The organism is Bacteroides sp. 224, from assembly GCF_010500995.1.
In the GTDB taxonomy this organism is placed as follows: domain Bacteria; phylum Bacteroidota; class Bacteroidia; order Bacteroidales; family Bacteroidaceae; genus Bacteroides.
In genome coordinates this window covers 1-91,529 of record NZ_QVMK01000010.1, presented here as the reverse complement: position 1 = coordinate 91,529, position 91,529 = coordinate 1, and the positions used below count along the sequence as shown (strand labels likewise).

The window sequence follows — 91,529 nt, the reverse complement described above, 5'->3', positions numbered from 1 at the left end:
CTTAATGCTTTCAAAATCAAATTCTTCTTTCATAAAAAAAACTGTGTTAGTAAAGTTAATAATTTATTCTTTACTGACACAGTTTAAATTACAGTCTCCTTTTCGATTAAATAATGTTGTTTTCCCATAACCCCTCTTATTTAAGCTCAATACCTCTGTTCTTCAATGTGATGTTCAACAGCATGATGTATTTGCTATACTGTTTGGCTGTAAGGGTTTGTTTCATTAACTTTAAGTTACTGTACACAGCATTGTGTAGCTTCTTGTCCTGATCTTTTTTGGCACGGGTAGCTTTGCTCATTTGGTTAGAGAAATAAGCAGTAATGTTTTCTACTTCTTCTTGCTGAGATGCTTCCAGTTCCAGAAACTGACTTAATTTACTTACATTGATGTTTTTGTTCCATATACCAGTGGTGGGAACATTGTCGGCTGCAAATGAGGGTGCAGCTAAGAATAGCACTGTGGCTACTGCTACCATTAAACGTTTCATTCTAATTACCTTTAAAATTGTTATACCTAAAAACTAATACCTATTGAAACTGAATATCAAAGGGTTTTCCCTTTTACTTCTGCAAAGGTATAAATATGTTTTATAGCATAAAAGCAATTCGGTTTAAAAATATGTTATTTAGCATGTTTTTTCTTGTAAATGCTCCTGTTTTTCGGTTTTCTGTAATATGAATGTAATATGTGTGCGGTAACGAGGTGTTATATTGATAGTGAAAAAGAGAAATTGATGCCTTGTGTGCTTTTGTTGTCTTGTACTTCTCGTACAGATTGATTTTTTCATCCAAAAAGTGTCACAAGTGTCACACCTCATTCTAACGAGTTGATTTACAGGATTAAATAGTGGGTGACACTTTTCAGAAAAGCATCACAGAAGTGTCACAAGTGTCACACTCTGATAAGGATAGATTGTCTTGAATTTGGAAGTGTGGTTTCAGGGGTTTTTCTCCACCCGGGTGTGGGTGGTATCTCCATCCGGGTGGAGGATGTGTGTACATCCGGGTGGAGAGGGTTGCTCCACCCGGGTGTGTGAAAATGTTTGAAATATTCTATTTAATCTTCTTGTATCCGTATACAGCACGGCTGCCCAATTCTTCTTCGATACGGAGTAATTGGTTATATTTAGCCATACGGTCTGAACGGCTTAATGAACCGGTTTTGATTTGTCCGCTGTTGGTAGCTACGGCAATATCTGCAATGGTTGCATCTTCGGTTTCGCCCGAACGATGCGAGGTAACTGTAGTGTAACCATGACGGTGAGCCATCTCAATAGCATCCAATGTTTCAGTAAGAGAACCGATTTGGTTTACTTTAATAAGAATTGAGTTGGCGCAATCTTCTGCAATACCTTTTGAAAGGAATTCTACGTTGGTAACAAACAAATCATCACCTACCAATTGGCAACGTTTGCCGATGCGTTCAGTCAACTTCTTCCAACCTTCCCAGTCGTTTTCGTTCATACCATCTTCGATAGAGTCGATAGGATATTCGTTAATCAACTTTTCAAGGTAGTCTACTTGCTGATCGGCTGTTCTTTTTTGACCTTTTGAGCCTTCAAATTTGGTGTAATCATAGATGCCATCTTTGTAGAATTCGGAAGAAGCACAGTCTAAACCAATGGTAATGTCTGAACCTGGTTTATATCCGGCGGCTTTGATGGCAGCAAGAATAGAGTTTAGCGCGTCTTCGGTACCTTCGAGGGTAGGGGCAAAGCCTCCTTCATCTCCCACGGCTGTACTTAATCCACGATCTTTCAATACTTTTTTCAAGGCATGGAATACTTCTGCACCCATACGCAAACCTTCGCGGAAAGTTTTGGCACCTACCGGGCGAATCATAAATTCCTGGAATGCAATAGGAGCATCACTGTGCGAACCACCGTTAATGATGTTCATCATAGGAACGGGCAATACGTATGTATTTACACCACCAATATATCTGTAAAGAGGAAGTTCCAAATAATTTGCGGCAGCTTTAGCTACGGCAAGAGATACTCCAAGAATAGCATTAGCACCCAGTTTTGATTTGGTTTTGGTGCCATCAAGTTTGAGCATTGCATGGTCGATACCTCTTTGATCGGTAGCCGGCATGCCAATAAGGTGAGGAGCGATAATATTGTTTACATTCTCAACAGCTTTCAATACACCTTTACCCAAATAACGACTTTTGTCACCGTCGCGCAATTCCAACGCTTCGTGCTCTCCGGTTGACGCACCGGATGGTACAGATGCACGACCCATAACGCCGCATTCTAACACTACGTCTACTTCCACTGTTGGATTACCTCTTGAATCGAGGACTTCTCTTCCGATAATTTTTTCTATTCTCATTGTTTATTCAATTTAAAACACACACACTGCAAAGTTATTTAATTATTTTGTTTTTCTCTATCACTATTCTTAGGTATTCTGTGAAGGTCAGAATCACTATAAATAAGTAATGTAATATGATGAAACAATTAGCAAATGAGATTTGTTCGCGATCATTGTGCTTTTTTATTTTCATTTTTTATAACTTTGCAGCCTTTTTGAATAGAAAGCTTAATTTTAACTTGTAGTCATGAATTATTATAGCCCTAAAGAGATAGCAGCAGCTTTTGCGGCTTCCGGTATATATAAGAGTAAACTCTCATTTCCTAAATTTGCGTTAATAGCTATTTTGGGTGGTGCATTCATAGCCTTTGGAGGCTTGTTGAGTGTGATGGTGGCAGGAGGGATGCCCGGGGTAGGTGCAGAGAATCCCGGATTGATAAAGTTTATAGCCGGTGCGCTGTTTCCTATCGGACTGATTATGGTTTCTATTACCGGAGCCGATTTATTCACCAGTGATTGTACTGCTTTTACCCTTCCTTTATTACAGAAAGAGATACGTATTGGTAAGTTTGTGCGTTTTTTGGTGCTCTCATATCTTTTTAATTTTGTGGGAACACAGTTAATAGCTTATTTACTTTCTGCTCATATTGGTTTTTTCGATAAAGAACCTTGGCAGGGCTATTTGCACACCTATTCCGCAGCAAAGGTTAACCAAGATTTCCTGAAAGTTTTAATTAAAGGAATTGGTGCCAATTGGTTGGTTTGTCTGGGTATGTGGATGGGATATGCCGCCAAAGATGTTATAGGAAAATGTATTGGAATATGGATTCCGGTGATGCTTTTCGTTACATTGGGATACGAGCACTCCATAGCAAATATGTTCTTTATTCCGGCTGCCATTTATTCCGGAGCAGATATCTTATGGAGTGACTTTATTGTACAAAATTTGATACCCGCTACTTTGGGAAATCTTTTAGGAGGAGCCGGCTTGGTGGGCTGTGTTTATTGGTATTTGTATTTGAAGGAATAATTCAATCATCAATCACTACCCCAAGCAAAGGCAATAACTCCAAAGCCTGAGAAGTTTGTACGATAGCCCCTTTCAGATCCGGAACGTTGATTCGTATACCTTCCAGGCGGCAAGTGCGCAAGTCAATTCCCCGTAGTTTTGTTTGAGACAAATCGGCTTCAATCAACAAGCAATCTTCAAAGGCAACGGCATTCAGCCGGGTTTCGTTTATGCTTGCGCTTCGAAAATCGCATGACGTGAATCGTACATTGCTTAATTTGCTAACAGAAAGGTTCATGTAATGGCTATTACAATCGGTGAAAGAAACATTGTTCAATGTTGTTTCACTGAAGTTTGTACCTAATAATTTGCACGAAACAAACTCTACCCGATGGAAAGAACTTCCGGAGAAGGAAACATTCGATAAATCGCAATTCTCAAACCGAACATCCCATATCTGGGCAGACTCCAATTTGCATTCAATGAATATTTGTTGGCGGAATACACAGTTTTTTATGGTTAGATAAGGGCGATTGATTTGCTCTACAAGTCCGGCCGAAAAGCGGTGATCGGCTACAGTCTCTTCTTGCTTCTCAATCCAATCTTTTAGTTCTTTACCCGACTCTTGTTCTTCCGAAAAGAGAGGAGGAACAACTTTTATATATGTTTCTTTATTTCTTTTTTGCATCATCGCAATGTACTATTTACTAATAAGAATACCTAAGAGAACAGCTAAAATGCCCAACCCCATGCTTAATAGAGCATATAAAAAGAAAGTTCCGTACAATCCTCCTTTAAGCAAATTCAGGGCTTCGTAAGAGAAGGTGGAAAAGGTAGTGAAACCTCCACATATACCTACGGTTAGGAATAACCTGGTTTCCGGCGATAGCTGAAAACGTGTAGAGAGTGAATAGAAAACCCCTATCAGGAAGCATCCCAGTATGTTGACTGTAAAAGTTGCCCACGGAAACCCACCAACAGGAGCTTTCCCGTTGATAAGAAGGTGTATGAGGTATCTCAGTAAACTTCCTGTGCCTCCACCCAGAAATATATAAAGCAATTCTTTCATTTTTTTACGCACAAAGTTAATAAATAACATGGAGAGTGATGATGCGAAGTACTATAAATGGAAGCGCCTCTAAAACTTATTGGGATGTGAAAGATATGAAGAAAAAGAAATTGATATTTTTTTTAATATTGTCACTGATTCTTTTTGGGAAGTAGTGTTTTTTACTTAGTTTTGTTGCATTCTTGGGAGAAAATTCCGAGAAAACATAATTTAGCAAAGCGTTTTGCAAAAATATTCCCGGTTAAGAATTGCCAAAATTCTCTGATTGGGCATAATAAGCACTGAATGTTTATGCTTTTTTATTGTAAAATGCGACAGTCAGAAGAAAGTAAAATACAGATGAAACAAAATAATTTTTATTATTGGTTTGTTATTACTGTTAAGGTTCAACAACAATGGGAAAACCTTTCTGCGCATAACTTTTTGCAATTACTCTTCAATTTAACAGGCATTTGTTCACAAAGATTTTTAATTATAAAGGTATAGATTATGGCTATAAATTTAACCAAAGGACAACGAATAGAAATCAGTTTGTCGCAAGTAGGGGTAGGATTAGGCTGGGACCCAAACGAAGGTACCGGATTTGATTTTGATTTAGATGCTTCAGCATTCATGCTCGGAGAAAATAAAAAACTACCTAAAGAGGAATATCTTGTATTTTATAATAATCCATTGTCTCCGGATAAAGCCGTAGAATCTTCGGGTGACGATATTATCGGAGGAAATGGTGAAATATTAACAGTTGACTTATCAAAGGTTGATCCTCAAGTTCAAGAGATAGTATTTACGGTAACGATTTATGATTATGAAGAGCGTCGCCAGAATTTTGGTCAGGTTCGCAACTCTTATATCCGTATATACAATGCTCAAACCAATGAAGAAATAGCTAAATATGAACTTGATGAGGACTTCTCAATAGAAACTGCCGTAGAGTTTGGCCGTCTTTATAAAAGAAATGGCGAATGGAAGTTCGAAGCTATGGGAATAGGCTATAAAGGAGGATTGCAATACTTTGTAGATAAATATGTGTAAATAATAGGGGTGTGAAACACTCGTAAATAATAAAAACGATATTACTATGGCAATTAATTTGGAAAAAGGGCAAAGAGTAAATGTGCAGCTACCTAAATTTACAGTAGGTTTGGGCTGGGATGCCAACTCTTCGAGCACAGGACAAGACTTTGATTTAGATGCTTCAGTATTTATTCTGGGAGAGAACAGAAAAATTTTATCGGACGGACATTTTGTTTTTTACAACAACTTGAAATCGCCCGACGGAGCAGTGGAACATACCGGAGATAACTTAACCGGAGAAGGAGATGGAGACGACGAAAGCATTAAAATAGACTTATCTTTAATTGATGCACAAGCAACGGAAATATGTTTTGTAGTTACAATACATGAAGCAGAAAGCCGCCGTCAGAACTTTGGTCAGGTTCGCAACTCTTTTGTGCGGATATACAACCCACAAACCAATGAAGAGATATTGAAATACGAATTGGAAGAAGACTTCTCGATAGAAACTGCTGTTGAATTCGGACGACTGTATAAGAGAAACGGCGAATGGAAGTTTGAAGCAGTAGGAGTAGGACAAAAAGGAGGATTGGAAGATTATTTAAATAAATATAATTAATAAAGACACTATGGCAATAAATTTAACTAAAGGTCAGAAAATTGACTTGCGTAAAGAAACCGGAGAGAAACTTACTAACTTTTGTGTGGGTGTAAATTGGGGAGCTATTGAAACAATTAAGAAAGGTTTCTTTAGTAGCAAAAAAGTAATAGAAGATGTCGATTTGGATTTAAGTTGTATCATGACAGATACCAACGGAAACCTGGTTGATTACATCTACTCGCCTGAATATAATGGCTACTTGCAAAAAAACAATCTGCCTTTAGGCAAGCTGACTTCACAAGATGGAGCATTGCGCCATAGCGGTGATGATAGAAAAGGAGACCAAGACGGAGATGATGGTTTGGATAATGAAATCATTACAGTAGACCTGAGCCGTTTGGATGAGTCGGTAGATAAAATATTCTTCTTCATTAATATTTATTTGAATCAAGGACAGAATTTCGACTTCTCGCACGTTCCTTATGCAAAAATCCGCATGTACGAAGGTACACCAAGCAAAGTAAACAAAGTATTCTCGGAATTTGATATCACTACCGATGCATCTTATGCTAACAAAAGAGCACTTATCTTGGGTAAACTGTATAAGAGAAATGGTGATTGGAAGTTTGATGCCATCGGCGATCCTACCGAAGACCAAATATTCTTGCAAACCATTACCCGGATTTTAAATAATCACGCAAAATGAGAAGACTGCCGGTATATTTAGTTTTAGACACCTCCGGTTCTATGACCGGAGAGCCTATTGAAGCTGTGAAGAATGGCGTACAGGTGTTAGTCTCTACTTTGCGGCAAGACCCTTATGCGCTTGAAACAGCTTTTTTAAGTGTTATCACTTTTAATAGTTCTGCCCAACAGGTGGTGCCATTAACGGAATTGTCGATGTTTCAGATGCCCGAAATACAAGCTTCGGGACCTACTTCTTTGGGCGAGGCATTAAGCCTGCTTGCAAAAAAAGCAGATTCTGAGGTGGCTAAAACTACAATGGAGGTAAAAGGAGACTGGAAACCCCTTGTGTTTTTAATGACCGACGGAGGTCCTACCGACAACTGGCAAAAAGGCCTGGCCGAGTTTAAAAAAGGAAAATTCGGAATGGTAGTAGCTTGTGCCGCAGGGCACGCTGCCGATACAAACGTACTGAAACAAATCACAGAATCGGTAGTACAACTTGATACCGCCGATAGTGCCGCCATTAAATCATTCTTTAAATGGGTGTCGGCATCTGTAAGTACCGGAAGTCAGAAAGTAGAAGCAGCAGGAGTGGAAGTAGGAGGCTTAAGCGAGTTGCCACCACCTCCACCGGAAGTAAATATTGTTGTTTAAGAACATGAGAAGATTACCTGTATATATTTTGATACAGACATCCGGAGCCATGCGAGGCGAACCGATTGAAGCCATAAAAGTAGGTTTGGAAACGATGGTTGCCAGCCTACGGCAAGATCCGTTCGCCTTGGAATCGGTGTGCTTAAGTATCATTACATTCGATAGAACTCCTCGGGTACTGGTGCCTTTAACCGAATTGGAGAATCTACAGATTCCGGAGATACAGCAACCACAAGCTGCCGGAACGCATCTGGGAGAGGCATTGGAACTGGTATGCAAAAAAATAGACCAAGAGGTACAGTTGAGCACACCCGAGAAAAAAGGCGATTGGATGCCTTTGTTTTTCTTGATGTGCAACGGGAAAGCGTCAGACTCGATGCTGTTCAACAACATACTGCCTACCCTGAAAACGAAACATTTTGGCAGTGTTGTAGCTTGTAGCGTTGGGGCAAGAACCGACCTTGATAACTTACGAAAGATTACCGATCATATTGTGAATTTGGAAACGACCGATAGTGGAACTTTTCGTCAGTTCTTTAAATGGGTGTCGGCTTCCGTTAGTGTAGGAAACCGGAGCATTGGTGCCACAGATGAGGTGTTGTTGCCTCCACCACCGCCCGAAGTACACACCGTTATATAATAATGTAGATATGAGACGATTACCCATATATTTCTTAATAGATGTTTCCGAGTCGATGGTGGGTGAACCTATCGACCATGTGCAAGAGGGTATTGAAACAATTGTAAAAGAACTGCGTACCGACCCTTATGCCCTGGAAACAGTCTATCTCTCCATTATAGCCTTTGCCGGAAAAGCAAGGAAGATTACCAATATGGTAGAGTTGTTTAATTTCTACCCTCCTAAAATTCCGATAGGCGGGGGTACTTCTGTAGGAAAAGCCCTTGATTTTCTGATGGATGATATAAATCAAACTGTCAAGAAAACAACCCTGGAAGAAAAAGGAGACTGGAAACCGATTATCTTTCTTTTTACCGATGGTAATCCGACAGATAACTATGAGAAATCTTTTGAACGTTGGAATCAAAAATATCGCAAAAGTACCAATCTGATTGTTGTTTCTTTGGGAAAAAACACAGATACCACCATCTTCGCAGGGATAACGGAAAATGTATTATTGCTGAATAATACAGATGCCGATTCGTTTAAAAAGTTCTTTAAGTGGGTAACGGCATCCATCAAAACAAGCAGTGTAAGTGTTAGTGAAGCAAACGACGACAAACTTCAGTTGGCAGCCATTACCAATGGTTATTTGTCGAAGATAGATTTGGAGAAAAGCATCAAACCAAAGATTGATGATAACTTTGCTGTGATATTGGCGAAGTGCCAGGCTTCCAAACGTCCTTACCTGATTAAGTATCAAAAACGTATATCTCCCGGAGAATTTGCGGAACTGTTTGTAAATGTGCTCGACTATAAACTGGTAGGAGCCTATCCCGTCGATAATTCGTACTTTGAGTTGTGTGATGATGTTGTGTCCGAATCTTCTATCAATACTTCCTCTTTAGTAGGATTCCCTTCTTGCCCGTGTTGCGGAAATCAGTACGGCTTTAGTCATTGTGTTTGCGGCAACATAATATGTACCGGCGAAGAAGAGATAACCAAATGCCCTTGGTGCGATGCAGAGGTACGCTTTAGTCTAGGAGAAGGCAGTGCGCATATTACACGAACAAGAGGATAAGGAAGCTATGAAAGAATACTTACAGCAGATTGGTGTCTCTTTTGATACAGACGAACAGATGCAGGAATTCATCTCCCTTTACGAAGAAAGCATTCATGACTTTATACGGAAAAAGAGAGACGAATTTTTGCAGCAGAATACAGTAACAGAAGAAGAATGCAAAGAAACAAAAGAAGAATGTAAGGAAATGCAAGAAGCGTCGGAAAACTCACAGAAGAAAGGACCTGAGAATTATCAGAAAGAAACCGCTCAGAACGAGGTCTTTAACATGCAACTAAGAAACAAACATATTTCGCTTCCCAACGGGAAAGTAAACCAAGAGTACCGGTTTTTCTTTAATGTGGAGGAGTTGTTACTTGATGTAGGCGAATTTTCTTTTGAAGGACTTTCGGATATCGGACTGAATTATGACCCGGAAACCAAAGAGATAACAGGAATTCCCAATAAGCATGGAGATGCGAAAATAAAACTGAAGTGCAAAAGAAAAGATTGGGAAGAAGGGAAACCGATTTTTGAAAGAGAAATCAATATGATTATCAATCCCGATCCGAAGTCTTTATGGAACAATATTCCAACGGAAACAGATATCGACTACTATAAGCCCGATTATGACAAGGGATTTGTAAAGGTTGAATCGAAAAGAACAAGAGGAATCTTAGGGTTTGGTAAGAAAGAGCTTCCACAGAAAGATATGGTAGCCGCCAGTCAGCGAGGACGTTCTCATGCACACGAAGGAAAACCTCGCGACGATGACTTTGCTTTGTATTTTGATGATGCCAACGAGTGGTATGTAATGACAGTGGCCGATGGCGCCGGCTCGGCACAGTATTCGCGCAAAGGCTCTCAGATAGCATGCAACACTGTGGTTGAGGTATGCAAGGAGTTGATAAACACCCATGCCGAGAGCCTGGAGAAAACAATAACAGTTTTCAATGAAGATAAATCGCAGACCAATCGTAATGAAGTAGGGAAGATACTCTATAACATTATTGGTACAGCGGTTTTTAAATCATATAAGAATATTGAGAAAGAAGCACTCGAAAAAGGTGCTCCTCTGAAAAACTATTCTACCACCCTGATTGTTTCGGTATGCAAGAAGTTCTCATTCGGATGGTTTGTCGGAGCCTTTTGGGTAGGCGACGGAGGAATAGGAATCTATCATAAAGATACACAATATCTTAAAGTGTTGGGAGAAGCCGACGGAGGCGAATTTGCCGGACAGACCCGCTTCCTCACAATGCCCGAAATAATGCAGAATACAGAAATCTATCGCAGGCTTCGGTTTGATGTTGTAGAAGACTTTACTGCGCTGATTCTTATGACAGATGGTGTAACCGATCCTAAGTTTGAAACAGATGCCAATCTTCTTAAGATTGAAAAATGGAACGACCTGTGGGATGATTTATCTGCTGAAGTCGACCTTGTGGACGACAATGAAGAATCGGCCTATCAGTTATTAAGATGGTTGGACTTTTGGTCGCCGGGTAATCATGATGACAGAACAATCGCAATTCTTTTCTAAATTATGGCAAGAACAATTAGAATTACTGCAACAGACGGCTCTACAGTAGAGTATGTAGACGAGATAATTGGGGCAGGCGGAATGAAGGATGTTTATTTCAGTCCGGACAAGTCGTATGTAGTTGCTTTTTTTAGAGACAAGCAAGACTTTAATGCTAAAGACCGCTTACTGAATATAACCGGAATTTATAGAGAACGAATATTTAATGCCGATGGAGGTAACTACTGGAAAGACCTGTATTGCTGGCCTACCAAAGTGGTAGAGCACAATGGCAAGTTGGGCTTGGTATGCCCTACCTATCAGAAGCATTTTTTCTTTTCGATCGGCTCTATCAATAACGATTTCCTGGGAATAAAAGGGAAAGAGAAAGAAGGTAAATGGTATGCTTCGGCAAAGAATCAGAATAAATTTCTGGCTCCTGCAGAAAAAGGCGACTGGTTTAAGTATTTTCAGATATGCATCCGCATTAGTCGGGCTGTGAAACGGCTTCATGCTGCCGGCTTGGCCCATTCCGACTTATCGTATAAAAATGTGCTTATTGACCCCACTTCGGGCAGAGCTGCTATTATTGATATTGATGGGTTGGTGGTTCCGGGTAAATATCCGCCCGATGTGCTTGGTACCCCCGATTTTATTGCACCGGAAGTAATTGCTACCAAACACCTGAAGATAGGAGATGCATCGAGAAAGCTTCCAAGCATTGCTACAGACAGGCATGCCCTGGCTGTGATGATTTATATGTACCTGCTGAACCGTCATCCGCTTCGCGGAGGAAAAGTGTGGGATCTGGACTCAGCTAAAGACGAAGAACTGTCTATGGGAGCCAAAGCCATTTTTGTGGAGCATCCCACCGATCCAACAAACCGAGTAAAGGTAAATCAACTACACCCCAGCTTGTTACCTCAGGGAGATCCCAATAAATTGCCTTATTCAATATGCGGACCTTATTTAAAGGAGTTGTTCAACAGGGCTTTTATAGATGGACTGCAAAACCCATCCTTGCGACCTACTGCCGATGAGTGGGAACAAGCTTTGCTTAAAACAACCGACTTGATGCAGCCTTGTCAGAATCCTCAGTGTGCGCATAAGTGGTTTGTTTTCGATAATACCCGAACCCCCAAGTGTCCTTTCTGTGGAAAAGAGTACAAAGGGCAGCTTCCGGTGTTAAACTTATATTACTCTCCTAAGTTGGGAGTGTTTAAGCCCGAGAACTACAGGTTGATGGTTTACGATAAGCAACTGTTGTATATGTGGCATGTAAACAGGTTAGTTTCTGCCAATGAGAAAACAACGGAGGAGCAAAAGAAACCGGTTGGCGACTTTCATTTCCACAATGGTAAATGGATATTGATAAACAGAAAGTTGCCGGGCTTGTATGATAAAGATTTAGATAAAAAAATAGAGATAGGACAAGCTGTAGAACTGACCGAAGGAAAAAGAATTCTTCTATCAACCGAAGAAGGAGGACGCCTGATTGTTGTACAGTTGGTAAATAACTAAATAAATTGATTTATAAAAATGAAAACATTAGAAGAACTAAAACAATCAATTCTTGAAGACGGAGTTATTGATGCACAAGAAGCAAAACAACTGAAAGAGGTACTTTACGCTGACGGCGTTATTGATAAAGAAGAAGCCGAATTCATATTTGAACTTAATGATGCAGTTTCAGGAAAAGAAAATGACCCGGCTTGGGAAGAATTATTTGTAAGTGTTATCTCAGACTTTTTGTTGAACGACGAAACTTCTCCGGGCGAAATAGATGAAGAAGAGGCTCGTTGGTTACTTCAAAAAATACAAGGAGACGGACAATTGGATAAAATAGAGAAAGCTTTATTGGATAATCTGAAGAAAAAAGCGAAGAAGTATCCAAGTATTCTCGATTTATAATCTTAGCAATCACCCCGAAAGGGGTGAGATGTGCATAACTCTGAAGGGGTAAATGCTTGCAGTTTAATTAATAAGTAGGTATTCAAAATTAATTCATAATATGAGAAAGCCCCCCTCCGCCCTTTGGGCACCTCCCCCTTGCAGGGGAGGAATTCCTGCGGCATCGACTCCTCCCCTGCAAGGGGGAGGTGCCCAAAGGGCGGAGGGGGTAATGATATAAACTAATTATGAACATCTACTTAGATGAATTAATTTTGAATACCTAAATAGCAACTTATACTAAATAAAAAGTGGAAAAAAAACATCACTATTCCGGGTTAACCGATGCAGAAGTATTGGAGAGCCGCAAAAAACATGGAGAGAATATATTAACTCCGCCGGAGAAAGAGTCTTTATGGTCGCAATTCTTAGAAAAGTTTGGAGACCCCATTATTATAATTCTTTTGGTAGCCCTTTGTTTTTCTGTGGGCATATCATGTGTAGAGTATTTCTCTGGACACGGAACTCTTTCCGTATTTTTAGAACCCATAGGGATTCTGGTTGCAGTACTGTTGGCAACCGGTATAGGCTTTTTGTTTGAGTTAAGTGCTAATAAGCGATTCAACATTCTCAATAAAGTGAACGATGACACTTTAGTGAAAGTGATTCGTAACGAAAATATCTGCCAGGTACTTAAGAAAGAAATTGTGGTGGGCGATATCGTTGTTTTAGAAACAGGAGAAGAAATACCGGCCGATGGAGAATTGTTGGAAGCCATCTCTCTCAACCTCGATGAATCGACACTGACCGGAGAACCTGTTTGTGGAAAAACCGTTAACCCCGAAGAGTTTGATAAAGAAGCTACTTATCCTTCCAATCAGGTGATGAAAGGAACCACTGTGATGGAGGGTCATGGTATTATGCGGGTAATAACCGTTGGTGATGCAACAGAATACGGAAAAGTTTACGAAGGCTCGCAAATAGACAACAGTATTAAGACTCCATTGAATGAGCAGTTGGATAAATTAGCCGATCTGATAACAAAAGCCAGTTATATCTTTGCAATTGTTATTTTGGTTGCACGTTTGTGTATCTATAATGGATATGCTGATATCGACTGGTCTACTTGGGAAAGCCTGATTCCTTTTGGTAGCTATCTTCTTCAAACAGTGATGATAGCCGTTACCTTAATAGTTGTGGCTGTTCCGGAAGGTTTGCCTATGAGTGTAACCTTAAGTCTGGCTTTAAGTATGAAGCGTATGCTTTCTACCAACAACCTGGTGCGTAAGATGCATGCTTGCGAAACAATGGGGGCAACCACTGTTATCTGTACAGATAAAACCGGTACATTGACTCAGAACCAGATGAAAGTGTACGAAACCGTATTTTACGGACTGAAAGACAAACAACTCGGAGAGGATAACATAAGCCGGATGCTTAAAGAAGGGATAGCCGTAAACTCAACTGCTTATTTGGATTACTCTGATCCGAGCAAAGTAAGAGCTTTAGGAAACCCAACCGAAGGTGCGCTGTTATTATGGATGCACGATAAAGGAGTAAATTACCTGCCATTACGAGAGGAAATAGAAGTGTTGGAGCAACTGACTTTCTCGACCGAGCGTAAGTACATGGCTACCGTGGTTTATTCGCCTGTTCTTAATAAAAAGGTATTGTATGTAAAAGGTGCGCCCGAAATTGTGCTTTCTATGAGTAAGGACATACAGATGGCCGAAGGCTTGACGCCGCGCGCTACAGAAGAAAGTGCCATTCATTCGCAACTGCTGGCTTACCAGAATCAGGCTATGCGTACATTGGGATTTGCTTATCAGGTATTGGAAGGCGATGTTTCTGCTATTCATGAAAGTACTTTGTTGAATCCGGAACTAACATTCTTGGGAATAGTTGCTATTTCCGATCCGGTTCGTCCTGAAGTGCCCGAAGCAGTAAAAACGTGTCTTAACGCTGGTATCCAGGTTAAAATCGTAACAGGAGATACTCCGGGAACAGCCAAAGAGATAGGAAGACAGATTGGTTTGTGGGAATCGTCAGACTCCGCCGAAAATCATCTTACCGGTCCTGAGTTTGCTGCAATGTCCGACGAGGAGTTAAAGAAACGCGTTTCAGGCTTGAAGATTCTTTCTCGTGCCCGTCCGATGGATAAGCAACGGTTGGTGCAATTGTTGCAAAAAGACGATCAGGTAGTTGCAGTAACAGGCGATGGAACCAATGATGCTCCGGCATTAAATGCAGCTCAGGTAGGTTTGTCGATGGGAGACGGTACTTCTGTAGCCAAAGAAGCAAGTGATATTACTATTCTCGATAATTCGTTTAGTAGTATTTCGCGTGCGGTTATGTGGGGGCGTTCTTTGTATCAAAACATCCAGCGCTTCATACTGTTCCAGATGACAATTAACGTTGCTGCGTGTGTAATTGTGCTGATTGGTGCTTTCTTAGGAACCGAATCTCCTTTAACAGTAACACAAATGCTTTGGGTGAATCTTATTATGGATACGTTTGCTGCTATGGCTCTGGCTTCGTTGCCACCTAACGAAAAGGTGATGAATGATAAGCCTCGTAGAACATCAGACTTTATCATTAGCAAACCGATGGCAAAATTTATTCTGGGAGTAGGATTTACATTCGTAATTCTTTTGTTTGGGTTAATTCAATACTTCCGGCATGCTGATATTGCTTCTTTGTCGCAATTCACCATGAGTGGCTTTTTTGGCAACTTCTTTAACTTTACCAAGGCAGACGGTGGCTTAACTGCTTATGAGCTATCTCTGTTCTTTACCATTTTTGTAATGTTGCAGTTCTGGAATATGTTTAATGCCAAGGCTTTTATGACAGGTAAGTCGGCATTTGCATCTCTTTCTCAATCGAAAGGTTTCCTTCTCATTGCTTTGGTTATTTTGGTAGGGCAGTGGCTGATTGTTACCTTAGGAGGTACTATGTTTAATGTTGTTCCTCTCAGTTGGAGTGACTGGGGTATTATTGTAGGAGCAACTTCAATTGTATTGTGGATTGGAGAGATAATAAGGTTAAAGAAGTAGAACTGATTTTAATACGGTTTTCCATTCTTTTTCGTACTTTTGCACCCATTAGAAATAAAATAAAAAACATACATGGGAGGTTTTTTTGGCACAGTCTCGAAGGCGAGTTGCGTTACCGATTTATTCTATGGTACAGATTACAACTCGCATTTGGGGACTAAACGGGGTGGTCTTGCTACATTCGACAGTGGAAAAGGTTTTATTCGTACCATTCACAATCTGCAAAGTTCATATTTTAGAAGTAAGTTCGAATCGGGATTAGATAAGTTTACAGGAAATTCCGGTATAGGGATCATTAGCGATACAGATGCTCAACCTATTGTTATTAATTCTCATTTGGGCAGATTTGCCATTGTAACAGTAGCAAAGGTTACGAATCTTAATGAACTCGAAGAAGAATTGCTGGCTAAGAATATGCATTTTGCAGAGCTTAGTTCGGGTAGTACAAATCAAACAGAACTTATTGCGCTTCTAATTATTCAAGGAAAGACTTTTGTAGAGGGAATCGAGAATGTGTTTAATAAGATCAAGGGATCTTGTTCCATGCTTATTCTTACAGAAGATGGTATTATTGCTGCTCGCGATAAACTGGGACGTACTCCCATTATTATTGGGAAAAAGGAAAGTGCTTATGGGGTAACCAGTGAATCAAATAGCTTTCCCAATCTTGATTATGAAATTGATCGTTATTTAGGTCCCGGCGAGATTGTAAGATTGCGAGCAGATGGAGTAGAGCAAATGCGCAAGCCTAATGAAGACATGCAAGTGTGTTCATTCTTATGGGTATATTATGGATTTCCAAACTCTTGCTATGAAGGAAGGAACGTAGAGGATGTGCGTAATGTCAGTGGATATAAAATGGGCTGTCAAGATGATACGGAGGTCGATTTAGTTTGTGGTATCCCCGATTCGGGAATAGGGCAGGGTTTAGGCTATGCTCAGGGCATAGGTGTTCCTTATCGTCGTGCCATAACCAAATACACTCCAACCTGGCCGCGAAGCTTTACACCAAGTAAACAAGAACTTCGTGACTTAGTGGCGAAAATGAAGCTTATACCTAATCGTGCTATATTGGAAGGCAAACGAATTATCTTTTGTGACGACTCCATTGTACGTGGAACTCAACTACGGGACAATGTAAAGGTGCTTTTTGAATATGGAGCTAAAGAGGTGCACATGCGTATTGGTTGTCCACCATTAATTTACGGTTGTCCTTTCATTGGCTTTACGGCTTCTAAAACGGATATGGAGCTTATCACCCGTCAGATAATTAAAGACTTAGAAGGAGATGAAAATAAGAATCTGGATAAGTATGCTACTACTAATTCGGCTGAATACAATAAAATGGTGAGTCTTATTGCTGAACGTTTAAAGTTATCCTCATTAAAGTTTAATTCACTTGAGACGCTGATTGAAGCTATTGGATTGCCTAAATGCAAGGTTTGTACACATTGCTTTGATGGATCGAGTAGATTCTAAAAGGTTTAGAAGATAAATATAAAGAAAGGGAGAGTGTGCATTGGGTACACTCTTTTTTTTGATCCTTAGATTCACTGCCATTGGCCATAAAAAAAGAGAACCTGAAATCAGATTCTCTTTGTAGAGCGGAAGACGGGGCTCAAACCCGCGACCCTCAGCTTGGAAGGCTAATGCTCTATCAACTGAGCTACTTCCGCATCTTTTTTGTGGGCAAAGATGGATTCGAACCACCGAAGTCGAAAGACAGCAGATTTACAGTCTGCCCCATTTGGCCACTCTGGTATTTGCCCCTTTTTTAATGCAGTGCAAAGATACGATTAATTTTTAAAACTGCAAGCGAAATCGATCATTTTTATTGCAGTAATTGCACATTCATCTCCTTTGTTTCCTAATTTGCCACCACTTCTGTCTTCAGCCTGTTGCATATCGTTGGTAGTTACCAGTCCGAAGATGACAGGTATATCGCCTGTAGCGTTTAAATCGGTAATTCCTTGGGTTACTCCCATGCAAACGTAATCAAAGTGAGGAGTTTCGCCTTTAATAACGCATCCCAGCACAATAACAGCATCTACATCTGCATATTCAGTCATTTGGTTAGCTGCAAAAGTCAGCTCAAAACTACCTGGCACAAATTTAATGAGAATATTTTCTTCGGTAGCCCCATGCTTTTTCAATGTTTCTACTGCTCCCTTTAATAAATTGCCGGTAATTTTATAATTCCATTCGGATACTACAATACCAAATTTCATTTGCTCAGCGTTAGGTACTGAATCGAAATCATACTCAGATAGATTGTGATAAGCTGTGGCCATGACTCTTTGTTGTTTATAAGTTTAACATAACACAAAGACACAAAGACTCAGAGTTAGTACTCCGTGACTTTGTGTCTCTGTGTTTTATTTTATTCCAAATTTATTTCTTTTGCAATTTAGCTCTCTCGATGTATTTATCGATGTCCATTGCCTGATAAGAATTAAAGTACTTCTCTTTGATTTGAGTATATACTTTTTCAGCATCACCAAATTTTCCTTGTTTTTCGAAAATGCTTCCGGCTTGAATCAGGAAGATTGGACTCAATGTGTTGTTATCTGCTTTTTGAGCAGCTTTCATTAAGTAAGAAGTTGCTTTATCTAATTGTTCCAACTCTGCATAGCAGTTTCCGATAGCTCCTAATATAGAAGGAGCAACCATTATATCTTCTCCTTTAAATGCATCCAATTGTTTGATAGCATTTTCGTGCTGTCCCAGATTTTTATAGCTGATCCCGGCATAAGCTTTGGCTAAATTAGCAGCAGCAGTTCCGCTGTATTGGTCGGCAACGGCCAAGAATCCAATATATCCCAGACTGTCGCCATTGATAGCGGTTTCAAATGCGTCAAGATCAAAATATTCCTGTCCTTTGAAAAGAGCTGCTTGCGCTTTTTCTTCGCGAGGTGCCGAATATAAATTCTTGTATGCCAAAACACCGGCTACAATAAGGATTAACGCAATAACAACGCCGATAATAGCTTTTTGGTTCTTAACAATAAATGTTTCTGATTGTGTAAGTGCATCTTCCACGTTCAAATGTTCTTTGGGATTCTTTTGATCTGCCATTTTATTTATTCTTTTATTATTTCTTAGCTGAATATTTTCGGTCAGCAAAATTAATTGATTTATATATATAAACGAAATTTATAGAGATATTTTTTAGTATAGAGCTTCTCTTGCATTACTTCTCTGGTAGAAAATGCATTGTTTTCCGGTAGCAAATGCATTGCCTTTCGGTAGTAACTCATTGCTTTATGGCGGTAACTTATTACTTTATGGTTTTTGGGGGTTAAGTTTTTTAGTTTGTAGTTTTTTAGGTTTTTAGGTTTTAAGTTTTTAAGTTTGTAGGTTTTTAGGTTATTCTTCAATCCCCCAAAACTCAAGAACCTAAAAAAAACAAGAACTCAAGAACCCAAAAATGATTTTAAAACGCATATCCATACTCAATTATAAAAATCTGGAGCAGGTTGATCTTTCCTTTTCCGGAAACATGAATTGCTTTTTCGGTTTAAACGGAATGGGGAAAACTAATCTGTTGGATGCCATTTACTTTCTCTCTTTTTGCAAAAGTTCCGGTAATCCGATAGACTCTCAGAATATTCTCCATGACCAGGATTTTTTTGTTATTCAGGGCTTTTATGAAATGTCTGATGGTACTCCCGAAGAAATCTATTGCGGAATGAAACGTCGTCAGAAGAAGCAATTCAAGCGTAATAAGAAAGAATACACTCGCTTGTCAGATCATATTGGATTTATCCCTTTAGTTATGGTATCTCCGGCAGATGCGGAACTTATTTCAGGAGGGAGTGATGAGCGGCGAAAATTTATGGATGTGGTGATCTCTCAATATGATAAAGAATACCTCGAAGCTTTAATTCGCTATAATAAAGCCTTGCAACAGCGCAATACTCTATTAAAAAGTGAACAGCCGGTGGAAGATGAGTTATTTCTTGTTTGGGAAGAGATGATGGCACAAGCCGGTGAAGTGGTTTTTATGAAAAGAGAAGCCTTTATTCGTGAGTTTATTCCGATTTTTCAGGAATTCTATGCTTTTATTTCTCAAGATCAGGAACAAGTGTCTCTTTCTTATGAATCGCATGCCCGTGATGCTTCGCTGCTGGAAGTGATTAAAGAAAGTCGTGTACGCGATAAAATTATGGGATACTCTTTACGTGGAATCCATAAAGACGAACTGAATATGTTATTAGGAGATTTTCCAATTAAGCGTGAAGGCTCCCAAGGACAAAACAAAACTTATCTGATAGCATTGAAATTGGCACAATCGGATTTCTTGAAACGTGCCGGCATGGCCGAACCTATTCTGTTGCTCGATGATGTTTTTGATAAGCTGGATGCCTCTCGTGTGGAACAAATCATAAAACTCGTATCCGGTGATAGCTTTGGACAGATTTTTATGACGGATACTAATCGTGAGCATCTGGATAGTATATTAAATAAGGTGGGAAACGATTATAAGATATTTAAGGTAGACCAAGGTGTTATAACGGAAACAAAGGTAAGCAACGATGAAGCGGAATAATGCAGAAAAAATAGGGATGTTAATCAATCAGTATCTCCGGCAGGAAAGCTTGGAGGGACCTTTGAATGAGCGACGTTTATTAAACTCTTGGGGAGAAGTATTAGGTCCTACTATTGCTTCATATACACAAGAACTGTATATCCGAAATCAGACATTATATGTTCATTTAACATCTGCTTCATTAAGACAGGAGTTGATGATGGGACGCGAATTATTAATTCAAAGTTTGAATCAAAAGGTAGGAGCATCAGTTATCACAAATATCATATTTAGATAGATGATTCGCTCTTTCCTGTAATAACTTTATCCATACAAATATCAAATTCTTCGGTGGGTATTTCTTCTATTACTTGGAAAGGAAAACAAATGCCCCATTTAACGGCTGTAAGTTGTGGAAGTAACCTGTCATAATATCCTTTGCCACGACCTAATCTACGTCCTTCTGTATCGAATCCAACCCCGGGAATAATGGCAAGATCTATGGAAGTATAATCTGTGAAAAGAATTCCTGTAGGCTCCAGTATGCCATAAGCACCTGTCTTTAACTCTTCTTTATGAGTATAAACACGCAATTCGAGTTCCTCGCCCACAACCACCGGAAGAATGATTTGTTTAGATTGACTCCATTTTTCTATGAAAGAATGGGTGTATACCTCATCTTTCATAGAATAATAGAGTAGTATTATTTGCGCCTGTTGAAATACCGGGTGCTCTTCTACAGACAGCAGGATTTCTTCGGACAATTCTTTCAGTATAGCAGCGCTATACTTGGCTTTTCTACTCAATATCAGTTTTCGCAGCTCCTTCTTCCTGGTTTTCATTCGTTGTTTCTGCTACGAGAGTTTCCGGCTTTTCCGGAACTTCAGGGGCTTTCGGGAATGCTTCATCGTTTCTTAATAATTCGAGCGCTTTATGAACTGTAATGTCACTCTCATTATAATATTTGATGTAAGCTTCTTGTCCCAGCATATTGTAAATGATGTTGCCGTAAATGCTTCTCTCAAGATGTTTATACGATTTGTGAATCAGGATATTGCGCCTTTTCACGCCTTTATTTTCCGCATATCTTACGAATTGTTCAATCAGCCCTTGTGTGCGAAGGTAATTCAAAAGCGATTCTTGATCTTCAAAATCTTTCAGCTTGGCACGATTGCGATCTGTATATTGGAATGTAAATGTAAGGTTCAATCCTTTGCCCAATACGGCGCTAAGGTATGAGGAAGCACCAATCGTATCTTGCGGCACAAAAATATCCGGCATGATTCCACCTCCACCATATACAGGTCTACCCAATCCGGTGTAATAAAGTTGTTCTTTGTTCAGCTTAATACTGTCTTCCGAGAAGAATTCTCCATGCTCATAGCGATGATACAGATCCATCTCGTAATTGGCGTCTTTTCCGTTTTCGTATGGTCTTTGAATGGAACGCCCGGACGGAGTGTAATACCTGGCTACGGTTAATCGGATGGCTGATCCGTCACTGAATTCGATAGGTTGTTGCACTAATCCTTTTCCAAAAGAACGACGTCCTACAATTATACCTCGGTCATTATCCTGAATAGCTCCTGCAAAGATTTCACTGGCCGAAGCAGAACCTTCGTCTACCAATACTACCAAAGGTAACTTTTGACAACTTCCGGTACCGTTGGCAAATTCATTTAAACGAGGGTAATTACGTCCTTCTGTATATACAATCAATTTTCCTTCCGAAAGGAATTCATTAACCATTCGGGTAGCAGCTTCCATGTAACCACCTGTGTTTCTGCGCAGGTCGATAACCACTCCTTTGCAGCTTTGATGATTCAATTTAGCCAATGCATTGAGCAACTCCAGGTGTGTAGTACGACCAAATTTGCTGATTTGAATATATCCGAACTCATTATCAACCATGTAAGCGGCGTCTATGGTATGTTGAGGTATGTCACCACGGATGATGGTAAAGTGAACCAATTCCTTTTCTGTGGCACGCTTCACCCCTAACTTTACTTCTGTACCTTTAGGCCCCTTCAGCGTACGCATGGCTATTTCATTCGTAAGCTTTTTACCAGCGAAAAGACTGTCATCTACTGTCACGATGCGGTCTCCGGCCATAAGTCCCACCTTCTCAGAAGGTCCTCCGGCAATCACACTATTCACATGAATCGTGTCTTCCTGAATGGTAAACTGAATACCAATACCACTAAAGCTACCTTCCAGTTCGGAGGTCACTGCTTCCAAATCTTTGGCAGGAATATAGGTGGAATGTGGGTCTAGTTCTCCTAATATTTGCGGCATGGCCTCTTCTACCAGCTTGGTCATGTCTACAGTATCCACATACTGATCATCTATGATACGCAATAAGGTCGTTAACTTATTGGATGAGTTATTGATAATACCCAATCGGTTTCCGGCAAAATGCCTCGCATAGAATGTTCCGATCAGTATTCCCATTACCACACTCAAAGCAATAATAATAGGTGTAAAACGAAAGTTCTTTTTTGCACTCATTTTCTCAATTAAAAGAATTTTAATTGAGAGTTGAAAGTTGAGAGTTGAGAGTTGAGAGTCACCATGCGGCATCGTAACTCTCAACTCTCAACTCTCAACTCTCAACTCTCTCAATGTATACTACTTCAATATTTGCTCTTTTTAATAAATTTATGCCATCTTCCAATCGGTATTTTTCGGAATAAACAACCCGTCTGATGCCAGCTTGTATAATTAGTTTGGCGCATTCAATACAAGGCGAAGCAGTTACATACAAAGTGGCTCCGTCGCTACTGTTATTTGAGCGGGCTATCTTGGTAATGGCATTGGCTTCGGCATGCAATACGTATGGCTTGGTAATGTTATTATCGTCTTCACATATATTCTCGAATCCCGAAGGAGTACCATTGTAGCCGTCGGAGATAATCATTTTATCCTTTACAATCAGCGCGCCTACTTTGCGACGTTGACAATAAGAGTTTTCTGCCCAGATGGCAGCCATGCGGATATAACGTTTATCCAATAATTCTTGTTTGTCTGGTGTGTTCTCCATCTTAGTTATTTAACATGGAAGAGGATAAATCTTTCGCTTGATCCGATGGTGAAATAAATCCTCAGGTTGTCATAATCACCCTCATATTTATGGGCATTTCTCAATCCTTCAATGAAAGCATTTCCTAATGCATCATTATCAGTCGTTTCTTTGGGGGTAGCGAAAAAACTATTGTTGCCACCATTAGCAGCCCAATTTCCGGACAAATTTGTGTTGGTAGCACGTCCGGTAAATAGCCCCTTTATGGTTTTATCGGAAACGGACCCCTCAAATATGATGTTGAAATTTCCTGGTTCCTCCAATAATTTCATAGAAGCATTGAATGAGGCTTCATTGCTCCAATAACCTTTATAAGGGTCTTTTACGCTCCCTTTCTCATAGATGCCGGTCATCTTCCATGTTTTTCCGGTGAAGATTCCTGCTACATCATCTTCGTCGTCGCAACTACCAAGAAAGGGGAGGGCCAGACTCAAAAGGAGAATTATGAATTTTGAATGATGAGCGCTAATCTTGTTCATACCTTTGAATTTTAATGGTGAATTATTTAATTCCATTTCTTATAAGTAACGCATCGATGGTAGGTTCTTGTCCTCGGAATCGTTTGTATAATACCATTGGGTCTTCCGTACCACCTTTCGAAAGAATATTCTCTCTGAAAGAGGTAGCTGTAGCCTGGTTGAATATGCCTTTTTGCTTAAATAAAGAGAAAGCATCTGCGTCCAACACTTCAGCCCATTTATAACTGTAGTATCCGGCAGCATACCCCCCTGCAAATATATGAGAGAATTGTGTGCTCATGCTTGTTTCTTCTACAATCGGTAATAATTGTGTGGAAGCTTGTGCTTCTCTTTCATACGTTTTAATGTCACCATCGAATTTCGTATCACGGGTATACCATGCCATGTCTAAAAGACCAAAGCTTAATTGACGAAGACAGCCGTATGCAATGTTGAAATTAGAGGAAGCTACAATACGCTGAATCAGTTCTTCCGGAATAGACTCCCCTGTTTCGTAATGAACAGCGAATGTGTTCAGGAATTCTTTCTCATCCATGTAGTTTTCCATAAATTGCGAGGGAAGCTCTACAAAATCCCAATATACATTGGTACCACTCATGCTTTCGTAAGTAGTATTGGCAAAGATACCATGTAAGCCATGTCCAAACTCATGTAGGAAAGTTCTCACTTCCATGTAAGTCAGCAGTGCTGGTTTGTCGTCTGTCGGCTTACTGAAATTCATGACAAGCATTATATGTGGGCGACTATTCTCTCCTGTTTTTTCATCGATCCATTGGTCTTTGATACCACTCATCCAGGCACCTGCGCGTTTTCCCGGGCGTGGATGGAAGTCGGTATACAATACAGCAAGGAAACTTCCGTCTTTATCAAATACTTCATAAGCGTCCACATCTTTGTGATATACCTGAATTTCCGGATTCTTTTTGAAAGTAATACCATATAAACGAGTTGCCAATCCAAATACGCCTTCTTTAACCTTGCTTAGTTCAAAGTAAGGTCGAAGTAGTTCTTCGTTGAAATTATAATCCCGTTCTTTTAATTTGTTGGAATAATAGCCCCAATCCCAAGGCATCAATTTGAATTTGCTGCCTTCTTGTTCCTTAGCCAGATTTTCTACAGCTTGTACTTCTTGTTTGGCAGCAGGGGCATAAGCATCTAATAATTGATTCAGTAAATTATAAACTGCTCCACTGTTACCGGCCATACGCTTTTGAAGCACATATTCCGCATAACTTTCAAAACCAAGGAGTTGAGCAATCTCCATTTGTATGTTGACAATATCTTTAATGATCTGCTCATTATTATATTCATTGGCATGAGTACCTTTTGTGTTAAATGCCATGTAGAGTTCTTTACGAAGTTCTCTGTTATCGGCATATTGCATAAAAGGTATGTATACCGGGGCATCCAGTGTGAACACCCAGCCTTCTATTCCTTTTTCTTTTGCAGTTTGTGAGGCGGCTGCTATGGTACTTCCCGGTAAACCGGCTAATTGAGTGCTGTCGGTAATAACAAGCTGGTAGTCGTTACTTTCTTTCAGGTTGTTTTCGCCGAATTGCAATCCCAATAAACTAAGCTTTTGTGTCAGTTCCCGATATTTATTTTTAGCTTCGCCTTCTAAATTAGCTCCGCGACGAATAAAATTATTATAGGTGTTATTCAACAGTCTTTTCTGTTCCGACGTTAGTCGAAGCGTGTCCTGTAAATCATACACTGATTTAATACGAGCAAATAATTTTTCGTTTAGATTGATGTTATTGCTGTGTTCGCTTAATAAAGGAATTACTTTTTGAGCAATAGCCTGCAACTCATCGTTTGTTTCTGCGCTGCGCATATTTCCGAATACACTACCTACCCGGTCTAATAATTCGCCCGATTGTTCCAGAGCTAAGATTGTGTTTTCAAAAGTTGGAGTTTCGGGGTTGGTTATGATGGCTTCTATCTCTGCTTCTTGTCTGTGCATGCCTTCCATCATAGCAGGTTCGTAATGTTCTGTTTTAATCTTTTCGAATGGCACAGTGCCATGAGGAGTATTATACTTTTCGAGAAACGGATTCTGTGAAGTTTGATTGCAAGCTATATTCATAATAATGCACAATGAAATCAATGATAGTTTTAATAATCTCATAATTTGTAAGTTATAGTAATAACTTTAGTTGTTGTAAATCGCAAAAGTAGTAAATTCAATTTAGAATTTAGAATTAAGGATTTAGAATTAAGGATTTAAACAAAGATAAATCTGGATTTTCACAAATATTTTATAAAACGATAAATGTTTTCACCACAGAGGGGATGCAGAGGATGGTGGTTTTAAATTAAACCTCTGTGTTCTCTGTGCCCTCTGTGGTGAAAATGATATAAAAAAAGCCGCCCCGGTTTACGGAACGGCTTTTAAAGCTATGGTAGTTATTTTAATTATCCGTTAACTTTTGCCATGTAAGCAACAAGTTCAAGAACTTTGTTTGAGTAACCCCATTCGTTGTCATACCAAGATACAACTTTCACGAAAGAAGGAGTCAATTGGATACCTGCTTTTGCGTCGAAGATTGAAGTACGAGCATCGCCGATGAAGTCAGAAGATACAACTTCGTCTTCAGTATAACCAAGGATACCTTTCAATTCGTTTTCTGAAGCAGCTTTCATAGCAGCACAGATTTCTGCGTAAGAAGTTTCTTTAGCTAAGTTTACAGTCAAGTCAACTACAGATACGTCCAAAGTAGGAACGCGGAATGCCATACCTGTTAATTTACCGTTCAACTCAGGAATTACTTTACCTACAGCTTTAGCAGCACCAGTAGAAGAAGGGATAATGTTACCTGCAGCAGCACGTCCACCTCTCCAGTCTTTAGCAGAAGGACCGTCTACAGTTTTTTGAGTAGCGGTAGTAGCGTGAACTGTAGTCATCAAACCGTCTTTGATACCGAACTTGTCGTTCAATACTTTAGCGATAGGAGCCAAACAGTTGGTAGTACAAGAAGCGTTAGATACGAATTGAGTACCTTTCTTGTAAGAATCCAAGTTAACACCACATACGAACATTGGAGTGTCGTCTTTTGAAGGAGCTGACATTACAACGTATTTTGCACCGGCTTCGATGTGAGCTTGTGCTTTATCTTTAGAAAGGAACAAACCGGTAGATTCTACTACGTATTCTGCACCTACTTCATTCCATTTCAAATCAGCAGGATTTCTTTCAGCTGTTACGCGGATAGCTTTGCCGTTTACAATAAGTTTACCATCTTTAGCTTCAGCAGTACCGTTAAAACGACCGTGGATAGTGTCATACTTCAACATATAAACCATGTAATCTACATCGATTAGGTCATTGATACCTACAATTTCAATGTCATTTCTTGTTTGAGCAGCGCGGAAAACAAGACGTCCGATACGGCCAAATCCGTTAATACCTACTTTAATCATTTTGTTTTAAACTTTTAAGGGTTTTATAATGTTAGTTATCAATATGTAGAAAACTGCATATTCTTTTCTCTGAAAAACAGCGCAAAGGTACAAATTTGTTTTTATATTCGCGTTCAAATCATATAAATTATATAAAAAACATGGGAAAAAGCAGTTTGTTACAAGAGTTTAAGACCTTCGCAATGAAGGGTAATGTTATTGACATGGCAGTGGGTGTAGTTATTGGCGGTGCATTTGGAAAAATAGTTTCGTCGGTAGTGTCGGATATTATTATGCCTCCAATCGGACTGTTGGTAGGTGGTGTAAACTTCACAGAATTGAAGTGGGTAATGAAGCCTGCCGAGCTGGGTGCCGACGGAACAGAGCTTGCCGCTGCCGTTACATTGAACTATGGAAACTTCCTACAGATTACCTTCGATTTCATTATTATAGCCTTTGCTATTTTTATGTTTATCAAGTTAATGAATAATCTCTCAAGAAAGAAGGAAGAAGAAAAGGCCGTTGCTCCTCCTGCGCCTCCTGCACCAACAAAAGAAGAGGTATTGCTAACGGAAATCAGAGATTTGCTGAAAGAGAAATAATAATGGTTAGGGAAAGGAGGATTTTTTCACCGCAGATTAACACAGATTTTCACAGATTAAATTATTTCACGACAAAATCAAAGAATACATTTTTTAGTCTGGATTATTCATACTCGGAATACTTTATTAGCACCCCCCAGTCGCTTCGCTTCACTGGGGGTTATTCAAAGTTCAACGCCGCAGGCGTTGTGAATGCGCGACTTAATATAAAGTATGCGCTTTAGAATTTTGTTTCAGTTCCACGATTAATCTGTGGAAATCTGTGTTAATCTGTGGTGAATTCCCTCAAACCCTCCTTTCCCGAACTTTCAAAAGCGATAATTATTAATCCATAATTCAAAATTCTTAATTAATATTGTATTTTTGTACCCAAATTCAATTACATCCTTTATTTTATCTTATGCAAGAAAAAATTATAATCCTTGATTTTGGTTCACAAACCACACAGTTGATTGGGCGTAGAGTGCGTGAACTCAATACCTATTGCGAGATTGTACCTTATAACAAGTTTCCTTATGGCGATGAAACAGTCAAGGGAGTAATTCTTTCCGGAAGCCCATTCTCTGTTTACGACGAGAAAGCTTTTAAAGTAGACTTGAGCGAGATACGTGGTAAATACCCTATTTTAGGTATTTGCTATGGTGCACAGTATATAGCCTATACAAATGGCGGAACAGTGGAACCTGCCGAAACACGCGAATATGGTCGTGCCCATCTGGCTTCTTTCTGCAAAGAGAATGCATTGCTCAAAGGAGTGAAAGATAATTCGCAGGTGTGGATGAGTCATGGCGATACAATAACCTCGATTCCTGCCAATTTCAAAACCATTGCTTCTACCGATAAAGTAGCCGTTGCCGCTTATCAGGTAGAAAACGAACAAGTATGGGGCGTACAATTTCACCCGGAAGTATTTCATAGCGAAGACGGCACACAGCTGTTAGAGAATTTTATAGTCAACATCTGTCACTGCAAGCAAAACTGGTCTCCGGCCTCATTTGTTGAAAGCACAGTAGCCGAATTGAAACAACAATTGGGCAATGACAAAGTAGTACTTGCATTAAGCGGTGGGGTAGACTCATCCGTAGTGGGCGTACTGTTAAATAAAGCCATTGGCAAGAACCTGACCTGTGTATTTGTAGATCATGGCTTATTGCGCAAAAATGAATTCCGCAATGTACTGAAAGACTATGAATGTTTGGGCCTGAACGTGATTGGTGTAGATGCCAGCGATAAATTCTACAAAGAACTGGCCGGTGTAACCGATCCCGAGAAGAAACGCAAAATAATAGGCAAAGGATTCATTGACGTATTCGATGAAGAAGCGCATAAACTGAAAGACGTAAAATGGTTGGCACAAGGAACCATCTACCCTGATATTATCGAATCGCTCTCTATCACCGGTACAGTTATCAAAAGCCACCACAACGTAGGCGGACTGCCCGAAAAGATGAACCTGAAACTATGCGAACCTTTACGTCTGTTGTTTAAAGATGAAGTGCGCCGTGTAGGTCGCGAATTGGGTATGCCCGAGCACCTGATTACTCGCCATCCATTCCCCGGTCCGGGATTGGGAGTACGCATCTTGGGCGATATTACCCCCGAGAAAGTTCGTATCCTGCAAGATGCCGACGATATCTTTATTCAAGGTCTGCGCGATTGGGGACTATACGATAAAGTATGGCAAGCCGGTGTGATTCTCCTTCCCGTACAATCGGTAGGCGTTATGGGCGATGAACGTACGTACGAGAATGCCGTAGCCTTACGCTCTGTAACCTCTACAGATGCCATGACTGCCGACTGGGCGCATCTGCCTTATGAATTCCTGGGTAAAATTTCCAACGATATTATTAATAAGGTGAAAGGCGTAAACCGCGTAACTTATGATATAAGCTCGAAGCCACCGGCAACGATCGAGTGGGAATAAGGAGATATTCCTCTTTCATACAAAATAAAATTAGCCTCAATCGTAAAAACGTTGAGGCTAATTTGTTAAAAAAATACAGTGTTTTTAATCTAAAGCTCGGTTCGCTAACCTATTTTTTTAATGCGTTATCCAGTACGGCACCGATCCTTCTTGTTCACCATTTCTGATAGCGAACAATTTTATATCTTTCAGTTCGCCTCTATCCCAAATTCCTTCAATAACAGAAAGCGTTTGAGCTGCAATACTCATAGGCAAAGCGCCTATCAGTATTGCAAATGTTAAAAGGTGTTTCTTTATTTTTGAGTTTATGATTATCCCCACCAGTAACACATCTTTTTAACATTACCCAATCCGGAGAATTTATCTATCAACTTCAATTCAGAACCTACTTCGCCCGGATTCAGCATATAAACCGTACCACCTTTTTCAGCACTGTAGGTTACCACATAGAAACAGGTTTGCAATACACCCGATCCGTTGTTTTCGGCCCAGATAAATGAAATAGGATCTTCAATAGTTACAGGGTTGTTGTCGGCATCTTTGATGGTTGGTTGAGTCCAGCCCGGATCAGCAACAGTAGTGGTTTGGCTTTCTACGTATGTGTGTAGTGTCTTTCCTACTGCTGCATACAAATAACCTTTTTGGGAAGAAATATACCAATGATCTACTTCTCCTAAATCTTTAGTACCAACCAATACTTTAGGTGTTCTAACCGGATTGGGGTAGTATGGCTCGAAAAACGAATTTCTCTTAGCTTCATAGTCAAGTCTCCAATACGTGTTTTTGACATCTTTTACAATTGCAGTTAACGCACGCGATGCATCGGCAGAACCTCCCATGTACAGAACACTCTCAAATTTTTCCGAAACATTGGGTGATAAAGAATTGAGCAGCTTGTTTGAGTTAGCCCCCATACCAGTGAATTCAAAATTGGCCCACAAAAGTTTATTGTTCGTATCATCCCACAAAAGAGCACATCTTTGATTGTAATATGCGCCAAGCATTGGAGCCAGTTTTATCTGCTCCATCGTTTCTGTCAGATAATTTTTGGTCGGAATAAAAGTAGCTCCATTTAACACATTTAATTCTCCGGTTGGAGTGAAACAGTAGAAATTGGTGCTACTGATGCTGACACCAGTTCCTCCTAAACGAACGATTTGCTCAAATGTATCCGTTGTTTTTGGGAAAAGAATATATTCAAGTGTGCTTTTTTCGGAAAAATCAAATCCAGGAGAAGTTAACCATCCCATTCCGGACCCACTGGCAATATATATTTTTTTCTCTTTAGCGTGGTATTCGATAGCTTTTGCACCCCCTGCTGTGAATGGAAAACCTGTAGAACTTAAATATCCGGGTATGTTATTGTAAAGCACATCATCATTTTCATCCCAACCATAAAATTCCAAATCAACAGTTCCGGAAGGGTCTTCTGTCAGGAGTAGATAAGTCCGTTTATAGGTATCTGTGACTTGTAGCTTAAAATCTGCAATAAATATCCGATTATCTTTTTTATTGGTAGCTCTTACTCGCATCGTGCCATATCCGCTACTAACAGGCAATAAAATAGACTCGTCAATATTGTATTTATTGCTTACATGAATCATGTCACTGAAATAGTGAGCACTTTCCGGCATGTACTCCCAAACGTATTCATAGTCGTCGTGGTTAATTTCAATAGGAGTATCAGTATTCTTATCAACGAATATGGGTTCCACTTGCAGTTCTTTTAAGCGTTTTACGGCAATGGAATCCTTTTCGAACGTGATGCCTATGTTGGGAATCCAATCATAGTCATAGTTTCCTTTGTCTTCTGTGCAGGAAAAAAATGCCCCTGCTGCGAAGAATATAGCTAATAATAGTTGTTTTACTAATTTCATACTGTTTGTTTTATTTAAAAAACGGTTTAATTATTTTGATTACCTTTCCATCCATCGGCATCTGGGAAAATCGTAGGGATAGTTACTGCTGGAATTCCCATTTGCCCACCTATAATAGTCATATATCCTCGGTCCGAATCTTTGTGCAGATCTTTAATCGCAGTATCTTTTCCTGTTGCTATGCGGCTATTTAAGTAATTGGCAAAAACAATGCAATAATTATTAAAATTTACAGACACAGATTTAGGGTCAGTTTTATCACTTAGCCAATTTTCGATGGTTATCCCACAAATGCGGTTTAGCTCGTTGAATTTTTCTATAGACCAATATCCTATTATGAATTCTCTCATACTCCAAAGTGGTGGAGTATCTAATTCGGCAAGAAACTTAACGCGGAAATGTTGGCGAGATATTGTATCTTGTTTATGATACACCACTGGAAGGTCGTTGGTGAAGTTTTCATTAGGCTCAAGAGTGAAATCTAAGGTGTATGTATTACCTTCTAACTCGGCTGTTTTGAAAAGCTTTACTGCAATTTCGGCTGTACTTTTTCCGGCTGGCATAATTTGCTCACGTTCAACGGAGTAGTCAACCCCCAATGTTGCATTTTCCGATTTTACATCTACAATAAAAGTACGATCTTCGTTGGGAATCATTCCCCCGGCTTTTACTTTAATGTATAATGTAGTTTCTTCTACTCCCGGGTTGAAAAAGAAGTTGTAAGTTTGCAGTGTATCCCAAACTACAACGGTGTTGACTTTATCGTCACTGAAATAGATGAAGTTTCTTCCATCGTATGTTTTAATCTCGTCTTCAGAACAAGCTATAAAAGCAAACGAGGCTGCGAGTATAAAAAAGGGTATTATTTTTTTCATGTTATTTTCGCTTATTGATGAATAATTATTATTCTCTATCTCTATAGTCGGTTTCTACTTCTGGAAGTGGTGGTACAAACTTGCCACGATCCATATTAACCGATGTGTTGTTGCTGTCATGAAGCTTCAAATCCTTACGTTTTGCATAGAAGAAGTATTGGCCTTCACCAAAAGTTTCTTTCTCAAACTCAAGGTCGATAAGTGCATTTAGCTCAACATCAGCCAAATCGGCGGCATTTCCCGGATCATAACCTTTACCACTACGTAGCTTATCAATCCATTCTCTTTTTTCTTCAGTGGTAGGAGCTGTTTCCGCAGCAATCAGATATAACTCGCCCACACGCATCATGCTTTGTCTTTCTGAAATGTAAGGGTTAGATGTTGTAGCTGTCTGAACTGCAAGACGGTTGAATAAGTAATGGTTCTTAACTCCGTCAAATGACCACATTCTAGAACGAAGACCCGGATCGAGTCCACCCGGCGAAGCTGCGCCATATAAGTAGTCATAAGCTTTTTGTCCACCACCCAATATCTTTAAAGCATCCAAATCGGCACTGAAATATTTCTTGTAAACATCATTACGGTTGGTGTTATGAATAGCAAATATTAGTTCGTCGAAAAAAACATAATCTGTTATTATTTCTGTTCCTTTTTGTTTAACCAAAGGAAACTCTTCGGTAAACTTCGTTTCCTTCGAAGTGTTTCCGGGAACCATATTATTTAGCATAGTAGATGCTATATTATAGGCGGTTGCCTTACTGCTTTCATCTCCTTTGTAAAGACACAAACGGGCTTTTAATAAATATGCCGCATAATAGTTCATACGGTAGTTGCGATAAGTTTTAAAAAAAGCAACTTTATCATTTGCCGAATTTGATTTTTTTCCATCCTGAATGATTGGGTCATTTTTTAGAAAATTTATAGCTTGATCAATATCTACCAGCAAAGAGTCGACCATAGCCGCTCCGGTTAGAATAGGTTTAGGGTTGTCGGTCGATTCGGTATAGTAAGGCACAGAACTTCTTTCTTTTTCCGCATCCATAGGACCGAATAAGCGTAACATATCAAAATGTACTAAAGTACGAATAGCTAGTGCTTCTCCGTAATAAATATTGAATTTTTCGGTTTCATATTGGTCTTGACCTTGCTTTATAGTGCTTAGAAAGTCGTTGCAACCAGCAATCAACTTATACGCATCTTTAAATGAATTAGCAAATAAAGTTTTAGAGTTATCGGCCGTATAATCAAATCTATTTAGATAATAATACTCATAAGCTACTTCTGTGGGTACAACGTAATGTTGAGCCATCACCTCGAGCATACCACAACTCATGTTTAAACCATAGAGATTGTTGCTTGCCAAACTTACGTACAGTCCGTTAAGTGCCTCATTGGTGGTTACTTCGTTGGGGAATATTTTTTCTTTCTCTAACCGGTCGTATGGGGTAATCTCTAACCAGTCCTGGCATGAAGCGAAAGCCAATGAGATCAATAGCGATAATATTATTTTTTTCATGTCTTTTGTTTTTTCAAATTAGAAAGTTACATTAACAGTCAATTGTGCTGTGCGAGCAAACGGATAGTCTATACCACGTTCTTGCTTGATGGTAGAGCAATGGAAAATGTTATTAAAAATAGCACGCACCGATAGGTTTTCGAGATGAGCTTTTTCCAACCAATTATGACCTGCGAAATCATAACCCACAGAGATAGATTCTCCTGAAAGCAAATTCTCTGTTTGCATAAAACGGCTTGACAAATAACTGGTGGTTCCTTTGATATCAGTAATGTCTTTGAATTTAGCATGATCTCCCGGTTTTATCCAGCGGTCATACAAAGCTCTTTTATCTTGGTTCTTTAGTAGAACTTTGTCTCTGTCAAGACCTTCAACACGATTTTGAAGAAAGGTATTCATTTTATCTTGTCGAATAATATAATGTAAGATAATTGAAGCACTCCAGCCTTTGTATACAAGGTTGGTGCTGATGCGTCCACTTAAATCGGGTTCAGAACTACCAATTCTCACTTCGTCGGCTTTGTCGTATGTAAAGGTGTATTCACCATTCTTCTTGATGAAAGTCTCTTTACCTGTTCCTGGGTCAATACCAGCCGATGGAACTGCCCAAAGGTCGTATTGACTATATCCATTGGCAAAGCGTCTTAAGCTAGATGCTTCATCGCGCATATAATCATTCAATTTGCTTAAGTCGCCCATTTTGCTGTATTTGGCGGTTTTGGAACTACCATTAATACCGATACCCCACAAAATTCTTTCGCTACCTCGGTTGATGATGTTGTAATTTGCTTTAAAGTCAATACCCTTAATAGTATTTCTACCCATGTTGGTTTGCAAATTTTCGCGACCAGTTGATGCCGGAAGGTCTAATCTGACGATCAATGGATCGGAAATTTTCTTATAGAGGTCAACCACCATTGAAAAACGACTGTTGCGAGTGGTCAGGTCAAATCCAAGATTATATTTAAGCGTTTTCTCCCAATCTAAACCGGTACTACCAAATTGATTGATATGCAATCCGTTACCAAATAAGTTGGCTTGTGTCATGTACTGGTAAGTAGTGGTGGTGTAATATTTAGAGTTATTGTTACCTGGATTTCCTACAGAGAAGCGAATTTTTAGCAAGTCAAAGAGGTCCTTGGCAAACTTTTCATGATGAATGTTCCAAGCAATACCAGTCGACCATGTGGTGGTGTATAGATTGCTGCTTCCAAAGTTGCTCGACCCATCATAGCGTAGGGTGGCATCAAATGCATAGCGCTGGTCAAACACATATCCTCCATTGATAAAGTAGTCGTTCGCACGAATTTCAGTTTGATTGTACTCAGGTTTTTTATTCGGTTCATTTTGCTGAGAAAATGAAGGATAAGGGATAACATCACTAGCAAATCCTACTGCTTTATATCCGTCAGTTATATATTTCTCGGAAGAAAGCTTTCCGGTCAATACCAAGTTAAGTTGGTGCTTTTCTTTAAATAATTTATAATATGCTGCAGTAATGTCTCCGGAATATTTGTTTCCGTCGTTGGTTGTCTTTTTATGCTCTCCACGTTCGTTGGCCACTGTGGTGGCAAAATCGGTATGGTAGGGCGATTTGAAAAGCTCAGATTTGTTGCGACGTAGTTCTACCATTAAGCGCCCTTGTATTTTTAAACCATCAATAGGGCGCCATTCGGCAAAGAAATTGTTTTTGAAAGTTAAATTCTTATTCTCATTGATGTGATTTAATCCCTCATTATACAATGGGTTGGGGCTGCGAAAGGGTTCATTCTTGGAAACTCCACCTCCATCTACTACGAATTCTTCCAAATATAGAGGTTGGGTTCCGGATACTTTTTCAAAATAAGGGTTTGCCTCGGCATATTCGGAGAATGATACAGGAGGATTCCATTCATTGTAAGACTCAATTGTAGTTTTGTTTTGGAATCGCATTTTATTGGTGCGATATTGAAGATCCACATTTAGCCCCAATAAATCATTGCCCGATTTTTTCATAGCTCCTTGGGTCTCACCATAATTCAGACCGAAGTTATAGATAAACGTATCATCACCACCGTTTACAGACACATTGTGTTTGTGCGAGAAACCTGTGCGAATCGGCTCTTTCAACCAATAAGTATCAACTCCGCTGAGTACATTTCTCAAGCGTTGGTTATAAAGCTCCTTGAAGTTATGATCTAAATAAGGATCATTACTATTGTAAGCTCCCGAAAGACGTTCAAATTCAATCTTTTCTGCTGCATTCATCAAATTATAATCGCTAAGGTCTGGAATGTCAAAACCGAAAGAACCGCCATATTCTACCCTTATTTTTCCTGGTTGTGGCTTAATGGTTTCAATAACAATAACTCCATTAGCGGCCTTCGAACCCCAGATAGCTGTTGATGCAGCATCTTTCAGTACAGTTAACGACTCAATGCGGTTGATGTTAAGGTTTACCACATCTCTGGCAGTAGCCTCAAAACCATCTATCACATATAGTGGTTGGTTAGGGTCGGTGGTATAATTGTTTCGCGGGTCGTTGATACTGGTTTTTCCTTGAATGTCAAGATCTGGCAATCTGTTGGGGTCGCTACCAAATAGTTCACTTTCTGTAATGGTAATAGAAGGATCCAATGATTTTAAACTTTGTAGAACGTTTTGCGAACCGATGTTTCTCAACTGATCCGTGTTAAAAGTTGCCGCCGATCCCGTAAAACTCTCTGCTTTACGCTCAAAGATACCGGTTACTACCACTTCGCTAATACTTTGGAAATCTTCTTCCATCAACACATTGATAGAGGGTTTTCCGTTCCACACTATATTAAGCGTTTTCATTCCGATGAATGTAAATTGCAACGTAATGCGATCGCGTTTAGCAACGTTTAGAGAGAAAGAACCGTCGGCATGACTGATTGTTCCCCCTCCTTTTTCGGAGTCGCTGATATTCACCCCGGGAAGCGGAGTGTTGGTTAGCCGGTCTCTCACGAAACCCTTGATAACAACGGTTTCCGGTCTTTTTTCTTGTTGCACCGATTCTGCAAAAACGGGCTCCGACGCATGAAGCGTGGCAGGACACCCAAAAATCAAAGTACCCACTGATAGCAGTGCTATCCTCTTTAAATGTTTTATACTCCAAATTCCGGAGCATGAACACTTGCGTTTTCTTTCCATAGGAACGTTATGAATTTAATTAATAGATTAAAAAAAGCATAAACTCTCTTAACATTAAAATTGCTATAATAGTTTAAAAAATACAACTGATCTATGATTAATTATCTGATATATACATTGTATTAAAGGCATTGTGAGTTAATAAAAATCAAAAAACAAATCTTTAAAACTGTGCAATTAATAAAACGTAAATAAAATAATGTAAAAACGAAAGTAGATATAAAACCTTAGATGAGCAAAACTATATAGTGCTTTTTCAGGGGAGAATGTTCTTAAACATAAGAATTTTTTGAGATCTTTTTTGTGCCTTTTATTCTGTTTTCATCCTTTTTTTATGCAAATTTCAATCGCTGTTTAGTTAGGTGTATCTTACATTTTGATAGAAAGTAGAGAGGTTGATAGTTGTCTTATTCGAGTAAAGTGATAAATTGAAAGTAAGCCAATTGAATGGCTTACTTGGACTGAAATTCTTATGAATTAAACTGTAGATGTAAATGAGTGATGGATTTGTAATGTATTGTTTTTGTTTCTTTTTGATGTGAAAATTACAATTTTACTTTCTTCTAATTTTTGGAAAAAGAATCTTTTGGAAATTGCAATGTATATATTTTGCATATAATTACGGTTTTCTCTCAACTCTCAACCTCAAAACACGGACATGCTTTAATCCACTCCTCCGGTTCTATCTCTCCATTGCCATTCAGATCCGGGCTTAAATCGCGGTGTCCGCATATCCGGCAGTGGGGAAATTCAGCAAGTAGTCCACCGGTTACAATTCTAAGAGAGCGCTTTTGTAGCTCCGTACGAGTGTCTTTGGGCTTTCCTTGGCTATCTAAGCCTCCCTCATAACAAATCCCGATGGAGTGTTGGTTATATCCTTTGGCATGTGCGCCTATCCTTTCAATGGGGCGTGTATTTATTATCTGTCCATCTTTGCGGATATAGTAGTGGTAGCCGGTACCGTTAAAACCACGGCGACGGTGGTCTCTATCTAAGTCGTGTTCCGTATAACACCTGTCTTCGCGCGTAGCAGAACAGTGAATGACGATTAAATTGATTTGTCTCATAATAGTTGTTTTTTTACGAACGTTGAGGGCAATTGTGTACACTGCATCTTTCTTGTTGGGCTTGCAGTACTTCTTCTCGTAGCCGGAATAATTCGCTATGCATCTCTGTTACCTTGTTGCTTAGCAGAAAATAGTCTTTCAACATTCTTTCCACCTGTTCCATCAGGAAGGTGTACTGACTCATTACTAAGTCGCTGAACTCTTTTAGTTCTTTGGCATTCTTTTTCTTTAGGAAAGGAAGAATGGCAAGGAGGCATTCTAATAGTTTTTGAATAATTGGTTTCATTTGAGTTTAAAGTTTGTAGTTTAAAGTTTTGAGTTTGTAGAAGATGTTTTTTTAGACACGGATGATACAGATTGCACGGATTTTAAAACACGGATACATATCTTACTACTTTATGCCGATGGATCAATAAATTCATCACCTCCGCCATTGTCGCCATTTCCTCCCCCGGTGTTGTCTCCGTTATCATCTTTGACTTCCTCGGTTACTCCGGTTGCCACATCGTAAAATTTAATACGGTCGCCGGCGCGTGTAGAGTTTAAGTTGGGTTTTACGCTGTTGGACGCACGGAAATTGATTTTTACGGTTTTGATGTTTTTCACACCACACTCTTTTTCGCTTTCCGAGCCGAAGGTACGGGCACCAAGGCTGAACACGCCAAAGTCTTTGATGTTGACCGACTGACCTCCATAGAGCAACGTGCGCATACACTCGGAAAAATTGGTTAATACACTCTTGATGTCTCCCAGAGAGAGGGAGCTGGCTTCTTTCATCAAATAGGCCACATCATCCAGATCGGCACTGTTACCCAAGGTAACCAGTTGTGGATAGTACTTGAAGTTGGATGCTGCATTTCGAGGATCCTTACGCTTCATTTTTTTGTAGGGTACGGGCATGGTTTTAATAATTTAGAATTAATAATTAAGAATTAAAAATGAGAGAGAAGGTAAGTTTTGATGGTTTCTTATCCCTTTTCTCTTTGCAAAAGTAATGGGTGGCTTTTCTATGAAATCGGGTTTCGGGAGTTTAGGAGAGTTGTTGGAAAAATAGGGGAAAATACTGTGATTTAAAAGGATATTTTACTATCTTTATGGGTGAATAATTATGTGTATATGTCCTAATGAAACAGCTTGTAACTGAAGAAAGTAACTTCCAGCCCAGAGCCTATACAAAGGCGGAATTAGCCACTTTATATAATCCTACGTCTTGTATTACGGTTGCCTTGAAAACCCTTTCCCGCTGGATGAAAGAGAATGAACTACTGATGGCGGAACTGGAAGCCGTTCGTTATAATAAATACCGGAGAACGTTTACTCCAAAGGAAGTGGGGATTATTGTAAAGTATTTGGGAGAACCGTAAAGCATTGAGTTATGAGGAGAAAGCAATGCATTAAGGGGGATAAGGTGATGGATTGTGGGGATAAGGCAATGGGTTTCACCACAGAGGACACTGAGGACACAGAGGAAAATAATTCTAACCTGGATTATTAGCAATTACCCCTTGGGGTAAAATTTGAATAACCCCCAGTGAAGCGAAGCGACTGGGGGTAGGTGGGGCATCACACAGGTGAACCTCTCCTCTCAAAACGGCAACTCCCCTGTTTTCTCAATCGGTTTTTCTTGCTGTTTGCGCGCATTCATATCTATCTCTTCCGGAGATAACATGATAACGCCATACTCGGTGATTCCCAGTTCATTTTTTCTTTTCCGGAATCCGTCTCTTTCCAGTATGTGTACTAGTATCTGTTGGGCTTGGGCGTTTGCCAGTGTGCGTCCATGTATGCTTAAGAAAGCCAGGATGGCGGCAGCAGGTTTCCATTTGGTGTCTAATGATCTTTCTGTGGCCTTTCGAAAGAAGATGTAGAGGTTTTCTTCCAACGGATCTTTGATGCGATGTTTTTCATTCCGGGCATTGATTGTGTCCACCTCGTTACCTTCGTACCAGTATTGAAAATCATTCTCTGCCAAGAATCGGGCCTGGCTAAAGATTCCTGTGTGATTAATGGGAGATTTGTAATCGATCTTTTTTACCGAAACTACCAGGAAACGCCTGGAACCGGTGTTGTCTTTCAGGAATTGAAGATTATTTGTACTCCCAATGAAGGAGGCTTTGCGAGGATAGGAATGTGCTTGTATGTCGTAAGGTTTACGGAGCGTGATGTTTTCGAGGGCGATGATGCGTTTCAGTTCTGCGATATCGCTTTGTTTAACCCCCTCAAATTCTTCCATATTAATGAGCAGACGCGTAGCGAGCATCATCATATCATCTTTGTTTCCCGGATCAATCATGCCGTTTCGGTAATATTCTTTGAGGGTGGGAGGCAACAGGTGGCGTATCCAAGTGCTTTTTCCTTTGCCTTGCCCGCCATGTAATAAGAGTACCAACTGGTTGGCTTCCTGTAATCCCATGGCGCAGGCTGTCATTCCGGTGATCCAGCGGCGCAGGGCATCGTTCCAAAACTCCGAGTCGTCTGTTTCGATGGTGGTTGCCAGCTGACCAATATAGTCGGTCTTTTCGTCCCAAGGTGGTAGCTGGGCGAAGTATCCGGTGATAGGATTATAATCTCGCGTGTATTCCGAATCGATAATGGCTTTGAGGTTTTGCTGTGAAAGCGGAATACCGGCCCGACAGATATGGAGGAAGATGGTATTAAAGTCTTTGAGGCGCATGGTTCGGAAAGTGGTGTTTTCTGCTTCTTTCTCTTTCATTTCCAATCGTTCCAGGATTACATTTCTCCGGAATAAAAAGTGTTCGTCCAGATATTCCAGTGCCCGCTGAGAAGGTGGTGTTTTGTCTTTTTCGGCCTTTTCGGTTTTATCGGTGTAGGTATACGCATTTCGGATGGGTTCATCGGTATTCCATCTGCCTCCTTCTCCAAACTCTTCGGCTGCCAGTTGCTGTACGATTTCCATCGATAATTTTCGTTTCATACATTTGTTGCCCAGGGCAAAAAGAAACGTGTTGTACTGTCCTTCGGTATAAGTATACTCTTTTTCAATGGCTTTTACACACTTGCGGTAGGCAAGGCGGATGCCCGGATCGATGCTGTCGGTAGTGGCGGGAGTCACACTTCGGGTAGTTTGTTTAATCCTTTTTTTGACAGTAGGTTCCGGCAATTGTGTGATAGGCGGAATTTTGTTCTGGCAGGCTTGCTCTAATCGTTCGGGAGAGAAGAAAGCCAATGGGTCATAAGAGGCAAATATTCCTCTTGAAAGATCTTTGCCCGAAGTGTCGACGGTAATTCCGGGTATTTGCTCATAGTGAAGTCGAGTTAACCGGTACATCTGTTCATGGTAATCTTCCAGTTTGCTGTAAGTTAACTCTGTGCCTTTCAGGTATAAATCTCTTAGTGTTTGAGCACTGGGTGTTTTTAGGTGAGCGATAATTTTGAAGCCATGTTGCTTCACAGTCAGGAAACAAAAAATAGTAGTCGGATCTTGTTCTATGAGCGGACGCAAGCGGAAGACCTCTTCATTGCTCAATCCGTCAATGTCAATTGTAATCAGGTCGTTATAAGCGGCAATGCTGTGGGGTTGTCGTTCGTGGTGATACAGTGTGGTGATCGTAAAAAAGTCCAGTTGCCTCTTTACCCGGTTTGCCTCCTCTAATTTTCCGGAGGAAATCAGTCGTTGAATTTTGCTGATAGATTTGGCGTATTTGTCGGATTGTATCATCAAAACAAGTTGCTCGATGGTGATATGACCGGTTACTTTGCTAAACCCTTGGTAGGCTGTTACATTAATTTCTTTCATACGTTTTGTGTTTTATGCATCCCCTGTGGATACGTTTTGATTATTATTTGGCAAATATCCGTCTTTGAAATGGAATGATCAAATAGAGATATTTGCCATCAATATTCTAACTAATTGTTACTCAATACCATACTCTTTTTCGTTCTTTTCTTTGATATAAGTATGTATCAGAGTTTCAAGAGATTGAATACCAAGACTCTGTTCCGGGTTCTTCAGTGTACGGAAGTCGAACACCAGGTCTATGATGCGTGTAATCTCTCGTACACTGCGGGGCTTTTCTCGATTTGGCTCATTATCTGCCAGCCGGAGAAACAACTCAATAATTTGCTCTCTATCAGCATTTATCACTATTCTTTGTGAGTTATACTCTACCATACGAAGGATTCTGTTTACTTCCTCTGTTTTCTTGTTTACCATAATGATGCAATTTGCATCTGTCAGCTGTACGGTTTTTACTGTTTTAGAGATTTTTTAGTCATAAATTCAATTTTAAATTAAAAAAGCTGCAAAAATATTTTTTTTTAGTTTATAGTTTGAAGTTTATAGTTTAAAGTTTATAAAGCTACATGCTAACTCTCAACTTTAAACTATAAACTAAAAACTATAAACTTAAATATATATATCTTTTCTTTTTTTTCATACCTGTTTAGAGGTGGTACCACCTCCGCTAATGCATAAAAAAAGGTTTTAAAAGAACAGGGAAACGGGCGCGCGGGCGCGTTCTTATTATGCAGCAAGAATTAGGAGATGGAAAACAAGCACTTTTTGGGAGTGTGAACCTCTCGTTTTAACTAAAAAAAAGGTGGTTCTGTAGGTTGTTGTGTTCGTACTTAAAGCATAGCCCCTATCTGTGGGTGCTTGCTTTTTTTATCGTTAATATTTTCGATTCCTTTAAGAATAATTTTGTTCTTTATTGAAAAGATTTTAACTTTGTGTCTTTAATCAGTAAATAGAGTGATATTTTGTGCTTTTGAGAAAGCAAATCATTCTGTTTTGGTGTAAAAAATGAGTCGTTTTGAACAGGATTTTAATGTCTTGTCCAAAACGCGAAGCGTTCTAAAAACAATCAAAATAACCACGAAATATAATTGCAAATGGCTGAGCAACAGGAGTTTTGGTTTGCTGCCCGTACTCGTAGGGATCAGGAGTTTGCTGTTCGTGATGCGTTGAAAAAGTTGAATGTTGAATACTTCCTGCCTACCAGAAAAATAGTTAGAGAGTTGAAATATCGCCGAAAGATGGTGGAAGTGCCTGTTATCCGGAATGTGATATTTGTTAGAGCCACTAAAGATAGGGCTTGCTCTATAGCCAATGACTACGGCGTGCAACTCTTCTACATGAAAGATTTATCTACTCATTCTATGTTAGTTGTACCAGACAGACAGATGAAAGATTTTATGTTTGTAATGGATATAGCTCCCGATGGCGTAAGCGTTGAGACTGAGCCATTTACAGTAGGAGAAAAAGTACGAGTGGTAAAGGGAGATTTCTGTGGTATTGAAGGAGAACTGATGAGCATAGCGAATAAAACGCATGTGATGATAAGAATTCCGCAGGTGATGGCGGTGACGGTGAGGGTGCCGAAGAGGTTTGTGGAGAAGGTGAAGGTTGTGTAGTTGAGAATTTCAATTTATAAACTAATGAACCAATATGTAAATAATTAGCTTTTGGATTTCAATGAACAGAACTCAATTAATGTATTGGTAGGAAGTCTAAATATAAGATAAGAACTGAAAAGCAAAAAGTATTAGGCATTCATAAATGTGTGATTGTTTTCTTGTAAATATTTCAATATGTTGAAAAGTAAATCTGTTAAAGGACTATTGTGGAGTGCCATTGATCGTTTTTCTGTACAAGGAATGCAATTTGTAATAGGTGTTGTTATCGCTCGTTTTGTTTACCCATCAGAGTTTGGGCTAATTGCAATGTTAGGTGTTTTTTTGGCTATCGCGCAAAGTTTTGTTGATAGTGGTTTTTCAAGTGCTTTAATACAAAAAAAAAATAGAACTGCAATTGATTATTCAACCGTTTTTTTTATAAATATATTTATTTCTGTTATAGCATATTTTTTGTTATGGATCGCTTCTCCTTTCATAGCTTCGTTTTATGAGGAACCACAATTAATCTTATTGTCTAGATGTATTGGATTGAACGTTGTCATTTTAGCTTTCTCAGTTGTGCAGCGAGCAAGATTAGTTATAAAGTTAGATTTTAAAACTCAGGCAAAAGCTTCTTTGATTTCTGTAAGCTTAAGTGGGATAATTGGTATATACTTAGCTTATCAAGGATATGGAGTTTGGGCTTTGGTTGTACAAACATTATTAAATAATTTATTAGGTGTGATATTGTTATGGATTTTTGCTAAATGGTTGCCTCAGTTTATTTTCTCAATAAAATCGGCTAAAAAACTTTTCGCTTTTGGATCAAAATTACTGATGTCAGGGTTGCTTCATACCATTTATGTAAATTTGTATAGCCTAGTTATTGGAAAGGTGTATTCTGCAACTGATGTTGGATTCTACAATAGAGCAAACTCAATAGCATTATTCTCATCAAGTAATATAGTACAAGTGATAACTCGAGCTATTTATCCAATTCAATGCGAATTCCAAGATGATATGGTGAAATTGTTAGTGTCCTTTAAAAAATATTTAAGATTTTCATGTTTTATTATATTCCCATTGATGATAGGAATTTCAGTGCTCTCTGATTCTTTAATTTTGTTAATTTTAACGGATAAATGGTTGCCTTCAGCAAAATTATTGTCAATTATATGTATTGCTTATATGTGGAGCCCAATAATGATGATAAATAATCAAATGCTAAATGTTAGAGGTAGGAGTGATTATTTTTTTAAAGCAGAAATAATAAAAAAAATAATAGCAATAATTATTTTATTTCTAACTTTACCTTTTGGTGTTGAGGTTTTGTGTTGGGGGATTTTGTTTTATAGTATTTTGGATATTGTTATTATTATAGCTTTTGTAAAACGTGTTGTGCCAACAGGTTATGTGGCTCAGATCAAAGAAATACTTCCTATTTTTGTTCTTTCCTGTCTTATGGGAATAGTAATGAAAATATCTATATCGGTTATTGATAATGAAGTTTGGAAAATTATAGTTGGTTTCATGGTAGGAATAATGTTTTATTTTTCAATAGGACATCTTTTTAATATCCGAGAATTCAGAACTATAGGTTCTTTTTTTAAGAAAAAGAAGTTATGAAATTGTTGGCAGTTGTTATTACCTATTATCCGGATCTGGCGCTTCTTCGTGAGAATATTTTAAAATACATAGATTTTGTTGATAAATTAGTAATATGGGAAAATACTCCTGTTTTTGAGCGAGAAAAATATTCTATACATTTTGCAGATTATGAAAACAAAATTATGTATAAAGGAACTATGAAAAATGAAGGTATTGCATATCCTTTAAATGTCATAGCAAAATGGGGAATTGAGAAAGGCTATTCTCATTTGTTAACAATGGATCAGGATAGCCTTTTTAATGATTTTAGAAAGTATATATATACTGTGGGGCAAAATGTTGATCAAAACAATCCTATGTGTTATACTCCGAATCCGAATAATCGTTTCCCTAAAAATGGTAATATTTTTTATTTAGATCCGATAACATCAGGAGCTATTTATGATTTAAGAATTTTCTCCGTTGTTGGTTTTTTTAAGGAACAATATTTTATTGATGCTATTGATACAGAGTTTTGTTATCGTTGTCACATAAATGATGTGAAAACGTTACTGATTTCTGATAGTTTAATTATTCAGAGGTTTGGAGATACTAGTAAAACTAAGTTTGGAATTTATATATCAAACTATTCTTCTTTTAGAATATACTATATTATCCGGAATCATATATTTTTATGGAGAGAATATTCACATATTATGCCTAAAGATAAAAAGAAGTGGTTTTTTTATTCAGTTTTATTAAAGTGGCCATTTAAGATTTTATTGTTAGAAAAGAATAAAAAAGTTAAAATTGAATCCTATCTAAAAGGACTTTTAGTAGGATTATTTACTCGTATAGAAAGAAGATTATGAATAAACCAAGATTAATATCGTTCTATTTGCCCCAATTTTATCCTACTCCTGAAAATGATGAATGGTGGGGAAAAGGATTTACGGAATGGACAAATGTAGGTAAGGCTCAGCCATTGTTTAAAGGACATTATCAACCCAAAGTTCCTACAGATTTAGGATATTATGATCTGAGAATTCCAGAGGTAAGAATTGAACAAGCAAAGTTGGCAGCAGATGCTGGAATAGAAGGCTTTTGTTATTGGCATTATTGGTTTTCTGGATATCGACTTTTGGATAGAGTATTTGAAGAAGTATTAGAGACAGGTAAGCCTGATTTTCCTTTCTGCTTATGCTGGGCAAATCATTCTTGGTATGCAAAAACATGGAAAGCAGATATAGCAGACAAACTGTTGATAAAGCAAGAATATCCAGGGCGTGAAGATTATATAAATCATTTTTATGCCCTTTTGCCAGCATTTCGAGATGAAAGATATATAAGAGTTGATAATAAACCTTTATTTGCTATATTTGCTCCTAAGGATATACCAAATGTTAAAGAATTTATTTGTTTATGGAATGAATTAGCATTGAAGAATGGTTTATCTGGCATTCATTTTGTGGCTTTTACCTTCTTTGAGGAAGATATAGAGTTATTTTTAAAATTAGGTTTTGATGCTGTTACATATGATTGCATAAAAGGTATATTTGATGATCGTATTTTTTTTAGTGTTTGCTTTAGGAAGTTGATAAAAAAAATCTTAGGTATTCCTCGGAAATATAAATATGAAGAATACACCAAATATTTATTAAATCATGTGGATTTTAAGAAAAAACAACTTTATCCTTGTGTTTTGCCAAACTTTGATCATTCGCCAAGAAGTCAAAAAAATGGACTCATTTTAACGAATTCTACTCCAGAAAAATGGGGTGAGCTGTTGGGAAATGTTTTAATGCGTATGACAGAAAATACTAAAGATAGTCGCCATAATATATTATTTATTAAAGCATGGAATGAATGGGGGGAAGGTAATTATTTGGAACCAGATTTAAAATATGGCAATGGCTTTCTGAATGTTATGCGCGATTTGATGGAAGAATATAGATAATTTTATAGTTTTGTAATATGGGTATTCATTACTATTTGGGACGTTTTTTTCGATTTCCGAGAAGATTGACTTCACACTTTTATATAATTTGGAATCGTTTGCTATTTAACGTTGTTGGTGTGAATTTTGGTTCTAATTTACGGATTTATGATCGAATTTTTCTTCAATTAGGAAGAGGTGGAAGTGTACATATTGGTAATGATTTCTTTTTCACTAGTGCAAATGCTTATAATCCATTATCAAGAAATATAAGAGGTTGTATAAGAGTAAATCCAAATGCTAAACTTATTATTGGTAATAATGTAGGAATAAGTTCTGCGTGTTTGTGGGTTAATGAATATGTAAATATTGGTGATAATGTGAAAATAGGAGGTGATTGTATTATTTTAGATAGTGACGCTCATAGTCTTAATTATCTTGATCGACATAGTACAAATAATGATTTGTTGAATACTAAGAAAAGTCCGATATTTATTGGAAATGATGTTTTAATAGGAACAAGAACCATAATATTAAAGGGGGTTAGAATCGGAGACCGAGCTGTAATTGGTAGTGGTAGTGTTGTGACAAAAGATATTCCTAATGATTGTATAGCAGCAGGAAATCCATGTAGAGTAATAAAGAAAAATGAGCGTTAATGCAGATTGCACAGAATATTATATTGTGTTTTATTTTTTGTTCTGTTTTTACAAACGCATTTGCTGTCTCATCTTTTGTGAATATTCCTACTTTTATATCATTAATATTATGTGTTGTTTTCTTTTGTCATGTAAAATGGCATAAAATAATACTAAAGCCAAGTTTGTTATATATAATTTGGGCTATACTAACTTTTTCTCTCTTTTTATTTTCTGAAGCAAATAAAGCTTTGAACCACTGGGTGATGTGGACTTGGTCTTTTTTTATTTTTTATTTTGTGGTAAAAAAAACATTGTTATATGTAATAAGTTTATCTTCTGTTTTTTTTTATAAGATTTTTAATGTTCTGTCTTTTACTGTATTCTTTGCATCTGTATTTGCCATATTTGAGTTTTTTGCAGTTAATTTTTCAGGAATAGATTTAAATTTATATATTCCTCGTGGTAGCGTGGAGGAATATCAACCTTTAGCTCTAACTTTTATTAGAGCAAGATCTTTTATGGAAGAGTCTGGGCAATTTTCTTTTTTTCTTGAATGTTTTGCTCCTATATCTATAGGTTGGATATTTATAAATTCAAAAAAAAAGAAAGTGGTAAGAATTATATATGTATCAGTAGTTGTAATATCTTTATTTGTGACATTTAGTGCTTATGGTTTTGTTGCATTATTAATGTCGTTAATAGTCTTTTTTTATTATTTTATAGTTTATTCGGAGAGTGCTGCTGTTTTTTTTAAAAAAACATTTTTTATTTTGATTAGTATTGTACTAGCGTCTCTATTTTTATCTACCTTTATTGATCAAGCTTTGGAGGTAGTAAATATTAAGTTGGATGGTAGCACTTCAATGAATGAAAGAACCAGTCGATTTGAAGGGATACTTCCATATTTGAAAGGGGTTAATTTGTTTATTGGATATGGACCCGCTGCTCATGAAACACTAGGAATAGGTTCATTTATATCTTCATACCTTGTAGTGTTGATGAGTACTGGGATTTTGGGATTAATACTTTTTGTCACATTTTTGATTAATCATTTTTCAGTTATCTTAAGTATAGAAGACTATAGATGGAGGTGTTGTTTTGTTATCTCTTTTGTTACTTCTGTAGTCCATTTGATGTTTGTAGATATGATAATTTACCCATGGTTTTGGCTATTGCTATCATTGCTTTATTGTGTTAAATATAATAAGAATGTTGAAGATTAGTGTAATTACAGTTTGTTATAACAGTGAACGTTATATTAAGAATACTATTGAAAGTGTTCTTAATCAGACGTATCATAATATTGAATATATAATAATTGATGGAAATTCAACTGACAGCACTATTAATATAATTCAGCAATATTTGAGTAGAATATCATATTTTGTTTCTGAACCAGACAAAAATATGTATGATGCAATAAATAAGGGAATGAAAAAAGCTACTGGGGATTATATTGCAATTTTAAATTCAGATGATTTTTATTTAAATGAGCATGTAATAGAGCGCCTTGTTGATGAATTGAAGAAGGAGAAGAATAGCTATTCAGGAATATATGGAAATTTATTAAAATATGATGCAGATAATAAATTTATAAAGAAGAAAAAAGGTATACCGACCAACTATAAGACACTCCTTTGTTCGAAGAAATTAACTTTTGTGGGGCATGGCACATTATTTGTGTCACGAAGTGCTTGTTTGAAAGCCGGAGATTATGATTATGTAAATCTTAAAGCTGCCGCTGATTATGATTATGTACTTAGACTATTTAGCCAAAATAGATTTAAATACTCAGATGTGGATATTATGGGGTTTAGGGTACATTCAGAAAGCATAACCTCTTCAGGTGCGATTAATGAAGAAATAAATTTCGTATTACGAAAAAATTCGTATGATAAGATTCCATACGTATATAGGAAAATGCTTTTTCTGGTATCTTGGGGGCATTTTGTTCTTAGGAATATTAAATATTTGAAAATATCCAATTTTAGATTTCTAGTAAAGTGAAAGTTGTGCATGTAATTTATTCATTGGAGATTGGGGGAGCTCAAAGGTTATTGTCAGAAATATTGCCATTAACAATGAATAGAGGTCTTGATGTCTCAGTGCTCGTTTTTTTTAGATTACATAACGATTTTGAACGAAAAATAGAAGATGCTGGTATAGAAATTATTTCTTTGGATACAAAGACGAAATTTTCAATAAAAGTCTTTATTACTTTGGTGCGAATCCTTAACAAATGGGATATTGCTCATGTTCATTTGTTCCCTGCTTTATATATAGTTTCATTGTTAAGCTTCTTTTTTCCTTCTTTAAGATTGGTCTACACAGAACATAGTACTCATAATAAACGTAGAAACAGAAAAAAATTAAGAAATGTGGAGCGTTTTATATACGGTAGATATAAGCGAATAATTTCAATAAGTACTCAAACTCAAGATAAACTCTTGAAATGGCTAAATATAAAAAATGAGAATTCTCAATTTGTTATTATTGAGAATGGTGTAAATCTGACAGATTACTCTTTCTACATTGGTCAAGAAAATCAAGAGAAAAAAAATATATTAATGGTTTCGAGATTTTCTGATCAAAAGGATCAAGTTTCATTAATACGTGCTTTAGAATATATAAAAACCCCTGATGTATATGTCTTTTTTGCTGGGGAAGGTCCTAATCTGGAAAAATGTAAAAAAATGGCAAAAGAAAGTGATCTTTATGACCGGATCAAGTTCTTGGGGAATAGAAGTGATATACCCAAATTGATAGCAGAATCATATATTGGAGTGCAATCTTCAATTTGGGAAGGTTTTGGACTGACTGCGGTTGAATTTATGGCTGGAGGGAAGCCAATAATAGCATCAAATGTTGATGGGTTGAAGCAGGTTGTAGAAGGTGCAGGGCTCTTGTTTGAAGTTGGAGATTATAAGGAACTTGCTTGTAAGATAGACATACTCTTAAATAATAAATCATACTATAAAATGATTTCTAAAAGATGTATTAAGCGCTCGGAAGAATATAATATTAATAGTATGGTAGATAAATATATTAACATTTATGAAAGTTTGATGAATTGCAACTCACATGATTAAGAGTCTATGTAACATATTGAGTATAAGTGCTAGATCGGTATATTTTAATCTGAAATATTTGCCATTCAAGCAAGCTATAAAGATGCCTATTCTTCTTTCGAAGAAAGTATATTTACGTGGATTTGCTGGGAAGATTATTTTGGATTGTAATATCATTCCTGGTATGATAAAAATTGGTTTTGGTAATGTTGGCATATTTGATGAAAAGAAGACAAGAAGTATTTGGGATGTTCGCGGAACAGTAATATTTAGAGGTAAAGCTAATATTGGACATGGAACGAAAATATCCGTTGGAGATAAAGGGGTACTTGTTTTTGGACGGAATTTTATGATATCGGCAGCATCATCTATAATTTGTGTCTCTAATATTGAATTTGGAAATGATTGTTTGTTGTCATGGGATATTTTAATTATGGATACAGATTTTCATAAGATTATAAACTCAAATGATCAAATATTAAATACGCCTTCATCAATTGTTATAGGTAATCATGTCTGGATTGGTTGTAGATGTTTGATCCTGAAAGGAACTGTAATTCCCAATAATGTTGTTATTGGAGCAAATGTTGTTTTAACTCGAAAATTGAGTGTTGAGAATTGTGTTTATGCTGGAAATCCTGTGAAATGTGTAAAAGAAGATGTCTCATGGGAGCTGTAATGTTTAATGGATCGATTTTATGAAACTTTTTCTTGTAGTTAATGTTGATTGGTTTTTCCTTTCGCATCGAAAAGAAATAGCCCTTGAAGCTCAAAAAGAAGGATATGATGTTACTATTGTAACAAAAGATACAGGAAAGAAGAGCGAAATTCAACATTTAGGCTTAACCGTGATTGATTTGCCAATGAGTCGTTCTGGGCGAAATATCTTGAAAGAGTTGTATGTTTGTAGTTTTCTTTACAAACTATACAAAAAAGAAAAACCGCAAATCGTACACCATGTAGGGTTGAAAACTATTTTGTGGGGAACATTGGCTGCCAAATTGGCAAAGTTGCCTGGAATTGTAAATGCTGTAAGTGGTTTGGGTATAATTTTCTCTACAGAGAATAGATCATTGATTTCAAAAATGGTACCCAAAATACTACAGTATTCTCACCAATGTAAAAAAGTGGCTGTTATTTTTCAAAATAATGAGGATAAATCTTTATTCATTAATAAAGCTATAATAAAAAATGAACAGGCATATCTGATTAAAGGTTCAGGTGTTGATTTAAATAAATTTTTTTATACTTCAGAGCCAGTATCAGAGAAAATAAGAGTGTTATTAACTGCAAGAATGCTTGTTGAGAAAGGGATTTTTGTATTAATTGATGCTGCGCAGAAATTGAAGAAAGAGTATCAGAATAAAGTTGAATTTATAATTTGTGGAGGAATTGACGATAGCCCTAATGCAATAAAAGAAGAAGAGTTGAGAGCTGTTTGTGATGGAGAATATATACAATGGTTAGGATACAGGTCTGATATTTTTGAATTATTGCAAAGTTCCCATATTGTAGCTTTTCCTTCATATTATAAAGAGGGATTGCCGAAATCATTAATTGAAGCTACGGCAGTTGGGCGTCCTATCATAACAACCCAATCAATTGGCTGTAAAGAGACTGTTGAAGATGGAATTAATGGATATCTTATCCCTGTGAAAAACAGTGATCTGTTAGCAGAGAAATTAAAACTTTTATTCGAAAATAAAGAGCTAAGAAAGAAAATGGGGCAAAACTCTAGATCCTTGGCAGAAAGAGATTTCTCAATTGCGAATGTTATTCAGAAACATTTAGATATATATAAAGCATTATCAAACAGTTAGAGTATGAAAATTTTGGTTACTGGTGCAGCAGGCTTTATTGGTTCCTATGTTTGTAGAAGACTGCTTGAACATAATAATATTGTTGTTGGATTAGATAATCTGAATGATTATTATGATGTTCAACTTAAATATGATAGATTATCTTTTTTAGGAATAAATCAAGATAAGATTAGATGGTATGAATTTATTCAAAGTCATTTATTCTCTAAATTTCGGTTTATTCAGATAAATCTGAATGATAAGCAGGCTATTCAAATGCTTTTTGCTAATGAAAAATTTGATATAGTTTGTCATTTAGGTGCACAAGCTGGGGTTAGATACTCATTGGAAAATCCTTGTGCATATTTGGATAGTAATATAAATGGTTTTTTAAATATACTAGAAGGTTGTCGGCATTATCCAGTTAATCATTTAGTATATGCTAGTTCTAGTAGTGTTTATGGCTTAAATGGAAAAACTCCATTTTCAGAAAAAGATAGTATCGCTCATCCGGTAAGTTTATATGCTGCTACAAAAAAGTCAAATGAGTTAATGGCGCATACATACAGTTATTTGTATAAGATACCTTCAACAGGATTACGCTTTTTTACTGTGTATGGACCTTGGGGTAGGCCAGATATGTCTCCATTCCTTTTTATAGATTCGATATTAAGAGGTAAGTCTATAAAAATATTTAACAAAGGGGATATGTTGCGTGATTTTACATATATTGATGATATTGTGGAGGGTGTAATTAGAGTGATAGATTCTATTCCTGCTCCAGATATAGGCTGGGATGCAAATTATCCTATGCCTAATTCATCAAGTGCTCCATATAAAATTTTCAACATAGGGAATTCACATCCAGTAAAGCTTATGGATTATATACAAATAATAGAAAATACAGTAGGGCTCGAGGCAAAAAAAGTATTTTTGCCTATGCAGCCGGGAGATGTTTATCAAACAAATGCAGATACAACTTTATTGGAAAGCGCAATTGGTTTTAGACCCAATACATCACTATATAGAGGAATTGAAAAAACGGTAGAATGGTTTAAAAAATATTATAATTTATGAATATTGCAATTGTTGGCACTGGTTATGTTGGATTAGTAACAGGTACTTGTTTTTCTGAGATGGGAGTTCATGTAACTTGTATTGATGTACTTGAAGAAAAAATTAACAATTTAAAGAAAGGTATACTTCCTATTTATGAACCAAGTTTAGATGAGATGGTAATGAGAAATCATCAGGCTGGACGTTTGAACTTTACAACAGATTTAACTTCATGTTTGGATGATGTCGAAATTGTGTTTAGTGCTGTTGGTACCCCACCAGATGAAGATGGAAGCGCTGATTTGAAATATGTACTTGAAGTCGCACGTTCTATAGGTAAGCATCTAAATAAATATATACTTGTGGTGACTAAAAGTACTGTTCCTGTAGGAACTGCGCAGAAGGTTAAAGCAACTATACAAGAAGAATTAGATAAAAGAGGAGTAAGTGTTAAATTTGATGTAGCATCTAATCCGGAATTTCTGAAAGAAGGAGATGCCATTGATGATTTCATGAAACCTGATAGAGTTGTTGTTGGGGTTGATTCAGAAAAAGCTAAGGAACTCATGGGGAAATTGTACAAACCTTTTATGATGAATAATTACCGACTGATTTTTACGGATGTACCTTCGGCTGAAATGATTAAATATGCTGCCAACTCAATGTTAGCTACACGGATTAGTTTTATGAATGATATTGCAAATTTATGTGAACTTGTAGGTGCTGATGTGAATATGGTTCGTAAAGGCATTGGCGCTGATACTAGAATTGGTCATAAGTTTCTTTATCCAGGTTGTGGGTATGGTGGCTCATGTTTTCCTAAAGATGTGAAAGCGTTGATAAAAACGGCAGAAAGAGAAGGATATTCCATGAAAGTTTTAAATGCTGTGGAAGAAGTAAATGAAAAGCAGAAAAGAATCCTTTTTCAGAAATTATTGCAATATTTTAAAGGTAATTTGCGTGGAAAACGTTTTGCTTTATGGGGATTGGCTTTTAAACCAGAAACAGATGATATGCGTGAAGCTCCTTCATTAGTTTTAATAGATATGATGGTAAATGCTGGTGCCATTGTTAAAGTCTATGATCCAATTGCTATGAATGAATGTAAACGTAAAATTGGTGAGATTGTTGAATATGCTTCATGTATGTATGATGCAGTTTTGGATGCTGATGCATTGATATTGGTTACAGAATGGAAGGAGTTTCGCTTACCTAGCTGGGGAGTAATAAAAAGAACAATGAATACTCCTCTTATCTTAGATGGTCGTAATATCTATGATGAAAAAGAATTAAAAGATTTAGGTTTTAAATATAGTGGTATAGGAAAAAATAAGAGTTTGATTTTATGAATATACTTATCACTGGTATTCACGGTTTTGTGGGCTCAAATTTAGTCTCTTCTTTAAAGAATAAACACTCTCTTTATGGATTAGATATCATAACTCCTTTAAAAGATGAAATAAAGCAAACTTATTCTTGGAAAGATATAGAAACCACTTCTTTTCCTTTGAAGAATTTACCTCAATTCGATGTAATCATTCATTTAGCAGGTAAAGCACATGATACAAAGAACCAATCTAAGGCTGAAGAGTATTTTGATATAAATACAGGACTTACTAAAAAAATATTCGATTTATTTCTAGAATCAACAGCTAAGAAATTTGTATTTTTTAGTTCAGTAAAGGCAGCAGCAGATACTGTTTTGGATGATCTTCTAAGCGAAGATGTTATTCCAAATCCAGTGGGACCTTATGGCGAAAGTAAAATAGCCGCAGAAGACTATATTCTTTCCCGCTCGAATAATTTAGATATAAATTCAAAACAAATATATATCCTTCGCCCTTGTATGATTCATGGACCAGGTAATAAAGGGAATTTGAATTTATTGTATAGTGTTATTCGAAAAGGAATTCCTTGGCCTCTTGGTGCTTTTGAGAATAAACGATCGTTTACTTCAATTGATAATTTATGCCATGTCATTGATGCATTAATATTGAAAGATGTGCTTTCTGGTATATACCATATAGCAGATGATGAAGCACTTTCTACAAATGAATTGATAGATGTTATGTGTAGAGCTATGGGGAAGAAATCTCATATTTGGAAGCTAAATACCTCCTTGATAACTACTTGTGCAAGAATAGGAACATGGTTGCATTTACCTTTAAACACAGAAAGATTGCAAAAGTTAACTGAAAATTATGTTGTTTCCAATGAAAAAATAAAAAAAGCATTAGAGATTGAAAAAATGCCGGTTACAGCGAAAAACGGACTGATTAAAACTATCCAATCATTTTCGGATTTAGGCACAGAATAACAATAGAAGTAAAAAGCCATGTACTTTATCATCCTATTTGTTCTGCTCTTCTTGGCAGAACTTCTTTACTTCAAAATCGCAGATAAATATAACATCATCGATAAACCCAATGAACGAAGTTCCCATACCCGTATAACTTTGCGAGGAGGAGGAATTATTTTCTATTTGGGTGCAATAACGTATTCTCTATCTACTCACTTTGCATATCCTTGGTTTATGATCGGCCTTACACTAATTACAATTATTAGCTTCATTGACGATATTCGTTCGGTATCTCAGAAAATACGTTTGGTTTTTCACTTTGTTGGGATGGGATTCATGTTTTATCAATGGGGCGCACTTGAATCACAATGGACATGGTGGTATATGATTATTGCTACAGTTTTTTGCATTGGGATTATCAATGCTTATAATTTCATGGATGGTATCAATGGTATAACCGGTGGATATTCATTAATCGTATTATTGGCGCTGGGATACATCAATGAATTTATCATATCATTCATTGATAATCGATTTATAGGTGTATTGATCCTGGCTATAATGGTTTTCAATTTCTTTAATTTCAGAAAGAAGGCAAAATGTTTTGCCGGTGATGTTGGTTCAATTAGCATAGCTTTCACTATTGTTTTTTTGATTGGACAATTAATATTAGTAACACACGATTTCAGCTATATCATATTGTTGGTGGTTTACGGAGTAGATTCTATATTAACTATAGTACACCGGATATTACTTCATGAAAACATTGGTTTACCACACAGAAAACATTTATATCAGATTCTGGCTAATGAATTAAAAATGCCACATATAGCCGTTTCGACTATTTATATGTGTATACAAACTATAATTATTGCAGGATTTGTAATGGTGCATTCGTATGGTTATGGATATTATTATCTGTTAGCTACTATTCTTTTATTAAGTTTGGTCTATGTGTTATTTATGAAAAGCTACTTTTATTTACACTTGAATAAATCAGAAATAAAATAAACATGCAACTTATAGATAATCAATTATTGGCAAAAGTAAGCCAACAGGCACAAGAAAGTCAACGTTTGCGCATGAATTATAATTTTCATGATGCATTAGATGCACCAGCTCAACGTTTGCTTAATGCTTTGCAGATAGGAACAGATTTACCAATTCATAGACATCAGCATACAGCAGAAACGTATATTTTGCTTCAGGGAGAACTGAAAGTACTTTATTATAATGATAATAAGGAGGTAACAGAAACTGCTATATTGAATCCGTTGAAAGGAAATCATGGTATTCATATCCCGGCAGGCCAATGGCATACCATTGAAGTGTTGGCTTCTGATTCTGTTATTTTTGAAGTAAAAGATGGACCTTATATTTCACTTAGTGCAGATGATGTGTTGAAATAATGTCGCTGAAAAATGATTACTAAACCTTAAATGTTAAATGCAGATAAAAATGAGACTGAATTTTTTTTCGAAATATATTTCTTCTAATGTATTGCCTATCTGGACTATTTTGTTGATTGATGTAGTTATTATTGTTTTTTCTTGTTTATTGGCTTTTGTGCTGCGATATGATTTTTCAGCTTTGTTTACCGATGGAGCTGTTGTGCAAAAAACAGTATTGTGGACTGTTGCTGTTAATCTAATATTCTTCAGAGTATTTCGTACATATTCCAATGTGTTACGCTTTTCTTCATTTGTAGATATAATGCGTATATTTATATCGTTGACTGTGTCTTATGGAGTGCTGATAATTGTGAGTCTTCTTTTGAACTCCTTTGCAAGCCTACAAATTGCAGGATCAAGTGTGTTGGCAATTTCTTTCGTTGTGAATTTTTCTATGATGGCTTGCTCTCGTGTGGCGGTGAAGATGTTTTATGAAATGCTTAATTTCGATAATGGACATCGTATGAATGTATTTATTTATGGTGCCAAAGAGACAGGGGTAAACATCGCAAAGTCTTTGCGCGTGAATCTTAGAAATCATTATCGTTTGCGTGGTTTTATAGCCGATGAACCTGAATTAATTAACAAAGTAATGATGGGGGTAGATGTGTATCCTAATGATGATAGTATTTTTGATCACTTGGATAATAAATCGGTAAAAACAATTATAGTTTCTCCTGCCAAAATGGATGCTTTGAAAGAATCTGAAATGACAGATAAACTATTAGCTCATAACATACGTTTACTGGCAGCTCCTCCTTTGCGTGAATGGAAAAGCACAACATTGGAGCCTACACAAATAAAAGAAATTCAGATTGAGGATTTATTGCAAAGGAAACCTATTGAGGTGGATTTAAGGAAAATTGCATCTCATCTGGAAGGAAAGCGTGTATTGATAACAGGGGCTGCGGGGTCCATCGGAAGTGAAATTATGCGGCAGGTAGCAAATTTTAATCCTTATAAATTATTATTGATTGATCAGGCTGAAACCCCATTGCATGATGTTCGATTGGAATTACAGGATCGTTGGCGTAATTTGAATACACAGACCATAGTGGCTGATATAACCAATAAAACTCGCATGGAAAAAATATTTAAAGAGTTCAAACCTCAATATATTTTTCATGCAGCAGCATATAAACATGTACCAATGATGGAAGATAATGTTTCTGAATCCGTTCAGGTAAATGTGGGTGGTACTCGTATACTTGCTGATTTGGCTGTAAAATATGAAGCTGATAAATTTGTGATGATTTCAACAGATAAGGCTGTGAACCCTACAAATGTAATGGGATGTTCGAAGAGATTAGCCGAAATTTATGTGCAGTCTTTAGCTAAGAAACTAGAGATAGAAGGAAAACCTTCTGTAAAATTCATTACTACCCGATTTGGCAATGTACTTGGATCAAATGGTTCAGTTATACCACGTTTCCGGGATCAAATACAACGTGGAGGTCCGGTAACTGTTACTCATCCGGAAATTATACGGTATTTTATGACTATACCTGAGGCATGTAGGTTAGTGCTTGAAGCTGGTAGTATGGGAAATGGTGGAGAAATCTATATTTTCGATATGGGAAAACCTGTGAAAATTGTGGATTTGGCTAAACGAATGATTAGTCTTTCTGGACGTTCTGATGTGAAAATTGAATTTACAGGATTACGTCATGGTGAGAAACTCTATGAGGAATTGCTGAATGATAAGGAACTAACAAAACCAACCTATCATGAAAAAATAATGATTGCTAATGTACGCGAATATGACTATAACGAGGTTAATGAACTATTACAGGGGTTGATTGATTTGAGTTACACGTATGATCAAATGCAAATTGTAGCAGCAATGAAAAAAATTGTTCCTGAGTTTCTTAGTAAGAATTCATGTTTTGAATGTTTGGATCAAGATAATATAAGCAAATAAACTAACAAAGAATGTTATAAATAAATGAAAAAAATAGCCCTAATCACCGGTATCACCGGCCAAGACGGCTCATTCCTTGCCGAATTTTTATTAGAAAAAGGATATGAAGTTCATGGTATCATCCGTCGTTCTTCCTCATTCAACACCGCTCGTATCGAACATCTCTACTTAGATGAATGGGTACGCGATATGAAACAACAACGTTTGATTAATCTTCATTATGGAGATATGACAGACAGTAGCTCCCTAATTCGTATCATTCAACAAGTACAGCCGGACGAAATCTATAACCTGGCCGCACAAAGCCACGTAAAAGTATCATTTGATGTACCTGAGTATACAGCAGAAGCAGATGCCGTAGGCACATTACGCATGCTGGAAGCTATTCGTATTCTGGGTTTAGAGAAAAAAACGAAAATATATCAAGCTTCTACCTCCGAACTTTATGGAAAAGTACAGGAAGTTCCTCAAAAAGAAACGACTCCTTTCTATCCTCGTTCTCCTTATGGGGTGGCTAAACAATATGGTTTTTGGATTACTAAAAACTACCGTGAAAGCTATGGTATGTATGCTGTAAATGGTATCCTATTTAATCATGAAAGTGAAAGACGTGGAGAAACCTTTGTAACCCGTAAGATTACATTGGCAGCAGCACGTATCGCTCAAGGATATCAAGATAAACTATACTTAGGAAACTTAGATTCTTTGCGTGACTGGGGATATGCCAAAGATTATGTGGAGTGTATGTGGTTGATTCTGCAGCATGATACACCGGAAGACTTTGTAATTGCTACTGGCGAATACCATACTGTGCGCGAGTTCTGTACCTTAGCTTTTAAAGAAGTAGGTATCGAGTTGCGTTGGGAAGGAAATGGCGTAGAAGAGAAAGGGATAGATACAGCTACCGGAAAAGTGCTGGTAGAGGTAGACCCCAAATTCTTCCGTCCGGCAGAGGTGGAAGAGCTATTGGGCGACCCCACCAAAGCCAGAACTCTGTTAGGTTGGAACCCAACCAAAACAAGTTTTGAAGAGTTGGTGAAAATCATGGTAACACATGATATGAAGTTTGTTAAGAAGCTACATACGAAAATTGAAAATTGAGAGTTGAAAATTGAGAATTGAATGAACAAAAGCGCTAAAATATATATAGCCGGCCATCGTGGATTGGTCGGCTCTGCTATTTTTAAGACCCTACAACAAAAAGGGTATAAAAATGTGATAGGAAAGACACATAAAGAGTTGGACTTGATGGATGTGGTGGCTGTGAAGCAGTTCTTTGATGAAGAGCAACCTGAGTATGTTTTTCTGGCTGCTGCCCATGTAGGTGGTATTATGGCAAATAATACATACCGTGCCGATTTTATCTACAACAACTTGCAGATTCAGCAAAATATTATTGGTGAGAGCTTTCGGCATGATGTGAAAAAGTTGTTATTTCTGGGAAGTACTTGTATTTATCCCAAAGAAGCCAACCAACCAATGGCTGAAAGTGAATTGCTTACTGCCCCTTTGGAATATACCAATGAACCTTATGCCATTGCTAAAATAGCCGGACTTAAAATGTGTGAGAGCTTTAACCTGCAATATGGTACAAACTATATAGCAGTGATGCCAACCAACCTTTATGGACCGAATGATAATTTTGATTTGGAGCGCAGCCATGTGTTACCTGCCATGATCCGCAAGATACATTTAGCTCATTGTTTGATGAATGGAAATTGGGGGGCTATCAGAAAAGATTTTGATAGACGCCCGGTAGAAGGTGTATCCGGACAAGGAGATGGAACTGAGATTGACCGGATATTGAAGAAGTATGGCATAAGAGAAGATTCTGTTACATTATGGGGAACTGGCACCCCAATGCGTGAGTTTCTGTGGAGCGAAGAGATGGCAGATGCCTGCGTATTTGTAATGGAACAGGTGAATTTTGATGATTTGAAAGGAAAAGATCAAGAAATACGTAATTGTCATATTAATATTGGTACAGGTAAAGATATCAGTATTAAAGATCTGTCAGAGCTGATTGTACAAACAGTAAGGTATCGAGGTGAAATCCGATTTGATAGTAGCAAACCGGATGGAACAATGAAGAAACTAACAGACCCTTCTAAACTTCATTCATTAGGTTGGAAGCATAAAATAGAAATTAAAGAAGGAGTGGAGAGGATGTATGAATGGTATCTCACCGATTAAAACATCCTCCTAACCTAAAAACTAATAAATCCATAAATTCAAATCCCATGAAAGGAATTGTTCTTGCCGGAGGCTCCGGTACTCGTTTATATCCTATAACTAAAGGAGTAAGCAAGCAGATGTTACCGGTTTTTGATAAACCTATGATCTATTACCCCATCTCTGTACTAATGCTTGCAGGTATTCGGGAAATACTAATCATCTCTACCCCTGATGATCTACCCGGCTTTCAACGTTTATTAGGCGATGGGTCAAGCTTTGGCGTTCGTTTTGAATATGCCGAGCAACCCTCTCCGGATGGTTTAGCGCAAGCCTTTATTATCGGCGAGAAATTTATAGGAAATGATTCTGCCTGTTTAGTACTTGGAGATAATATTTTCTATGGTCAGGGATTTACAAAAATGCTTGCTGATGCCGTAAAAGCTGCTGAAGAAGAAGCTAAAGCAACTGTATTTGGATATTGGGTAAGTGATCCGGAACGTTATGGAGTAGTTGATTTTGATAAGGAAGGAAATGCATTAAGCATTGAAGAGAAGCCTGCAAAACCCAAATCGAACTATGCGGTTGTTGGTCTTTATTTCTATCCGAATAAAGTGGTAGAAGTAGCAAAAAATATAAAGCCCTCGGCACGGGGAGAGTTGGAGATTACTACTGTCAACCAACAATTCTTAGATGATAAAGAATTGAAAGTACAATTACTTGGTCGTGGCTTTGCTTGGTTAGATACTGGTACACATGATTCTCTGTCGGAAGCCAGTACATTTATTGAAGTGATAGAGAAGCGTCAAGGACTGAAAGTGGCTTGTTTGGAAGGGATTGCATATCGTAAAGGATGGATCACGGCTGATAAGATGAGGGAACTGGCAGAGCCGATGCTGAAGAATCAGTATGGGAAGTATCTTTTGAAGGTTCTGGAAGAACTTTCTTAACTTAGGCCGGGGAGCCTGCGGGTATTAAATGAACTTTATATTTTTATCTACTAAATTCTAACTCCTAACTACTACAAAATGACTATTATAGAAACCAAACTACCCGGAGTGGTAATTATTGAGCCTCGTATCTTTACAGATGACAGGGGCTATTTTTTTGAATCTTTCTCTCAGCGATTGTTTGAAGAGAAAGTATGTAAGACTGTGTTTATGCAGGATAATGAGAGCAAATCAAGTTATGGGGTCATTCGAGGGCTACATTTTCAGAAACCACCGTTTAGCCAAAGTAAATTGGTGAGAGTGATAAAGGGAGCAGTACTGGATGTAGCAGTAGACATTCGCAAAGGTTCTCCTACTTTCGGACAATGGGAGGCGGTTGAGCTGACCGCAGAAAATCATCGGCAGTTTTTTGTACCCCGGGGCTTTGCGCACGGATTTAGTGTATTGAGCGAGGAAGTGGTTTTTCAGTATAAATGTGATAACTATTATGCTCCACAATATGAAGGAGCTATTGCATGGGATGATCCGGATTTGGGTATCGATTGGGGAATACCTGCTGATAAGGCTGTCTTATCTGAAAAGGATAGAAAGCATGCAAGATTGAAAGATACAGAATGGCTTTTTGATTATACGGAAAGGCTTTATTGATTTTTTTAGCCTCGGATTATATGGATTGCACGGATTAACCTCCCCCCATCCGGAACCACAATCTCTTTCCGGTGTAATACCAATACTCCTCTCTCCTGAAGTTCATTCAATCCTTTCGATACATTTAATCGGGTATTGTCTAAATGGCGTGCCAAATCATCCATCTTAATTCTCAGGATTTTTTCTCCTTCAACCTTTTCGGAGTGCATAAGGATGAAGTGAATGATTTTTTGTTCAATCTGGTTAGGAGTATTCAGCCAGATTTTATTCGTTAATGCTTGTACTCGGTTACTAATGTAATTGGTGAAGTTCATACGAAATATTTCGTACTTGAATAGATCTCTGACCACAAATTCTTTGCTGATTCTTAATATTTGTACTTCAGTTTCTGCCATATATGAAGAAACATATTGGGTATTGAGTCCAAATAATGAATAAGGTTCTATCAGATGGGTATCGTCAATATATTCGATAAAAGTGAAAGACTCATCTGGAGAAGTAGTACTCATCGCCATCTTTCCTTTCAGCAAAAAAACAAGCTCGTTGCATAAAGAACCTTCCCGAATAAATAACTCTCCGGGTTTATGTTTGGTGAAATGTAGCTTTACTCTTCCTAATATGTTTGTAAAATCTTCCTGACAAAGTCCTTGAAAAAGCGGAAGCCTTAGCATGGTGCTGAACATTGATTCCATATAACTTCAATTTCGTTTGTATATACAAAGTAACAATAAACGCATTGCTTTTAGATGATGCAAACGTACTTTTTATCCTTTTTTATTAAATCTTATATTGCAATAGGGAATTTGTAGGGGATTTATATTTATTGCATAAAAATGTATTATCTTTGCGGAAAAATAAAAAAGAGAAAATATGCTTTCAAAATTTAGTGTTCAAGAATTAGTTAGTGCTTTTATTGTGTTATTTGCTGTAATTGATATTATAGGTGCTATACCTATTATTATCAATCTGAAAGAGAGAGGACAAAAAGTCGATGCTACCAAAGCAACAGTTATTTCTTTTGTGCTATTGATCGGTTTTTTCTTTGTGGGAGATTGGATGTTGAAACTATTTCATGTAGATATTGAATCGTTTGCAGTGGCAGGTGCTCTTGTTATCTTTCTGATGGCTCTGGAAATGTTGTTGGATATAGAAATTTTCAAGAATCAGGGACCTATAAAAGAAGCCACTTTAGTTCCATTGGTTTTTCCTTTGTTAGCAGGTGCAGGTTCTTTTACCACCTTGCTTTCATTGCGTGCAGAATATGCCAGTATCAATATAATTATAGCGCTGATACTTAATATGATTTGGGTATATGTTGTAATTAGTATGACGGGTAAGGTAGAACGAATTCTTGGAAAGGGCGGAATCTACATTATACGAAAATTCTTTGGAGTAATATTGATTGCAATTGCTGTAAGACTGTTTACTGCTAACATAACACTATTAATAGAAAGCCTACAAAAATAGAGTTGAGAGTCAGCTTAGGTGGATTTGTTTTTCTCAAGGGCTTAAGAATATTTTCTCAACGGCTTAAGAATAGATACTCAAAGCCTTGAGAATAAATACTCAAAGGCTTAAGAATAAATACTCAACCTGGTGAGATTTAGTCTCAACTGCCTAAACCACTTCATGAGACTGAGTATGAATAATCCAGGTTAAATAGTTGAAGTTGAGAGTTGAAAGTTAATAATGCTGTATGGTTAACTTTCAACTCTCAATTATTTCCTCTTCCTCTTTTTCTTCTTTCTCCTCCTCTTCCTCTTCCTCAAAAGGCTCGGGCTTCTGTGGTCCGTGACTCCTGAATGCGAAAGCACAAATCATCCCTGCAATTGCTCCGCTGAGATGACCTTCCCAAGATGTGGTAGGTTTAGCAAAGAAAGGAAGCATATTCCACACTAATCCTCCATATATAAAGGTGATGAGTAATGAGATGGCAATGAGTGGGATGTGTTTTCTTAATACTCCGCTGAAAAAAAGAAAAAAAGCAAGTCCGTAGATAATGCCACTGACCCCGATATGCCATCCGGGTTTACCTATAAAATAGGTGAGTATTCCGCATCCGATCCAGATGATAAAGAAAATATAAGGAGCAATATTTCGGTAGAAGTAAAATAGGCACCAGGATAAGAAAAATAGAGGAAAGGTGTTTGCTAAAAGGTGTTTGAAACTTCCATGCACAAGAGGATGTGCGAAAATTCCAAAAAAACCCTTTCTCTCAAGAGGATATACACCTAACCTGGTAAAATCCCAATCCATTCCAACTTCCAGTATTTTTATCAAATAAAGAATAAAAATCAGGAACAATGGAACAATCATAGAGAGGATTATTCTTCGTAGATCGTGCTTCATATTTTCCTTTTCTATCTTGGTTTCTATGTTATTTATTTAAATCTTTTGCAATGCTACAAATAATTGCTATAAATATGAAAAATAAAGTAGATTTTTATATGTATTTCTCGCTATAATTTGTATTTTTGGGAATCAAGTATACATTATTTTAAACAAATATATAAGATTAACCTTTAAAGATACAGACCATGAGTTATTTACGATTTGACAAGGCTCTGATGATGAATTTGGAGGAATCTCTTCCCAGAGAGATTTTGCGAACGAATATGTCGGGTGCTTATCATTGTACCACTATTGTCGATTGTAATACGCGCAAATATCACGGCTTACTGGTTATACCGGTACCTAACCTTGATGACGAAAACCACGTGTTACTCTCTTCGCTGGATGAAACGGTTATTCAGCATGGGGCTGAATTTAATCTCGGATTGCATAAATATCAGGGAAATAATTTCAGTCCGAAAGGCCATAAGTATATTCGCGAATTTGATAGCGAAACCATTCCAAAGACAATCTATCGAGTAGGAGGGGTGGTCCTGACCAAAGAGAAAATCTTTGTGCATCATGAGAATCGGATTCTGATTCGATATACCTTGGTGGATGCTCATTCGCCTACAAAGATTCGGTTACGTCCTTTCCTTGCTTTTCGTAGTGTAAGGGAATATACCAATGAGAATCCAAGAGCCAGTAGAGAGTATCAGTTAATAGAGAACGGGATAAAGACCTGTATGTATCCGGGATATCCGGAGCTTTTCATGCAACTGAACAAGAAAAATGAATTTCATTTTATACCCGACTGGTACCGGGGAATTGAATACTCTAAAGAACAGGAAAGAGGATATCATTTTCAGGAAGATTTATATGTACCCGGATATTTTGAAGTAGATATAAAGAAAGGCGAAAGTATTGTGTTTTCCGCCGGTATTTCGGAAGAAACTCCCCGCCAGTTGAAGCGACTGTTCGATGAAGCAGTAGCAGATCGTACTCCGCGTGATAGTTTCTACCATTGCTTGAAGAATTCGGCTCATCAGTTTTTAAATAAGCAAGGAGATAATTATTATTTCTTAGCCGGTTATCCCTGGTTTAAGTGTAGGGCGCGAGATATGTTTATCGCACTTCCCGGATTAACACTTGCCGTTGATGAAAAGAATGTTTTTGAAAAGGTGATGGAAACCGCAGAAAAAGCCATATATGCTTTTATAAATGATGAACCCTTAGATCCGAATATTTATGAAATGGAGCATCCGGATGTGTTGCTCTGGGCTGTATGGGCATTGCAACAATATGGCAAGGAAACCACCCGCGAACAATGTCGGACGAAGTATGGTAAGTTGCTGGAAGATATCATGGAATATTTAAGACAGCGTAAGCATGAAAATCTCTTTTTGCATGATAATGGCTTACTTTATACCAATGGAACGGAGAAAGCTGTAACCTGGATGAATTCTACAGTAAATGGTCGACCGGTAATTCCGCGGACAGGTTATATTGTGGAAATTAATGCATTGTGGTATAATGCATTACGGTTCATTGCAGAGATGTCTCGTGAAGGAGGAAACGAAGTATTAGCAGCTTCATTAGATGAACAGGCTGAATTAACAGGGCAATCTTTCGTGGAAGTTTTTCGCAATGAATTTGGCTACTTGTTGGATTATGTAGATGGTTATATGATGGACTGGAGTGTTCGTCCGAATATGATTTTTACGGTAGCCTTTGATTATTCCCCTTTAACCAAAGAACAGAAAAAACAAATACTCGACATAGCAACCAAAGAGCTATTGACTCCTAAAGGTATACGCTCATTGAGTCCTAAAAGCGGTGGGTACAATCCGAATTATGTAGGCCCACAAATAGAGCGAGATTACGCGTATCATCAAGGTACCGCGTGGCCTTGGCTGATGGGCTTTTACCTGGAAGCCTATTTGCGCATTTATAAAATGAGTGGAATTTCATTTGTAGAACGCCAATTAATTGGGTTTGAAGAAGAGATAACTTCTCATTGCATTGGTACTATTTCCGAGTTGTTTGATGGAAATCCACCATTTAGAGGGCGTGGAGCAATTTCTTTTGCCATGAATGTAGCAGAGATCTTACGTATTCTGAAGTTGTTATCTAAGTATAATCTGTAAGGAGGAGGAACCAATATGAAAGTTTTAATGTTTGGATGGGAGTTCCCCCCGCATATTTTAGGAGGTTTAGGAACTGCAAGTTATGGTCTGACGAAAGGAATGTCGCTTCAGGAAGATATGGAAATTACATTCTGTATTCCTAAGCCTTGGGGAGATGAAGATCAAAGCTTTTTGAGAATCGTTGGGATGAATAGTACCCCGATTGTGTGGAGAGATGTAAACTGGGATCATGTGCAGAGTAGGGTAGGAGCTTATATGGACCCTCAACTTTACTATGATTTGCGCGATCATATTTATGCCGATTTCAACTACCTGCATACGAATGATTTAGGATGTATAGAGTTCTCCGGGCGATATCCGGATAACCTGCATGAAGAAATAAATAATTATTCGATAGTGGCAGGGGTAGTTGCTCGTCAGCAGCAATTTGAAATAATTCATTCGCATGACTGGCTTACCTATCCGGCAGGAATACATGCTAAGCAGGTTTCCGGAAAGCCACTTGTTATTCATGTGCATGCTACCGACTTTGATCGAAGTCGCGGAAATGTAAACCCAACGGTATATTCTATCGAAAAGAATGGAATGGACAATGCGGATCATATTATGTGTGTAAGTGAGCTTACACGTCAAACAGTGATTCAGAAATATTACCAGGATCCAAGAAAAGTGTCCACAGTTCATAATGCAGTATCTCCATTGTCGCAAGAAATAATGGATATTGTACCTCAAAAGAACCCCAAAGAAAAGGTGGTGACCTTTTTAGGACGTATCACCATGCAGAAAGGACCTGAATATTTTGTAGAAGCTGCCGCCATGGTTTTGCGTCGTACCAAGAATGTGCGTTTTGTGATGGCAGGTAGTGGAGATATGATGGATCAGATGATACGTTTGGTAGCCGAACGTGGTATTGCCGATCGTTTTCACTTTCCCGGATTTATGAAAGGGAATCAGGTATACGAGGTGTTGAAAGCCAGTGATGTATATATCATGCCTTCGGTTTCGGAACCTTTTGGAATCTCTCCGTTGGAAGCCATGCAGGTGAGTGTGCCCACTATTATTTCGAAGCAATCCGGTTGTGCCGAAATTCTTGAAAAATGTATCAAGACAGACTATTGGGATATTCATGCGATGGCAGATGCTATCTATTCTATTTGTTCTTATCCTGCTATGTATGAATACCTGCGCGATGAAGGTAAAAAAGAGGTAGATCAAATTAAATGGGAGAATGTAGGATATAAAGTCCGCAAAATATACGAGGAAGTTTTGAGAAATTATAGATAATAAATAAACCAATATAGTTATGAGAACCATTTGTTTTTATTTCGAAATACATCAAAGTGTACTTCTGAAACGCTATCGTTTCTTTGATATAGGAGTAGACCATTATTATAATGATGATTATGCCAGCGAAGCATTAATAAACCAGATAGCCGAGCGTTCGTACATTCCGGCATTGAATACATTGCTCGAAATGATAAATAATTCCGGCGGTGCTTTTAAAGTAGCTCTTTCCGTTTCGGGGATCGCTTTGGAGCAATTAGAAATCCACGCGCCAGCTGTAGTCGATTTGCTTCATCAACTAAATAATACAGGTTGTTGCGAATTCCTGGGGGAAACCTACTCACATAGCTTGTCGTCTTTGGAAAATGAAGACTGTTTTAAAGATGAGGTGAAGCGCCATAGTGCTAAAATGAAAATGCTATTTGGTAAAACCCCCAAAGTATTCCGCAACTCCAATCTGCTTTATTCGGATGATATTGGAGCAACAGTATCTTCTTTAGGATTCAAGGGAATGTTGGCAGAGGGTGCCAAACAAGTATTGGGCTGGAAGAGCCCTCATTATGTATATCACTGTAATCAGGCACCAAGTTTGAAGGTGTTATTAAGAGATTACAAACTTTCGGACGATATAAGCTTGCGCTTCTCTGATTCTGATTGGAGCGGTTATCCGCTATTTGCCGATAAATATATGGATTGGGTTGCAGCTTATCCACAAGAGGAGCAAGTGATTAATATCTTTATGGAATTGTCGGCTTTGGGATATGTGCAACCTTTATCTTCGAATATTCTGGAATTTATGAAAGCGCTGCCTGCTTGTGCAAAAGATAGAGGGATTACATTCTCTACTCCAACAGAGGTTATCTCTAAATTAAAATCTGTATCTCAGATAGATATTCCTTATCCTGTATCTTGGGCAGACGAAGAAAGAGATGTAAGTTCATGGTTAGGAAATGTACTTCAACGTGAGGCTTTTAATAAGTTATATAGTGTAGCAGAACGTGTCCTCTTGACTACAGATCGACGTATTAAGCAAGATTGGGACTATCTGCAGGCAAGTAATAATTTCCGTTTCATGACTACTAAAAATACGGGAGTAGCTATCTGGCGTGGGAATTATGATTCTCCCTATGATGCTTTCACAAACTATATGAATATTCTGGGTGATTTTATTAAACGGGTAAACTCACTCTATCCGGAAGATATGGATAACGAAGAATTGAACTCATTGTTAACTACCATCAAAAATCAGGATGAAGAAATCACTCGTTTAGAAGGTGAGTTGGAAAAGGCTAAGGCTAAATTAGAAAAGGCTTCTGCTAAAACTCCTGCAAAGGCAAAGAAGACAACAAAGAAAGAAACTACCAAGTAATAATTGGGGGAGTAATAAAAATAAGGGGTGCTTTCAATATGAGAGCACCCCTTATTTTTATGGTAGTATAAATATTACTTATTCAGCGAAATAAGTGTAAGTAACACTTGTTTCCAGGACATCTGTACCTCCTCTAAGTTTTACATATCCCGGTTTCATGTCATTTTGAATACTTGTGATATTTTTATTGGAATCCAGATTTATGATAACCGGTACTAAAAGTACTTTTCCGTTTTCTTTATCCCATTCTGCTTCATTCCAATTTGTGCCGGCTGCTTTCTTTGCATTTTCTTTCTCGGTAATACAAGTTTTAATTAGGCGGGCTAAATTGTAGAATACATATTGATTATTTGACGAATCATGGGTTGCATAATAAGAAGTTGTATTATCAATAATCTTATTTTCTTCGAAGAATGATTTGTAATCTTTTTCACGTATTAATAATAAATATGTAGGAGCAGACATACTAAATAACTCATCGCTTTTTTGAGCATAGTTTTTGAAGGTTAATTTCACCGCATTTAATGTGTCCTGACCTAATTCATCGGCTATTTTTTGTATAGGTAAAGTTACCTTGGTAAAGATTCCGGCGGGCGATTTTACATACGTCCATTCTTCTTCTTTCACTTTGTCCTCAAGTTCATCCGAGTTGGTGAATTTATTTGCTTGAATAACTTCTTTGGTAGAAACGAAAGAACGTACTAAGTATTCAATGGAATCTCTTCCATCCGATGTTCTTATGATACTGTTATCCAAAGTGTCTAAAGCAAAAGCCGGGAATACCACATTTAGTTCTACTTTATTGGCATAAAGCACAGTTCCATCTCCTAAATCGCTCTCAATATATACTCCTTTAAATACGTTTTTAATAAATGCATCTGCATTTGAGAAATATTCCGGGTGTTCTCTGTTTACTCTGTAAATGCGTTCTCCAATTTCTTTGGGTAATTGTACGCGCACGTATGGGGTAAAGTTTGAATTATTTCTAACCGATTCGCTTATTGATAAGTCAACCGCACTATATGTTTTACCAGCAAGAAAATCCTTTTCCGGATTATAATAATCTAATGGGTTAATATTGGTATAATGATTTTTATCCAAATTGTCATTTAATTCGTATACGTTTAAGTGACAAGCATTTAAAGAATCACCAAAATAATCATCATAAGAAATTATCAATTCAGTGAGATGAATAGAGTCTCCTGCCATTAAACCCGTTTTTGTTTCTCTGTCATAAACAGCAGGGAATTTCAGATTATCTACGCAATTAAGTTGGGTTAGAAAACTTGATTCGTAATAGCCAAACTCCGGATCGGTATATTTACCAATATAGCCAATGTTAGTTTTTGCAAAAACTGCATCCGAAAGAACTGATTCGGTAGTTACTGGAAAAGTTTTTGTGGCTACAGAGAGTTTATCCCCATCTGGCATTACACCTAATCCAAGACTTTCGGTATTATCATCACAGCTAAAAAGGCTTATTGCCAGTAGCATTACCCATACGAATTTCGTTTTCATGCGTCCGTTAAAGTGTGGTTAATATTTATTTATGAGTTGATTCCCAAACCTGATCGTAGAAATTGTTACATGCATCCGCATAAAGATCCGGTTCCTGGAAATCAAGGGTTAATTTGCCATTGTTGCGTGCATAGTTTATTACTTCTTCATTCACTTGCGCGCTATTTTGAATAATTCCATCTGAATAATCAACGGCAAGCTTGGAAAGAGATACATAGTCTACTGCACTTCCGTTTAATGTAGATACATCATTCTTATCTATACCTTTCAGAAGGAGCTTAGAAGAGAAATTATCTTCAAATGTATTATTAAAACCATTGTCATAAACCGAGAAAACAACTTTCGTGTTCCGGAAAGATGGCTCTTCGTTATATGCTTTTTTAATGTAGAGAGGAACTAAAGAAGTCATCCAACCATGGCAGTGGATAATATCCGGCGACCAGCGTAGTTTCTTCACTGTTTCCAATACCCCTCTTGCATAAAAGATGGCTCTGGCATCATTATCATTGTATTCCTGTCCGTTTTCGTCAACCGTTTCCAAACGGTTTTGGAAGTAATCATCGTTATCAATAAAATAAACCTGCATACGTGCAGCCTGAATAGAGGCAACTTTGATAATCAGTGGATGGTCAGTGTCATCAATTATTAGATTCATTCCTGAAAGGCGTATTACCTCGTGGAGTTGATTTCTTCGCTCATTGATTGTGCCCCATTTGGGCATGAAAGTTCTGATTTCTCTTCCTTTTTCCTGTATCAACTGTGGTAAATTTCTTCCAATGGAAGACATCTCTGAATCAGCTACGTATGGAGTAATTTCTTGGGTAATAAATAAAATTTTGTTCGCCTTTGTCATAATAGTCTCGTAAATATTCTGCAAAGATATAAAAAAAAACCGGCTAAAAAGCAAGACAGGGCTTTCTATAATTCCTTATGAATTGTTAAGTGGTTGATTATCAGTGTCAATTGGAGGTCTTCTTTATGTGCTTACATTCTCCCTTTAGCATTAATTTATGATATTTCTTCTTTATATGCTAAATAATGGTTTATTTTGCATCGTTTTTTTAGAAAATAGACAACGTAATTTGAATCGAATGAAAACGATTTATACCATAAAAGAATTGCAGAATACATTATCTGAAGCCAGATTGCTCAATCAGAAGATAGGATTTGTTCCAACTATGGGCGCGCTTCATGAAGGTCATGCATCTCTTGTTCAAAAGTCAGTTGAAGGTAATGATGTCACAGTAGTAAGTATATTTGTGAATCCTACACAGTTCAATGATAAAAGTGATTTAGCTAAATATCCTCGTACCTTAGAGTCAGATTGTAAACTACTGGAAGAAACAGGCGCTTCGTATGTTTTTGTTCCGTCTGTAGAAGATATGTATCCGGAGCCTGATACACGCCAATTTGATTATTCTCCTTTGGATACTGTTATGGAGGGGGCATTTCGTCCGGGACATTTTAATGGAGTATGCCAAATTGTAAGCAAATTATTTGACGCAGTGCAACCGGACCGGGCTTATTTTGGAGAGAAAGACTTTCAGCAGTTGGCAATTATTCGTGAAATGACTAAGCAACTAAAATACCATATAGAGATTGTAGGTTGTCCGATTGTTCGCGAAGCAGATGGCTTGGCTTTGAGCAGTCGGAATATGCGTCTTTCGGTGGAGGAGCGTGAAAATGCATTAAAAATCTCTCAATCATTATTTAAAAGTACTACCTTTGCACAGACTCATACAATAGCTGAAACACAGCACTTTGTAGAGGAAGCTATTGAAAATGCGGCGGGCTTGAAATTGGAATATTTTTCAATTGTCAACGGGTATACGTTGCAACCGGTAAGTGAGTGGGAGGAGACGGATTACATAGTTGGTTGTATAGCTGTATTTTGTGGTGATGTTCGCCTGATAGATAACATAAAGTATAAAGGAATCTAAATAAAAAGAACTTTATTATGATGATTGAAGTGTTGAAATCAAAGTTGCATTGTGCTCGGGTAACGGAGGCAAATCTTAATTATATGGGTAGCATTACCATTGATGAAGATTTAATGGATGCAGCTAATATGATTGCGGGCGAGAAAGTACACATTGTGAATAACAACAATGGGGAGCGCTTTGAAACTTATATTATTAAAGGAGAAAGAGGGGGCGGACAAATCTGTTTGAATGGTGCAGCCGCTCGTAAGGTACAACCGGGCGATATTGTAATTATCATGTCGTATGCACTTATGGACTTTGAAGAAGCCAAGACATTTAAACCAACAGTGGTATTTCCCGACCCGGAAACAAATAAAGTGGTTTGATTAGTGAAGGAATGCATTGAATTAAATCAATAACTTAATGTGTTATTGAGAGAAAGCATTGAGTTATCAAAATAAGTAAATACAAAACCGCCCGGTACTGCAATTGCAATGCCGGGCGGTTTCTGTATCATGAGAAGCCTCTTACTTCTTCAGTTTTTCATTCATAGCAGCCGCAGCCTTTCTTCCATCACCCATTGCAAGGATAACAGTAGCGCCACCGCGCACAATGTCGCCACCCGCAAATATCATAGGAATGGATGATTCCATATTATCGTCTACATTGATAGTCCCCCATTTACCCATTTCAAGTCCTTTAATGGAACTTGGAACAATGGGGTTAGGAGATACTCCTACGCTTACGATAGCCAAATCAATATCAATGGTTTCGGTAGCTCCTTCGATAGCAACAGGACGACGACGTCCGGAAGCATCGGGCTCTCCCAATTCCATTTTTTGAAGAATAACTTGTTTTACGCGTCCTTCTTCATCTGCGATATATTCGATGGGGTTATGCAAAGTGAGAAACTCAATGCCTTCTTCTTTAGCATGTTTAACTTCTTCGATACGTGCAGGCATTTCTTCTTCAGAACGGCGATAAATGATCATGGCCCTTTCTGCACCTAAGCGCATGGCAGTACGTACAGAGTCCATAGCGGTATTACCTCCTCCGATTACAGCTACATTTTTTCCGAATGTAACAGGGGTGTCCGATTCCGGGCTTGCTGCATCCATCAAGTTAACGCGAGTCAGGTATTCGTTGGATGACATGATGTTGATGGAGTTCTCTCCGGGAATGTTCATGAAGTTTGGTAAACCTGCCCCCGAAGCTACAAAGAATCCTTTAAAGCCTTCTTCTTTAAGATCTTCCACACTGATGGTTTTGCCTACAATGCAGTCTTTCTCAAAAACAACGCCCATTTTACGAAGACTCTCTATTTCGACATCTACAATTTTATTGGGCAAACGGAATTCCGGAATACCATATTTAAGTACACCGCCAATTTCGTGTAAAGCTTCAAAGACTGTAACGTCATAGCCAAATTTGATCATATCACCGGCAAAAGCAAGACCGGCAGGTCCCGAACCTATAACAGCAATTTTAATACCGTTTTTGTTTTTGATTTCAGGTATATAGATCTGGCCACTTTCGCGTTCATAATCGGCAGCGAATCTTTCCAGGTTACCAATAGCTACTGCTTCTTTGCCCATTTTCAGGTGAATACATTTAGATTCACACTGTTTTTCTTGCGGACAAACACGACCACATACAGCAGGCAGTGCACTGGTTTCTTTCAGCGTTTTAGCTGCTTCCAGAAATTCGCCACGCTCTATGTTTTTAATAAAACGAGGAATGTCGATCTCAACAGGGCAGCCTTCCACACAGCCGGGGTTGGCACAATCCAGACAGCGTTTGGCTTCAATCAGCGCTTGCTCTTTGTTCAAGCCTCTGTTTACTTCTTCCATACGGTGCTGAATACGGTAGGTAGGTTCTAACTCGTTCATGTGAACGCGCTCAATGCTGCTGCGGTCTTTCGCTTTCATGCTTTTGCGAAGTTCCTCGCGCCAGGGAGCATCTCTACCGTCTAAGTTTTCGGATTTAGTTGCTTCACAGCTTGCTTGCAGTTTTTTCATTTCATCTTGTTCGATGGAAGAGAATGCGCGCATACGTTTCAGCATTTCATCGAAATCAACTTGGTGTCCGTCAAACTCCGGACCATCTACACAAACGAATTTGGTTTTTCCTCCCACTGTAATACGGCAGGCACCGCACATACCTGTTCCATCTACCATGATGGTATTTAACGAAACATCTGTAGGAATCTCATATTTTTTAGTGAGTAAGCAGATAAACTTCATCATAATGGCGGGGCCAATGGCAAAGCATTTGTTTACTTTTTCACGTTTTATCACTTCTTCTACTCCTTCGGTTACAAGCCCTTTCTTTCCGTACGAACCATCATCTGTCATAATAATAACTTCGTCCGAACTTTCACGCATTTCTTTCTCAAGAATAATAAGTTCTTTGGTTCTTCCGGCCAATACAGTGATAACTCTGTTGCCGGCAGCTTTAAGTGCTTGCACGATAGGAAGCATGGGAGCAACACCTACACCACCACCTGCACATATTACTGTGCCGAAGTTTTCGATGTGTGTAGCTTGTCCCAAAGGACCAACCACGTCTGTAATATAATCGCCAACTTTAAGTTCGCTTAATCTTTTGGATGAAAGTCCGACTTCCTGCACAACCAATGTGATGGTTCCTTTTTGAAGATCGGCTCCTGCAATGGTTAATGGCACGCGTTCGCCTTTTTCGCCCACACGTACAATTACAAAGTGTCCTGCCTTGCGTGATTTGGCAATTAATGGAGCTTCGATTTCTAATTTGAAAACTTTTTCAGAAAACTGCTCTTTGTTAATGATTTTGTTCATTACCTATTAATTATGTTGGTTTTATTACGTAATCGGTGATAATATGATAATCTTTTGCAAAGATAATGGTTCTTTATGAAATATGAAAGGGAGGGGTCTTGGAATAAGTAAATGTTATTATTAAGAACACAGAGTCACAAAGCCACAAAGTATTAAAAACTCAGTGTCTCAGTGTCTCTGTGTTTTATATCATAATAATGTATTAATCAATAATCTCAAACCCGCAATACGGAACCAATACCTTAGGAATACGAATACCCTCCGGTGTCTGATTGTTTTCCAATAGCGCAGCCAAAATACGAGGTAACGCCAACGCAGAACCATTTAACGTATGGCATAACTCTGTTTTCTTTTCTGCTGTACGGTAGCGACACTTCAAGCGGTTGGCCTGATAAGATTCGAAGTTAGAAACAGAGCTAACTTCCAACCAGCGTTTTTGTGCTGCGGAATATACTTCGAAGTCGAAAGTAATAGCAGAAGTAAAACTCATATCACCACCGCAAAGACGAAGGATACGATAGGGCAATTCCAGTTTAGATACAAGGTTTTCTACATGCTCTATCATTTCATTTAAAGATTCATAAGAATGCTCGGGCTTGTCGATACGTACAATTTCCACCTTATTAAATTGGTGTAACCGGTTTAAACCGCGTACGTCTTTTCCATAAGATCCGGCTTCGCGACGGAAACATGCAGAATAAGCACAGTTCTTAATAGGCAATTCTTTTTCGTCCAGAATAACATCCCGGTAAATGTTGGTTACCGGAACTTCTGCTGTAGGAATCAGGTATAAATTATCGGCAGTGGCATGATACATTTGTCCTTCTTTATCCGGTAATTGTCCGGTACCATATCCGGATGCTTCATTTACTACATAAGGAGGTTCTATTTCCAGGTATCCGGCATCCCGTGCTTCATCTAAAAAGAAGTTGATGAGCGCACGTTGGAGGCGTGCTCCTCTTCCTTTATATACAGGAAAACCAGCCCCGGCGATTTTCACGCCGAGTTCGAAATCTATCAGATCATATTTCTTAGCAAGGTCCCAATGTGGAAGAGCATCGGCAGGAAGTGATACTTCATTTCCTCCGGTACGTTCTACTAAATTGTCTTCGGCTCCATAACCTTCGGGTACACTTTCGTTGGGGATGTTGGGAATGGTGTAAAGGAGTTCTTGCAATTCATTTTCGGTTTCACTTAAAGTAATCTCCAAAGCTTTATTGCCCTCCTTCATTTCTCCTACGCGGGTTCTTGCTTTATCGGCTTCCTCTTTCTTGCCCTCTTTCATGAGTTGACCAATGGTTTTGGATAAGGCATTTACTTCGGCAAGGTTACTATCTAATAAGGTTTGAGTTTGCTTTCTTTTGTCATTTACCTCAATTACCTTTTCTATGGTTTCTTTGGCATTTTTGAGATGCTTTTTCTCCAGACCACGAAGCACCTCCTCCGTGTTTTCTGTAATTTGTTTAATGGTAAGCATGTTATTGTTATTTATGAATTTCTTCTTTAAAAATTATGCAAAGATACATATTTTAAGGTGCAGATACATACAGAATAAACAGATTATTCAAAAAGTTTGTAGCTATACTTTTAGAGGAAAAAATCTTTTTGTAACTTGGCACTCGGTTTTATGTAGTTACTAACCAAAGTTTAATGACAATGAGAAATTTGTGGGCGGCTCTGTTCGTTTTTCTGTTTGCAACAGGCTGTACAAATGTAAAAACAGAAGATGTTAACCTGATTCCGCTTCCGGCAGAACTTACCATGCTCAACGGACAGTTTGTATTAAATGCCGATGCGAAGATTTACTATGCTCAACCCGAGTTGGCAGTAGCAGCAACCTATTTGCAGGAACATATATTGAAGCAGACCGGCTTTTCACTTTCGGTAGTGGAAGGAGCCGATGCCGGAAAGAACATTTCTTTGCTTTTAAATTCCGAATTGGGGGAGAAAGACCAATATGCGTTAACTGTTAATGATAAAGGAGTATGTTTGGAAGGTTCTAATCCCCGTGGAGTGATATTGGGAATTCAAACCATCCGCCAGTTGTTGCCGCAATCTAATACTGAGGGAAAAAGCAGCATCGGCATGCAAGCCATGATTGTAAAAGACGAACCGGCATGGGAATGGCGCGGAATGATGATGGATGATGCCCGTCATTTTTTTGATAAAGAAGAAGTGAAACGCTTCTTGGATATGATGGCCCTCTACAAATTCAATAAATTCCATTGGCATTTAACAGACGATCAAGGGTGGAGAGTGGAGATTAAAAAGTATCCTTTGCTGACAGAAAATGGAGCATGGCGTACTTACAATAAGCATGATAGGACTTGCATGAAATATGCAAAGAACGAACACAACCCTGATTATGAGCTTCCGGAAAAAAGATTGCGCCCGGTTGAGAATGATACAATTGTAGAATATGGCGGGTTCTATACTCAGGAAGATATACGCGAAGTTATCGCTTATGCTGCCGATCGGGGCATTGATGTAATTCCCGAGGTAGATATGCCGGGACATTTCTCTGCGGCTATTAAGGTATATCCGGAGCTTGCTTGTTTCAATCAGGCAAGTTGGGGAAGAACTTTCTCGGCACCAATTTGCCCGGGTAAAGATGCGACTCTCCAATTCTGCAAGGATGTATATGCCGAAATATTTGAGCTCTTTCCTTATCCGTATATACACATGGGAGCCGATGAGGTGGAAAAAGACAATTGGTTAAAATGCCCGAATTGTAAGGCCCGTATTAAAAAAGAAAAGCTGAAAGACGAAAAAGAATTGCAATCATGGTTCGTAAAAGAGATGAAAGCCTTCTTTGATGGCAATGGAAAGAAATTAATTGGTTGGGATGAAATTATAGAAGGTGGCTTGCCCGAAGGAGCTGTTGTAATGTTTTGGAGACCTTGGGCACCTACAGCCGTAGATGTTGCTACATCTAAACATAGCGAGGTGATTTTAACACCTAATTCTCATTACTATTTCGATTTTAAGCAAGATGATCAAACCTTGTTCAGAGTGTATGATTTTGATCCGGTACCCGAAGGATTAACTGATGAACAAAAGAAATATATCTTAGGTGTACAAGCCAATTCCTGGGCAGAATATATTCCTTCTTACCAACGATTGGAGTATATGGTAATGCCTCGCATGGCAGCGTTGAGCGAAGTTGCCTGGAATTATAGCAAGCGCGAAGAGTGGAATAAATTCTATCAACGACTTATCCCGCATTTCTCTCGTTGGGATGTTATGAAGATCAATTATCGTCCGTTAGATCTGAAAGGCTCGTATCTGAATAACGCGTTTATTGGCTCTACGGAGGTGACTTGGAATAATCCGCTTCCAAACATTTCTATTTATTATACTACTGATGGAAGTATACCTACCAAAGAGTCTACTTTATATACAGGACCTTTCACCATTAATGAAACTACCGATTTTACTTTGCGCTTTTATCGTCCGGATGGAACAGCAGCCGATATCATAAAAATGTCTTATCGGAAAGAAGAATATCGTTCGGCAGACAAACCGGAAAATGTAGAGCAAGGACTTGCGTTGGCATGGCATGAAGGTATTGCGCGGAAATGCGAGGAGATTGAGAAACTTCCTTTGAAACAAAACTATGTGGTAGACGGCATTGTAGTTCCGGAAGATGTAAACCGGAAAAGAGGATTAATCTACTCCGGCTACATCAAAATAGATAAAGATGGAGTGTATACATTTACATTAGGCTCCGATGATGGAAGTATGCTGTATGTAGGAGATGATGTTGTTGTTGATAACGATGGCCCTCATGGTCCTGTGACGATTTCCGGGCAAAAAGCACTGGCTGCCGGCTATCAACCCATTACGTTGTACTATTTCGATATGAATAATGGTGGGTTTATCAGCCTGAAGGTATTGGATAGTGATGGGAATGAGATTGAATTATCCGGAGATAGATTGTGGCATACACCCCATTAATTCATTGTTCTCTTATAGAAAAAATAAAAGGCATATAGTTCGAAAACTACATGCCTTTTTATTGAAAGTTGAAATAATCTTAGTATTCCTTACGCTTGTGCTTCTTGTTCTGTTGGAACGATAGAAACAAATCTCTTGTCGTTTTTACCTCTTTTGAAAGTAACTACTCCATCTACTAAAGCGAAAAGAGTGTGGTCTTTACCCATACCCATGTTGTCACCTGGGTGGAATTCAGTACCTCTTTGACGAATGATGATATTACCTGCTTTGCAAGTTTCGCCACCAAATATCTTCACGCCTAATCTTTTACTTTGCGATTCGCGGCCGTTCTTCGAACTACCGACACCTTTCTTATGTGCCATTTCTTTTTACTTTTTTAATTGATTAAGCTACTACTTCTGTAATTGTTAACTCTGTAAATTGTTGACGGTGACCGTTGCGTTTTCTGTAACCTTTTCTTCTTTTCTTGTGGAATATGATTACTTTGTCACCTTTAACCAGTTCTGATACAACTTGGCAAACAACTTTTGCGCCGTCTACTGTAGGTGCTCCTACTGTAATAGCTCCTTCTTTGTCTACCAAAAGAACTTTGTCAAACTCTACTGTTGCTCCGTTTTCAGCACCTTGAATGTGGTGAACGAACAACTTTTTGCCAGCTTCAGCTTTAAACTGCTGACCATTGATCTCTACAATTGCGTACATCTGTTATTATTTATACAGGTTTCTCCGGCGGGTGGTTTTTAATTCCTTAAATACACTTAATCAACCCGTTGCGGAATAATCGGGCACAAAATTAGGGGTTTTATTTGGTTTAGACAAATGTTGAGGCGATTTTATTATGATAAGTGCATGGCATTCTTTATCTTATAATATATTGAACCACAGATTAACGCAGATTAACACAGAATTTTTAAGTTAAGATGCCGCAGGAAACTAAAAACTCTGTGTTAATCTGCGTTAATCTGTGGTTCAAAAAATATAGAAATATACTATCAATCAACCGCTTCAACCAAAAAGCCTTCTTTCCTTAATAAATTAACTAATCCATTCTTTCCGGGCAGGTGCAAAGCCCCTACAGCTACGAAATTTGAATCTTCCACAAATAAAGCAGGTAGCTGTTTAACCCATTCCCGATTTCGGTTATCTACCATTGCTTCCATTTCTTCCGGGAGAGGATCGCATTTGGATTGCTCTTTCTCTTCCGAGATTTTGAGCATTGTATCTAACTTCTGATTCATATAAGCTGTTGTTAACCTTTGAGTTACATCTACGGCTTTATTGATATCTTTGAGTGTGCAGACTAATAAATCTGCTTGCCGTTGCAGAGTAGTGCTGCTTAGCAGGAGCTTACATTGAAATTCCATTGTTTCAAGTCCGATAATCTTCTTTCCTTTTTGTTTTGCCTGGCTTTGAAAGAAAGTATCCATCTGCAATTTGGGGTTAAACTCCGGATGGTGTTTGAGGTATAGCATCACAATGATGTTATTGCTGATAAAAGCCGGACGTAGATTCGGCATATCTTTCATGTCGAACTTGAGATGCTCTTTTACGTATTTATTTACCAGTTCATAATCGTCGGTAGTAAACAACATGTTGAGGGTGGTGTCGGCAGGCATCATCATCATTTCCTGCATGAGTTGTATGGACTGAGGACTTTGGGTTTCGGATAATACCATCTCTCCAATCATTCTGTTGGCTTCGTTGAATGCCGGGCGAAGCCCTTGAATACTGTCGATGATAGATAGAGAAGCCAAATGGTGTGTACCAAATATATAGGATGGTTGCTTTATACCATTTCCCGAAACCTTCCACAATAACTGAGCATTACTGTTGAGCACAATACTCACAAGAAATAGAATTCCGAATAGCCTTTTCATATCTGCGTTTTTTTAAGTTATTTAATTCTTCCTCCCCTTATCCAGTGTTTCTGATAATAAGTTTCATTTAGACTGCTGACAATAACTCCCTGACTGCTACTGGCATGAATAAATTTTCCGGCTTTTAAGTAAATGCCTACATGGGCAACCTTTTTGCCGGAACGATTACTGCTGAAAAATACCAGATCGCCCTCTTTGAGCTGATGCCTTACTACCTTTGTTGAGGCTTTTAGTTGGGTATCTGTAGTTCTTGGCAGTTTCACTTTATATACCTTTTTATATAGCTGTTGTGTAAAACCGGAGCAATCGGCTCCTTTTTTGCTGTCGCCTCCCAGGCGATAAGGAGTTCCAATCCAATCGGCAGATTCTATGTATAGTTTATGGTTGTCTTCATAAGCTATGTCCAACCTTAGTTTTACGGAGGCTTTTGCTAATGCTTTGTAATCCATACTCGGAGCTACACTTCCGCAAGAGCTTAGGCCGACTGAAAAGCCGATTAAAACGAGAGCATATAAAAAGTATTTCCTCATATTATTTAATTAATCTGAACACAGAGGCACAAAGACTCGGAGTTTTTATAAGTTATATCTTTCACTCTGATTAAAATCTCTGTGATTTCGTGTCTCTGTGTTCAAAATTTATATTATTCTACATTGAAATATTGTTCCAGTTCCGCTTCGGCCGAATTATTCTCGTTGATAATATCCTTTATAATTGTACCATATTCTAATAAGGCAATTCGCGGACATACATCAACTGTATGATTCAGGTTATGACTGGAAATCAATATCGTGGCATTTGTCTCTTCATTGTACCTTTTCAGTAGTTGCTTAATGATCGATTGCGAACTTGGGTCCAGAAAATTAAATGGTTCATCCAGTATCAGCAAGCGAGGTTTGTGCAACATAGCAGAGATAATACCGATCTTTTGTTTGTTTCCCGCTGAAAAGTTACGAATAAATTTCTTTTGTCCCATCACTTCATCATTCATAAATCTTTCGAAAATAATAAGACGTTCATCTATCTCTTCCTTTTTCATGCCGTACATCTTACCGGTGAAGTAGAAAAACTCTTCGGGAGTGAGGTAATCGATGAGAAAGCTTTCGTCGATAAAAGCACCTGTGATGTTTTTCCAGTCTTCGCTTTGGCTCACATCAATCTCGTTGATAAGAACATTTCCCCGATCGGCTTTCAGTAAATCAAGCATCAGGCGAAAAAGAGTGGTTTTGCCGGCTCCGTTGTTGCCAACCAGTCCCAGCATCTCTCCTTCGTTTATTTGGTAGTTCTCTATATCAACGGCTTGTTTCTGTCCGAAGTGTTTCTGCAGATTATTTATTGTGATCATGGGTTTTCTGTTTTTAAGTTATTGGGTTTATGAGTTTTCGGTTTAAGAGTCGGTATTATCTGGTATCCCGGAAGCCTTCCATGTTTTTATATCTTCGTTTCATGAAACGGAGATAGACATTCTTAATCCATAGAGAAGAAGTTGCTGTGAAAGCGATTCCAATAATCATCATAATCCACAAAGCAATGGATTCGGAAAATAGTGCTCTTAATGTGGCCGATAATATAAGGGGAATGCCAAAAGCTGCGAAACTTACTAAACTTTGAAAACCTGTTCCGGATGTTTGTCTGCCGGCAACTCCTTCGTTAAGCGGAGTGGTTTTGTGGTTATAAACAGCCATTTGAAATAATATGAAATAGATAAGACCGGTAGTGAAAAAGGCATAAGAGAAACAAGTAAGCAGAGTGATTTTACCTGTTATGATGGCCGGAATTAATAAGATGAAAGGAACAGCTACCAATAAACTGTAGAAGTAATATTTAGCTTTCAGTAAACTCATGAGAGATTCTTTACGAGTCATTAATCCATCTAAATAATTGCCTTCGAAACTCATAATATGTATAAGCATAACCATTCCGAACACGGCAAAATTATAGATGGCAATGAAGTTTTTCATGGAAGCTCCATTATAAACATCCGAAAAGCTAAGTGCAAGCGAGAATATAATAACGATTGCTCCGATGGAACGGAGTGAGCTTTTGCATCGTTTATTTCGGAAAAGCATTTTCAATTCAAGGCGAAAATATTCTCCCACCTCTCCGTATTTCTCTAAGAACTTGTATTCGGAGATGTTTCTTACTTTGGTGTCGTCTACCTTATTAATTTCCGAGTACATGAGTTTAGACATTAACTGTCGGTTTATTAGCCACATAATTACAATGGCTGCAATAGTAAATAGGAAGTAGAGAATATTTCCTTCAATAAAGCCTTCTCCCATATTCATGGTGAAAGTACTGATGGGGTGGTTGCAGTAAAATTCTACAATGCCCAGTATAATATATAGGGCAATGGGGAACAAAATCCACCAGATTCTTTCGCTTAGCAGTGTGCGGCATAACAAGAACCAATAATTATTAAAGGTCATAATCAGGCAGATGCCTATTCCATAAGTTATCACACCCCATATACCATAAAATTTGGTAACGGTGAGTATGGCGAATGGAATAAAAAAGAACAGCCATATAGCATTGAAAGTGCTTAACCCGGAACGAATCAGCAAAAAGTCTATCAGCCTGTTTCGCTTTACAGGAAGTAACAGGTAGGGTTTGACTTCCTGAGTGGGAGTTTTCTGAAAAGGAAATCGCAATAGGAAATCCAGGATTAGAAATATACCTATCCCCTTATTAATAATATGATATGCTTCCATATTAGGAACAGACTCTCTGAATATTGATGCAAAGGAAACTCCAAAAAACATGAGATATCCAACCCAGAACACGGACATGATGTACATAAAGAACTTGCCGAACTTGTTCTTTTCGTACATAGGATGCCTTTTGGCAGCAAGTTTGCTGTGTTTACGTAGTTCGAAGAAAAGCATAAGATGATGATATATAAGTTAGGAAGATTACGAAGGGAGAAAAAAGAGAAATGTGTCAAAAGTCCCAATTAATGATAAAATACGATTTGAACACAGACACGGAGGCACAGAGTCTCTCATTTTTAGTGAGTTAAATTCTCTGTGCCTTTGTGTCTCTGTGTTCAAACATTATTGTTTTTCGGGGCTGATCATAGTAACTTCAATCTGATTCTTTTGTTTGAATAAACTATGAGCAAATTTGCGAATATCTTGTACTGTAATACTATTAACCAGGTTGCTGAAATCTTCGTTCTTGTTTACACCGGTTAAAATATACTCTTCGAGAACTCCCATCCAGTATCCATTCTCCTTCACAGCTTCGTTGAAGCTTTTCAGTGTATACTCTTTCACTTTGTTCAGGTTGCTTTCGGATGGACCGTTCTTTATTAGTTTATCAAGTTCGGCAAAAACTATTTCCATTAGCTTGTCTTTCTTTGCCGGGTCGGTATCGAACGAAACCTGGAAGGTGAATACTTCTCGTGGAAATTTAGATAGTCCGCCTTCTACGCTCACACCATAAGTACCTCCTTCTTCTTCGCGAACGGTTTCGGTATAAACCAAACTCATAATCTGATCGAGCATACTCATTAAGATTTTATTTTTCATGGTATAAGCACAATTGCCATGATATAACACCAGGTTAGTGGCTTTGGCAGTTTCTTGTTGCTTAATGAACTCATTCTTATAAAACCCTTTGCGTATGTTCATTTTATTATCTTTGAATGTTTCTTTTCTGTTGATAGAGGGAAGTGCGCCCAGATATTGCTCAATCAAAGGTTTAACTTCGTCGGCATTTATATTACCAACAAAGAAAAATGTAAAGTCGCTGGCATCTTTAAAACGATCCATGTACATGTCGATTGCTTTGTCGTAGTCGATCAGATCAATCATATCTGCCTTTAATCTTTTGGCTCTTGGATGATTCATGTACACAGCAGCATTTATAGTATCGCTTAGTGCAACCATTGGCTCTAACTCCTGGTTGTGTAAAGCTGCTTTGGTGCGGTTTTTATAAGATAGGAAAGCTTCTTCGTCTTTGCGTGGTGCAGTGAACGCCAAGTAGGTAATTTGCATCATGGTTTCGAAATCTTTTGGCGAGCAGCCTCCGGAGATGCTTTCGGTAGCTCCTCCTACACTGGAAGAAGCCCATGCTTTTTTACCTGCCAACATCTTTTCAAGCTCTGTAGGAGAGAATTTGGCCATTCCGCCTACGCCTACTACAGAGTTCAGCGTCATAATGTTTATGATATCTTCGTTGGGGAACAAAGAGCTTCCTCCGAAGCTGATACCTTTCATGCGTATGTCGTCGGCTTTGAATTCGGTAGGTTTTATATAAACCTTCACTCCGTTTGATAATACATAAGAAGTGGTACCGAATATATCGTTTTGTTTCTCCGATACGATTTTACCGGGAGTGGGCAGTTGCGCAATTAACGGTTCGTCGGATACTTTGTCTTCGTAAGCAGTAAGTTCTTCTGTCTTTATGTCGTCCAGAATCTTGCGAATGGCATCTTTTTCGGGATAAACCATTCCTTCTTTTTCGGGACCGAAGATGGCTACTACCTGATTGGTACCTGTAACAAGGGCAGGAAGGAACTTGTTCAAGGCTTCAACCGGAATGGAAGGTGCTACTTGATTCATGATTGTATATAAATCTTCTATGCCGGGGATAGGTTCATTATCAAGGAAATGGCGCACATACTGATTTACGTAGTTATCATTTTTTCTTTTATCTCTTTCATTATAAGCAGATTCCAACTGACGCAAATAGTCGGCGCGGGCACGTGTATATTCAGAGTTGGTGAAGCCAAAGCGGCGGGCGCGTTCTATTTCGCGTAGTATGCTGGATAGTCCGCTCTCTATTTCGCCCTCTTTACAAACCACATATCCGGTAAAGGCTCCTTTTGTTTTGGTTACGAAGAAGTTTCCGTCATAAGCTCCTGCATATATAAAAGGAGGAGTAGCAGTTTGCCGAAGCTCGTTTAAGCGCGCACATAGCATATTGCTGATGAGGCTCTTTGCATAGTTCTCTGCCAGATAATCCATACTGCTTTTCTGGCTGTCGGGAGTAGCATTGTGCTTATTGAATAGCAATATCTGAGTGTTAACCTGTTCCTTATCTTGTTCGATAACGATGATTGGCTCTTTATTATCATCTACCGGATAATAAATTCGTTCGGCTGCATTGGGCTGAGCCGGGATGTCACTAAATAAAGATTTTATTTTGTTTTCAATTACATCTACATCAATATCTCCTACTACAACAACTCCTTGTAAATCCGGTCTATACCATTTTTCGTAGTAGTCTCTCAATGTTTGGTAAGGGAACTTGGTTACTACATCCATACTTCCGATGGGTAAGCAATCGGCATATTTAGTACCAGCAAACATTTGCGGAAGGGCTTTGTCTTGAAGGCGTTGCGTAGCGCTCATACGGGTACGCCATTCTTCCTGAATAACTCCGCGTTCCTTATCAATTTCTTTAGGATCGAGTAATAAATCGTTCGACCAGTCGTGAAGAATAAGAAGGCAAGAGTCTATAATACCTTCGCGAATGGCAGGAACGTTTGATATATTATATACTGTTTCATCTATAGCAGTATAAGCGTTCAGGTTTGTGCCAAACTTAACACCTATTGATTCGAGATACTGCTTAAGCGCATCGCCCGGAAAGTGAGTGGTTCCGTTAAAGCATATATGTTCCAGGAAATGTGCCAACCCTCTTTGTTCGGGAGTTTCCTGAATAGAACCTACTTTTTGTGCAATATAAAAGTCGACTCTGTTCTCGGGTAGATTGTTTTTACGAATATAATAAGTAAGGCCATTGCTTAATTTACCAATGCGCACATTGGGATCAACAGGAATAGGAGGAACAGAGGATTGACTCGGTTGTGCTGAAACCAAAGTGTAATTACCACCTATAATCAGAGCAGCAACGAGTAGTGTTTTAAAGAATTGCTTCATGATTTTGATTAAAATTATAATTGTTTTTATTTATTGGTCGTTGTTTCATAGAGTTAATCACAAAACATCTGTTTTTTTTATAAACTGATTACAAACGAGCAAGTTAACTAACGGCTTCGCGTATTCGAACCAGTTTGATAAGAAGATCTTCTAATAAATCTAATTTGAGCATGTTGGCTCCATCGCTTTTAGCTACGGCAGGGTTTTCGTGGGTTTCGATAAATAACCCGTCGGCACCTACGGCTATTCCGGCTTTGGCTATGGTTTCAATAAGCTGGGGCATACCTCCTGTAACGCCGGCCGTTTGGTTGGGCTGTTGCAGAGAGTGAGTTACATCTAATACAACCGGGTAACCAAAAGTTTTCATTTCGGGTATTCCGCGATAGTCTACTACTAAATCCTGATAGCCAAATGTAGTACCTCTTTCCGTTACCATAACATGAGGGTTTCCGGCTTCTACTACTTTATCTATTGCAAATTGCATGGATAAAGGAGATAGGAATTGCCCCTTTTTAATGTTAACGGCTTTGCCTGTTTGGGCGGCAGCTACCAGGATATCTGTTTGCCGGCAAAGGAAAGCCGGAATTTGGAGTACATCTACATATTCGGCTGCCATAGCTGCTTCGTGCGGTAGGTGTATGTCCGTAACGGTAGGTATGGCGAATGTTTTGTGTACCTTTCTCAGTATTTTCAGTGCTTTCTCGTCTCCTATGCCGGTAAAGGAATCTAAGCGAGAGCGATTAGCCTTTCGATATGATCCTTTGAAAACATAAGGTATCTTGAGCTTATCGGTTATACTCACAATTCGTTCGGCAACACGCATTGCCATCTCTTCGCCTTCAATTACACAGGGCCCGGCAAGAAGGAAGAAGTTTCCACTTTCGCTATGTTTCAGGTTCTTTATATCCATATATATATTTAGTTGGGAATAATTAGTGTTACAGCTTCGGTTTTGATACCAACCTCAATTGGAAAATGTTTAGGAAGTAGGCGGCCATCCAGATCTACAGAAGCATTTCGCGCCCGAAGTACTTTAACTTTCTTGGTGCGGTAAATGCGTACTACTTCATGATTCAGTATTCTTCGTCTGATTAGCATTACTAAACCGGTAAATATCTGTAGAATTTGCGGTCGGTATATAATAGAAACATCCAGCCACCCATTGTAAGGTACGGCGCTGGGCGTTTGCCCATAACCGGAGGCATTACCTATACATATAGTCATGATGCGTCCGCGTATGTGCTCTCCATTAATGGTGAGGTGCATGCGATACAATTTTCTTTCGAAGAAGAGTAAAAAGAAAGCTGCAAAGTACGACAGGAATTTTACCCCCCAGAATCGCTTGGTTTGATCGGTGATTTTTACGATTCGTGCACCAAGTCCAATGTTTACAGCATTCAGAAAGAAACGTCGTTCATGATTCTTTCCGTTGTAATAACGGCAAAAACCTATATCAATCTTTTTTTGGCGATTATTCAGAATACAGTCTACTGCATCTTTGTATTCAAGGCTTTGAGTCCAATATTTAGCAAAGTCATTTCCAATACCATTAGGAATTATACCAATGGCAATTTCCTCCTTGTTTTCAGCATTCGAGAGCATAATACCATTAAGGGCATCATTTATAGCGCCATCTCCTCCCACAACCACGATGGTGCGGTAGCCATTGTTTGCTAATATGCCGGCCAGTCTTTCTACCGAGCCGAAACCTTCTGATTGCACATAATCGTATGATATGTTTTTGCTATCCATATACTCTTTAATCTCTTTCCAGCGCTTTTGCGCTTTGCGGGTTCCAGCCTTGGGATTATATATGACTCCCCATTTTCCGGGTTCTACACTCATACCTGTTACTTTATGCTGATTTTGTTAATAATTCCTTGATATAGCTAATCTTCTCTTCCAAAGTCCAGGCTGTTTCTACCCAATGAATATCGAAACCTTTCCGCTCCATTCCTCTGAACCAAGTCATCTGTCTTTTGGCAAACTGATGAATAGCTATTTCAAGTTGATTGTACATCTCTTCGTAAGAGAGTTTCCCCGTTACATGAAGAGTGAGATATTTATACTCTAAACCATAGTAAATAAGATCTTCCGGATGAACGCCTTGATTAAGGAGCGTTTTCACTTCATCAATCATTCCTTCTTCCAGGCGTTGCTTTAGTCTGGTCGATATTTTCTCGCGTCGGGATTCGCGGTCGATGTGAGTTCCTATAATCAGGCTCTTTAGCTTGGGAAATTCCCTGCGGGAAAGATCATTTGCCCTATAATATTCTTCAATCTCGATGGCGCGAATGGCACGCTTTACGGTGTCTACATCAGTAGCGTTGTGTAATGTTTTGTAATTGCTAAGGATGTTGGTCAATTCGCTCAACGATTTATCGGCTAACTTATCTCGTAGTTCCGTGTTTTCCGGTACAGGAACGAGTTTATATCCTTTTAAAACCGATTCGAGATACATCCCCGTGCCCCCACATAAAATAGGGAACTTATTTTCTTCTTTAATTTTATGGTAGGCATTCAGGAAATCATGTTGATATTCAAATACATTATACTTATATCCGGGGTCAACAATGTCAATAAGATGATAAGGGATTTTTTTTCCATGAACAGTGTAATCGGCCAGGTCTTTTCCTGTACCTAAATCCATGCCACGATATAACTGGCGAGAATCTGCACTAATAATTTCTGCATTTAATTCGTATGCTAATGCGGCAGCCAGTGTTGTTTTTCCGGATGCAGTGGGGCCTAATATTGCGATTAGATCATAGTCCGACATTGTTGTTCTTGTTTAGATAAGACAAAGATAGGCAAAAGATAATGAAAGTTTATTGATTTTTGGGCAAAAAGCACTGAATCCGGAGAAACCGTTTTCTTTTACAAAAAGAAAGAATTACTGATGGCATATCTTAAAGTGTGTTATAAAGCACGCGTTATCGCACACGGAGTTTGCTAAAATCAAAAATAGCTGTACCTTTGTACTGTGTTTTTCATAGTATTAGATTTAAGGTTAACAAAGGTTGGGATCAGGCGTGATCCCTTTTTTTATTTATAGGAGAATCCCTCTGTTTCATCCTTATTTCTCTCTCTCTTGTTGTTCTCTTTCCTCCGCCACAATCTTCTATTTTTTCACTCCCCTTCTTCTCCTTTTCCCTTGTTCTTTTCTGTATTTCTTAAAATTTCTAAACAGGTTTCGTTATTTCTCTTCTTTCCCTTTAGTTTCCTTGATAAAATATGCTGTTAATTCCCATCTCATTAAACCTCTTTCTTTCCTTTTGATAAGCCGTTATATTCAAATCCGTACGCATTCCTTCTTCTTACACTTCTTTTAAAAACAGCATATCAAAAGTATAGCAAACCGTATAGCAAAAAAATGGCTATATATATAATGATGATGATAATGATGTAAAAATGAATAGACCAAAACAGAAAACATCCCCTGCTGCTACCATCACTTTCTCAACCTTCCAGTAGCATTTACTTCAATTGCCGGTATCACTTTTTGTAATTCCCGGCACCTTTTTCTCTCCTTTTCCCCGATC

At 38.2% G+C, this 91,529-nt stretch carries 82 protein-coding genes and 2 tRNA genes; 44 read left to right on the top strand and 40 right to left on the bottom strand.

Annotated elements, in window-relative coordinates; translation table 11 throughout:
- Positions 1-136 precede the first annotated feature (136 nt).
- Both D0T60_RS07040 and eno read right to left on the bottom strand, forming a co-directional pair.
- Positions 137-490 carry a hypothetical protein gene (locus tag D0T60_RS07040; protein ID WP_163217449.1) on the bottom strand — a complete coding sequence of 118 codons (354 nt, stop codon included), beginning with the start codon at positions 488-490 and terminating at the stop codon, positions 137-139.
- 565 nt (positions 491-1,055) lie between these two features.
- Complete coding sequence (gene eno / locus D0T60_RS07035; RefSeq protein ID WP_163217448.1) at positions 1,056-2,336, bottom strand: phosphopyruvate hydratase; 1,281 nt, start codon at positions 2,334-2,336, stop codon at positions 1,056-1,058.
- Positions 2,337-2,565: 229 nt separating this feature from the next.
- Between eno and D0T60_RS07030 the strand changes: the two genes are divergently transcribed.
- Entirely contained in the window at positions 2,566-3,348 is a 783-nt protein-coding gene (locus D0T60_RS07030; RefSeq protein ID WP_163217447.1) for a formate/nitrite transporter family protein, read from the top strand.
- Position 3,349: 1 nt separating this feature from the next.
- On the opposite strand, the gene D0T60_RS07025 is transcribed toward D0T60_RS07030, so the two are convergent.
- Entirely contained in the window at positions 3,350-4,015 is a 666-nt protein-coding gene (locus tag D0T60_RS07025; RefSeq protein WP_203558301.1) for a pentapeptide repeat-containing protein, read from the bottom strand.
- 12 nt (positions 4,016-4,027) lie between these two features.
- Positions 4,028-4,396, bottom strand: coding sequence for a fluoride efflux transporter CrcB (gene crcB, locus D0T60_RS07020; RefSeq protein WP_163217445.1), 369 nt, complete (start codon positions 4,394-4,396; stop codon positions 4,028-4,030).
- Positions 4,397-4,882: 486 nt separating this feature from the next.
- On the opposite strand from crcB, the gene D0T60_RS07015 reads away from it, so the two are divergent.
- From D0T60_RS07015 to D0T60_RS06965, 11 genes are all read left to right on the top strand, one after another.
- Complete coding sequence (locus tag D0T60_RS07015; RefSeq protein ID WP_370524398.1) at positions 4,883-5,428, top strand: TerD family protein; 546 nt, start codon at positions 4,883-4,885, stop codon at positions 5,426-5,428.
- Positions 5,429-5,474: 46 nt separating this feature from the next.
- Positions 5,475-6,029, top strand: coding sequence for a TerD family protein (locus tag D0T60_RS07010; RefSeq protein WP_163217443.1), 555 nt, complete (start codon positions 5,475-5,477; stop codon positions 6,027-6,029).
- A 10-nt stretch (positions 6,030-6,039) separates the two neighbouring features.
- Entirely contained in the window at positions 6,040-6,717 is a 678-nt protein-coding gene (locus tag D0T60_RS07005) for a TerD family protein (RefSeq protein WP_163217442.1), read from the top strand.
- Complete coding sequence (locus D0T60_RS07000) at positions 6,714-7,352, top strand: VWA domain-containing protein (RefSeq protein WP_163217441.1); 639 nt, start codon at positions 6,714-6,716, stop codon at positions 7,350-7,352. Before D0T60_RS07005 ends, D0T60_RS07000 begins: the two co-directional genes overlap by 4 nt.
- 4 nt (positions 7,353-7,356) lie before the next feature.
- Positions 7,357-7,992, top strand: coding sequence for a VWA domain-containing protein (locus D0T60_RS06995; RefSeq protein WP_163217440.1), 636 nt, complete (start codon positions 7,357-7,359; stop codon positions 7,990-7,992).
- Positions 7,993-8,002: 10 nt separating this feature from the next.
- On the top strand, positions 8,003-9,052 hold the full coding sequence (locus D0T60_RS06990) for a TerY-C metal binding domain-containing protein (RefSeq protein ID WP_163217439.1): 1,050 nt from the start codon (positions 8,003-8,005) through the stop codon (positions 9,050-9,052).
- A 7-nt stretch (positions 9,053-9,059) separates the two neighbouring features.
- A complete protein-coding gene (locus tag D0T60_RS06985) occupies positions 9,060-10,574 on the top strand; it encodes a PP2C family serine/threonine-protein phosphatase (protein ID WP_163217438.1) in 1,515 nt (504 codons plus the stop codon).
- Positions 10,575-10,577: 3 nt separating this feature from the next.
- On the top strand, positions 10,578-12,074 hold the full coding sequence (locus D0T60_RS06980; protein WP_163217437.1) for a helix-hairpin-helix domain-containing protein: 1,497 nt from the start codon (positions 10,578-10,580) through the stop codon (positions 12,072-12,074).
- A gap of 18 nt (positions 12,075-12,092) precedes the next feature.
- Positions 12,093-12,464: a TerB family tellurite resistance protein gene (locus D0T60_RS06975; RefSeq protein WP_163217436.1), complete on the top strand. Its 372-nt coding sequence runs from the start codon at positions 12,093-12,095 to the stop codon at positions 12,462-12,464.
- A 290-nt stretch (positions 12,465-12,754) separates the two neighbouring features.
- Complete coding sequence (locus D0T60_RS06970; protein WP_163217435.1) at positions 12,755-15,496, top strand: calcium-translocating P-type ATPase, PMCA-type; 2,742 nt, start codon at positions 12,755-12,757, stop codon at positions 15,494-15,496.
- Between the two features lie 72 nt (positions 15,497-15,568).
- A complete protein-coding gene (locus D0T60_RS06965) occupies positions 15,569-16,975 on the top strand; it encodes an amidophosphoribosyltransferase (protein ID WP_163217434.1) in 1,407 nt (468 codons plus the stop codon).
- A 124-nt stretch (positions 16,976-17,099) separates the two neighbouring features.
- On the opposite strand, the gene D0T60_RS06960 is transcribed toward D0T60_RS06965, so the two are convergent.
- From D0T60_RS06960 to D0T60_RS06945, 4 genes are all read right to left on the bottom strand, one after another.
- Positions 17,100-17,172: transfer RNA gene (locus D0T60_RS06960), tRNA-Gly, on the bottom strand.
- Positions 17,173-17,182: 10 nt separating this feature from the next.
- Positions 17,183-17,265 (bottom strand) — tRNA-Tyr (locus D0T60_RS06955).
- 27 nt (positions 17,266-17,292) lie between these two features.
- Positions 17,293-17,787 (bottom strand): 6,7-dimethyl-8-ribityllumazine synthase, encoded by a 495-nt coding sequence (gene ribH / locus D0T60_RS06950; protein ID WP_163217433.1) that lies wholly within the window; start codon positions 17,785-17,787, stop codon positions 17,293-17,295.
- A gap of 100 nt (positions 17,788-17,887) precedes the next feature.
- On the bottom strand, positions 17,888-18,571 hold the full coding sequence (locus D0T60_RS06945) for a hypothetical protein (RefSeq protein ID WP_163217432.1): 684 nt from the start codon (positions 18,569-18,571) through the stop codon (positions 17,888-17,890).
- 352 nt (positions 18,572-18,923) lie between these two features.
- Here D0T60_RS06945 and recF point away from each other — a divergent pair, with 352 nt between their 5' ends.
- Both recF and D0T60_RS06935 read left to right on the top strand, forming a co-directional pair.
- Positions 18,924-20,045 carry a DNA replication/repair protein RecF gene (gene recF / locus D0T60_RS06940; protein WP_163217431.1) on the top strand — a complete coding sequence of 374 codons (1,122 nt, stop codon included), beginning with the start codon at positions 18,924-18,926 and terminating at the stop codon, positions 20,043-20,045.
- Entirely contained in the window at positions 20,032-20,322 is a 291-nt protein-coding gene (locus D0T60_RS06935) for a DUF721 domain-containing protein (protein WP_163217430.1), read from the top strand. The genes recF and D0T60_RS06935 overlap by 14 nt, the downstream gene beginning before the upstream one ends.
- Here the strand turns inward: D0T60_RS06935 and D0T60_RS06930 are convergent.
- The 6 genes from D0T60_RS06930 to gap form a co-directional block, all read right to left on the bottom strand.
- Positions 20,315-20,866: a 5-formyltetrahydrofolate cyclo-ligase gene (locus D0T60_RS06930; protein ID WP_163217429.1), complete on the bottom strand. Its 552-nt coding sequence runs from the start codon at positions 20,864-20,866 to the stop codon at positions 20,315-20,317. The two genes, D0T60_RS06935 and D0T60_RS06930, sit on opposite strands and share 8 nt — an antisense overlap.
- The gene (locus tag D0T60_RS06925; protein WP_163217428.1) at positions 20,823-22,532 is read right to left on the bottom strand and encodes a S41 family peptidase; all 1,710 of its coding nucleotides are present in this window, start codon (positions 22,530-22,532) and stop codon (positions 20,823-20,825) included. The genes D0T60_RS06930 and D0T60_RS06925 overlap by 44 nt, the downstream gene beginning before the upstream one ends.
- Before the next feature lie 94 nt (positions 22,533-22,626).
- Complete coding sequence (locus D0T60_RS06920) at positions 22,627-23,064, bottom strand: dCMP deaminase family protein (protein WP_163217427.1); 438 nt, start codon at positions 23,062-23,064, stop codon at positions 22,627-22,629.
- A gap of 5 nt (positions 23,065-23,069) precedes the next feature.
- Positions 23,070-23,582, bottom strand: a complete 513-nt coding sequence (locus D0T60_RS06915; protein WP_163217426.1) for a DUF4847 family protein — start codon at positions 23,580-23,582, stop codon at positions 23,070-23,072.
- 22 nt (positions 23,583-23,604) lie between these two features.
- A complete protein-coding gene (locus tag D0T60_RS06910) occupies positions 23,605-25,668 on the bottom strand; it encodes a M3 family metallopeptidase (RefSeq protein ID WP_239059513.1) in 2,064 nt (687 codons plus the stop codon).
- Positions 25,669-25,997: 329 nt separating this feature from the next.
- On the bottom strand, positions 25,998-27,002 hold the full coding sequence (gene gap / locus D0T60_RS06905) for a type I glyceraldehyde-3-phosphate dehydrogenase (RefSeq protein ID WP_163217424.1): 1,005 nt from the start codon (positions 27,000-27,002) through the stop codon (positions 25,998-26,000).
- Positions 27,003-27,142: 140 nt separating this feature from the next.
- On the opposite strand from gap, the gene mscL reads away from it, so the two are divergent.
- Positions 27,143-27,583, top strand: coding sequence for a large-conductance mechanosensitive channel protein MscL (mscL, locus tag D0T60_RS06900; RefSeq protein WP_163217423.1), 441 nt, complete (start codon positions 27,143-27,145; stop codon positions 27,581-27,583).
- A 400-nt stretch (positions 27,584-27,983) separates the two neighbouring features.
- Positions 27,984-29,507 (top strand): glutamine-hydrolyzing GMP synthase, encoded by a 1,524-nt coding sequence (guaA, locus tag D0T60_RS06895; RefSeq protein ID WP_163217422.1) that lies wholly within the window; start codon positions 27,984-27,986, stop codon positions 29,505-29,507.
- A gap of 117 nt (positions 29,508-29,624) precedes the next feature.
- Here the strand turns inward: guaA and D0T60_RS18935 are convergent, their stop codons facing one another.
- The 8 genes from D0T60_RS18935 to D0T60_RS06860 form a co-directional block, all read right to left on the bottom strand.
- A complete protein-coding gene (locus D0T60_RS18935) occupies positions 29,625-29,756 on the bottom strand; it encodes a hypothetical protein (RefSeq protein WP_255491621.1) in 132 nt (43 codons plus the stop codon).
- 62 nt (positions 29,757-29,818) lie between these two features.
- On the bottom strand, positions 29,819-31,384 hold the full coding sequence (locus D0T60_RS06890) for a PKD-like family lipoprotein (RefSeq protein ID WP_163217421.1): 1,566 nt from the start codon (positions 31,382-31,384) through the stop codon (positions 29,819-29,821).
- Between the two features lie 26 nt (positions 31,385-31,410).
- Complete coding sequence (locus D0T60_RS06885) at positions 31,411-32,259, bottom strand: DUF4843 domain-containing protein (RefSeq protein ID WP_163217420.1); 849 nt, start codon at positions 32,257-32,259, stop codon at positions 31,411-31,413.
- 28 nt (positions 32,260-32,287) lie between these two features.
- On the bottom strand, positions 32,288-33,775 hold the full coding sequence (locus tag D0T60_RS06880; RefSeq protein WP_163217419.1) for a RagB/SusD family nutrient uptake outer membrane protein: 1,488 nt from the start codon (positions 33,773-33,775) through the stop codon (positions 32,288-32,290).
- An 18-nt stretch (positions 33,776-33,793) separates the two neighbouring features.
- On the bottom strand, positions 33,794-36,928 hold the full coding sequence (locus tag D0T60_RS06875; protein WP_163217418.1) for a SusC/RagA family TonB-linked outer membrane protein: 3,135 nt from the start codon (positions 36,926-36,928) through the stop codon (positions 33,794-33,796).
- A gap of 632 nt (positions 36,929-37,560) precedes the next feature.
- Complete coding sequence (locus D0T60_RS06870; RefSeq protein ID WP_163217417.1) at positions 37,561-37,995, bottom strand: N-acetylmuramoyl-L-alanine amidase; 435 nt, start codon at positions 37,993-37,995, stop codon at positions 37,561-37,563.
- A gap of 13 nt (positions 37,996-38,008) precedes the next feature.
- Positions 38,009-38,281: a hypothetical protein gene (locus D0T60_RS06865; RefSeq protein WP_203558299.1), complete on the bottom strand. Its 273-nt coding sequence runs from the start codon at positions 38,279-38,281 to the stop codon at positions 38,009-38,011.
- Positions 38,282-38,391: 110 nt separating this feature from the next.
- Entirely contained in the window at positions 38,392-38,895 is a 504-nt protein-coding gene (locus tag D0T60_RS06860) for an HU family DNA-binding protein (protein ID WP_163217416.1), read from the bottom strand.
- Between the two features lie 224 nt (positions 38,896-39,119).
- Here D0T60_RS06860 and D0T60_RS06855 point away from each other — a divergent pair, with 224 nt between their 5' ends.
- Positions 39,120-39,359, top strand: coding sequence for a DUF4248 domain-containing protein (locus D0T60_RS06855; protein ID WP_163217415.1), 240 nt, complete (start codon positions 39,120-39,122; stop codon positions 39,357-39,359).
- A 221-nt stretch (positions 39,360-39,580) separates the two neighbouring features.
- Here D0T60_RS06855 and D0T60_RS06850 read toward each other — a convergent pair whose 3' ends face one another.
- Together D0T60_RS06850 and D0T60_RS06845 are read right to left on the bottom strand one after the other, a co-directional pair.
- Positions 39,581-41,752, bottom strand: a complete 2,172-nt coding sequence (locus tag D0T60_RS06850; protein ID WP_163217414.1) for a VapE domain-containing protein — start codon at positions 41,750-41,752, stop codon at positions 39,581-39,583.
- Positions 41,753-41,869: 117 nt separating this feature from the next.
- Positions 41,870-42,169 carry a hypothetical protein gene (locus tag D0T60_RS06845; RefSeq protein ID WP_163217413.1) on the bottom strand — a complete coding sequence of 100 codons (300 nt, stop codon included), beginning with the start codon at positions 42,167-42,169 and terminating at the stop codon, positions 41,870-41,872.
- 677 nt (positions 42,170-42,846) lie between these two features.
- Between D0T60_RS06845 and D0T60_RS06840 the strand changes: the two genes are divergently transcribed.
- The 20 genes from D0T60_RS06840 (at position 42,847) to rfbC (ending at position 62,878) form a co-directional block, all read left to right on the top strand.
- Positions 42,847-43,368: a UpxY family transcription antiterminator gene (locus D0T60_RS06840; protein ID WP_163217412.1), complete on the top strand. Its 522-nt coding sequence runs from the start codon at positions 42,847-42,849 to the stop codon at positions 43,366-43,368.
- A 177-nt stretch (positions 43,369-43,545) separates the two neighbouring features.
- Positions 43,546-44,976 (top strand): lipopolysaccharide biosynthesis protein, encoded by a 1,431-nt coding sequence (locus D0T60_RS06835; protein ID WP_203558298.1) that lies wholly within the window; start codon positions 43,546-43,548, stop codon positions 44,974-44,976.
- On the top strand, positions 44,973-45,809 hold the full coding sequence (locus tag D0T60_RS06830; protein ID WP_163217411.1) for a hypothetical protein: 837 nt from the start codon (positions 44,973-44,975) through the stop codon (positions 45,807-45,809). Before D0T60_RS06835 ends, D0T60_RS06830 begins: the two co-directional genes overlap by 4 nt.
- The gene (locus D0T60_RS06825; RefSeq protein WP_163217410.1) at positions 45,806-46,894 is read left to right on the top strand and encodes a glycoside hydrolase family 99-like domain-containing protein; all 1,089 of its coding nucleotides are present in this window, start codon (positions 45,806-45,808) and stop codon (positions 46,892-46,894) included. The genes D0T60_RS06830 and D0T60_RS06825 overlap by 4 nt, the downstream gene beginning before the upstream one ends.
- Positions 46,895-46,911: 17 nt before the next feature.
- A complete protein-coding gene (locus D0T60_RS18995; RefSeq protein ID WP_163217409.1) occupies positions 46,912-47,532 on the top strand; it encodes an acyltransferase in 621 nt (206 codons plus the stop codon).
- Positions 47,532-48,737: a hypothetical protein gene (locus D0T60_RS06815; protein WP_163217408.1), complete on the top strand. Its 1,206-nt coding sequence runs from the start codon at positions 47,532-47,534 to the stop codon at positions 48,735-48,737. The genes D0T60_RS18995 and D0T60_RS06815 overlap by 1 nt, the downstream gene beginning before the upstream one ends.
- Positions 48,724-49,521, top strand: a complete 798-nt coding sequence (locus tag D0T60_RS06810) for a glycosyltransferase family 2 protein (RefSeq protein ID WP_203558297.1) — start codon at positions 48,724-48,726, stop codon at positions 49,519-49,521. The genes D0T60_RS06815 and D0T60_RS06810 overlap by 14 nt, the downstream gene beginning before the upstream one ends.
- On the top strand, positions 49,518-50,603 hold the full coding sequence (locus tag D0T60_RS06805; protein ID WP_163217407.1) for a glycosyltransferase family 4 protein: 1,086 nt from the start codon (positions 49,518-49,520) through the stop codon (positions 50,601-50,603). The genes D0T60_RS06810 and D0T60_RS06805 overlap by 4 nt, the downstream gene beginning before the upstream one ends.
- Before the next feature lie 82 nt (positions 50,604-50,685).
- Positions 50,686-51,261, top strand: coding sequence for a hypothetical protein (locus D0T60_RS06800; protein ID WP_203558296.1), 576 nt, complete (start codon positions 50,686-50,688; stop codon positions 51,259-51,261).
- A 19-nt stretch (positions 51,262-51,280) separates the two neighbouring features.
- Positions 51,281-52,402: a glycosyltransferase family 4 protein gene (locus D0T60_RS06795; RefSeq protein WP_163217406.1), complete on the top strand. Its 1,122-nt coding sequence runs from the start codon at positions 51,281-51,283 to the stop codon at positions 52,400-52,402.
- 3 nt (positions 52,403-52,405) lie between these two features.
- Complete coding sequence (locus D0T60_RS06790; RefSeq protein WP_163217405.1) at positions 52,406-53,458, top strand: NAD-dependent epimerase; 1,053 nt, start codon at positions 52,406-52,408, stop codon at positions 53,456-53,458.
- On the top strand, positions 53,455-54,786 hold the full coding sequence (locus D0T60_RS06785; RefSeq protein WP_163217404.1) for a UDP-glucose/GDP-mannose dehydrogenase family protein: 1,332 nt from the start codon (positions 53,455-53,457) through the stop codon (positions 54,784-54,786). The genes D0T60_RS06790 and D0T60_RS06785 overlap by 4 nt, the downstream gene beginning before the upstream one ends.
- Positions 54,783-55,754 (top strand): NAD-dependent epimerase/dehydratase family protein, encoded by a 972-nt coding sequence (locus D0T60_RS06780; protein WP_163217403.1) that lies wholly within the window; start codon positions 54,783-54,785, stop codon positions 55,752-55,754. Before D0T60_RS06785 ends, D0T60_RS06780 begins: the two co-directional genes overlap by 4 nt.
- Before the next feature lie 18 nt (positions 55,755-55,772).
- Complete coding sequence (locus D0T60_RS06775; protein ID WP_163217402.1) at positions 55,773-56,747, top strand: glycosyltransferase family 4 protein; 975 nt, start codon at positions 55,773-55,775, stop codon at positions 56,745-56,747.
- Between the two features lie 2 nt (positions 56,748-56,749).
- Positions 56,750-57,145 (top strand): WbuC family cupin fold metalloprotein, encoded by a 396-nt coding sequence (locus D0T60_RS06770; RefSeq protein ID WP_163217401.1) that lies wholly within the window; start codon positions 56,750-56,752, stop codon positions 57,143-57,145.
- Positions 57,146-57,194: 49 nt separating this feature from the next.
- A complete protein-coding gene (locus tag D0T60_RS06765; protein WP_163217400.1) occupies positions 57,195-59,108 on the top strand; it encodes a nucleoside-diphosphate sugar epimerase/dehydratase in 1,914 nt (637 codons plus the stop codon).
- A 24-nt stretch (positions 59,109-59,132) separates the two neighbouring features.
- Positions 59,133-60,209 (top strand): GDP-mannose 4,6-dehydratase, encoded by a 1,077-nt coding sequence (gene gmd, locus D0T60_RS06760; RefSeq protein ID WP_163217399.1) that lies wholly within the window; start codon positions 59,133-59,135, stop codon positions 60,207-60,209.
- 21 nt (positions 60,210-60,230) lie between these two features.
- Positions 60,231-61,301: a GDP-L-fucose synthase gene (locus D0T60_RS06755; protein WP_163217398.1), complete on the top strand. Its 1,071-nt coding sequence runs from the start codon at positions 60,231-60,233 to the stop codon at positions 61,299-61,301.
- 47 nt (positions 61,302-61,348) lie between these two features.
- On the top strand, positions 61,349-62,230 hold the full coding sequence (gene rfbA, locus D0T60_RS06750) for a glucose-1-phosphate thymidylyltransferase RfbA (RefSeq protein ID WP_163217397.1): 882 nt from the start codon (positions 61,349-61,351) through the stop codon (positions 62,228-62,230).
- 78 nt (positions 62,231-62,308) lie between these two features.
- Positions 62,309-62,878 (top strand): dTDP-4-dehydrorhamnose 3,5-epimerase, encoded by a 570-nt coding sequence (rfbC, locus tag D0T60_RS06745; RefSeq protein WP_163217396.1) that lies wholly within the window; start codon positions 62,309-62,311, stop codon positions 62,876-62,878.
- A gap of 5 nt (positions 62,879-62,883) precedes the next feature.
- Here the strand turns inward: rfbC and D0T60_RS06740 are convergent, their stop codons facing one another.
- Positions 62,884-63,570 (bottom strand): Crp/Fnr family transcriptional regulator, encoded by a 687-nt coding sequence (locus tag D0T60_RS06740; protein ID WP_163217395.1) that lies wholly within the window; start codon positions 63,568-63,570, stop codon positions 62,884-62,886.
- Between the two features lie 178 nt (positions 63,571-63,748).
- On the opposite strand from D0T60_RS06740, the gene D0T60_RS06735 reads away from it, so the two are divergent.
- Positions 63,749-64,345 carry a MarC family protein gene (locus tag D0T60_RS06735; protein WP_163217394.1) on the top strand — a complete coding sequence of 199 codons (597 nt, stop codon included), beginning with the start codon at positions 63,749-63,751 and terminating at the stop codon, positions 64,343-64,345.
- A gap of 240 nt (positions 64,346-64,585) precedes the next feature.
- Here the strand turns inward: D0T60_RS06735 and D0T60_RS06730 are convergent, their stop codons facing one another.
- Positions 64,586-65,227 carry a rhomboid family intramembrane serine protease gene (locus tag D0T60_RS06730; protein WP_163217393.1) on the bottom strand — a complete coding sequence of 214 codons (642 nt, stop codon included), beginning with the start codon at positions 65,225-65,227 and terminating at the stop codon, positions 64,586-64,588.
- 188 nt (positions 65,228-65,415) lie between these two features.
- Here D0T60_RS06730 and D0T60_RS06725 point away from each other — a divergent pair, with 188 nt between their 5' ends.
- From D0T60_RS06725 to D0T60_RS06715, 3 genes are read left to right on the top strand one after another with little or no spacing between them, the layout of a single operon-like run.
- The gene (locus tag D0T60_RS06725) at positions 65,416-67,356 is read left to right on the top strand and encodes a glycogen debranching enzyme N-terminal domain-containing protein (protein WP_163217392.1); all 1,941 of its coding nucleotides are present in this window, start codon (positions 65,416-65,418) and stop codon (positions 67,354-67,356) included.
- A gap of 15 nt (positions 67,357-67,371) precedes the next feature.
- Positions 67,372-68,640, top strand: a complete 1,269-nt coding sequence (locus tag D0T60_RS06720) for a glycosyltransferase (RefSeq protein WP_163217391.1) — start codon at positions 67,372-67,374, stop codon at positions 68,638-68,640.
- A 19-nt stretch (positions 68,641-68,659) separates the two neighbouring features.
- Entirely contained in the window at positions 68,660-70,009 is a 1,350-nt protein-coding gene (locus D0T60_RS06715) for a glycoside hydrolase family 57 protein (RefSeq protein WP_163217390.1), read from the top strand.
- A gap of 78 nt (positions 70,010-70,087) precedes the next feature.
- Here D0T60_RS06715 and D0T60_RS06710 read toward each other — a convergent pair whose 3' ends face one another.
- Entirely contained in the window at positions 70,088-71,527 is a 1,440-nt protein-coding gene (locus tag D0T60_RS06710; RefSeq protein WP_163217389.1) for a DUF4270 domain-containing protein, read from the bottom strand.
- A gap of 25 nt (positions 71,528-71,552) precedes the next feature.
- Complete coding sequence (locus tag D0T60_RS06705; protein WP_163217388.1) at positions 71,553-72,380, bottom strand: glycogen/starch synthase; 828 nt, start codon at positions 72,378-72,380, stop codon at positions 71,553-71,555.
- Positions 72,381-72,618: 238 nt separating this feature from the next.
- On the opposite strand from D0T60_RS06705, the gene panC reads away from it, so the two are divergent.
- Positions 72,619-73,467, top strand: a complete 849-nt coding sequence (gene panC / locus D0T60_RS06700; protein ID WP_163217387.1) for a pantoate--beta-alanine ligase — start codon at positions 72,619-72,621, stop codon at positions 73,465-73,467.
- Between the two features lie 17 nt (positions 73,468-73,484).
- Positions 73,485-73,835, top strand: coding sequence for an aspartate 1-decarboxylase (gene panD, locus D0T60_RS06695; RefSeq protein WP_163217386.1), 351 nt, complete (start codon positions 73,485-73,487; stop codon positions 73,833-73,835).
- A gap of 141 nt (positions 73,836-73,976) precedes the next feature.
- Here the strand turns inward: panD and D0T60_RS06690 are convergent, their stop codons facing one another.
- The gene (locus tag D0T60_RS06690) at positions 73,977-76,265 is read right to left on the bottom strand and encodes a bifunctional dihydroorotate dehydrogenase B NAD binding subunit/NADPH-dependent glutamate synthase (protein WP_163217385.1); all 2,289 of its coding nucleotides are present in this window, start codon (positions 76,263-76,265) and stop codon (positions 73,977-73,979) included.
- 202 nt (positions 76,266-76,467) lie between these two features.
- Positions 76,468-77,742, bottom strand: coding sequence for a serine--tRNA ligase (gene serS, locus D0T60_RS06685; protein WP_163217384.1), 1,275 nt, complete (start codon positions 77,740-77,742; stop codon positions 76,468-76,470).
- A gap of 179 nt (positions 77,743-77,921) precedes the next feature.
- Here serS and D0T60_RS06680 point away from each other — a divergent pair, with 179 nt between their 5' ends.
- Positions 77,922-80,222, top strand: coding sequence for a family 20 glycosylhydrolase (locus tag D0T60_RS06680; protein WP_163217383.1), 2,301 nt, complete (start codon positions 77,922-77,924; stop codon positions 80,220-80,222).
- An 89-nt stretch (positions 80,223-80,311) separates the two neighbouring features.
- Here the strand turns inward: D0T60_RS06680 and rpmA are convergent, their stop codons facing one another.
- The 10 genes from rpmA to miaA form a co-directional block, all read right to left on the bottom strand.
- Positions 80,312-80,584: a 50S ribosomal protein L27 gene (rpmA, locus tag D0T60_RS06675; protein WP_163217382.1), complete on the bottom strand. Its 273-nt coding sequence runs from the start codon at positions 80,582-80,584 to the stop codon at positions 80,312-80,314.
- Between the two features lie 22 nt (positions 80,585-80,606).
- Complete coding sequence (gene rplU / locus D0T60_RS06670; protein ID WP_163217381.1) at positions 80,607-80,924, bottom strand: 50S ribosomal protein L21; 318 nt, start codon at positions 80,922-80,924, stop codon at positions 80,607-80,609.
- Positions 80,925-81,214: 290 nt separating this feature from the next.
- Positions 81,215-82,099, bottom strand: a complete 885-nt coding sequence (locus D0T60_RS06665) for a TraB/GumN family protein (RefSeq protein ID WP_163217380.1) — start codon at positions 82,097-82,099, stop codon at positions 81,215-81,217.
- Between the two features lie 17 nt (positions 82,100-82,116).
- A complete protein-coding gene (locus D0T60_RS06660; RefSeq protein WP_163217379.1) occupies positions 82,117-82,629 on the bottom strand; it encodes a C40 family peptidase in 513 nt (170 codons plus the stop codon).
- Between the two features lie 113 nt (positions 82,630-82,742).
- On the bottom strand, positions 82,743-83,444 hold the full coding sequence (locus D0T60_RS06655; RefSeq protein WP_163217378.1) for an ABC transporter ATP-binding protein: 702 nt from the start codon (positions 83,442-83,444) through the stop codon (positions 82,743-82,745).
- A gap of 55 nt (positions 83,445-83,499) precedes the next feature.
- A complete protein-coding gene (locus D0T60_RS06650; RefSeq protein ID WP_163217377.1) occupies positions 83,500-84,984 on the bottom strand; it encodes a DUF5687 family protein in 1,485 nt (494 codons plus the stop codon).
- A gap of 168 nt (positions 84,985-85,152) precedes the next feature.
- Positions 85,153-87,987: a pitrilysin family protein gene (locus D0T60_RS06645; RefSeq protein ID WP_163217376.1), complete on the bottom strand. Its 2,835-nt coding sequence runs from the start codon at positions 87,985-87,987 to the stop codon at positions 85,153-85,155.
- A 103-nt stretch (positions 87,988-88,090) separates the two neighbouring features.
- Positions 88,091-88,897: a 3-deoxy-8-phosphooctulonate synthase gene (kdsA, locus tag D0T60_RS06640; RefSeq protein ID WP_163217375.1), complete on the bottom strand. Its 807-nt coding sequence runs from the start codon at positions 88,895-88,897 to the stop codon at positions 88,091-88,093.
- 8 nt (positions 88,898-88,905) lie between these two features.
- The gene (locus D0T60_RS06635) at positions 88,906-89,832 is read right to left on the bottom strand and encodes a diacylglycerol kinase family protein (RefSeq protein ID WP_163217374.1); all 927 of its coding nucleotides are present in this window, start codon (positions 89,830-89,832) and stop codon (positions 88,906-88,908) included.
- A 10-nt stretch (positions 89,833-89,842) separates the two neighbouring features.
- Entirely contained in the window at positions 89,843-90,766 is a 924-nt protein-coding gene (miaA, locus tag D0T60_RS06630) for a tRNA (adenosine(37)-N6)-dimethylallyltransferase MiaA (protein ID WP_163217373.1), read from the bottom strand.
- Positions 90,767-91,529 lie beyond the last annotated feature (763 nt).

Excerpts from the sequence above, each read along its gene's own strand:
- D0T60_RS06910 (WP_239059513.1), bottom strand. The coding sequence starts at position 25,668 with ATGAATATAGCTTGCAATCAAACTTCACAGAATCCGTTTCTCGAAAAG.
- D0T60_RS07025 (WP_203558301.1), bottom strand. The coding sequence starts at position 4,015 with ATGCAAAAAAGAAATAAAGAAACATATATAAAAGTTGTTCCTCCTCTC.
- D0T60_RS06920 (WP_163217427.1), bottom strand. The coding sequence starts at position 23,064 with ATGGAGAACACACCAGACAAACAAGAATTATTGGATAAACGTTATATC.
- D0T60_RS06945 (WP_163217432.1), bottom strand. The coding sequence starts at position 18,571 with ATGGCAGATCAAAAGAATCCCAAAGAACATTTGAACGTGGAAGATGCA.
- D0T60_RS07030 (WP_163217447.1), top strand. The coding sequence starts at position 2,566 with ATGAATTATTATAGCCCTAAAGAGATAGCAGCAGCTTTTGCGGCTTCC.
- eno (WP_163217448.1), bottom strand. The coding sequence starts at position 2,336 with ATGAGAATAGAAAAAATTATCGGAAGAGAAGTCCTCGATTCAAGAGGT.
- D0T60_RS06850 (WP_163217414.1), bottom strand. The coding sequence starts at position 41,752 with ATGAAAGAAATTAATGTAACAGCCTACCAAGGGTTTAGCAAAGTAACC.
- panD (WP_163217386.1), top strand. The coding sequence starts at position 73,485 with ATGATGATTGAAGTGTTGAAATCAAAGTTGCATTGTGCTCGGGTAACG.
- D0T60_RS06730 (WP_163217393.1), bottom strand. The coding sequence starts at position 65,227 with ATGAAGCACGATCTACGAAGAATAATCCTCTCTATGATTGTTCCATTG.
- D0T60_RS06680 (WP_163217383.1), top strand. The coding sequence starts at position 77,922 with ATGAGAAATTTGTGGGCGGCTCTGTTCGTTTTTCTGTTTGCAACAGGC.
- gap (WP_163217424.1), bottom strand. The coding sequence starts at position 27,002 with ATGATTAAAGTAGGTATTAACGGATTTGGCCGTATCGGACGTCTTGTT.
- D0T60_RS06735 (WP_163217394.1), top strand. The coding sequence starts at position 63,749 with ATGCTTTCAAAATTTAGTGTTCAAGAATTAGTTAGTGCTTTTATTGTG.
- gmd (WP_163217399.1), top strand. The coding sequence starts at position 59,133 with ATGAAAAAAATAGCCCTAATCACCGGTATCACCGGCCAAGACGGCTCA.
- D0T60_RS18935 (WP_255491621.1), bottom strand. The coding sequence starts at position 29,756 with ATGAGTATTGCAGCTCAAACGCTTTCTGTTATTGAAGGAATTTGGGAT.
- D0T60_RS06885 (WP_163217420.1), bottom strand. The coding sequence starts at position 32,259 with ATGAAAAAAATAATACCCTTTTTTATACTCGCAGCCTCGTTTGCTTTT.
- D0T60_RS06715 (WP_163217390.1), top strand. The coding sequence starts at position 68,660 with ATGAGAACCATTTGTTTTTATTTCGAAATACATCAAAGTGTACTTCTG.
- serS (WP_163217384.1), bottom strand. The coding sequence starts at position 77,742 with ATGCTTACCATTAAACAAATTACAGAAAACACGGAGGAGGTGCTTCGT.
- D0T60_RS06865 (WP_203558299.1), bottom strand. The coding sequence starts at position 38,281 with ATGAAACCAATTATTCAAAAACTATTAGAATGCCTCCTTGCCATTCTT.
- D0T60_RS07010 (WP_163217443.1), top strand. The coding sequence starts at position 5,475 with ATGGCAATTAATTTGGAAAAAGGGCAAAGAGTAAATGTGCAGCTACCT.
- D0T60_RS06725 (WP_163217392.1), top strand. The coding sequence starts at position 65,416 with ATGAGTTATTTACGATTTGACAAGGCTCTGATGATGAATTTGGAGGAA.
- D0T60_RS06635 (WP_163217374.1), bottom strand. The coding sequence starts at position 89,832 with ATGAGTGTAGAACCCGGAAAATGGGGAGTCATATATAATCCCAAGGCT.
- rfbC (WP_163217396.1), top strand. The coding sequence starts at position 62,309 with ATGACTATTATAGAAACCAAACTACCCGGAGTGGTAATTATTGAGCCT.
- D0T60_RS06660 (WP_163217379.1), bottom strand. The coding sequence starts at position 82,629 with ATGAGGAAATACTTTTTATATGCTCTCGTTTTAATCGGCTTTTCAGTC.
- D0T60_RS06915 (WP_163217426.1), bottom strand. The coding sequence starts at position 23,582 with ATGAACAAGATTAGCGCTCATCATTCAAAATTCATAATTCTCCTTTTG.
- D0T60_RS06840 (WP_163217412.1), top strand. The coding sequence starts at position 42,847 with ATGGCTGAGCAACAGGAGTTTTGGTTTGCTGCCCGTACTCGTAGGGAT.
- D0T60_RS06775 (WP_163217402.1), top strand. The coding sequence starts at position 55,773 with ATGTACTTTATCATCCTATTTGTTCTGCTCTTCTTGGCAGAACTTCTT.
- D0T60_RS06645 (WP_163217376.1), bottom strand. The coding sequence starts at position 87,987 with ATGAAGCAATTCTTTAAAACACTACTCGTTGCTGCTCTGATTATAGGT.
- D0T60_RS06870 (WP_163217417.1), bottom strand. The coding sequence starts at position 37,995 with ATGAGACAAATCAATTTAATCGTCATTCACTGTTCTGCTACGCGCGAA.
- D0T60_RS06855 (WP_163217415.1), top strand. The coding sequence starts at position 39,120 with ATGAAACAGCTTGTAACTGAAGAAAGTAACTTCCAGCCCAGAGCCTAT.
- D0T60_RS06765 (WP_163217400.1), top strand. The coding sequence starts at position 57,195 with ATGAGACTGAATTTTTTTTCGAAATATATTTCTTCTAATGTATTGCCT.
- D0T60_RS06815 (WP_163217408.1), top strand. The coding sequence starts at position 47,532 with ATGCAGATTGCACAGAATATTATATTGTGTTTTATTTTTTGTTCTGTT.
- D0T60_RS06860 (WP_163217416.1), bottom strand. The coding sequence starts at position 38,895 with ATGCCCGTACCCTACAAAAAAATGAAGCGTAAGGATCCTCGAAATGCA.
- guaA (WP_163217422.1), top strand. The coding sequence starts at position 27,984 with ATGCAAGAAAAAATTATAATCCTTGATTTTGGTTCACAAACCACACAG.
- D0T60_RS06880 (WP_163217419.1), bottom strand. The coding sequence starts at position 33,775 with ATGAAAAAAATAATATTATCGCTATTGATCTCATTGGCTTTCGCTTCA.
- miaA (WP_163217373.1), bottom strand. The coding sequence starts at position 90,766 with ATGTCGGACTATGATCTAATCGCAATATTAGGCCCCACTGCATCCGGA.
- D0T60_RS06935 (WP_163217430.1), top strand. The coding sequence starts at position 20,032 with ATGAAGCGGAATAATGCAGAAAAAATAGGGATGTTAATCAATCAGTAT.
- D0T60_RS06710 (WP_163217389.1), bottom strand. The coding sequence starts at position 71,527 with ATGAAAACGAAATTCGTATGGGTAATGCTACTGGCAATAAGCCTTTTT.
- D0T60_RS06830 (WP_163217411.1), top strand. The coding sequence starts at position 44,973 with ATGAAATTGTTGGCAGTTGTTATTACCTATTATCCGGATCTGGCGCTT.
- mscL (WP_163217423.1), top strand. The coding sequence starts at position 27,143 with ATGGGAAAAAGCAGTTTGTTACAAGAGTTTAAGACCTTCGCAATGAAG.
- D0T60_RS07040 (WP_163217449.1), bottom strand. The coding sequence starts at position 490 with ATGAAACGTTTAATGGTAGCAGTAGCCACAGTGCTATTCTTAGCTGCA.
- D0T60_RS06875 (WP_163217418.1), bottom strand. The coding sequence starts at position 36,928 with ATGGAAAGAAAACGCAAGTGTTCATGCTCCGGAATTTGGAGTATAAAA.
- kdsA (WP_163217375.1), bottom strand. The coding sequence starts at position 88,897 with ATGGATATAAAGAACCTGAAACATAGCGAAAGTGGAAACTTCTTCCTT.
- D0T60_RS06980 (WP_163217437.1), top strand. The coding sequence starts at position 10,578 with ATGGCAAGAACAATTAGAATTACTGCAACAGACGGCTCTACAGTAGAG.
- D0T60_RS06975 (WP_163217436.1), top strand. The coding sequence starts at position 12,093 with ATGAAAACATTAGAAGAACTAAAACAATCAATTCTTGAAGACGGAGTT.
- D0T60_RS06990 (WP_163217439.1), top strand. The coding sequence starts at position 8,003 with ATGAGACGATTACCCATATATTTCTTAATAGATGTTTCCGAGTCGATG.
- D0T60_RS06845 (WP_163217413.1), bottom strand. The coding sequence starts at position 42,169 with ATGGTAAACAAGAAAACAGAGGAAGTAAACAGAATCCTTCGTATGGTA.
- D0T60_RS06985 (WP_163217438.1), top strand. The coding sequence starts at position 9,060 with ATGAAAGAATACTTACAGCAGATTGGTGTCTCTTTTGATACAGACGAA.
- D0T60_RS06650 (WP_163217377.1), bottom strand. The coding sequence starts at position 84,984 with ATGCTTTTCTTCGAACTACGTAAACACAGCAAACTTGCTGCCAAAAGG.
- D0T60_RS06790 (WP_163217405.1), top strand. The coding sequence starts at position 52,406 with ATGAAAATTTTGGTTACTGGTGCAGCAGGCTTTATTGGTTCCTATGTT.
- D0T60_RS06925 (WP_163217428.1), bottom strand. The coding sequence starts at position 22,532 with ATGAGTGCAAAAAAGAACTTTCGTTTTACACCTATTATTATTGCTTTG.
- D0T60_RS06835 (WP_203558298.1), top strand. The coding sequence starts at position 43,546 with ATGTTGAAAAGTAAATCTGTTAAAGGACTATTGTGGAGTGCCATTGAT.
- D0T60_RS06965 (WP_163217434.1), top strand. The coding sequence starts at position 15,569 with ATGGGAGGTTTTTTTGGCACAGTCTCGAAGGCGAGTTGCGTTACCGAT.
- D0T60_RS06810 (WP_203558297.1), top strand. The coding sequence starts at position 48,724 with ATGTTGAAGATTAGTGTAATTACAGTTTGTTATAACAGTGAACGTTAT.
- D0T60_RS06705 (WP_163217388.1), bottom strand. The coding sequence starts at position 72,380 with ATGACAAAGGCGAACAAAATTTTATTTATTACCCAAGAAATTACTCCA.
- D0T60_RS06795 (WP_163217406.1), top strand. The coding sequence starts at position 51,281 with ATGAAACTTTTTCTTGTAGTTAATGTTGATTGGTTTTTCCTTTCGCAT.
- D0T60_RS06655 (WP_163217378.1), bottom strand. The coding sequence starts at position 83,444 with ATGATCACAATAAATAATCTGCAGAAACACTTCGGACAGAAACAAGCC.
- D0T60_RS06690 (WP_163217385.1), bottom strand. The coding sequence starts at position 76,265 with ATGAACAAAATCATTAACAAAGAGCAGTTTTCTGAAAAAGTTTTCAAA.
- D0T60_RS06825 (WP_163217410.1), top strand. The coding sequence starts at position 45,806 with ATGAATAAACCAAGATTAATATCGTTCTATTTGCCCCAATTTTATCCT.
- recF (WP_163217431.1), top strand. The coding sequence starts at position 18,924 with ATGATTTTAAAACGCATATCCATACTCAATTATAAAAATCTGGAGCAG.
- panC (WP_163217387.1), top strand. The coding sequence starts at position 72,619 with ATGAAAACGATTTATACCATAAAAGAATTGCAGAATACATTATCTGAA.
- crcB (WP_163217445.1), bottom strand. The coding sequence starts at position 4,396 with ATGAAAGAATTGCTTTATATATTTCTGGGTGGAGGCACAGGAAGTTTA.
- rplU (WP_163217381.1), bottom strand. The coding sequence starts at position 80,924 with ATGTACGCAATTGTAGAGATCAATGGTCAGCAGTTTAAAGCTGAAGCT.
- D0T60_RS06665 (WP_163217380.1), bottom strand. The coding sequence starts at position 82,099 with ATGAAAAGGCTATTCGGAATTCTATTTCTTGTGAGTATTGTGCTCAAC.
- D0T60_RS06770 (WP_163217401.1), top strand. The coding sequence starts at position 56,750 with ATGCAACTTATAGATAATCAATTATTGGCAAAAGTAAGCCAACAGGCA.
- D0T60_RS06785 (WP_163217404.1), top strand. The coding sequence starts at position 53,455 with ATGAATATTGCAATTGTTGGCACTGGTTATGTTGGATTAGTAACAGGT.
- D0T60_RS06890 (WP_163217421.1), bottom strand. The coding sequence starts at position 31,384 with ATGAAATTAGTAAAACAACTATTATTAGCTATATTCTTCGCAGCAGGG.
- D0T60_RS06720 (WP_163217391.1), top strand. The coding sequence starts at position 67,372 with ATGAAAGTTTTAATGTTTGGATGGGAGTTCCCCCCGCATATTTTAGGA.
- ribH (WP_163217433.1), bottom strand. The coding sequence starts at position 17,787 with ATGGCCACAGCTTATCACAATCTATCTGAGTATGATTTCGATTCAGTA.
- D0T60_RS06740 (WP_163217395.1), bottom strand. The coding sequence starts at position 63,570 with ATGGAATCAATGTTCAGCACCATGCTAAGGCTTCCGCTTTTTCAAGGA.
- rfbA (WP_163217397.1), top strand. The coding sequence starts at position 61,349 with ATGAAAGGAATTGTTCTTGCCGGAGGCTCCGGTACTCGTTTATATCCT.
- D0T60_RS07005 (WP_163217442.1), top strand. The coding sequence starts at position 6,040 with ATGGCAATAAATTTAACTAAAGGTCAGAAAATTGACTTGCGTAAAGAA.
- D0T60_RS07000 (WP_163217441.1), top strand. The coding sequence starts at position 6,714 with ATGAGAAGACTGCCGGTATATTTAGTTTTAGACACCTCCGGTTCTATG.
- D0T60_RS18995 (WP_163217409.1), top strand. The coding sequence starts at position 46,912 with ATGGGTATTCATTACTATTTGGGACGTTTTTTTCGATTTCCGAGAAGA.
- D0T60_RS06800 (WP_203558296.1), top strand. The coding sequence starts at position 50,686 with ATGCCTATTCTTCTTTCGAAGAAAGTATATTTACGTGGATTTGCTGGG.
- D0T60_RS06780 (WP_163217403.1), top strand. The coding sequence starts at position 54,783 with ATGAATATACTTATCACTGGTATTCACGGTTTTGTGGGCTCAAATTTA.
- D0T60_RS06755 (WP_163217398.1), top strand. The coding sequence starts at position 60,231 with ATGAACAAAAGCGCTAAAATATATATAGCCGGCCATCGTGGATTGGTC.
- D0T60_RS06930 (WP_163217429.1), bottom strand. The coding sequence starts at position 20,866 with ATGAAAACCAGGAAGAAGGAGCTGCGAAAACTGATATTGAGTAGAAAA.
- D0T60_RS06995 (WP_163217440.1), top strand. The coding sequence starts at position 7,357 with ATGAGAAGATTACCTGTATATATTTTGATACAGACATCCGGAGCCATG.
- rpmA (WP_163217382.1), bottom strand. The coding sequence starts at position 80,584 with ATGGCACATAAGAAAGGTGTCGGTAGTTCGAAGAACGGCCGCGAATCG.